The sequence below is a fragment of the Acidobacteriota bacterium genome, assembly GCA_016713675.1.
Taxonomy (GTDB): Bacteria; Acidobacteriota; Blastocatellia; order Pyrinomonadales; family Pyrinomonadaceae; genus OLB17.
Genome location: JADJOS010000001.1, coordinates 1,498,110 through 1,613,452, shown reverse-complemented (window position 1 = coordinate 1,613,452; position 115,343 = coordinate 1,498,110). Strand labels below are relative to the sequence as shown.

Annotated in this window: 107 protein-coding genes, 1 tRNA gene and 2 pseudogenes (2 of these 110 cut by a window edge); 36 read left to right on the top strand and 74 right to left on the bottom strand. The window is 52.7% G+C overall.

Annotated features, from left to right (window positions below; genetic code table 11):
- Together IPK01_07370 and IPK01_07365 are read left to right on the top strand one after the other, a co-directional pair.
- Positions 1-238 carry the 3' portion of a carboxypeptidase regulatory-like domain-containing protein gene (locus tag IPK01_07370; protein ID MBK7933312.1) on the top strand. The gene continues 230 nt to the left of window position 1, outside the view, so 238 of the gene's 468 nt are visible here — the last part of the coding sequence; the start codon falls outside the window, past its left edge; it ends in the stop codon at positions 236-238.
- 151 nt (positions 239-389) lie between these two features.
- On the top strand, positions 390-1,052 hold the full coding sequence (locus tag IPK01_07365) for a DUF305 domain-containing protein (protein ID MBK7933311.1): 663 nt from the start codon (positions 390-392) through the stop codon (positions 1,050-1,052).
- Positions 1,053-1,112: 60 nt separating this feature from the next.
- On the opposite strand, the gene IPK01_07360 is transcribed toward IPK01_07365, so the two are convergent.
- From IPK01_07360 to IPK01_07345, 4 genes are all read right to left on the bottom strand, one after another.
- Positions 1,113-1,185, bottom strand: a tRNA-Ile gene (locus IPK01_07360).
- 54 nt (positions 1,186-1,239) lie between these two features.
- Positions 1,240-2,496, bottom strand: coding sequence for a hypothetical protein (locus IPK01_07355; protein MBK7933310.1), 1,257 nt, complete (start codon positions 2,494-2,496; stop codon positions 1,240-1,242).
- Positions 2,483-3,211, bottom strand: coding sequence for a DUF4328 domain-containing protein (locus IPK01_07350; protein ID MBK7933309.1), 729 nt, complete (start codon positions 3,209-3,211; stop codon positions 2,483-2,485). Before IPK01_07350 ends, IPK01_07355 begins: the two co-directional genes overlap by 14 nt.
- Positions 3,212-3,227: 16 nt before the next feature.
- Positions 3,228-3,668, bottom strand: a complete 441-nt coding sequence (locus IPK01_07345; GenBank protein ID MBK7933308.1) for a hypothetical protein — start codon at positions 3,666-3,668, stop codon at positions 3,228-3,230.
- Between the two features lie 1,127 nt (positions 3,669-4,795).
- Here IPK01_07345 and IPK01_07340 point away from each other — a divergent pair.
- Positions 4,796-5,482 (top strand): hypothetical protein, encoded by a 687-nt coding sequence (locus IPK01_07340; GenBank protein ID MBK7933307.1) that lies wholly within the window; start codon positions 4,796-4,798, stop codon positions 5,480-5,482.
- Positions 5,483-5,538: 56 nt separating this feature from the next.
- Here IPK01_07340 and IPK01_07335 read toward each other — a convergent pair whose 3' ends face one another.
- A complete protein-coding gene (locus IPK01_07335; protein ID MBK7933306.1) occupies positions 5,539-5,865 on the bottom strand; it encodes a four helix bundle protein in 327 nt (108 codons plus the stop codon).
- Positions 5,866-5,967: 102 nt separating this feature from the next.
- Positions 5,968-6,186: a hypothetical protein gene (locus tag IPK01_07330; GenBank protein ID MBK7933305.1), complete on the bottom strand. Its 219-nt coding sequence runs from the start codon at positions 6,184-6,186 to the stop codon at positions 5,968-5,970.
- An 83-nt stretch (positions 6,187-6,269) separates the two neighbouring features.
- Between IPK01_07330 and IPK01_07325 the strand changes: the two genes are divergently transcribed.
- Entirely contained in the window at positions 6,270-7,673 is a 1,404-nt protein-coding gene (locus tag IPK01_07325) for an insulinase family protein (protein ID MBK7933304.1), read from the top strand.
- A gap of 1 nt (position 7,674) precedes the next feature.
- Complete coding sequence (locus tag IPK01_07320; protein ID MBK7933303.1) at positions 7,675-9,030, top strand: insulinase family protein; 1,356 nt, start codon at positions 7,675-7,677, stop codon at positions 9,028-9,030.
- A gap of 41 nt (positions 9,031-9,071) precedes the next feature.
- Here the strand turns inward: IPK01_07320 and IPK01_07315 are convergent, their stop codons facing one another.
- Positions 9,072-11,018 carry a FecR domain-containing protein gene (locus IPK01_07315; GenBank protein ID MBK7933302.1) on the bottom strand — a complete coding sequence of 649 codons (1,947 nt, stop codon included), beginning with the start codon at positions 11,016-11,018 and terminating at the stop codon, positions 9,072-9,074.
- A gap of 277 nt (positions 11,019-11,295) precedes the next feature.
- Here IPK01_07315 and IPK01_07310 point away from each other — a divergent pair, with 277 nt between their 5' ends.
- A complete protein-coding gene (locus tag IPK01_07310; GenBank protein ID MBK7933301.1) occupies positions 11,296-11,799 on the top strand; it encodes a nuclear transport factor 2 family protein in 504 nt (167 codons plus the stop codon).
- 93 nt (positions 11,800-11,892) lie between these two features.
- Here IPK01_07310 and IPK01_07305 read toward each other — a convergent pair whose 3' ends face one another.
- The 7 genes from IPK01_07305 to IPK01_07275 all read right to left on the bottom strand — a co-directional run bounded on the left by IPK01_07305 (position 11,893) and on the right by IPK01_07275 (position 18,900).
- Complete coding sequence (locus tag IPK01_07305) at positions 11,893-12,495, bottom strand: hypothetical protein (protein MBK7933300.1); 603 nt, start codon at positions 12,493-12,495, stop codon at positions 11,893-11,895.
- Positions 12,496-12,739: 244 nt separating this feature from the next.
- The gene (locus IPK01_07300; protein ID MBK7933299.1) at positions 12,740-13,159 is read right to left on the bottom strand and encodes a hypothetical protein; all 420 of its coding nucleotides are present in this window, start codon (positions 13,157-13,159) and stop codon (positions 12,740-12,742) included.
- A 175-nt stretch (positions 13,160-13,334) separates the two neighbouring features.
- Positions 13,335-15,113, bottom strand: coding sequence for a hypothetical protein (locus tag IPK01_07295; protein ID MBK7933298.1), 1,779 nt, complete (start codon positions 15,111-15,113; stop codon positions 13,335-13,337).
- A 207-nt stretch (positions 15,114-15,320) separates the two neighbouring features.
- Entirely contained in the window at positions 15,321-15,890 is a 570-nt protein-coding gene (locus tag IPK01_07290) for a NifU family protein (GenBank protein ID MBK7933297.1), read from the bottom strand.
- Between the two features lie 232 nt (positions 15,891-16,122).
- On the bottom strand, positions 16,123-16,320 hold the full coding sequence (locus IPK01_07285) for a hypothetical protein (GenBank protein ID MBK7933296.1): 198 nt from the start codon (positions 16,318-16,320) through the stop codon (positions 16,123-16,125).
- A gap of 196 nt (positions 16,321-16,516) precedes the next feature.
- Positions 16,517-17,362 carry a peptide chain release factor N(5)-glutamine methyltransferase gene (gene prmC / locus IPK01_07280; GenBank protein MBK7933295.1) on the bottom strand — a complete coding sequence of 282 codons (846 nt, stop codon included), beginning with the start codon at positions 17,360-17,362 and terminating at the stop codon, positions 16,517-16,519.
- Positions 17,359-18,900: a sugar transferase gene (locus IPK01_07275; GenBank protein MBK7933294.1), complete on the bottom strand. Its 1,542-nt coding sequence runs from the start codon at positions 18,898-18,900 to the stop codon at positions 17,359-17,361. The genes prmC and IPK01_07275 overlap by 4 nt, the downstream gene beginning before the upstream one ends.
- Positions 18,901-19,002: 102 nt before the next feature.
- Here IPK01_07275 and IPK01_07270 point away from each other — a divergent pair, with 102 nt between their 5' ends.
- The 4 genes from IPK01_07270 (at position 19,003) to IPK01_07255 (ending at position 22,257) form a co-directional block, all read left to right on the top strand.
- The gene (locus tag IPK01_07270) at positions 19,003-20,076 is read left to right on the top strand and encodes a glycosyltransferase family 4 protein (protein MBK7933293.1); all 1,074 of its coding nucleotides are present in this window, start codon (positions 19,003-19,005) and stop codon (positions 20,074-20,076) included.
- Entirely contained in the window at positions 20,076-20,864 is a 789-nt protein-coding gene (locus IPK01_07265) for a WecB/TagA/CpsF family glycosyltransferase (protein ID MBK7933292.1), read from the top strand. Before IPK01_07270 ends, IPK01_07265 begins: the two co-directional genes overlap by 1 nt.
- A 68-nt stretch (positions 20,865-20,932) precedes the next feature.
- Positions 20,933-21,460 carry a DUF4149 domain-containing protein gene (locus IPK01_07260; GenBank protein MBK7933291.1) on the top strand — a complete coding sequence of 176 codons (528 nt, stop codon included), beginning with the start codon at positions 20,933-20,935 and terminating at the stop codon, positions 21,458-21,460.
- Between the two features lie 5 nt (positions 21,461-21,465).
- Entirely contained in the window at positions 21,466-22,257 is a 792-nt protein-coding gene (locus IPK01_07255) for a hypothetical protein (GenBank protein MBK7933290.1), read from the top strand.
- Positions 22,258-22,338: 81 nt separating this feature from the next.
- Here IPK01_07255 and IPK01_07250 read toward each other — a convergent pair whose 3' ends face one another.
- Positions 22,339-22,941, bottom strand: a complete 603-nt coding sequence (locus IPK01_07250) for a DUF2585 family protein (protein MBK7933289.1) — start codon at positions 22,939-22,941, stop codon at positions 22,339-22,341.
- A 61-nt stretch (positions 22,942-23,002) separates the two neighbouring features.
- Here IPK01_07250 and IPK01_07245 point away from each other — a divergent pair, with 61 nt between their 5' ends.
- Entirely contained in the window at positions 23,003-24,502 is a 1,500-nt protein-coding gene (locus tag IPK01_07245) for a glycerol-3-phosphate dehydrogenase/oxidase (GenBank protein MBK7933288.1), read from the top strand.
- Here IPK01_07245 and IPK01_07240 read toward each other — a convergent pair.
- The 19 genes and pseudogenes from IPK01_07240 to bshB1 all read right to left on the bottom strand — a co-directional run bounded on the left by IPK01_07240 (position 24,483) and on the right by bshB1 (position 39,464).
- Positions 24,483-25,334 carry a hypothetical protein gene (locus IPK01_07240; GenBank protein MBK7933287.1) on the bottom strand — a complete coding sequence of 284 codons (852 nt, stop codon included), beginning with the start codon at positions 25,332-25,334 and terminating at the stop codon, positions 24,483-24,485. The two genes, IPK01_07245 and IPK01_07240, sit on opposite strands and share 20 nt — an antisense overlap.
- A gap of 2 nt (positions 25,335-25,336) precedes the next feature.
- On the bottom strand, positions 25,337-25,786 hold the full coding sequence (locus IPK01_07235; protein MBK7933286.1) for an SUF system NifU family Fe-S cluster assembly protein: 450 nt from the start codon (positions 25,784-25,786) through the stop codon (positions 25,337-25,339).
- Positions 25,787-25,822: 36 nt separating this feature from the next.
- Positions 25,823-27,524: pseudogene (locus IPK01_07230) on the bottom strand (formate--tetrahydrofolate ligase).
- 59 nt (positions 27,525-27,583) lie between these two features.
- Positions 27,584-28,039: a DinB family protein gene (locus tag IPK01_07225; protein ID MBK7933285.1), complete on the bottom strand. Its 456-nt coding sequence runs from the start codon at positions 28,037-28,039 to the stop codon at positions 27,584-27,586.
- Positions 28,040-28,095: 56 nt separating this feature from the next.
- Positions 28,096-29,313 carry a cysteine desulfurase gene (locus IPK01_07220; GenBank protein ID MBK7933284.1) on the bottom strand — a complete coding sequence of 406 codons (1,218 nt, stop codon included), beginning with the start codon at positions 29,311-29,313 and terminating at the stop codon, positions 28,096-28,098.
- A gap of 23 nt (positions 29,314-29,336) precedes the next feature.
- Positions 29,337-29,522, bottom strand: coding sequence for a type II toxin-antitoxin system VapB family antitoxin (locus tag IPK01_07215; protein MBK7933283.1), 186 nt, complete (start codon positions 29,520-29,522; stop codon positions 29,337-29,339).
- A gap of 4 nt (positions 29,523-29,526) precedes the next feature.
- A complete protein-coding gene (gene sufD / locus IPK01_07210; GenBank protein ID MBK7933282.1) occupies positions 29,527-30,684 on the bottom strand; it encodes a Fe-S cluster assembly protein SufD in 1,158 nt (385 codons plus the stop codon).
- A gap of 5 nt (positions 30,685-30,689) precedes the next feature.
- Positions 30,690-32,819, bottom strand: coding sequence for a glycosyltransferase family 39 protein (locus IPK01_07205; GenBank protein MBK7933281.1), 2,130 nt, complete (start codon positions 32,817-32,819; stop codon positions 30,690-30,692).
- A 12-nt stretch (positions 32,820-32,831) separates the two neighbouring features.
- Positions 32,832-33,608, bottom strand: coding sequence for a Fe-S cluster assembly ATPase SufC (gene sufC, locus IPK01_07200; protein ID MBK7933280.1), 777 nt, complete (start codon positions 33,606-33,608; stop codon positions 32,832-32,834).
- Complete coding sequence (locus IPK01_07195; GenBank protein MBK7933279.1) at positions 33,592-33,798, bottom strand: hypothetical protein; 207 nt, start codon at positions 33,796-33,798, stop codon at positions 33,592-33,594. Before IPK01_07195 ends, sufC begins: the two co-directional genes overlap by 17 nt.
- Before the next feature lie 3 nt (positions 33,799-33,801).
- Positions 33,802-34,293, bottom strand: a complete 492-nt coding sequence (locus IPK01_07190) for a GNAT family N-acetyltransferase (GenBank protein MBK7933278.1) — start codon at positions 34,291-34,293, stop codon at positions 33,802-33,804.
- Entirely contained in the window at positions 34,262-35,080 is an 819-nt protein-coding gene (locus IPK01_07185; protein ID MBK7933277.1) for a PhzF family phenazine biosynthesis protein, read from the bottom strand. The genes IPK01_07190 and IPK01_07185 overlap by 32 nt, the downstream gene beginning before the upstream one ends.
- Positions 35,077-35,316, bottom strand: coding sequence for a nicotinamide mononucleotide transporter (locus tag IPK01_07180; GenBank protein MBK7933276.1), 240 nt, complete (start codon positions 35,314-35,316; stop codon positions 35,077-35,079). Before IPK01_07180 ends, IPK01_07185 begins: the two co-directional genes overlap by 4 nt.
- Positions 35,317-35,390: 74 nt before the next feature.
- Complete coding sequence (locus IPK01_07175) at positions 35,391-35,858, bottom strand: RidA family protein (GenBank protein ID MBK7933275.1); 468 nt, start codon at positions 35,856-35,858, stop codon at positions 35,391-35,393.
- 64 nt (positions 35,859-35,922) lie between these two features.
- Positions 35,923-36,306 (bottom strand): RidA family protein, encoded by a 384-nt coding sequence (locus IPK01_07170; GenBank protein MBK7933274.1) that lies wholly within the window; start codon positions 36,304-36,306, stop codon positions 35,923-35,925.
- A gap of 92 nt (positions 36,307-36,398) precedes the next feature.
- Positions 36,399-37,838, bottom strand: a complete 1,440-nt coding sequence (sufB, locus tag IPK01_07165) for a Fe-S cluster assembly protein SufB (GenBank protein MBK7933273.1) — start codon at positions 37,836-37,838, stop codon at positions 36,399-36,401.
- Between the two features lie 2 nt (positions 37,839-37,840).
- Positions 37,841-38,083 carry a hypothetical protein gene (locus IPK01_07160; protein ID MBK7933272.1) on the bottom strand — a complete coding sequence of 81 codons (243 nt, stop codon included), beginning with the start codon at positions 38,081-38,083 and terminating at the stop codon, positions 37,841-37,843.
- Between the two features lie 2 nt (positions 38,084-38,085).
- A complete protein-coding gene (locus IPK01_07155) occupies positions 38,086-38,565 on the bottom strand; it encodes an Rrf2 family transcriptional regulator (GenBank protein MBK7933271.1) in 480 nt (159 codons plus the stop codon).
- 164 nt (positions 38,566-38,729) lie between these two features.
- Positions 38,730-39,464: a bacillithiol biosynthesis deacetylase BshB1 gene (gene bshB1, locus IPK01_07150; GenBank protein MBK7933270.1), complete on the bottom strand. Its 735-nt coding sequence runs from the start codon at positions 39,462-39,464 to the stop codon at positions 38,730-38,732.
- Between the two features lie 112 nt (positions 39,465-39,576).
- Between bshB1 and IPK01_07145 the strand changes: the two genes are divergently transcribed.
- Positions 39,577-40,341 carry a ribonuclease Z gene (locus tag IPK01_07145; GenBank protein ID MBK7933269.1) on the top strand — a complete coding sequence of 255 codons (765 nt, stop codon included), beginning with the start codon at positions 39,577-39,579 and terminating at the stop codon, positions 40,339-40,341.
- Between the two features lie 98 nt (positions 40,342-40,439).
- Here the strand turns inward: IPK01_07145 and IPK01_07140 are convergent, their stop codons facing one another.
- Positions 40,440-40,868 (bottom strand): hypothetical protein, encoded by a 429-nt coding sequence (locus tag IPK01_07140; GenBank protein ID MBK7933268.1) that lies wholly within the window; start codon positions 40,866-40,868, stop codon positions 40,440-40,442.
- Between the two features lie 114 nt (positions 40,869-40,982).
- On the opposite strand from IPK01_07140, the gene IPK01_07135 reads away from it, so the two are divergent.
- Positions 40,983-41,651, top strand: coding sequence for a TlpA family protein disulfide reductase (locus IPK01_07135; GenBank protein MBK7933267.1), 669 nt, complete (start codon positions 40,983-40,985; stop codon positions 41,649-41,651).
- A gap of 37 nt (positions 41,652-41,688) precedes the next feature.
- Here IPK01_07135 and IPK01_07130 read toward each other — a convergent pair whose 3' ends face one another.
- Positions 41,689-42,219, bottom strand: a complete 531-nt coding sequence (locus IPK01_07130; GenBank protein MBK7933266.1) for a hypothetical protein — start codon at positions 42,217-42,219, stop codon at positions 41,689-41,691.
- A 48-nt stretch (positions 42,220-42,267) separates the two neighbouring features.
- Between IPK01_07130 and lipB the strand changes: the two genes are divergently transcribed.
- Together lipB and IPK01_07120 are read left to right on the top strand one after the other, a co-directional pair.
- A complete protein-coding gene (gene lipB, locus IPK01_07125) occupies positions 42,268-42,957 on the top strand; it encodes a lipoyl(octanoyl) transferase LipB (protein MBK7933265.1) in 690 nt (229 codons plus the stop codon).
- Positions 42,958-43,068: 111 nt separating this feature from the next.
- Positions 43,069-43,806 (top strand): annotated as a pseudogene (locus tag IPK01_07120) (esterase family protein).
- A gap of 99 nt (positions 43,807-43,905) precedes the next feature.
- Here IPK01_07120 and IPK01_07115 read toward each other — a convergent pair.
- The 14 genes from IPK01_07115 to IPK01_07050 all read right to left on the bottom strand — a co-directional run bounded on the left by IPK01_07115 (position 43,906) and on the right by IPK01_07050 (position 61,419).
- Entirely contained in the window at positions 43,906-46,467 is a 2,562-nt protein-coding gene (locus IPK01_07115; GenBank protein MBK7933264.1) for a PBP1A family penicillin-binding protein, read from the bottom strand.
- A 13-nt stretch (positions 46,468-46,480) separates the two neighbouring features.
- Entirely contained in the window at positions 46,481-47,599 is a 1,119-nt protein-coding gene (locus IPK01_07110) for a rod shape-determining protein RodA (protein MBK7933263.1), read from the bottom strand.
- Positions 47,599-49,491 (bottom strand): penicillin-binding protein 2, encoded by a 1,893-nt coding sequence (gene mrdA, locus IPK01_07105; GenBank protein MBK7933262.1) that lies wholly within the window; start codon positions 49,489-49,491, stop codon positions 47,599-47,601. Before mrdA ends, IPK01_07110 begins: the two co-directional genes overlap by 1 nt.
- 18 nt (positions 49,492-49,509) lie before the next feature.
- Positions 49,510-50,055, bottom strand: coding sequence for a rod shape-determining protein MreD (gene mreD, locus IPK01_07100; protein MBK7933261.1), 546 nt, complete (start codon positions 50,053-50,055; stop codon positions 49,510-49,512).
- Positions 50,056-50,913 (bottom strand): rod shape-determining protein MreC, encoded by an 858-nt coding sequence (gene mreC / locus IPK01_07095; GenBank protein ID MBK7933260.1) that lies wholly within the window; start codon positions 50,911-50,913, stop codon positions 50,056-50,058.
- Positions 50,914-51,057: 144 nt separating this feature from the next.
- Entirely contained in the window at positions 51,058-52,104 is a 1,047-nt protein-coding gene (locus IPK01_07090; GenBank protein MBK7933259.1) for a rod shape-determining protein, read from the bottom strand.
- A 264-nt stretch (positions 52,105-52,368) separates the two neighbouring features.
- On the bottom strand, positions 52,369-54,750 hold the full coding sequence (gene lon / locus IPK01_07085; GenBank protein ID MBK7933258.1) for an endopeptidase La: 2,382 nt from the start codon (positions 54,748-54,750) through the stop codon (positions 52,369-52,371).
- A gap of 60 nt (positions 54,751-54,810) precedes the next feature.
- Positions 54,811-55,155 (bottom strand): Hsp20/alpha crystallin family protein, encoded by a 345-nt coding sequence (locus IPK01_07080; protein ID MBK7933257.1) that lies wholly within the window; start codon positions 55,153-55,155, stop codon positions 54,811-54,813.
- A gap of 86 nt (positions 55,156-55,241) precedes the next feature.
- Entirely contained in the window at positions 55,242-55,709 is a 468-nt protein-coding gene (locus tag IPK01_07075; GenBank protein ID MBK7933256.1) for a CBS domain-containing protein, read from the bottom strand.
- 137 nt (positions 55,710-55,846) lie between these two features.
- Entirely contained in the window at positions 55,847-56,560 is a 714-nt protein-coding gene (locus tag IPK01_07070) for a polysaccharide deacetylase family protein (GenBank protein ID MBK7933255.1), read from the bottom strand.
- A gap of 17 nt (positions 56,561-56,577) precedes the next feature.
- Positions 56,578-57,645: a GNAT family N-acetyltransferase gene (locus IPK01_07065; protein ID MBK7933254.1), complete on the bottom strand. Its 1,068-nt coding sequence runs from the start codon at positions 57,643-57,645 to the stop codon at positions 56,578-56,580.
- A 9-nt stretch (positions 57,646-57,654) separates the two neighbouring features.
- The gene (nadA, locus tag IPK01_07060; GenBank protein MBK7933253.1) at positions 57,655-58,773 is read right to left on the bottom strand and encodes a quinolinate synthase NadA; all 1,119 of its coding nucleotides are present in this window, start codon (positions 58,771-58,773) and stop codon (positions 57,655-57,657) included.
- Between the two features lie 71 nt (positions 58,774-58,844).
- Positions 58,845-60,686, bottom strand: a complete 1,842-nt coding sequence (locus tag IPK01_07055; GenBank protein ID MBK7933252.1) for a PepSY domain-containing protein — start codon at positions 60,684-60,686, stop codon at positions 58,845-58,847.
- 565 nt (positions 60,687-61,251) lie between these two features.
- Entirely contained in the window at positions 61,252-61,419 is a 168-nt protein-coding gene (locus IPK01_07050; protein ID MBK7933251.1) for a hypothetical protein, read from the bottom strand.
- Between the two features lie 238 nt (positions 61,420-61,657).
- Here IPK01_07050 and IPK01_07045 point away from each other — a divergent pair, with 238 nt between their 5' ends.
- From IPK01_07045 to IPK01_07020, 6 genes are read left to right on the top strand one after another with little or no spacing between them, the layout of a single operon-like run.
- A complete protein-coding gene (locus IPK01_07045; GenBank protein MBK7933250.1) occupies positions 61,658-63,145 on the top strand; it encodes an efflux RND transporter periplasmic adaptor subunit in 1,488 nt (495 codons plus the stop codon).
- Between the two features lie 6 nt (positions 63,146-63,151).
- Positions 63,152-64,414 carry an ABC transporter permease gene (locus IPK01_07040; GenBank protein MBK7933249.1) on the top strand — a complete coding sequence of 421 codons (1,263 nt, stop codon included), beginning with the start codon at positions 63,152-63,154 and terminating at the stop codon, positions 64,412-64,414.
- Positions 64,415-64,468: 54 nt separating this feature from the next.
- Positions 64,469-65,218 (top strand): ABC transporter ATP-binding protein, encoded by a 750-nt coding sequence (locus IPK01_07035; GenBank protein MBK7933248.1) that lies wholly within the window; start codon positions 64,469-64,471, stop codon positions 65,216-65,218.
- Between the two features lie 8 nt (positions 65,219-65,226).
- A complete protein-coding gene (locus IPK01_07030; protein ID MBK7933247.1) occupies positions 65,227-65,661 on the top strand; it encodes an OsmC family protein in 435 nt (144 codons plus the stop codon).
- Positions 65,662-65,670: 9 nt separating this feature from the next.
- Positions 65,671-65,904 (top strand): TM0996/MTH895 family glutaredoxin-like protein, encoded by a 234-nt coding sequence (locus IPK01_07025; GenBank protein ID MBK7933246.1) that lies wholly within the window; start codon positions 65,671-65,673, stop codon positions 65,902-65,904.
- 3 nt (positions 65,905-65,907) lie between these two features.
- Positions 65,908-66,885 carry a permease gene (locus IPK01_07020; protein MBK7933245.1) on the top strand — a complete coding sequence of 326 codons (978 nt, stop codon included), beginning with the start codon at positions 65,908-65,910 and terminating at the stop codon, positions 66,883-66,885.
- A 4-nt stretch (positions 66,886-66,889) separates the two neighbouring features.
- Here IPK01_07020 and IPK01_07015 read toward each other — a convergent pair whose 3' ends face one another.
- From IPK01_07015 to phoU, 3 genes are all read right to left on the bottom strand, one after another.
- A complete protein-coding gene (locus IPK01_07015; GenBank protein MBK7933244.1) occupies positions 66,890-67,966 on the bottom strand; it encodes an inorganic phosphate transporter in 1,077 nt (358 codons plus the stop codon).
- Positions 67,967-67,975: 9 nt separating this feature from the next.
- The gene (locus IPK01_07010) at positions 67,976-68,593 is read right to left on the bottom strand and encodes a DUF47 domain-containing protein (GenBank protein ID MBK7933243.1); all 618 of its coding nucleotides are present in this window, start codon (positions 68,591-68,593) and stop codon (positions 67,976-67,978) included.
- Between the two features lie 72 nt (positions 68,594-68,665).
- Positions 68,666-69,406, bottom strand: coding sequence for a phosphate signaling complex protein PhoU (gene phoU, locus IPK01_07005; protein MBK7933242.1), 741 nt, complete (start codon positions 69,404-69,406; stop codon positions 68,666-68,668).
- Between the two features lie 243 nt (positions 69,407-69,649).
- On the opposite strand from phoU, the gene IPK01_07000 reads away from it, so the two are divergent.
- The gene (locus IPK01_07000) at positions 69,650-71,059 is read left to right on the top strand and encodes a M48 family metalloprotease (protein MBK7933241.1); all 1,410 of its coding nucleotides are present in this window, start codon (positions 69,650-69,652) and stop codon (positions 71,057-71,059) included.
- A 641-nt stretch (positions 71,060-71,700) separates the two neighbouring features.
- On the opposite strand, the gene IPK01_06995 is transcribed toward IPK01_07000, so the two are convergent.
- From IPK01_06995 to IPK01_06985, 3 genes are read right to left on the bottom strand one after another with little or no spacing between them, the layout of a single operon-like run.
- A complete protein-coding gene (locus IPK01_06995; protein ID MBK7933240.1) occupies positions 71,701-72,891 on the bottom strand; it encodes an MFS transporter in 1,191 nt (396 codons plus the stop codon).
- 60 nt (positions 72,892-72,951) lie between these two features.
- The gene (locus tag IPK01_06990) at positions 72,952-73,218 is read right to left on the bottom strand and encodes a hypothetical protein (GenBank protein ID MBK7933239.1); all 267 of its coding nucleotides are present in this window, start codon (positions 73,216-73,218) and stop codon (positions 72,952-72,954) included.
- Positions 73,215-73,421, bottom strand: a complete 207-nt coding sequence (locus tag IPK01_06985) for a DNA gyrase inhibitor YacG (protein MBK7933238.1) — start codon at positions 73,419-73,421, stop codon at positions 73,215-73,217. Before IPK01_06985 ends, IPK01_06990 begins: the two co-directional genes overlap by 4 nt.
- A gap of 147 nt (positions 73,422-73,568) precedes the next feature.
- Between IPK01_06985 and IPK01_06980 the strand changes: the two genes are divergently transcribed.
- Entirely contained in the window at positions 73,569-74,549 is a 981-nt protein-coding gene (locus tag IPK01_06980) for a hypothetical protein (protein MBK7933237.1), read from the top strand.
- A gap of 118 nt (positions 74,550-74,667) precedes the next feature.
- Here IPK01_06980 and IPK01_06975 read toward each other — a convergent pair whose 3' ends face one another.
- Positions 74,668-75,696, bottom strand: coding sequence for a site-2 protease family protein (locus IPK01_06975; protein MBK7933236.1), 1,029 nt, complete (start codon positions 75,694-75,696; stop codon positions 74,668-74,670).
- A 95-nt stretch (positions 75,697-75,791) separates the two neighbouring features.
- Positions 75,792-76,067 (bottom strand): integration host factor subunit beta, encoded by a 276-nt coding sequence (locus IPK01_06970; protein MBK7933235.1) that lies wholly within the window; start codon positions 76,065-76,067, stop codon positions 75,792-75,794.
- 311 nt (positions 76,068-76,378) lie between these two features.
- Between IPK01_06970 and IPK01_06965 the strand changes: the two genes are divergently transcribed.
- Complete coding sequence (locus IPK01_06965; GenBank protein MBK7933234.1) at positions 76,379-77,200, top strand: neutral zinc metallopeptidase; 822 nt, start codon at positions 76,379-76,381, stop codon at positions 77,198-77,200.
- On the opposite strand, the gene IPK01_06960 is transcribed toward IPK01_06965, so the two are convergent.
- A complete protein-coding gene (locus IPK01_06960; protein MBK7933233.1) occupies positions 77,193-77,732 on the bottom strand; it encodes a hypothetical protein in 540 nt (179 codons plus the stop codon). The genes IPK01_06965 and IPK01_06960 overlap by 8 nt on opposite strands.
- A gap of 82 nt (positions 77,733-77,814) precedes the next feature.
- On the opposite strand from IPK01_06960, the gene IPK01_06955 reads away from it, so the two are divergent.
- Together IPK01_06955 and IPK01_06950 are read left to right on the top strand one after the other, a co-directional pair.
- Positions 77,815-78,789: a transporter gene (locus IPK01_06955; protein ID MBK7933232.1), complete on the top strand. Its 975-nt coding sequence runs from the start codon at positions 77,815-77,817 to the stop codon at positions 78,787-78,789.
- A 3-nt stretch (positions 78,790-78,792) separates the two neighbouring features.
- Entirely contained in the window at positions 78,793-79,392 is a 600-nt protein-coding gene (locus IPK01_06950; protein ID MBK7933231.1) for a riboflavin synthase, read from the top strand.
- Between the two features lie 274 nt (positions 79,393-79,666).
- Here the strand turns inward: IPK01_06950 and IPK01_06945 are convergent, their stop codons facing one another.
- From IPK01_06945 to IPK01_06930, 4 genes are all read right to left on the bottom strand, one after another.
- The gene (locus IPK01_06945; protein MBK7933230.1) at positions 79,667-80,317 is read right to left on the bottom strand and encodes a bifunctional 2-keto-4-hydroxyglutarate aldolase/2-keto-3-deoxy-6-phosphogluconate aldolase; all 651 of its coding nucleotides are present in this window, start codon (positions 80,315-80,317) and stop codon (positions 79,667-79,669) included.
- Between the two features lie 4 nt (positions 80,318-80,321).
- Complete coding sequence (locus IPK01_06940) at positions 80,322-81,416, bottom strand: sugar kinase (protein ID MBK7933229.1); 1,095 nt, start codon at positions 81,414-81,416, stop codon at positions 80,322-80,324.
- A gap of 85 nt (positions 81,417-81,501) precedes the next feature.
- On the bottom strand, positions 81,502-82,263 hold the full coding sequence (gene kduD / locus IPK01_06935) for a 2-dehydro-3-deoxy-D-gluconate 5-dehydrogenase KduD (protein ID MBK7933228.1): 762 nt from the start codon (positions 82,261-82,263) through the stop codon (positions 81,502-81,504).
- Between the two features lie 195 nt (positions 82,264-82,458).
- Positions 82,459-84,849, bottom strand: a complete 2,391-nt coding sequence (locus IPK01_06930; GenBank protein MBK7933227.1) for a DUF1906 domain-containing protein — start codon at positions 84,847-84,849, stop codon at positions 82,459-82,461.
- Between the two features lie 156 nt (positions 84,850-85,005).
- Here IPK01_06930 and IPK01_06925 point away from each other — a divergent pair, with 156 nt between their 5' ends.
- The 8 genes from IPK01_06925 to IPK01_06890 all read left to right on the top strand — a co-directional run bounded on the left by IPK01_06925 (position 85,006) and on the right by IPK01_06890 (position 96,695).
- Complete coding sequence (locus tag IPK01_06925; protein ID MBK7933226.1) at positions 85,006-86,970, top strand: hypothetical protein; 1,965 nt, start codon at positions 85,006-85,008, stop codon at positions 86,968-86,970.
- Positions 86,971-87,033: 63 nt separating this feature from the next.
- On the top strand, positions 87,034-89,055 hold the full coding sequence (locus IPK01_06920) for a glycosyltransferase family 39 protein (GenBank protein MBK7933225.1): 2,022 nt from the start codon (positions 87,034-87,036) through the stop codon (positions 89,053-89,055).
- A 72-nt stretch (positions 89,056-89,127) separates the two neighbouring features.
- The gene (locus IPK01_06915; protein MBK7933224.1) at positions 89,128-90,834 is read left to right on the top strand and encodes a tetratricopeptide repeat protein; all 1,707 of its coding nucleotides are present in this window, start codon (positions 89,128-89,130) and stop codon (positions 90,832-90,834) included.
- A gap of 8 nt (positions 90,835-90,842) precedes the next feature.
- The gene (locus IPK01_06910) at positions 90,843-92,258 is read left to right on the top strand and encodes an amidohydrolase family protein (GenBank protein ID MBK7933223.1); all 1,416 of its coding nucleotides are present in this window, start codon (positions 90,843-90,845) and stop codon (positions 92,256-92,258) included.
- Between the two features lie 49 nt (positions 92,259-92,307).
- A complete protein-coding gene (locus IPK01_06905) occupies positions 92,308-93,258 on the top strand; it encodes a nuclear transport factor 2 family protein (protein MBK7933222.1) in 951 nt (316 codons plus the stop codon).
- Between the two features lie 47 nt (positions 93,259-93,305).
- Positions 93,306-94,070: a hypothetical protein gene (locus tag IPK01_06900; protein MBK7933221.1), complete on the top strand. Its 765-nt coding sequence runs from the start codon at positions 93,306-93,308 to the stop codon at positions 94,068-94,070.
- Between the two features lie 11 nt (positions 94,071-94,081).
- Positions 94,082-95,242 (top strand): beta-lactamase family protein, encoded by a 1,161-nt coding sequence (locus tag IPK01_06895; protein ID MBK7933220.1) that lies wholly within the window; start codon positions 94,082-94,084, stop codon positions 95,240-95,242.
- 163 nt (positions 95,243-95,405) lie between these two features.
- On the top strand, positions 95,406-96,695 hold the full coding sequence (locus IPK01_06890; protein ID MBK7933219.1) for an amidohydrolase: 1,290 nt from the start codon (positions 95,406-95,408) through the stop codon (positions 96,693-96,695).
- Between the two features lie 78 nt (positions 96,696-96,773).
- Here the strand turns inward: IPK01_06890 and IPK01_06885 are convergent, their stop codons facing one another.
- From IPK01_06885 to IPK01_06860, 6 genes are all read right to left on the bottom strand, one after another.
- On the bottom strand, positions 96,774-97,472 hold the full coding sequence (locus tag IPK01_06885) for a type II secretion system protein (protein ID MBK7933218.1): 699 nt from the start codon (positions 97,470-97,472) through the stop codon (positions 96,774-96,776).
- A complete protein-coding gene (locus IPK01_06880; GenBank protein ID MBK7933217.1) occupies positions 97,462-98,553 on the bottom strand; it encodes a hypothetical protein in 1,092 nt (363 codons plus the stop codon). The genes IPK01_06885 and IPK01_06880 overlap by 11 nt, the downstream gene beginning before the upstream one ends.
- An 11-nt stretch (positions 98,554-98,564) precedes the next feature.
- A complete protein-coding gene (locus IPK01_06875; GenBank protein MBK7933216.1) occupies positions 98,565-99,452 on the bottom strand; it encodes a hypothetical protein in 888 nt (295 codons plus the stop codon).
- Complete coding sequence (locus tag IPK01_06870; protein MBK7933215.1) at positions 99,452-100,081, bottom strand: hypothetical protein; 630 nt, start codon at positions 100,079-100,081, stop codon at positions 99,452-99,454. Before IPK01_06870 ends, IPK01_06875 begins: the two co-directional genes overlap by 1 nt.
- A gap of 131 nt (positions 100,082-100,212) precedes the next feature.
- Positions 100,213-101,145 (bottom strand): GGDEF domain-containing protein, encoded by a 933-nt coding sequence (locus tag IPK01_06865; GenBank protein ID MBK7933214.1) that lies wholly within the window; start codon positions 101,143-101,145, stop codon positions 100,213-100,215.
- Positions 101,146-101,240: 95 nt separating this feature from the next.
- The gene (locus IPK01_06860) at positions 101,241-103,016 is read right to left on the bottom strand and encodes a hypothetical protein (protein ID MBK7933213.1); all 1,776 of its coding nucleotides are present in this window, start codon (positions 103,014-103,016) and stop codon (positions 101,241-101,243) included.
- A 477-nt stretch (positions 103,017-103,493) separates the two neighbouring features.
- Here IPK01_06860 and IPK01_06855 point away from each other — a divergent pair, with 477 nt between their 5' ends.
- Complete coding sequence (locus IPK01_06855; protein ID MBK7933212.1) at positions 103,494-106,118, top strand: Rne/Rng family ribonuclease; 2,625 nt, start codon at positions 103,494-103,496, stop codon at positions 106,116-106,118.
- Between the two features lie 262 nt (positions 106,119-106,380).
- Here the strand turns inward: IPK01_06855 and IPK01_06850 are convergent, their stop codons facing one another.
- Positions 106,381-106,713, bottom strand: a complete 333-nt coding sequence (locus IPK01_06850; protein MBK7933211.1) for a hypothetical protein — start codon at positions 106,711-106,713, stop codon at positions 106,381-106,383.
- Between the two features lie 81 nt (positions 106,714-106,794).
- On the opposite strand from IPK01_06850, the gene IPK01_06845 reads away from it, so the two are divergent.
- Positions 106,795-108,951: a VCBS repeat-containing protein gene (locus IPK01_06845; GenBank protein ID MBK7933210.1), complete on the top strand. Its 2,157-nt coding sequence runs from the start codon at positions 106,795-106,797 to the stop codon at positions 108,949-108,951.
- A gap of 92 nt (positions 108,952-109,043) precedes the next feature.
- Here the strand turns inward: IPK01_06845 and IPK01_06840 are convergent, their stop codons facing one another.
- From IPK01_06840 to clpB, 4 genes are all read right to left on the bottom strand, one after another.
- Positions 109,044-109,856 carry a hypothetical protein gene (locus IPK01_06840; protein ID MBK7933209.1) on the bottom strand — a complete coding sequence of 271 codons (813 nt, stop codon included), beginning with the start codon at positions 109,854-109,856 and terminating at the stop codon, positions 109,044-109,046.
- 62 nt (positions 109,857-109,918) lie between these two features.
- Positions 109,919-112,198: an ATP-dependent Clp protease ATP-binding subunit gene (locus IPK01_06835; GenBank protein MBK7933208.1), complete on the bottom strand. Its 2,280-nt coding sequence runs from the start codon at positions 112,196-112,198 to the stop codon at positions 109,919-109,921.
- A 114-nt stretch (positions 112,199-112,312) separates the two neighbouring features.
- Positions 112,313-112,963 (bottom strand): nucleotide exchange factor GrpE, encoded by a 651-nt coding sequence (locus tag IPK01_06830; GenBank protein MBK7933207.1) that lies wholly within the window; start codon positions 112,961-112,963, stop codon positions 112,313-112,315.
- Positions 112,964-113,068: 105 nt separating this feature from the next.
- Positions 113,069-115,343 carry the 3' portion of an ATP-dependent chaperone ClpB gene (clpB, locus tag IPK01_06825; GenBank protein ID MBK7933206.1) on the bottom strand. The gene runs 335 nt beyond the window's last position, so 2,275 of the gene's 2,610 nt are visible here — the last part of the coding sequence; its start codon lies off the right edge, out of view; the stop codon is at positions 113,069-113,071.

Below are 115,343 nucleotides of genomic sequence, written 5' to 3'. Positions count from 1 at the left end.
AGATTCAAACGGATTTGCCTCGGTCTCAGTACCGAAAGGCTTTTATACCGTGATTATCTGGAAAGCAGGTTATGTGCCTCAAACTTACAGCGGTGTAGAAGCAAAATCTTATAAATACATAGGAAGCATCAGTAAGGATACGTCGATGCAGGGATTACATACATCTCTGGCCTTCGAGAAACGAAGGTCGATCGTGGACATGCCCGATAGAGTGCCAACGAGTAATAAGAAACCTTAGCGGTAGCGGAAGTCGGTTAACTTTGGTTGCAAAATTGTCCTATTGGAATACCTTGTGGCTTTCCGAAATATCGGAACCGCAATCTGGACCAGAGCGAAAGTACGCTCGATCGCGGATCAGTTGAGGCGACATTAAGGAAGATGAAGATACTATGAAAACTCAATACTTCACGATCATTCTGCTGGTGATCTCGGCCCTTAGCCTTTCGTGCTCGCGACAGATGCCGTCTGCCAATACCGATCCGCACGCAGGGATGAACCACAACGCTAATCAAAACCCGACCGTTCCGCCCGGTGCGGATCACGGCGGGATGGACCACACGATGCAGAGTTCGCCAAATGCAGCGACGGCCGCGTACGACCTTCAGTTTTTGGACACGATGATCGAACACCACAAAGGCGCCGTTATGATGGCCGGTCCGGCGACGGCCAGGGCCCTGCACCCTGAGATCAAAACGCTCGCGACCGATATTATATCGAGTCAGCAGAACGAGATCGGTCAGATGAAAGTGTGGCGTGATAAATGGTTTCCGGGTGCCGCAGCCGCGTTGAATATGGAGATGCCGGGAATGGCCGATTCAATGAAAGGCATGGACATGAAAATTCTCACTATTGTCAGCGGGAACGATTTTGATCTTGCATTCATCAAGCAAATGGTCCCGCATCACGCGGGCGCGGTGATGATGGCAAATGATGCCCTGCAAAGATCTTCAAAACCTGAGATCAAAACGCTTGCCGCCGCCATAATAAAGGCACAGGAATCTGAGATCAAACAAATGAAGGAATGGCAGACCGCGTGGAGTAAGACAAAATAACGGCTGAAAGTGGAGCAGCTGTCGCCTTCGCTTATGAAAGACAATAAGGAAAAATGAGTATGCCCTCGGTAGGATTCGAACCTACAACCAACGGATTATGAGTCCGCTGCTCTAACCGTTGAGCTACAAGGGCATAACTCAATTAGTCTAAATTATTCTGTTTTTTGCCGCAAACAACCGCCGCAAATCACGACAATAACGGCTGGAAAATGACGGAGTCGCGAATTCGCTGTTCCTTTTCGGCCAACGCATGAGCAGCAGTTGGTTCGCCATGTTCGGCTCGAAACGCGGTCGTGATCTCGTCGCCGGAGCGACCGTTAAGGATCTGCTCGAAGACATAGAGATCGATATCGTCAAAACCCGGAATTCCCAGAGCGTTCGTCTTTTCATCGCCCGCGATACGAGTATTGGCAAGGTCGTACGTCCAATCGAGTACTTTCTCGATCGGATCGGCATCAGAGAAACGCTGCTTGATGAGGGAGAATATCTGATCGCGCCCATCGACGTTGAGCATTAATGCCAGGAAGAACCTATGGGCCGCATCGGTGACCACCTGGCGGCGGCGGACGATCGCGTCTATCTTATTCTGATGCTCAAATACCGGACGAAAGACGTCCGAGCCATGTCGATTCTCAGCAATTAAGAGGAATTCGTTGAATCTCGCCTGCCGCGCGGTCAGCCCGAACATTTCGTCCACGACCGTCGAACGCAACATTTGCCTAAGGTTTGTTAATATCTGGTATGTCGTCTTAAAATCGAAAGTTTCGATCCAACGGCTGATCATATTATCCGCCTCTTCGTGATCGGCCCGGATCAGTGCGGCAGCGATCTGCAGTTTCTTCGTAACAGTTTCCAGTTCAAAAAAAGGATCGATCGCGAGATTCGGTTTGTGATAGCTGTATTGCGGCAGATGCAGTGGGCTGCGGTCGGTACGAACAACTATCGTCGCCGATGGCCGGTCCAGGTGGAAAAGCGAGTGGATGTAATCGCGCCCTCCGGCAATTTCTTGGATATCACCGGCGCCCAGCAGTTCACACTTTTTGAGCGACATGCTTCCAACCTCGGCGAACTTGTTTATCGAGCGTGCTTTTTCAAAGTCATACCAGCTGTGAATGCTCGAACCGTTCATTACCTGAAACGCCCCACAAAATCCATGCTGATGAATGGCAGTTGTCGCTTCGAACCAAAAATAGACGTCAATGTGAAACCGCAGACCTGAAAATACTGTCACCGGCGGATCGGCAAAATTGGCATGAACGTCACGCTGACGCGGCAGCTCATATTCGCCAAGAGCCCATTCAGCGACTTCCCAGATCGTCACCTTCGACGGCACGTCTGCCCGGCTCAATGCATCGGCCGCGATTGACGGCAGCTCGGCCTCGTTGTAATTTACCAGCCGCCAGCGATCTTCGATCTCGCGGCCGAGTTGCTTAAAAACTTCCATATTGCTGATCGATTGGTGCTGAGAATTTGGGCGGCGGCGGCGGCGTATCGATGGTGACAGCTCCGAATCGGGCAAACCGCGCTTCCTGGCGTTCGGTTATTGATAAAACGACTCTGATTGCCAGGATCGTTGCGACGACCCAGACCAACGATTCGACGATACCTGTATAGCCGAGTATCGCCTCTTCGCCCGGCTTTGCTGCTAACTCGAGCCTGCCTGTCAGATTGGAAATGATGTTACCTATGATCCAAAACGCCCACCAGACCCCCATAAATGTTGGTGCGGACGACTGAATACCGGTTAAAAACCCGCCGTCGACGTCGGCATCCGGATCGCTTTCGGCCCAGGCCGTGCGAACGGCTTGAAACGGCTTTACCAAATTTGCAAAGGGAACGAACCACCAACCGACCGCCCATCCGGGCGTGAAATCAGTTTGATCCGAACGGAGTGCGTGTAAATTGGTAAACACCCGATGAAGCCACATTAGAAACGTCACTACCGAAAAGATGAACGCCGGCAGCAGCACAAGAGAGACGAGCCCGCTGAACAATAACCAGATCGAAAGCTGATCGCTATCGCCTAGATCGACCGAACGACTCGGATCTATTACAAGTCCAAACCCTGCGACCAAAAACAAAATTCGACAAACGCCGACTATACCCAGACCTGCGATCGCAAGCCGCGACAGAAGCACCGGGGAGCGAAAAGGATTCATTGAGAGACCTCCTGTATTAGGGTTCCTGAGATTCGAATGTCGGTTTCTTGCCGCTTACTTTACGGTAAGTGCCGGTCGCAAAAACATTATGCCCAAACCCGCAATTGCCGTCCGAGCCGTCCTGCGTCACCTTAATTGTTCCCGGCCGGACAAACTTGATCGTGATCTTACAAGCACCAAATTCGTCCGAATCGTAGATCGCCGTGTCGCCTGCGATCGAGGCTTCGCTATCGAGGCTGCCCATGTTTACCGATTTTTCCCCGTTCCGGAGCGTGTATGGATAGACGAGGTCCATAGCGACCCTGATCTTGCCGCCGCCAAGTGCTAGGATCTTGATCTCGTTCGAGAATTCCTTGAATTTTCCGGTGAAATCCATCTTGAATGTGCCATTGACCTCGGCAGCCGAAACGCTCTTGCGAGATGTTTGTGCAACCGCAGCCGCCGATGCCGTCATCATAACGGCCAAAGCAAATATCAAGCAGAAAACCTGTTTACGCATATGTCCTCTTTTCGTTAAATAGTTTATCTGCTATATTTTGCCTAACTCTTCTCTAAATTCAAACAACTAAAGGAAAGAAATCGATGAGCGCAAACGCAGAAACGATCGGAAACAGTGGTATTGCCGCCGAATCAGGCAAGCACCCGAAGGGCCTTTATGTACTTTTCGCAACAGAGATGTGGGAGCGATTCAGCTTCTACTCGATGCTTGCCCTATTCACGCTTTATCTTCGCGATCCGGTCGAAGGGTTTGGCTGGACGGCCGCTGAGGCGACGGCTCTTTACTCGAATTACCTGATGTTTGTATACGCCAGTCCTCTGATCGGCGGATTTATCGCCGACAAGGTCACCGGCTATCGTAAGGCTGTGATGATCGGCGGCTTCTTCTTTATGGCCGGCCACGGTCTGCTTTCGATCTCGGCATTATGGGCGGTTTACCTTGCTTTGACGTGCCTCGTTATCGGAAACGGCTTCTTCAAGCCGAACGTTTCGACGATGGTCGGCAACCTCTATCCCGAAGGAAGCCACCTCAAGGATCGGGCCTACAACATCTTCTACATGGGCATCAACGTCGGCGCATTTATCGCTCCAATAATCATGGAGATCGTCCGTTCCAAATTTGGATTTCACCCTGCATTCGCGGTTGCGGCATTCGGAATGGTCCTGTCGGTCGGCGTTCTCTGGATGTTCAAACAGCATGTGATGCAGGCTGACAATGCCCACGCTAACGGAGATCAGACAGCCGATGAGGCAGCGACCGCAGTCGATGCTCCGCCGCACGGCGTCAGCGATCAGCAGGGGCGCAATGCATCGCAGATGGCTTCGGACCTGATGAACACCGTATCCGACAACAAACGCATCTTTGCCCTGGTCGTGATCTTTATCATCGTGATCGTTTTCTGGATGGTGTTTCACCAAAATGGATCGACGCTTACATACTGGGCCGATGACAATACCGATTGGAACGTTACCGGCACGATCGCCAACTCGATCAATGCGTTTTGGGTATTGACGCTGACATTCCCGCTTGTCTGGTTCTGGGGCTTCCTCGACCGACGCGGCAAGGAGCCTTCGACCCCGACGAAAATGGCGATCGGTATGACACTGACCGGCCTTTCATTCCTCGTGCTCTATTTCGGAGCAACGATCGGCGAAGGCATGACAAAGTCTGCCGAACAATTGGCTGCCGGCGAGTTTCGCATCAATGAACGCGTGCTGAAGAATCTGGGCAATTCCGGGATAGCTCCGGACGTTCTGGCCAAGATCCAGAATGCCAAGATACCCGATGGCGAGACCACGATCGTGCAGGAGTGCCCTCCGAATAAGACGTGTAAGAACTCCGTCTTTGGTGTAAAGTTCGCAGCTAAGGATGGCGTTTCGGGTGAGCAGCAGCTCGTTGCCGCTATCAACGCCGTCGCTCCTGGCGAAGGGGACAAGAATAAGGCTGCGTTTGTGCAGAGCTCTTACCTCTTCCGGGTCTCTCCGATCTGGCTTATCCTCGCATATGCGATCGTGACTTTGGGCGAACTGATGCTATCTCCGATGGGGCTTTCACTCGTTTCGAAGGTCGCACCGATCAGTAAACGCGGTCTGCTCATGGGCGGCTGGTTTGTTGCGACAGCGATCGGCAACAAGCTGACAATGATCGGCATATACTGGGATATCTGGCTCCAGTCCAGCTTCTTCCTGCTTCTCGCTTGTATGGCTTTGGTGATGGCGGTCGTTCTATTTGCTATCCTCAAGCCGCTCAAGAAGGCAATGCCGGGTGTGTAGGAAGACAAGGAGACCGGGAGAAAAGGAGATGGGGAGATGGCTTTGTAGCCGTCTCCCTATTTCTTTGTTCCGACTGTCCAGGACTCAGGCTTGTTCCTCATTGAAACCAAGATCGCAATGACCTCTTCATATTCGAGAAACAACTGTTTTGCGGCTTCACGCTCAACGTATCCGCAACGTACAGAGTATTCGATCCATGTTTCCGTTTCGGCCGCATCGCCTTCTGCATCGTTGAGTTTTGCGATGAATGCGGCCGTGTATCGCCGTTTTCGCCATGCTTCGGCAATATTAGCAGCGACAGAACGAGAGGCACGCCGAATTTGATCGGTAAGCAAATAGGCTTCCTCCTTTGGAAAACTCTTAGTTAGATCAAAGATCCTCATGGAGACCTCGAACGCCTTTCTATAAACCGTCAAGTCTTGATGTTTTAGAATTTTGTCCGCCGCGTTCTGTCTCCTTTTCTCCTTGTCACCTTGTCTCCACGTCTAAGGCTTGGCGTCCCGCCACGCCTGCATCGCTTCTGCGGCACCGGCGTGCATGATCTCAGGTTTATGGTATTTCCAGTACTTTTCAAACTCTTCGTCGCTCATCTGCGTATTCTCGAGGCGTGCTTTTTCTTTCAAATAATTTTCGGCCCAGGCCCGAATTTCCATATCCGTATTCAACGCCGTGCGGGCGCCGTGCATCAAATTGTCGCGTTCCATAGTTTTTTGTTCCTTATGATAGATTATTAAATAGCCCCTTCGTTAACAACTGGCCGCTCAACCGGCCGATCTGGAGTTTTCAAGTGAAAAAGTTATTTCTAAGTTTACTACTCGCCGCTCTACTTGTACCAAATGCGGCATTCGCTCAAACAACGGCCGCTAAACCGGCAACAGCGGCAAGGTCCGAATACAAGGTTCCGTTCATCAATAAAACGCTCGCCAACGGCCTCGAGGTGATCGTATATCCCGACAAAGGTGCCCCGATAGTAACGATCGAACTCGCGGTACGCAACGGTTCCTTCACAGAACCTCCCGAACTGAATGGCCTTTCGCACCTTTATGAACACATGTTCTTTAAGACGAACAAAGCGATGGTTGACGGCGAAGCATACCTCCGGGATATCGGCCAGCTCGGCATAACCTACAACGGCTCGACCCGCGAAGAGGTGGTTAATTATTATTTCACTACTACAAGCCAGTACATCGGCACGGCCATCCGATTTATGCGTGACGCGGCATTGTATCCGGTGTTTGATGAAGATGAGTTTGCCCGCGAGAAAGAGATCGTCATTGGCGAGATCGACCGAAACGAATCAAATCCTTTTTACTACCTAAACCGGACGCTAATGGATAAGCTGTTTTACAAATATCCGACGCGAAAATTGCCGCTCGGAACTCGTGAATCGATCCAGACGTCGACTACGGCAAAGATGAAGCTGATCCAAGGGCGCTATTATGTGCCGAATAATTCGGCTGTAGTAGTAACCGGCGATGTCGATCCGAACGAGGTCTTTAAGCTTGTCGAGCAATATTTCGGCATTTGGCAAAAACGCAGCGTAGATCCATTCAAGGAGTTTCCGCTGGTCGAGCATCCGCCGCTGGCAAAGAGCGAAGGGTACGTCGTTATACAACCCGTGCAGAACGTGTTGGTGCAGGTCGGATGGCATGGCCCTTCGATCGGCAAGGATAATGCCGCGACCTACGCCGCAGATGTTTTCTCTTACATCATCACGCAGCCTGATTCGCGTTTTCAGCGCAATCTGGTCGACACCGGACTCGTCAGCGGCGTCGATTTTGGATATTACACTCAGCGAAATGTCGGGCCGATCGTTGTTACTTTCGTCACTTCGCCGGATCGTGCCAAGGCCGCTCTCAAAGCCGTCTACGCTGAGATCGCTCAATTCGATAAACCAAACTACTTCACCGACGCCGAGCTAGAGAATGCGAAAACGATACTCGAATCACGAGATCTCTTTGATCGTGAAAAGCTCACCGAGTATTCGCATACGCTCGGCTTCTGGTGGTCGTCGACGGGTATCGAATATTTTCGCGGCTATCACAAGGAACTGCGTTCGGTTACACGTGCGGACACGAACCGCTATATCAAGACCTACGTTCAAGGCAAGCCGCACATCGGCGTTGCATTGATCTCAAACGAATCTCAAGCGCAGGCACGCATCACGGCGGATGACCTGATCGGAAACTAATATGCAATCAGTAATTATTCGTTTTACACGCGTTGATCGGCTCACGATCGTATTTCTGCTGCTGGTCCTTTTCCAATCCGCAGCATTTGGGCAGACTGCCGGGACGAGCCTGTCGGCTCAGGCTGGCCTCGTCACAGAACTCGATGTCAACGGCCTTAAGGTGATCGTTAAACGCCGTCCGGGCAGTGCGACAGTGGCCGCGGGTCTTTTCATTCGCGGCGGGGCAATGAACTCAACCACCCAGAACGCGGGGCTCGAGAGCTTTATGCTCAGCACGGCGACCGAGGGCAGCGTTAAGTACCCTCGAGAGACTCTGCGACGGGAGATCGCCCGAACCGGCGGAAACCTAAGTTCAGGATCGAATTACGATTTCAGCGTTCTCGCATTGGCATCGACTCTTGAGGATTTTGACCATTCGTGGGAGATATTTACTGACGTGGCAATGAATCCCGCATTCGCCGCAAATGATGTTGAATTGACGCGTGAGAAAATATTGACGGCACTGCGAAGTTCAGAGGACGACCCTGACGGTTTCCTTCAGGTGCTGGTAAACAGGTCGTTGAACGCCAAGACCTCGTACGAGAATGAACCGAATGGAACGATCGAGAACATCGCTCGATTTAAGACAACAGACCTTCGCGACTATCATAAGAAAACGATGGAGACATCGAGGCTGATGTTGGTGATCGTTGGTGATCTTGATGCTGCGGTATTGAAGAATAAGATAACTGCGACGCTTGGCAAGCTTCCGCGGGGAGCTTACAAGGAACCGGTCGTTAAAGGCTTTGATTTTTCAAAACCGACTCTCGATATCACAGCACGCGATCTGCCAACGAATTATATTCAAGGTGTCTTTGACGCTCCTTCGATCAAGAGCTCTGATTATTACGCGATGCGTGTTGCGACGACTCTGCTGCGTGAACGTGTCTTTGAGGAAGTACGAACTAAGCGAAACCTCTCGTACGCACCGAGTGCTGACATGGGAACGCTAAGCATCAACTCGGGCAATATTTATGTAACTGCCGTTGATGCAAATCAATCAGTCAGCATAATGCTCAACGAGATCAAAGAGCTCCAGAATATTCCTGTGTCCGAGCGAGATATTTCGGGCGTTGCCGGCCAGTTTCTGACATCATATTTTATTGGCCAGGAAACGAACGCTGCACAGGCTGCAGAGATTGCCCGTTATGAGCTTGTCGGCGGCGGGTGGCGAAACGCATTTGAGTTCATCAATCGCGTTAAACAGGTCACGCCGGCCGATGTTCAGCGTGTTTCGCAAAAGTATATGAAGAACCTTCGATTTGTCGTACTCGGCAAGCCCGCATCTATCGACCGAAATATATTCCTGCAGAACTAGTAAAAAAGGCAGGACGCTTTCCAAACGTCCTGCCAATTGAATTATCGTCCATCTTTCTTCCGATCGACACTTCCGCTTTTCGCAGGCGGCGGATCAGCCTTTGGCTGCGGTTTGGGCGTTTCCTTAGGCGGTTGGCGAACCGGTTCGGGATCACGCTGACGAGGCGGCGGGTCGTTGCGGACCGGTGGCTGCCGTACCGGTTCAGGGTCACGCTGACGCGGCGGCGGATTGTAAACCGGAGCCTGTCTTATGGGCTCACGGACAGTCTCGCTCCGGGTTGTCGGCGGCGTGTACGACGGCGGGTTATACGTCGGCGCCTGCTTTACCGGCTGTGACGTACGTTCCGTCGAACGATCGACACCACCGGTTTGACGTATTGTTGATGGTTGGAGACCGCTGTCTGTTCGAACAGGATCGACAGTTTTCACTGGCGGGCGGCCTCCCAGATTTCGTGTAGTTCGCAATTCATTGTCGAGTGGAGTATCGGTTTTGCGAACAGCCGCACCGGTCTTGATCCCGTCGACTTTGACCGCCAGTTGCGGCCGGGCCGTCTTAATGTCAACACCCAGATTGTTCTTGACCTGGCCGTATTCAGGCAAGATCGGAGCGTTCTGCTTGATGTCAGGTATTCGGGTCAGAAGCGATTTTGCGAGAGTGGCATCTAATACGGTCGCACCGCTATTCTTGATCCCGAACTTGTCGGTCTTGACGGTGATGACACCGGTCACCGGTACTATTTCGATCGGCGTCTGTCGGACCTTGATTCCGCGCGGGTCAGGAGTCGGCGACGGGGTTGGATTGCCGTTATTGTGGCCGTTTCCGTGGTGTCCGCCATGATGGCTATTGAAATAGTAATAATTGTAGTTGTAATACGCATAACTGTACGGCAGGGGATACCAGCAATAATTACCGCCCCAACTCGTGAATATTACGAGTGCCGGTTGCCACCAGCTACGGCTGTAACGGTAATAGCCGTACGGCGACCAGTTCCAATAGCCGTCGTCGTAGAACCAACGTCCGTAGTGATACGTCGCCCAACCCCAAGGCTCATCGTTGACCCATGTCCAGCCAAATGGCGGCACCCAACGCCAGTGGCCGTAGCGATAGGGCGACCACGCGGTATAACGGCTCGTGGCAGATCGGTAAGGACGCCAAACGTATCCGTATTTATTAGTATTGATCCACTCTCCATTCGCGGTAAGCTCTTCGGCACCATAAATATCTTGGTCGTAATATTTATCGTAATATGCCGTTTTTAGCTGTTCAGTAATTACTACATCTCGCTGCAATGCCCACGTGTCAAAATCATCAGCATACCGCGATGCATCGCCCGTTTCCCATTCGCCGGCGTTGTTGCCGGAAATAAATATGCGAGAACTGCGGCCGGATTTGATCGTAAAACCTGACATGTCCGAATAAACACGTGCCTCGCCCTTGTCGAGCACAGTGACACGGATCTCATCGTCGCCCTGTTTTCCGGCATCGAGTCGGTACATGCCTGAACGCTGAGCGGCGATCGTCGTATTCGGTGCGTCGATCTCAAAATAGGAGCGCTCCTTGTCAAAATCGACGAGCCGCACACTCAAACTCCCTTCGGGCAAGCTAATGGCGATTCCTTCGTCCTTGAGTTTGAGGATACGCAGATAGGAGTTGGCGGTCAGCCGCAAATGCGTTTTGCTATTGAATTGGATCTCGACACGCGAGCCGAGCGAAGTCGTGATCTCGTCACCCTCGACGATCGGAAGATTGAGGGTTATTTTTTCCCAATCCTGACTGTCGAGACGCCGGATCTGGGCATCACCGTCGATGTAACTAACGCGGGCGACACGAGCCGTCACATCCGGCATATCGGCTTCGTCGTCAGCAACAGTATACATCTCGGATTCAGGTAAATTGAGAGTTTGGGACGGTGTCGCAAAAACAAACGGAATGACCGTCAATACAGCTAACAACGCCGTCGGCAGCAATTTTATAAATTTGGAATGCATATGCTTTCCCTCCTAATTTTTAGGTTTCTGTATCTGAAGTTGGGTCGATGCCATCAATACGTCAACCTTTACATGGCTTGACTGCAATAACTGTACCTAAAGCTCGTATTTACTGATCGTTGCGAAAAACAAAGCTAATGCGACTTTCTATATGTTAGGTACCAAACCAAATAGTGCGCCGACGTCATTAAACCGATACCAAATAGTGCATCAAATATCACTTGCCAGGCACGCCGGGCGGGTTATAAACTCAGAGGTAACAAAGCAGGGAGAATTTATGAAAAAAGCAATATTTATCGCGTTTACGATCGCGTTACTTACATTCTCGGCATTCGGCCAAAAGGCTGTGAAGGCCGATCCCAAAAAGGCTGTGAATGCTGCATTTGACCGGCTTGTGGAAGGTATAAAACAGGTCGATCTGGACAAAGTAATGGCCGCTTACGAAAAGAGCGACCGCCTGCTGATCTTCAACAACAACGGCTCGGCAACGATCGGTTGGGAAAACGTGCGGTCGGTAAACGAAAAGATCTACGCACGGCTATCTAATGTGTCTCTCGAGATCACCGGCCTGCGTGTCGAGATGCTTAGTGCAAACACGGCGTACGTCAGCTGTAAATGGAAGCAAACACAGGAGAACGACGGCAAGCTCGAAAGTGCCTCGGGCCGAATGACCCTCGTTTATAAGCTGATCGGTAAGGAATGGAAGGTCGTCCACCGCCACACCTCCCCCGACAACCCCGACGCGACTCGTCCGGTGTTCCCGTCCGAGCGGACGAATTAGCATCTGGACCAACAGGATCAACGCCGAGGTGCAACTGCATTCCGGCGTTTTTGTGCGATGACGGCGACAAGAAGTTCGAAATTGAATCAACGTCTATGGTGTCGTTTTTTTCGGCCCAATTGGCTTGGGTGGCGTGGCCGTCGAAACGTCTGCGACCGGGGCGAAGCGAGGCGGGGGTTGTTCGAGGCCGAGGGCGGCGTATGGAAGGGCGTTTTCGAATTCGATCGCGTCGGCGAGGTTTCCGGCTGATAAATGAATCAGACTGTTGCCGTTAGTAAGCTCTATAGTGGTCCGGCCATTTTCTTTGTCGACAATGACCGTACGCGAATCTGTCTTTTCCTTGACTATCGGGACGCCGCCGACAAAATACCGGCCATCCATTCGTTTCTTTGGCCCCTCCTGTGATTTGAATACATAGAGTGCATATGAGATCGAACGCTGACCACGCTTGAAGTAAGTTTTGAAGCCGTAATACTCCGAGTCCCGCGGTTTTTCGTAGAGCGGTTCCGTTGCTCGTTCAAAACCAGCGATGGCAACCGGAAAAGCTCCGGCGGGAGCCTTTGGAGTGAAGGGATTGAGACGGTTATATGTAGCCTCCGGCATCATCATAACAACAACGAACAGGACACCGACGCCGGCCAGGAAGAGAAAACCCGTGGCGACGGAGGCCAGGGCGATCTTCGTGTTCCTGCTCATGGGCTGGGGCGGTGGTAAAGGCTGGGGTGGGTCAGAAGAAGCTTGTTGAGTGATCTCAGCGGCCTCAATATTGGCTCCTAATGAAAAGATCTCGTGTGAAGCCACCTTTCGGCCGAGTTTGTCCTCAAGGCTCTTCCTTGCCACCAAGTCCCGAATACTGCCTATTATCCACCTAATTACTACTCCCAACATTTTGCGCCTCCATTCATCCTATTGGTATTCACGTGTGTCTCCCGGATGCAGGTTAATCGATATCTACCAAAATGTAATCAGATCCGGTTTTCTTGAATGCCCATAGTTCTTTGCCGACCTTACCGCTTCCTGATTTTACTTCTACGTCATAGACATGAAAGCCTTGTTCCATTCGTTCGGGGCTAACGGTGTAGGTCGTCTCGGACATGAATTTGAACCGCTTACAACTCATCTCGACTTGACGCCGTTCATCGGCATCGCCGGTATCATAGTTTGCCGAGGTATCTTTTTTGGATTTATCGGTGCCGGTGTACCGCATGTGCTTGGCAGCTTCGTTGAGCTTGTTATCCTTGCACAATGTAACAAGTTGGTCGACCGGATTTTTGGCGGCCGATCCCCACAAGCTGCATCCGATTGAAACCCCGATCAACGACAGAAGCGTAAAAATGACAGAAATGCCGTGTTTGTTCATTTGATTCTCCTCGAGTGCGGTGCTGCACAGCGCCGGTTTTTCTTTTGTCCCTAAATAATGCGACAAAAATGGATAAATAGGCTCATAATTTTTGGGTTCATTTCGGCGGCTTACCAAAATGCAAAAAAGGCAGCCTTTGCAGGCTGCCTTTTCATTTCTTGAATTGATGACCGGTCTAAATGGTTGCTCCCGGATAGTTCTTGCCCAGGCGAGTTTCATCTCCTTCACCGAGGGCGTTAACAACCTCGAAATGAAAATAGTCAAACTTGGCGGCAACGGGCGGCTGGACACGTTTGTCGTACATCTCGCGTGAGCGGTCGATAGCCTCGCGGAGCCGGTCGTATATATCGCTCGCCTCACGACCCTCTTGCACCTTCTTCTCATTATAGAGTTTGATCTCAGATACGAGCAGGCGGGCAAAGCGGCGGGCGTCGTTGTGCAGCCGTCGTTCGTCCTCAGCGACATCGATCGGCAGATCGACGTTGCGGTCGGACAAACGTGATCGCGGCGGAGCGGCCACTGCCGATACGGTTTCGACCTCAACGGCCGGTGCCGGCTCAAATGCCTGCCCATTATCAACAGGAGCAAAGGTTTCGACCTGATGATCGAATGGAGATGAGTCGAATTTGGCTTCTTCGAAAGGTGCGGCCTCGAATGGATTTTCGTCTTCTTCGCGAGGCGCATCAAAGACCATTGCCGATTCGGTGACCGGCGGAGCAGGTATTTCGAACGGCGTCGAAAAGACAGGTGGTGCAGACTCAGTTTCGGGTTCGTCGGTAACGCGTTCGACATCGAATGCATGGGTCGACGCAAACTCATCGACATCATCGTTCTTAAATGACGAGAAGGCAGGCCCATCGTCGGCAACGGCCGGCTGGAAATCAAATCCGCCGACTTCGTCGGCTGCAGGCTCTGCGGTTTGGACCTGAGGTTCGAACGCAGCAACCGTCGGTTCATTGAACGGCGTCGTTTCCGCAAAAGCGGATGGCGTTTCGAATGACGTCTCAACTACAGGTTCCTCGAACGCGGGCAATTCGTGCTGGTCAAATGAAGCAACAGCACTTTGAAATTCCTCGCGGCTATAATCGACTGTTGGATTGAGGTCATGCGAATCGGCATGATCCTCTATGGAAGCGGCATCAGGAGCCGTACGAATGGTTTTTGCCGACGCCAACAACTCTACCGTCATACCGGCGACCCTTACGAGCGATTCGAGAGCATCGGTATTCAGGTTGACGCCCTCATGACCGTAATCGGCATACAGCACCGCAACACCGCGTCCGCGAGCGGTCAGCGGGATCGCATACATGCGGTCGGGAGCACCAAATTCGAGAGCATCGAGGAACGCCGAATCGTCAGGGAAGGTTCCCGAAGAGCCTTCGACGGTGGTCAGCGAGGTGACGGCCTTTCCGAGGATCGAATCGGCTGGGATCGGGAAATGTATCTCACGGATCGAATCTTCGCCGGTGGTGCCTTCTTTTCCAAAGACCTTCCATCCGACAAAATGCTCATTTTTGATAATGAAAAATGCACCGCGAGGCGTGTAATTTGCAGCATGATGGATGAGCGATTTCAAGATCGACGATTGCGAATCTTTGCTGCTGATGTCGTTGATCGCCTCTTTGATATCGGCAAAATTGACCTCAGGTGTCGCCGCCCGTTCCATTTCCTCGGCTTCGGTAAATGCCTTTGCGGAGATCTGGGCTCCCTCATCGCGAGCGAGGCGCATGTGTTCGATGACTGCCTCAGTGAAGGCCTCGTCGAACTTATGTTCAGCGTCAAAACGTGCGGAAAAAGCTCCAAAAGCTTCGTCGATCCGTGCTTTCTGGCTTTCAAACTCGGCCTCGATCTTTTTCTGGAATTCGGCGGTCTCCTCGCGCATTGCGGCAAAGACACCTTTGAGATAACTCTCGAATTCAGCCCTCAGACTCTGTTCGAGTTCTTCACTATTCACTACGTTTCTCCTCCAACTAATTGAAAGCGCAAATGTTTGTTTGGAAATGTATGCGTTCGGCGGATATCGGTGCAGAAAGTTGTTGCACTTGTGTGAGAGGCGGTTCGCGCTAAATCGCCTTCATTCGAATTATGACGAATTTAGGCGAAATATGTCAAGAAATTCTTTTGTATTAACAAATTAACGACAATCGCGTTGTACCGGGTTTTACGTAGCGACTACCGTAATATTGGGGTCGACCTCTTCTTTGATCATGTTCTCGATCGCCATAAGCGTACCGGTAAGCGAACTCGGGCAGCTGCCGCAGGCTCCTTCGTATCGGATCTTAAGGGTGTTATCTGCGAGTTCGATGATCTCGAGCCAGCCGCCGTCGCTGGCGAGGTAAGGACGAATGCGTTCATCGAGGAGTTCGTTGATCTGCGCAAGCTTCGGGTCGTCGCTTGCGGCGATAGCGATCGCACCACCGACTGCTACGGCCGCTCCTTTCCCGTTACCATTGGAAATAGCAACCGGTTCGGCGGCCCGGATCGGCACAGCCAGGTCAGGCAATATTTCGTCCCATTCGGCCTCGTCGGTCTTTTCTACAGTGACCATCTTATCCATGTAAAACACGGAGACAACATTCCCGGTCTCGAAGATCGACTTCGCGAGCTGGTTTTCACGGGCATCCTCGAACGATTTGAACGAGTGCGACGTGCCGTGCGATACGGGGTCTTTAAGAATGAACTTTACCGCATTGGGATTGGGCGTTTCTTGTATGTCTGCAATCTTTGGCATTGTTGAATTACCTTAACTTTCTGCTCTTAAATGCGATGGCCTTTAATCATTACATTTAAGTCAACATTATAACCTAAGTTCGGCTGTATTTCACAATCGCTTCGTCAAAACTAAGAACGGCGGCAGAAATTGAATCAATTCCAACCACCGCTTCGAAACGAAAATAACCGTTCGCGTTGAGCCCAAACCGCACCAAACGCCAAGATCTCAGTCCGCAAAAGACACCCGTCACCTATTCGGTAATATGGATATCTTCTGTCTTATTGACTCGTCCGGACAAAAACATTGCTCCGAAAATAACCATCAGCAGCCCAAAAATACCGGCACCGACAGCATACATCGTGGTTCCGGAGTGCTGAAACATATAGAAGCAAACTCCGGCCAAAACGAGACAAACAAATGCAATTAGACCACCAAGTACACCTTTCACTGAAATCACCTCCGAACGTCAAAAGGACACAACTTTAGTCGACCTTCCAGCTCCTTCGCCGTTCCAATACCCAATGGAAATGACCGGCGGCATTCGATCCAAAAAAACTTTCAATATTGCGCTAGCTGGAATCCAACACCATATTAACTCCACTTATCCGCGAAACGCAAGCTCTTATTAACAGGCCTGATCGGGGCTATTTTACCTCGGATTTTACTATTCGTGCGATTCCCTGCATATCGTCAATAAACACCGGTTCGACCCACAACTTTAGATCGAACATTTCCGCAACAGCTGCGGCTTGGCCGAAACCGATCTCGACGAGTAGATGGCCGCTTCGGCTAAGATATCGCGGTGCGTCGGCGACGATCTTCCTGATGATCGACAAGCCGTCAGCACCGTCTGTTAGTGCAATGATCGGATCGAAATCGCGAACCTCGGCTTGAAGCGTTGCAAACTCTTCAGCAGGAATATACGGCGGATTTGAGACAATGATCTCGAATTCTTGCGGATCGAGTGCCTGATAGAGATCCGATCGCAAAAATCTTATCCGCCCGGCAACACCAATGGTATCGGCATTTTTCTTAGCGATGGCCAGAGCGCTTTCTGAAATATCAATTGCTGTCGCAGTAACGGTCGGCAAGTTGTGCAGTATCGAAACGGCGATGCAGCCTGAGCCTGTACCGATATCAAGAATGCGAGCGTTTTCTTTCCCGTTCAATATTTCGATCGCGGCCTCGACAAGTAACTCGGTCTCATGCCGCGGGATCAACACGTCAGGTGATACCACAAAATCGAGACGATAAAACTCTTGATTTCGGACGATGTGTTGAAATGGTTCACGAGTTTGGCGGCGGGCTATGAGACTTGAATATGTTCGCGATTCGGCCTCGGTCAACTCGTATTCATTGTGTGCGATAAGAAACGTACGGTCACGTTTTATAGCGAACATCAAAAGCGATGCGGCCTCGCGTTCCGGTTGAGCAACACCCGCATCGCGTAGGATCGCAGCGGCAAGTTTGAGGCTTTTGGCGATGGTCATCGGGCCCCGTCTCCGTTGATCATGGCTGGCAGCGTAAGGAAGATGATCTTGAGATCGAGCAGCAGCGACCAGTTTTCGATGTAATAGATATCAACACGGACCATCTCGTCAAAGGTCAGTCGATTTCGGCCCGAAACCTGCCAAAGGCCGGTGATGCCGGGCTTCATGTCCAGTCGTTTGCGGTGCCACGGAAGGTATTCCTCTACCTCATACGGTATCGGCGGACGCGGGCCGACAACACTCATCTCGCCGCGAAATACATTCAGGAATTGCGGCAACTCATCGAGGCTCGTTTGGCGAAGAACGCGTCCGACGCGGGTGATCCGCGGGTCATCTTTCACTTTTCCAAATACCGGCGAATCGTCGTCGCCCGAATTAGCGTCGTGTCGACCCTCGATATTCTTGACGTATGCTTCGCGATGGATATTTTCATCTGCATCGACGGTCATTGTGCGAAATTTGTAGCAGAGAAAGCGGCGGCCGTCCATGCCGATGCGTTCCTGCCTGAAGAGTATAGGCCCGCTTGAATCCAGCTTGATCGCGATCGCGGAAATGAGCCAGAACGGCAGCGTGATAATCGAAGCGGCCAGCGATATTGCGAGGTCGGACGTGCGTTTGAGAAATCGTTGCGTATCGGACAGCGGCTCTCGAAAGAGTCGTACCATCGGAAGTACACCGATCTGTTCGACGCTCGTTTTTTGGGGCAGCAGATTGAAAACGCTCGGAGCAAACCGAAATTCGACCCGCTGCTTTCGTCCAACCTGCATCATTGTTTCGAAGAGCAGTTCGGGAGCTATGCGGTCATCCGTGATGATTACTTCCTGTATCTCAAGATCGCGGATCGCGTCGGTCAGATCGTCGATTCCGCCGACCAGCGGAGTGTCAGCAAAATGCGTTTCCGTGCCGGCGGCCGCGTCACCTGATACTGCTCCGATCACTCGATAGCCGAGATTTGGGCGTTCGCGAAGCAGCGTTATTGTTTGAGCCGCCTCGGCATTTGTGCCGACAATAAGTGTCGGTATCAGATTGATATCACGGTTCCGAACCCAAGTCTGCACGAACCTGATCAATAGATGAAACGAGGAATATAGCACCAACGCGATGCCAAAATCGAGAAAGAAGACAAATCGGGAATACGAAAATTCGCGAAATGTATAGCCGCCGCGAAACAAGAACGCCCACGCCACGATCAGCAAAGAGCCGACGAAAACAGCTCGAAATACCTTAGCCGCCTCACGTGTATAAGAAAAAGCACCGTGAAAACGATACACACGCTGCTGCATAAAAAGCAGAAGCCTCACAACGACTGCAAAATAGAGTATCCCGACATACGGTGAAAATTCCGGCGACCACGCCCACGTGTCTATCGCCAGAACAGATTCGCCTTCGCGTAATTTGAATGCAAGCACGATACTTATTGCGGCGATGCAAACGTCGACCGCCCCGACGGTATATTTTACCGACGGCAGTATCCACGCAGGGACGCGATTCTCAGCTTTTGTTAATTTGCGGCCGCCGGCCGCTCGTTCTGCCTGCATAACTCACTACATTTGTAAGGCAATACGGCGACTTGTGCAAACGCTCCCCGCGAACTTCGGCTGACATGACCGGTGCCGTTGGGGTATTCTTGGTTTTGCCGTATGAAAGTTCTGATCACAGCACCAAGCCTAGATGAAACCCGCAATGTCAGCGGCATCTCGACGGTCGCGCGGCAGATCATTCAATACAGCTCGGGTGAATTTGACCATTTCGAGGCCGGAAGGAAAGACGGCAGCGAGAATAAGCTGTTGTGGCTGGCGAGACAACTCGTATTGCCACTTCGGTTTTTGCAGCGGATTCGCAGCAGTTCGCCGGATGTTGTTCATATCAATACGGCGATGACCGTGCTGGCGGTCTGCCGCGATGCCGTGCTTGTCCGCTGCGCTCGATTTACGGGAACGCCGGTGATCTTGTCGGTGCATGGCGGCGAAAATTTGAGGGAACGCTTTAACAGCAGTCACATCGAGAAAATGGCAGGGCGGATGCTTGGTCGGGCTGAACGTGTTTTGGTTCTCAGCGACGACGCACGGACATCATTGCGGGAGCGCTGGCTGGCGATCGATCTTGCCGTGCTGCCAAACGCGATTTCGCTCGGAGCGGTCGAGGCCCGCACAGAAAGAAACGGGCCGCCGGTTGTCGTTTTCCTTGGCCGGATGCACCAATCAAAAGGCCTTGACGAGGTCATCGATGCCTGCCGGATCCTAAAAAGCGGCAGCAGTGAATTTTTATTTCGTGCCTATGGTGACGGGCCCATGCGGAAGTCCTTTGTTGGTGAATTGCAACGAGTACTTGGCAGTTCGTTCGAATACGGCGGTGTTGTTTCCGGAACGGAGAAATGGAAGGCACTTGCCGGCTCCGACATATTCGTTTTACCGTCCGCGTTCGAAGGCCTTTCGATGGCGCTGCTCGAAGCAATGGCGGCCGGCTGCATCGTTGTCGCATCAGACATTCCGGCGATCCGAGCGATAATTCGCGATGGTCAAAACGGATACCTCGTCGAGCCGAAAAACAGTGATCTGCTTGCGGCTGTTCTCGGGCGGTTATTGAACCAGATAGGCGGCTGTAAGCCCTTGCGAGAGAATGCGGCGGCGACGATCCGTGACCATTTTGAAATCGGCGCATATGTCGAAAAACTGGAGAGAATATACGATGAGGTGTCGCCGAGGGACAAATAATGGCCGAACGACTCACAATTAGCGACCGCGTTCGCGTGGTCAGCCTATGGCCGAACGTGTTGGATCACGACAGGGCGATCGCTTCGATCGACGCGCTTGTTCGAGCAGGTAGAGGCGGTTATGTTTGTTTTTCGACGGTTCATATGGTGATGGAATCGCATGACGACGCGGAATTCGGCAAGAAAGTGAATGCCGCCGACCTGATCGTCACCGACGGAATGCCGCTGGTATGGATGCAGAGACGGCAAGGCCGACACGATGCACAGCGAATTCGTGCGAACGATCTGATGATCGCGTTGTGCGAATATGCCGCGAAAAACGGCCTCACCGTCGGCTTTTACGGCGGAAAGCAAGAAGTGATCGATGCGATCAAGGCTCGCGTCGGACGCGAACTTCCCGATCTAGATATCGTGTACGCATATTCACCTCCGTTCCGTCCGCTGACTGACGAAGAAGATGCCGCGATCGTAGACGCAATAAACGCGGCTTCGCCTGACCTGTTATTTATGGGCCTCGGGTGTCCCAAGCAGGAAAATTGGATGTCTGCACATCGGGACAGGCTAAGAGCCGTGATGCTCGGCGTTGGGGCGTCGTTCGATTTTTACGCAGGCAACGTCCGCGAATGCCCGGATTGGATAGGCAAATTGGGACTCGAATGGCTCTATCGCCTGACGCAGGAACCTAGACGGTTATGGCGGCGGTATCTTATTCTGAATCCGCGATTTATGTTTCTTGCAGCGATGCAGTTGATGAAAGGCAGAAACGTGACTGTTAAGGAGCGTGCCTAGTTCAAGCACCGCGTTGGTGCTCTCGTTCACACTCGCGTTTCCGCAGCGTTCACGTCATAATCTTAGGTATGAAGTTTTTTTCCGACATCCGACTTCTCCTACTAGCAGTTTGGCTTGGTGCCGCGGTGTTCTTTATCGGTGTTGCCCAGAGTGCGTTCGCGGTTTTGCCTGAGCGTGAACTTGCTGGTTTGGTAGTAAACCGAACTTTGTCGATACTGAATTATGGAGGTATGGCTATCGCCGTCTTGCTGATCGTCACGTCGCTCGTCGCATCTGCCAAGGTCAATCAGCTGTGGTTGTGGATCGAACGGTTTTTGTTGCTCGCGATTGCTGCGGCGTGTGCGGTCGGGCAATTTGTGATCGGATTTTGGCTCTCGTCCGTGCGTGGTCAGATGGGCAGACCGATCGACGAGGTCGCTGTAGACGACCCATTGCGGATACAATTTAACTCGCTTCATCAATGGTCCGAATGGATGCTGATGGCGGCGATGATCGCGGCTCTGCTCGCATTCTTCATCATCGCGAACCGCAAATTCAATACGGCGAAAATCGACGAAGCCGATGTTTACGATTTTCAAAAAGAGTTTAAGATATAGACGTTATGGAATTGATCGAACAACTGGACACTTTTTCGCGGCGGTTTGCGGTATGGAACGCAAATGTGGATCTTGGCGGCTATCCGTTCGTGGAGAACGTTCACGCACCGTTCACGCCGGTTCGCCGGGCCTTGCCTATGCTAAATCTTGCGCTGGTTACTTCGGCCGGCGCTTATATTGATGGCACGGATGCATTCGATATTGAGTCGAAAGACGGCGACGTGACGTACCGAGAGATCCCCGTCGAGGTCGAAGCCGACGATCTGCGTTATGCAGCGAAGGGCTATGACCCGAAGGACGTGATGGCAGACCGTAATTCGCAGATCCCGGTCGATCGTCTGCTCGAATATGCCGAAAACGGCGTGATCGGCGGCCTCAACAATGTCTGGTGGAGCGTCAGCAGCCACATCCCGAATGCCGAACGCGTCGCCAAGGAACTCGCTCCCGCGATCGCCGACCGCCTCGCTCGATACGAAATACACGCGGCACTGTTCGTTCCTGCGTCGCCGCTATGCCACCAAACGCTCGGCATCATCGCCCGCTGCGTCGAAATGGCCGGAATTCCGACAATGCTGCTCTCGGTCGATCCAAAGTTGACCGACAAGGTCCGTCCGCCGCGAACGGCCTACTACAACGGTGACTTCGGCTCCGTCGCCGGAAAACCAAATTGGCGCGAATACCAACTCCGCGTTTTAGATGAAGCCCTCCGATGGACCGAGACGTTTGATCAGCCCGGCTCACGCAAGCTTGCCGTAGACCTCGAAACCTCAGTTGAGGCGGCGAGAGGCGAAAGATAAAGACCAACCGCTAAACATACGAAAGGACGCGAAACAGGAAATACTATTTCGCGCCGTTTTGTACGTTTCACAGTCTAGAACTCACCCGCCGATCTGCCACGCCTTTATGGCCTCGATCGGGTAGATAAGCATTAGGATATTAATGAGCAGGCTGTCGCGGATGGTGAAGATCAAGACGGCCTCGGTTGCGGCAAAGACTGCGAGTGATCGCCAGAATCTCAGCTTATACGCTATGACAAAACCGGTAGCACAGGCAGTGATATCGGCCAGAGAATTTATCACGGAATCTCCAAAATAGTCGAGCGAGATGGTCGCTTCGCGGTAACGCTGGATGACATACGTCGAATTTTCCGCGATCTCCCAGCCGCCTTCAAAGATTACCGCTACCAATAATCGCCAAGGGATTGGCATCTTCCGAAAAATAAAACCAATGATCCAAAAAGCAAGTACGCCGTGGAAAACATGCGTGAACGAATACGGATCGATCAGGTGCTGTGACGTGTGTGCCGACCAAATATCCCCTGCCCACGGTCCGTAATCGCCCACCTGACACCACCAAACTCGTCCCTGCCACCGCAAAATGGCCATCGCAAGCAACGTCGAGCAAAACATTAATGTGAACGGAATATAATCCTTTGACGTTTCTATCGAGAATAGCGGCTTTTCGTCTGGATCTACGTACATTGCTTTGAAATTGTCGTTGTATTGGATTCAATTTGCAAGTAATCTGCTAAATTCGTTTTTGATGGATCGAAACCAAATACTCGAACGCGTCCGCTCACGCACGACATCTTGGGACATCGTTGTCGTCGGCGGAGGCTCGACGGGCGTCGGCTGTGCGGTCGACGCCGCTTCACGCGGGTTTGATGTTCTGCTCGTCGAACAGTCAGATTTTGGCAAAGGCACGTCGAGCCGTTCGACAAAACTTGTCCACGGCGGCGTGCGCTATCTTGCCCAAGGCAACATCTCGCTCGTCCGCGAAGCTCTCAAAGAACGCGGCGTCCTGCTGCGAAATGCTCCGCATGTTGTGCATCGTCAGGAGTTCATAGTTCCGTGCTACAGCCGATGGCAGAAATTCTATTACGGCGTCGGGCTCAGGATCTACGATCTGTTGTCGGGCAAATACAGCTTAGGCAAGTCACGAATTCTGTCGCGATCCGAAACGATCGAACGACTGCCAACAGTCATACAAGCTGGCCTCGCGGGCGGCGTTTTGTATAGCGACGGGCAATTTGACGATACGCGGCTGTTGATCGATATGGCTCGAACGGCCCATGAACAAGGTGCGGCCGTGCTGAATTATGCTCGCGTTTCGTCGCTCTTGAAAAGCCCTGAAGGAAAGGTCAGTGGAATTGAATTCGAAGACGTATTGGCTGGCGAAAATTTCGCGATCAACGCCAAGGCCGTGATCAATGCGACCGGAGCATTTTGCGACGCGGTAAGGACGATGTCCGACGAGTCTTCGAAACCGATCGTCACACTCAGTCAAGGCATCCATCTCGTTTTCGACCGTAGCTTTCTGCCCGGTGACAGTGCGATCATGATTCCGAAAACCGGCGACGGCCGCGTCCTCTTTTGCATCCCGTGGCACGGCCGGACGCTTGTCGGCACCACCGATACACCGATTCCTGAGGCCGAACTTGAGCCAAACGCTTTCGACTTTGAAATTGATTTCGTTCTCGAAACGGTGGGCCAGTATCTGACGACAAAGCCGGCACGCCGCGATATTTTGAGCCTCTTCACCGGCATTCGCCCACTCGTCGCATCAAGTTCGACACGCAATACGGCCTCACTCTCACGCGGTCACACGATCGAGATCAATGATTCGGATCTGCTCACAATAACTGGCGGTAAATGGACGACCTATCGGCACATGGCCGAGGACGCGGTCGATCAGGCGTCGCGAATCGCGAATTTGAGCTCTCGGCCGTCTGTAACCGAAAAACTGAAGATCAACGGCCCGCAGCCGTTTGTTGATACCGAGCCTCTCCATTCTGAACTTCCTTATACACGTGGCGATGTCATTCGTGCCGTCCGCGAAGAAATGGCTCAGACCGTCGAGGATGTCCTTGCCCGCAGAACGCGCGCGTTGTTTCTGAACACGGCCAACGCGATCGAGATCGCTCCGCTCGTTGCGAAGATAATGGCTTCCGAGTTAGGAAAGGACAAGACGTGGCTCGATGCGGAGGTCGGACGATTTAGCGAAACAGCAAAAAGATATATGCCTAAAAAACAAGCTTCATGATAAATGCTTCCCATCGTTTTTGGAAAGCCGTCTTGTCGCGTTCGCCCAACGTTCTTTGGAGCGTTTTATAACCGGTCGGGTCGGTCTTTTGGTTAGCGACAAAATCTTTGTAGAATTTTCTTAGCAGGCCTTTTTCTTGGAGGTAGTAGCAAAGATAGCGGGCCTGGGCGTAGTTGGTGCCTGTGTCTTCGCGGTAGAATTCGGCGTCGGACATCGATGTCAGGGTTTTGAATGTCGGGACGATCTTCTTTCGCAGGCCGTTTTGCAGTCCATTCAGACGCCAATTTGTGTAGCCGTATATGTGCCCGTCAACGGTTCCGGACTGTTCGTAGAGCGAACCGAGGCCTTCGTTTAGCCAGGCGGGAGCATCGGGGAAATTAGCCTCGACAAACGGATGAACGATCTCGTGAACAAGCGTTCCGCCGCCGGTCGCGATGTTCATCACCAGCACTTTGCTCGACGGCAAATAGTATCCGTAAGGGGTATCTGGCTCGTCGTTAAAGAATTCTTTGGCGTGTTTGCGGTAGGAGATTTCGTCTTTGAACAGCCAGATCTCGAGGATCTTTGCCGGGTCTTTTGCAAAATAATCCTGCTTTAGACGCGTAACGGTTCCCCGAATTATGTCGTTGGCCCACAGTGTTACGCTATCCGCCGATTCGTCGCCGATGACGATGAACGGACGTTCGACGATCACGGTAAAGCTGCGGCCTTTGAGTTTTGTTCTTAGTTCGGTCGCCTGTTTTTCAAATGCCGACGGACTGATGTCGGGCAAGGCGAATGCGGCGGTTGTTAGTAAAAGTAAGAAAAGAAATGTACTTACGCTTTTACGCATATCTACTCGGTCGAAACGACATCTTCGCCTCGCAGGGCCGCATTGAGCGTGTGCCAGCTAAGCGATGCACATTTGACGCGCGCAGGGAACTCTAAGACGCCTGCAAAAATTTTTAATTTTCCGAGGTCATTGTCGGCGGTCTCGATATCGAGATCGCCGGTGACCATTTTATGAAACTCGTCGAAGATATGTTCGGCCTCAGCCCTGGTCTTTCCCTTGACGGCCTGCGTCATCATCGACGCCGAAGCCTTGGATATCGCGCAGCCCGAGCCTTTGAATGCGACATCCGTCACGGTATCGCCGTCGAGACTGACATAAACGCGCAAAGCGTCGCCGCACAGCGGATTCTTGCCGTCGGCATACTGGTCGGCATCCGCGATCTCGCGAAAATTCCGCGGATTCTTGTTATGCTCTAAAATTACTTCCTGATACAGGTCACTTAGTTCGGACATAAACCTATTTTATTATGTCCGAACCGATTAACCTAGCTAGAAAAGCCCGACGATATTGCCTTCGGAGTCGATATCGACCCTTTCGGCGGCCGGATGCTCGGGCAGTGCGGGCATTGTCCGCATATCGCCGCAAACCGGATAGATAAAGCCTGCCCCGACACTTGCACGAACTTCGCGAACCGGGAAAGTGAAACCCGTAGGTGCGCCCTTGAGCGTCGGGTCGTGGCTTAAGGATAGGTGAGTTTTTGCCATGCAGATCGGCAGATTGCCGAAACCGTTCGCCTCGTAATCGGCGATCTGGCTCGACGCCTGCGACGTGTACGAGACGTCGGCAGCCCCGTAGATCTTGGTGGCGATGGTCTCGATCTTTGCCTTTGATCGGCTGATCGAGATCGTAGAGGAATTTGAATTCGTTCGGATGATTTGCCGCCTCGATGACCATTTCTGCGAGCTCGATGTCTCCTTTGCCGCCCTCGGCGAAGTGACGCGAAACGGCTGCACCGAGTGCTCCGGCTTCGATCGAGATTCGCTTGACGGCCTCGATCTCTTCGGGGTGATCGGTGTCGAAAACGTTTATCGCGACGACTGGCGTCACTCCGTGCAGTTTTACGTTCTCGATCTGCTTTCGCAAATTAGCGGCACCGGCTTCGACATCGGCGACATTATTCTCGAGCATCTCGGGCGGCAGAGGTTTGCCGGCGACGATCTTGTATTTTCCGCTGTGCGATTTGAGCGCGCGGATGGTGGCAACGATGACGCAGGCGTCAGGTTTGAGTCCGCTGTAACGGCACTTGATGTTAAAGAATTTCTCGGCACCGATATCCGCACCAAAACCCGACTCGGTAAAGAGATAATCACTGCATTTCGCACCGATCAGATCGGCAAGGATACTGCTGTTGCCGTGTGCGACGTTGGCAAACGGTCCGGCGTGAACAAGAGCAGGCGTATTTTCGAGCGTCTGCATGATCGTAGGGCGAATGGCGTCGCGCATCAGTACGGTCATCGCCCCGGCGGCCCCGATCTCTTCGGCAGTGACAGGCTTTTTGTCGTGCGTCATACCGACGACGATCCGGCCGAAACGAGCGCGCATATCCTGCAGCGAATTTGTGAGAGCGAGTATCGCCATCACCTCGGATGCGACCGTGATGTCAAAACCGGTCTCACGCGGAATGCCTCCTTCCATTCGTCCGCCGAGGCCGACAATGATCTTGCGCAAGGCCCGATCGTTGGTATCGACGACGCGTTTCCAGGTGATGCTGTGCGGATTGATGTTGAGCGGATTGCCGCGGAGCAGTTTGTTGTCGATCATCGCGGCGAGCAGATTATTAGCCGCAGTGACAGCGTGAATGTCCCCGGTCAGATTTAGATTGAACGTCTCCATCGGCACGACCTGTGCATAACCGCCGCCGGCCGCGCCGCCTTTGATCCCAAATGTGGGCCCCTGCGACGGCTGCCGCAAGCTAACGACGGCCTTTTTGCCAAGATGCTTCATCGCTTCGCCCAAGCCGATGAGGGTAGTCGATTTGCCTTCGCCGAGCGGCGTCGGTGTGATCGCGGAAACGTCGATGTACTTGGCGCTTGGACGGTCCTTGAGCTTGTCGAGGACGCTCAGCCGAAGCTTGGCGATATAAGGGCTGCCGTAGAGGTCCATGTCATCAGGCGTCAGGCCGAGCTGCTCGGCGATCTCCTGAACGGGCCTCATGTTCGAATGTTGTGCGATGTAGAGATCTGAATACATAGTTTAAATATCTTCTAAGTCTCACTCGAATAATGTGACATTTCTCACAATTCGCATCTTTACGCGTCGAATAACCGCCGATGGTAATTGATCTGACCGAGATGGTAAGAGAGATGTGTGGAGAGATGAACGAGGAACCAGCCGGTTGTCATAGGTTCAGTACGATCGGCGAAAACGACGATCGGATAAACTTCCTCGAGCTTTTCGGGCATAGTTTTATCGAGCGTTGCGGCGACAACATCCGCCGTTTCATCGATCATTTGAAGAAGTTCGGCTCGCGTTGTGTTCTTCGTTGAAAACTCAACATCGCGCTGGCGCACGTAACCCGAATCGCCCAATACGGTACCGATAAAATGCTTTAAATTGCCGACGAGGTGCATTGCGAGATTGCCGCCGGAATTCGGTATTTCACCGCTTACTTTCCACATCGCGTCCTCGTCTTGATAACTTTCGATCTCGGTTCTGAGCTTTTTGAGATCCCGGTCGTACAGGTCTTTTAGGGTTTCGATGATCATATCTTTTATGCGCCTTATAGATCGAAGAACACACTCCCCTCCAGTCGTGTTTCCTCCTAGGCAAATACCTCAATGACCTTTTGAACGGCGTCCGCCAGTTTATCGACTTCTTCTCGCGTGTTGTAGAAAGCAAAGCTCGCTCTCGCGGTCGCGGGGACGTCGAAGAATTCCATCACCGGCTGGGCGCAGTGGTGGCCGGCACGGACGGCGATGCCCTGTTGATCGAGGATGGTGCCGATGTCGTGCGGGTGGATGCCTTCGATGGTGAACGATAGGACCGATGCTTTTTCGGCGGCGGTGCCGATGATCTTGACCTCGGGGATGCCGCCAAGACGCTCGGTCGCGTATTCGAGCAGTTCGTGTTCGTAGGCGGCCGCGGCTTCGAAATCGATGGCGTTTATGTAATCGATCGCGGCCCCGAGGCCGATGCCCGCAGCGATGGCGGGCGTTCCGGCCTCGAACTTGTCAGGGATCGGTGCGAACGTCGTTTTCTCGAACGTGACCGTGCGTATCATCCCGCCGCCGGTCTGATACGGCGGCATCTGGTCGAGCCATTCGCGTTTGCCGTACAACACGCCGCTGCCCGTCGGGCCAAACATTTTGTGGCCTGAAAACACAAAGAAATCCGCATCGAGGTCCTGAACGTCGACCGGAAAATGCGGCACGCTCTGCGCGGCATCAACGCAAACCGGAACGCCGAATTTATGCGCCGTCGCAATCATTTCCTTGACGGGATTAAAAGTACCGAGGCTGTTCGAAACGTGGGCGATCGCGACCATTTTCGTTCGCTCATTCAAAAGATTTTCGTATTCGTCGATGATCAGCTCGCCGCGTTCGTTCATCGGGATCATTACGACCTTTGCTCCCATTTCTTCGGCGATCATCTGCCACGGGATGATGTTCGAGTGGTGCTCCATCTGCGAGACGAGGATCTCGTCGCCTTCGCCGATGAACTTTCGCCCATAAGAATGCGCGACCAAATTGACACCTTCTGTCGTGCCGCGGACAAAGATGCACTCTTTCGGTTCGCGGGCATTGATAAAGCGTTTTACTTTTTCACGTGCCGCTTCGTACGCCGTCGTGGCGTGCTGCGACAGATAATGTACGCCGCGATGGATGTTCGAGTGCTCTTCGCTGAGATATTTCGAAGTGCGGTCGATCACACTCTGCGGCACCTGCGACGAAGCTCCGTTGTCGAGATAGACCAGCGGCTTGCCGTTAATTGTCTGCGACAAAACAGGAAAATCTTTGCGAATTTTTTCTACGTCCCACATGATCGTCGGTTTTACTTCCGTCATTATTTGCCCTTCTTAGCAGCCCCAGCCGCGTCCGTCGTGACCGGTTTTTGTTTTTTCTCTTCGCGGGCAATGTATTCGCGAAGCGCGGTGTCGATTATGATCGCACGCCGGTGTTTTTCTCCGGCGATCTCATCTATTTTTGCAAGCACCGCATCGTCGATGATCAACTGTGTTCTGATTCTCATATTTTTACACTTCCAATTTTACGCTTAGTCGGTTCAGCACGGCTGCGTCGAGTTCTGACTTGATCGATTCGATACCGATCTTGCGAATGATCGCCTCCGCAAACCCATAGGTTAACAGATTCTTGGCCAGAGTTTCGGGCAAACCGCGAGTCAGCAGGTAAAACAATTCTTCTTCTTCGAGCTGGCCGACGGTCGCTCCGTGCGAACATTTCACATCATCATTGAAAATTTCGAGCTGCGGTTTTGTGTCGACGCGGGCCGTATCCGACAGCAAAAGGTTTTTGTTCGATTGCTCCGCGTCGGTGCCGTGAGCGTTTTCACGCACCATAACCTTGCCGTTGAAAACGCCTCGCGAAGTGTCATTCAGCACGCCCTTATAAGTCTGATGCGAGATGCAATTCGGCACAGTGTGGTCGATGATCGAATGCGTGTCGTGGTGCTGCATTCCGTTCAGCATATACAACCCGTCAACGAATGCTTCGCCTCCTTCGGCCGTGAATTTTAGGTCGATATCGTGCCGCGAAAGAGCACCTCCAAGATTGATATTTGTCGAATCGTACCGGCTGCCGCGGCCGAGCGAGACCTCGGTCGTGCCGACATTAAAGGCATCTGGAGCGTCTTTCTGCACTCGGTAATGCGTGATATTTGCGTTATCTTCGACGAAGATCTGAATAGCAGAGTTCGTAAAACTTTTCGCTATCGACGCGTACGATTCAACGATCGTTGCCTTACTTCCGGCTTCCGCAATTACAAGAATATGCGGAAAGATCGCCGTGTTCCCGTCCGCCGCAAAATGAAACTCGATCGGCTCGGCAACACTCGTTTCTTTTGGAATTCGGATGACTTTGGGATCACCAAAAGCTGCGTTCAATGCCGTGAAGCCATTTCGGCGAAAGTTGAAAGCTGCCAGATGTTCTCGCGACCCTTCGCCTTTAGGCGAGAGGTCAGGCGAAAAGGGTGCGAGCGTCCATTTTTCTTTTACGATCGGGGCTACACCTGTATATTTCCAGTCTTCGTCCTTTAGCGTCGGAAAGCCGGAAAGCGAGAAAGCGGCAAACGCCTCTTTACGCAGTTTCACCAATAGCGGATCTGTCTCCGCCTTGATGATCTCTCTAAATTGTTCCGCAAATTGCGTTTCCATTACTGCTGTCGTTGATACCATTTCTATTAAAACACCTTTACCAAACTAAACTTGCTGTCCGAACGAACGGTGTTCACCGGATCTAAAATAAATTCTTTCGCGGCTTTTAGTTTCGCCTCGTTCTCGGCTCGCGGCTTTTTGTCGTCGACCAGCGGCGAGACCTTGTAATCCAACAAAAAATCGTGCCGGATGAGTAGATATTTGATGCCCATTGCGGCGGTTTTGGCCCGAAGTTCGCGAGCATCCTTTGCTTCGCTGACCATCTTCTGCAGGGTCAGGTCCTCGATCATATAGTCGGAAAAATAGGGACGCTCGAGATAATACGTGTCGCGTCGCATGTTGACGAGCCAAACTTTGTCTTCCTCGGCAGTCTCTGAGTTGAGCCATAGATAATAAGGAAGATAATCGAGGTTGCGTGCGGCGAAAGCCTCGCGCGTTTCCCCGCCGAATGCCACGCGAAGCGGAGCCTTTTGCAGAAACCATGCGGTCGTTACCAGAGCTCCGGCAAATGCGGCTGCAGCAAAACCCGCGATTGTAATCGTTCTCAAACCTCTGACTTTTGACGAGATCGCATCTATCGACGCCATTATCGCGATTGAAAGCAGCGGCAAAATCGGCAGCAAATACCGCTGTTGTTGGCTCGATGTTAGCCAAAACAGGAACATGATCATCGCGACGCCCGCACAGATCTTCGCCTCAGTTTTGAGGTCAAATTTCCAGATCCCCCAAACTATGAGCGGCAGGCCGAGTAGGAATGCAAAACCGATCACGCCGTCAAAATTTGCATGTATCTCAGGTTGGGCGTTGACCGAGATGTTCCACGGTGTCAGCAGATAGTCGAGCAGTGTCTTTCTGTCTCCGCCATATTGAGCGCTCAGAGCCTGCAGCATACTTGCCCGTTCAGCGTCCCACCCAGGAGCCTTGCCGGGCCATAAGTTCAAATAGAACGGAAACAACGGGCTGCCCGTCTCGATCCATGTCCTAATGTACGACGCACTGCCGAAAATACCGGCGACGATGAGTGATCCAATGCCCCCGGCCAGCACTTTCGAAACCGAGGTTCCTTCTTCGTTCTGAGCGTTCCGCGCTCGAAAGACAATGACCAACACAAACGCAGCGATCGCAAAGACCGTCAGCAACTTGGCCGCCAGAGCCGCAGCCAAGAATAACGCGGTAAATACAAGCCATCCGGACTCCGGCGAACGCCACCATCGGCACAGCGAGTAGACCGCGAGAAATATAGACAGTGCCCAAGCAACGTCGATGTACGAGCTCGATGAGACGTGATAGATGGTCGGCACTGTCGCCACGATCGCGACCGCGATCAGCGACAAACGCCGGTCGAGGCCGAGTTCCCGCGACCAGCCGAATATCGCCATCAGCAGCACCGGAAAGAACATCCATATCGCCGCACCGCCGGCCGCTTCGCCTGCCTGCACACCGGCCAAATTGCCGACGAGTATCGCCCAGACGATATGCATCTCGGTGCCGAGAGCCATATAGCTGTTCATGTTGCCGTCGACAAAGCTCATATGATGCTGAGCGATAAAGACCTTTGGCAGCGAAAAATGGTAGAGCAGCGTATCCTTGGCAACCGGCGGAGCGAGCGATGAAATAAACGCCAGCACCAATGGGATAGCGATCAATGCAACGATCAAGAGGTCAGATCGCGACGGCTTTTCGGGGACGCGGCTCTCGATTTTTGCCTCGCGAACGCGGCGAAAACTGAAAACGGCAAGGCCTAACCCAACAACGATGGCGACGATCGCTGCGGAACTAGTGTACAAACCGGCAATTCCTAGAAAGAAAAAGATCAACGACCATATCGCCGCCCCGAGTGCTGCTTTCATCGCGAGTTTGAGTACATGTGAATGCTCTTCACCTTTCGAGACACTAATAAAGGAAGCAACAAAATTACCGAGCCCAAACCACGAGACCGCTATCAGACCGGCGATCAGAGCCCCATCAACGCTCGCCGAAAGCCCGTCAAAACCAAACAACGGCCCACCGCCAAAATTACCGATCAGCGTGCCGAGCCTGCCGACATCAGCACCGCGATACGAAAAGAACGCGACCAGCAAAACGACGGCAAAGGCCGCGAAAACCATCGCGGCCGCACCGACCGAATTGTTATTTACGTTGGTCTTTTCAGCCATCAGCCCCGTCTGCTAATTGCCTGCGGCTCCTTTGACCCAGTCGTAACCCTTTTCCTCGAGTTCGAGAGCCAGTTCCTTGCCGCCTTCTTTGACGATCTTGCCCGAGGCGAGAACGTGGACAAAATCGGGCTGTATATAGTTGAGCAAACGCTGGTAATGTGTAACGAGAATTATCGCGTTCTCGCTGCTGCGCAACGTATTCACGCCCTCGGCGACGATACGCAGAGCGTCAATATCTAGGCCCGAATCGGTCTCGTCGAGGATCGCGAGTTTTGGTTCGAGCACCGCCATTTGCAGTATCTCGTTACGCTTTTTCTCGCCGCCCGAGAAGCCTTCGTTGACCGAACGCTTGAAAAACTGCGGATCCATATCGACGACTTTCGCTTTTTCCTTCAGGTAATCGTTGAATTCGAGCGGATCGAGTTCTTCGAGGCCGTGGTGGATCGCTTTTTGGTTGTAGGCAAGTCGCAAAAACTGCGAATTCGAAACGCCCGGAACCTCGACCGGATACTGAAACGCCATGAATACGCCTTCGCGTGCGCGCTCGTCCGGATCGAGTTCGAGCAGGTTTTTGCCTTCGAAAAGAACCTCGCCCGAGGTCACTTCATAGCTCGGATGCCCGGCCAGGACCTTTGACAACGTCGATTTACCCGAGCCGTTCGGCCCCATTATGGCGTGAACCTCGCCCTTTTTGACCTGGAGGTTCAGCCCTTTTAATATTTCTTTGCCGTCGATGCCGGCGTGCAGATCTTTAACTTCTAATAACATTTTTTTATTTCGCAACCTTATCAAATCTATTCTTTACGCGGTCGAGGTCTGGTCCCGGGAATGCGGAGAATTCGTAATAACCACATGCAACACAGATATAGGTGACCGCCGACTGAACGTGTAATGCACTCGTCTGAATGCCTATCGGCGACCTTGAATCCCCTTTGTAGACCTCATCTGATTCACATTTTGGACAGATGCCAGATTTCATTCTCTAAAGTATTTTCTCCATTTCCAGGCCCGGAACACCGTACCACTCTTCCGGCGGCGTGTCGCGGACCCAATTGTAGCCGTGCTTTTCGTAAAGCTCTTTTGCACCGACCGAAAAGTATGTCGTGTACAAAAATATTCGGTCATGCGTCGTCGTCCGCGCGTATTCGTCAATCGCATTCATAAGCAAATGCGCGATTCCGCGGCCTTGAACGCTCGGATCTACGGCCATCGTTTTCACGTACAGATCGCCTTCCTCGACCGTGACCGAAACCGTGCCTACGATGTCGCCATCGAGTTCGACGACCCATTGCGGCCCGACATCAAGACGCCGTGTGAACTCGTCCGCCTCGGGCGTGACAACAACCATTGCCGCTGACGTGTAGTTCTCGCGATACGTACCGAAAGCCCGCCGCACGACATCGGCAATCTTCTCAGAATCGCGTTCGGTAGCGAGCCGAACCTCAGGCAGTGATGCTTTTTTCGTCTTCGGCACCGACATATATCTCACCTTTCAGATAAAGAACAGCTTCGCCGCCGATCTTAACTCGGTCGCCCTGCAGCTCACAAAATAATTCACCTCCGCGTTCCGAGACCTGACGGGCGAACATCTCATTCTTGCCTAATTGATCCGCCCAATACGGAATCAACGAACAATGGATCGCACCCGTAACCGGATCCTCGTTAATGCCGATACGCGGGGCGAACATACGCGAAACAAAATCGCAGTCGTCGCCCGGTGCCGTTACGATAAACTCGTCATAATCAATGCCTAGCAAAGCGTTAAAATCCGGTGAAAGCTCGCGGATCTGCGATTCGCTTTCGAGACGCATCATAACCATGTTGCCTTGCGTCTCGTAGACCTTGGACGGGATCGCGCCGATAGCACCGGCGAGTTCGTCAGATTGCTCGATCTCGGACACCGGATATGCCGGAAAATCGAGAACCATTTTGCCGCCCTCTTTCGTCACGCCCAGCGAATCGCTGCGATGAGAGTGAAAATCGATCGACTCGCTCTCGCGTTTCAAACATTCAAATATCACATACGCGGACGCCAGCGTTGCGTGGCCGCACAGGTCGACCTCAACCTTCGGCGTAAACCAGCGAATCTCATACCGATCGCCGTTTTGGACAAAGAACGCCGTTTCAGCGAGATTGTTCTCCGCCGCGATAGCGAGCATCACCTCGTCCGAAAGCCATGCGTCAAGCGGCACGACCGCCGCCGGATTACCGCCAAAAGCCTTGTCTGTAAACGCATCAACCTGAAAGATATCCAATTTCATAGCATCATGCTCTCACGCGCTTCTCTTCTCCATTTGACCCAGCCGCGAACGTGCAGCGAAAAGAACACTGCACTGCCAAGGATCAACGCCAGACTCCCGATCATAAAACCCACAGTCATCCAACTAAGACTCGCGATCATCATGATCAGAAAACCGTATTTGTTCTTGCTCCCGATCAGATAAACACCGGTCAACCCGGCAACCGTCGCGAGCCAATCTATGCCGTAATATTGCATCTTTCTTAGCTCCCCTTCTTACGAAGGAGGGGTGGCAGCCGCTTTGGGCTGACGCGCATGGTTCTTTCACGCCGCTATTTCGACCGATCGCTACCGCTCTCGGTTCTGACAAGAGCCACCACTTCGACCTCGACCTTCGCATCTCGCGGCAGCCTCGCGACTTGAACCGTTGAACGTGCCGGGAACGGCTTGGCAAATCGTTTAGCGTAAACCTCGTTCATCTTCGCAAAATCGTTCATGTCCGCAAGGAAAACAGTCGTCTTAACAACCTGATCGAAACCGCTGCCTGACGCTTTCAAAACAGCCTCAAGATTCTTCAAAACCTGCTCGGTCTGCTCGGCTATTCCGCCTTCTACGAGCGTTCCCGTCTTCGGGTCCGTTCCGATCTGCCCTGCAGTGAATACGAATCCATTCGCCACAACGGCTTGCGAATACGGCCCGATAGCTTTGGGTGCATCGATCGACTCAACGGCTCGTTTTACCTGACCGTTAGCTGTAAGAACAAACGACAAAACCACCAAAGCAAGCAGAAACCCCTTCATAAATTCACCCAAAACACGTACCCACTGGACAGTTCCTAATTAGTGCAATTTCTGTAATTCGTGGCTAGATCTCCTTCTTCGCCACGATCGCCTGTATCTCGATCTGCGTTCCAAAATGTAGTTCCCTGACCGGCACGATCGCTCTCGCCGGACGATGGTCGCCCATCACACGGGCATAGGCCGTATTCACCGCTCCCCACAATTCCATATCCGAAACATAGATCGTCATCTGCAAAACATGATCGAGATCGCTCCCCGCCGCATGCAAGACCGCCTCGACATTCCGCAAAGCCAACTCCGTCTGCTCTTCGATCGCACCGGTAAAAGGCTCACGCGTATCCAACGACATCGGCAGCTGTCCCGAAACATAGATCAAGCCGTTGTGCTCAATGCCCGGAATGTAGTGGCCTTTGGGTTGTGGTTGATTTTCTGGTTGTAGCGTTTTCATGAAAATTTATTAACGCAGAGACCACAATGTACGCAGAGCCTCTAGTCGCTTATTAAACTCTGCGTTCTCAGCGATCTCTGTGTTAATCTCTCCTATCCGACCGATCCCTCAAGCTTCAATCCCAACAACTTCGTCGCCTCGACCGCGTATTCCATCGGCAGCTCGCGGAAAACTTCCTTGCAAAATCCGTTAATGATGAGCGAGACGGCGTCTTCCTGCGGGATGCCGCGTTGTTGGAGATAGAAGAGTTGGTCCTCGCTGATCTTGGAAGTTGTGGCCTCGTGCTCGACGCGGGCAGTGGCGTTCATTACCTCGATGTATGGGAAAGTGTTCGCCTCGGATTTGCCGCCGATGAGCATTGAGTCGCATTGAGTGTAGTTACGCGCTCCTTCAGCCTTCGGCATTATTTTGACGAGGCCGCGGTACGAGTTGTTCGATTTTCCTGCCGAGATGCCTTTTGAGATGATCGTCGATTTTGTATTTTTGCCGAGGTGGATCATCTTGGTGCCGGTGTCGGCGATCTGGGCGTTGTTGGTGAGGGCGACCGAGTAAAATTCGCCGATCGAATTGTCGCCTTGCAATATCACGCTCGGATATTTCCAGGTGATCGCACTGCCAGTCTCGACCTGCGTCCATGAGATCTTCGATCTCACGCCGCGACAAGCACCACGCTTGGTCACAAAGTTATAAATGCCGCCCTTTCCGTTCTCGTCGCCGGCGTACCAGTTCTGAACGGTCGAATATTTGATCTCTGCGTCGTCCAAAGCCACAAGCTCAACGACGGCCGCGTGAAGCTGATTTGTATCAAACTGCGGAGCCGTACAGCCTTCGTTATAGGCGACATAGCCGCCTTCTTCCGCTACAATTAGCGTACGTTCGAACTGCCCGGCTTCCTGCGTGTTGATGCGAAAATAGGTAGAAAGCTCCATCGGGCAGCGAACTCCTTTTGGGATGAAGACGAACGAGCCGTCCGAGAAAACTGCCGAATTCAACGCCGCGTAGTAGTTATCACCAACCGGAACGACCGAGCCCAAATATTTCTGGATCTTGTCCGGATAAAGCTCGACCGCCTCAGTGAACGAGCAAAAGATCACGCCCGCCTCAAGCAGCTTTTTCTTGTAAGTCGTCGCAACCGAAACTGAGTCAAACACCGCATCGACCGCCACATTCGCCAGCATTTTCTGCTCGGTGATCGGGATGCCGAGTTTTTCGAATGTCTTCAGCAATTCCGGATCGACCTCGTCCAAACTCGCTTTCGAGGGCTTTTGCTTTGGGGCCGAATAGTACGAAATGTTCTGAAAATCGATGTTCGGGTAATCAAAATTTGCCCAGTTGTCCGGTGCGGTCATTTTTAGCCATTGGCGGTAGGCTTTCAGACGAAATTCAAGCATCCACTCAGGCTCATTCTTTTTCGAAGAGATCAGCCGCACCGTGTCCTCAGTCAACCCGCGTGCGATCGTCTCGGTCTCGATATCCGTGACAAAGCCGTATTTGTATTCCCGATTTGTTAGTAGTTCTGCTGCTGTTGACATATCTATTTCGCCTCAGCGATCTCAAAGAAGCCTTGCTGCACTTCCAGATGCAACGCCCCGTCTTTCACCTTAAATCCAGTGCACGGGAGTATCTTACCCTCAACGGTGATCAGCGTCTGGTACGCAAGTTCACGCGTTTTCGAATCCAATGCGTTCACACTTAATGCATCGCGTTTACACCCTTGCGGCAAAGTGACCGTGACCTTGGTCATTTCCAGATCGCTGTTCTCTATTGCCGTCTTCATTTTCAGATCCTCTGAGCTTCGATCGTTCGATGGATTCCCTGGATGCTGTGAAACATGGCATCGACCGTGCGCTCGGTGCCGACCATCTGGGCGAGCGTGATGCGGGACAACGCATTTTCGACGATCTCATGGAGGCCAACGATCACCGGACGGATGCCGCAATCGCCTTTGTGCACGCAGCTGTCGAGCACGCCCGTATAGCTGTCGCAGTGCTTGGTCATCACGTCTTCGTCGAGCACCTTGATGATCTCGTTGAGCTTGATCTCCTCAGCGGGACGAGCCAGCGAATAGCCGCCCTTAGTGCCGCGTGTCGAATGCACAAAATCAGCCTTGTTGAGCAGCCACATCAGCTTGCCGGCATTTGCCGTCGAGATGCCCTCAAGCTCTGCGATCTGCGGCAGCGTCAGGCTCTCACCGTCGGGTAAACTCGCGAGCTGCACCAGACACCTTAGCCCATATTCCTCTTGCGCCGAAATTTTCATAAACCACTCTCAGATAACGATGTTAGTAATTCCCGTAACAATAAGAATCGCAAATCGTTACTTTTTTGTCAAGATTGCATGGCACAAGCCAGCACGTTAGTAAGGGCGTTACACTCAACGTCGAGTTTCGCCGTTACTAACGTACAGGCTTGTGCAAAGTCTATCTACGAATAGAGATTCATCGTCCGCGATAACAAATCGACCGGATCATGCACATTCAGAGCTTCGTGAACAAAGAACGGCTCGCCGGCATGAACGCCGATCAATGACCCAAAGTACCGGGCCCGCGAATAAATATCGTCGAGATAGCTTTCGCCGGTCAGCATCGTCTCAGGTTCGGTCGAATTCGGGTCGAAGAACTGTGACCGATGTGCCTTGATCGCCTCCATTCGCCGATCGAGAAATTCTGAAATATCTACGATAAACGACGGCACAACACGCCTCGAGAACACAGCGTGAGCAATTATCGGCGGCGGACATTTTTGATCGCCGGTCTCGAGATCGTAATTCCGCATGGCGACGAGCCGGGACGATTCCCTAACAAGCGTCGAAATATGGTCATGATCAGGATGCGTGTCGCCAGATTGATGTGTCAGTATCAACCTGGGTCTAAGACGCCTTAACGCTCTTACGAGCTTCACTCTTTCGTCATCGCCAACGAACACATGACCGTCCGGCAATCCTAGATTTTCCCGACAATCGAGACCCAAGATATTTGCCGCCTCGACGGCTTCGGCCGCACGACCGTCGACAGTGCCGCGCGTGCCCATTTCGCCTTGTGTTATGTCCAAAGCTCCGGTGCGATAGCCAAGGTGTTTCATCTTCAGCATCGTTCCGCCGACGTACAATTCCAGGTCGTCCGGGTGTGCAAATACAGCGAGAATATCTACTTGGCTCATTCTGACAATTTAGCACAGTGCGACCTAACAGGGATAAAGGCGATGCAATGGGATCAAGAAATATCACAAAAGATATCCCTTTTATTCTCTTCATCCCTGTTAATATGGCTTTATGAAATTGGTCGTACTCGGTTCTGGCACATCCGTTCCGCATCCGAAGCGCAGCAGCTCGGCGTTTTGGGTCGAGACTTCCGGCGGGAGCATTCTGCTCGATTGCTCGCCTTCCGCACCGTTCCGGCTTGCTCAGGAGAACCTGGATTGGGCGGATCTCGACGCGATCTGGATCTCGCATTTCCACATCGACCACTGCGGCGGTCTCGGGGCGTTTCTTTTCGGGACGAAGTATGCTCCGCAGACGCAAACAAGACGAAAACCGCTGCGGATATTCGGGCCCGTCGGTCTGAAAGGTCTGTTCGAGAGAATGGACGGGGTCAATAATTATGGTCTGCTTGAACAGCCGTTTCCGGTCGAGATCGTCGAGGTCGAGCCGCTGGAGAAATTTGAGATACTCAGTGGAATTGACGCCGCGGCGTTAAAATCGCCGCATACGGACGAAAGCCTCGCACTTTACCTCCGCGACGGTGAAACGACGCTCGTCTTTTCTGCCGACACCGGGCCGTCGCTGCCGCTGGCCGCATTCGCGAATCAGGTCGACCTTTTCATCCTCGAGTGCTCGTTCGTCAAAAGCAAGCCCGTAGAAAAGCACCTCGAACTCGCTGAGGCGATCTATCTCATCCGCAAGGCAAAACCAAAACGCGCGATGCTCACGCATTTTTATCCCGAATGGGACGATGTAGATTTCAACGAAGAGTTAAAGAGATTTGAACCGCTATGCGAGGTGATCGAGGCTGTGGACGGATCAATAGTTGAACTATAGGACAAATAGAACTGTTAACGCTTAACCAAGGACCACTAACTGAATTCAAAAGATCACTTTTAATTCATTTAATAGTTGGTAGTTAAGAGTTATTAGTATTAAGAAGTTACGTTGCGTTTCGCCATCGCCATTAGTTCCTCGGGCATCCATTTGGCGGTAACTTTTTCTTCGGCACCGGCGATGCCTTTGTTGCGGTTTCGCCATTCTTTAGCGGGGTCGTCTTCGCGGCCGGACTGTTTAGGGTAATTTTCGACCTGTTCTAGGCTGATGATGATACCGAGGGCAACGTCATTCCAGTCCTCGTTCTGTATCCCCCGAAGCACGATCGGCAACCCGGCGGTCCAGTCCTCTTCAGGTGCAATATTGTCGTACTCGGGTATTGTCAAATACGCCGTGTCAGGAAACGCCATGCCGCTAAACTCGCTCACGATCTGAGCCTTGACGTCTTTATATGCCGCATTCGGATCGCTCGCACGCATCTCCAAAGCCCGGTGGAAAATGTCTGAAACTGTTGCTTGATTGCTCATTGTACTAGCCACAGATTAACACAATTTGGCACCGATGAGAAAAATCTAGTTTCCAACTATTTCCTTGTCAGAACGCATCTGAAAAGTTAGTCTTTGTAGCGAGAGGGTATATTGATGAAAAGTTTTTTGGCATTTGTGATCTTATTGTTCGGACTATCCGCTGCGATTGGTCAGAATGAACAGGCTCCGATCGTTGAGAAGGAGATCACCTACAAAAACTGGACCTACAAGAGTATTCGGACCGGCGAAGAAGTGGATCTGCGTGATGCCGCCGCCGGGAAAAAGCTTGTTATCGTGGTCTATTACGCTCCGTGGTGCGGCAATTGGCGATTCGATGCCCCGATGCTCAAGCGGCTTTATGAAAAGTACAAAGGCGACGGACTCGAGATCATCGCGGTTGGCGAGTACGATCCGCTTGCCTCGATGAAAACAAATCTGGAAACGCTTAAGATCCCGTTTCCTGCGGTCTACGAATCAGAAAACAGAACAGAAAAACAAAAGACGCTTCATTATAGATACCGGACTATGACCGGCGATTTTCGCGGTTGGGGCTCACCTTGGTACATATTCCTGGAGCCCGCTAAGTTCGAGAAAAAGGGCGATACGCTCGTCAATAGAACGCACGTTATAAACGGTGAAATGATCGAGGCCGAAGGCGAGAAATTCATCCGGGAAAAGCTCGCCCTGCCCGCGGTCGAAACAAAAGGTGCTGTCGCTGACAACGGAAAGGTCGAGGTCTGCGATCCCGACAAACCAACAGCAATAACGCTGAAGAAACCTTAGCAAGAGTTTTTAGCAGCAGATAAATTTCTTCTTCACATTACAACGGCATCGCTGCGAGGGTGTCGGTCAATTTTTTTGCGACATCTCTCAACGGTTCTTTGGCGGCAATGAATCTTCCGGCGATCGCCGAGTCTTCAGAAGCGGCGGCGAGGTCGGTGATGCCCTGTATCGACGGCAAGTATTTACTGAGCGACGCTTTGGTGCGAAACTCGGATTCGAGTATCGCGAGGCCGGCTCTCATATTGCGTATCGCTTCGACCACTTTCTTTTTATTCGCTTCGTTGGTCGCCAGAGTACTTGGCGGGAGTCGCTTTGTTCGGCTCTCGGCATCGATGTCCTCGATCGATTGAACGATAGGGCCTAAAACGTCTACAAAACGGTTCACGTTTCCGAGTTGCGTATCGACCTTTTCGCGTGCGACTCGAACCTCAAGCGGCGGAACTACCGTTTTCGTCACCGGCGGTTTCTTGGGAACCGGCTTTTTTGTGGTCTTCTTTTGTGCCGTAGCGGCTCCCGCAAATAGTGTCAAACCGATCACGAAAGCTGCCCCGAAATGTATATGCCTCATAGATACCTTCTCTGTTAAATTGATCCGAAACATCATATTATAGCAATAATGCATCAGCGATGTTTAGAGGTTCGTAGGCTTGGCCGCGTTGGCTACGCAAATTCACTTGAGCTGCAAAAGGAGCTTGAGACCGACGTCATCGCGCGCCGCGATCAGGATTATCTGCTGCTGTTGGAACATCCGCATACGTTTACGTTGGGGCGTCGTTCTAAGAATGACGGCGTGCTCGCCACCGCCGACATGTTGCGAAAGCTCGGCGTCGAGGTCCATGAGATCAATCGCGGCGGCCGCGTCACGTATCACGGCATTGGTCAGATCGTCGGTTATCCGATAATTTCGCTCTCGCCTGATCGCGAAGACGTACACAAATACGTCCGCGATCTCGAGGAGGTGTTGATCCGCACGATGGCGGATTTCGGTATAGACGCTTTCCGCATCGAAGGCCTGACGGGTGTCCACACCATCGACGGCAAGGTCGCCGCTATTGGCGTTCACATAAAACGCTGGGTCACGACGCACGGCTTTGCGCTGAACGTCAACACCGACCTCAGCTACTACAACTGGATCATCGCCTGCGAAGGCGAGCCGGTAACGTCGATGGACAAGCTGCTCGGGCGTGAGGTAGATATGAGCGAGGTCGAAGATAAACTCGTCGAAAATTTCGCGGCGGTTTTTGGATATGGTGAGAATGTCGAGGCGAAAACCCAAGCAGTAGCAAGGGTGTCAGTTTCGGGCTGATTCAACTACGGCGATGTTGGTCAACACACTCCCTACCGGTCGTGTTTCTGCCGTGTTGCGCTTGCGGCGAAACGGGATTTTTCATAACCTTGCTATTTCAACAAAACGAATATGAGACGAGATATTACCTCGTGGTACAGCCACAACTTGAATATGGATATGCCGCTGGTGGCATACGGACATGCGGGATATCCGCTGCTGATGTTTCCGACCGCGGCAGCTGACTATTTGGAATATGAGCGGTTTCATCTTGTCGATGCGATCAAGCCGTTTATTGAGAAGGGACTGATCCGTGCGTATTCGATCAACTCGGTCAATAAGTATAGCCTCTTGAACCGCGAGTAACATCCCGGCTGGAAGGTCGAGATGCTGTCGCGTTATGACAACTATATTCTGGACGAGGTGCTGCCGCTGATCCGAAATGAATGCGGAGACGATGCGAAGCCGCTCACTACCGGTGCAAGCCTCGGAGCGTTGCTTGCCGCAAATACCTATTTCAAGCACAGCGACAATTTTCGCGGCACGATCGCGATGAGCGGCAGCTATGACATATACAATTATCTGGACAAGGGCTATTTCGATGACAACGTCTATTTCAACAATCCGGATATGTATATCCGCAATTTGAACGACGATTTTCATTTACCTCGACTGCAAAAGGCCGATTCGATCGTGATCGTCACCGGACAGGGCAATTACGAAGCCCCCGATCACAGCCGCCAATTCTCCGGCCTCCTGCACTCAAAGGGCATTCCGCACCGCCTCGACCTCTGGGGCCACGACGTCGCCCACGACTGGGTCTGGTGGCGCAAGATGCTGCCATATTATTTAGGGGAATTTTTGAAGTAGAAGTTCGACGTACCGAACTTTTTGAACAAGCGAAAGGGGAGAACGTTGAAATTACTCAACTATCTCCCCTTCCCTTTTTCTACTCTACTCTCGGTCTTCTTAACCGTCGCCTTTCTTACCCTTTCGCTTTTCTCCGGCTGGTTTCTCTGCAGGCGGATCAGGTTTTGTGACCGGAGGTTTGACGTCCGGACGCCTGATCGTCGGACCTGTGTCCGCCGGCGTGTTTGGTTTTGTATCAGGCGTTCCCGGCGTTGTATCACCGCCAACCTTATCCGGCGGTAATAGTACAGGGTCGGTGTTCACTTTCGGATTCGGCATCGCGACGCCCGATTGGCGAGCCTTGAGGTCAGCTTCGCTCAGTTTCTCCAGTTCCTCGCGTTTGTTGCGTTCGGCGAGATTCTTGATATCACTGGGCATCGGCGGCGGTTCGGGGAAACTGTCGCGCGGTTTACCCTTCATGAACACATTCATGAATGCGTTGAAGTACGGGACGGCACCGTGCCCGCCGGTCATTCCAGCACCGAGCGATGATTTTCGCAGCGGGTTGCCCATCCATATTCCGGTCACATACGTCGGCGTATATCCGATGAACCAAACGTCCGTTTCATTATTAACGGTTCCGGTCTTCCCGGCCAACGGAAACCCGGCCGCACTTGCGCCTGTGGCAGTTCCGCCGCCTTGAACGACACCGCGCATCATCTTGACCATCGTCAGGGCAACGTACTCGCTTGTCACCTTCGAACTTCCCCCGTCGTACTCTTCCAGAAGCGTACCATCGCGGTTATAGACCTTGCGGATAAGGTGCGGCGTCATTCGTATACCCTTATTAGGGAATACGGAATATGCCGATGTCATCTCGAGCAGCGAAGCCTCGCTCGCTCCGAGCGCAGAAGGCAAGCTTGGGGCCATCGGATTGGTAATGCCAAACCGGCGCACCATTTGACCGCCGGCCTGAATTCCGACTTGATCGAGCAAATGCACCGCAGCAATATTGTACGATTTTGCCAGCGCGATCTTCATCGGCACATTCGGGTGGCTCGGAGCACCGCCGTAGTTCGTCGGCGTCCAGCCGCCGCGTTTGATCGGTGCACCGCTGACGATCGAATCAGGCGTCATACCGTCTTCGACAGCCGCTGTGTAGATAAACGGCTTATACGCCGAACCGGTCTGCCGCAATCCTTGCGTCGCATTATTGAATTTGCTTGTGTGAAAATCGTAGCCGCCGACCATCGCGACGACCTCACCGTTATGTGAATTGATACAAACAAGCGAAGCTTGAACCTCAGGCACTTGCTGGAGCTCGACCTCGAGCGTTTGATTATCAGCGTTGACTTTCTTAACCAGGAATTCGGCCAAGAATCCGGGCTTTAACTCTGCCACCGGCCGTTTGCCGCTTCGGCCCATATTACCGGCCCGCACGATCGCCTTGTAACGCCCAAAACGCACGCCGACCTCGTCCGAAGCGGGATTTGCCTTCATCACAAGTCCTTTAATGTACTCGCCCTCTTTATACTCGTCGCCGTACCAATCAGCATGTTTGAACGTTTCCAAGGTCTTTTGGATCTCCTTTTCGTCGGTCAACGGCTGCTCGTCTTCGTCGAGCAAAATATTTTTGTAGTCCGAACGCCATGCCCGACCGCGGTCGTAGGCTCGAAGCCGTTCGCGGATCGAGGCCGTAGCGATCTTCTGGGCATTGACATTGATCGTCGTATATACCTTTAGCCCGCCCTGAGCGACACGGGTAGTGTATTTTTCTTCCAGATATTTTCGGATGTCTTCGACGGGATAATCCCAGGCGGTCGATTTTGGCTGCGACTGGTAATAGGCCGTATCGGCAAGCTTGATGTCCTTAGCCTTTGCTGCCGCGACTTCGTCGGCCGGATATTTCTCGGGAAAATACTTTGTCATCTGATCGAGAACAATATTTCTTCGTTCCAGAGCTTTCGCACGATTGCGGGTCGGTGAATACTCAGGCGATTTCGGGATCGCAGCCAGCAGTGCCGCTTCGTCAAGCGTAAGATCCTTTAACGATTTACCGAAATATGTGCGCGAACCAGCCTCAAAACCATATGAACCCGCTCCGAGAAATACATAATTCATATACATCTCGAGGATCTGATCTTTCGTGTAAAGCCGCTCGATCTGTAGGGCGACGGCCCATTCGTTCACCTTGCGGGTATAGGTCTTATCTTTGTAGAGGAACAGGTTCTTAGCCAACTGTTGTGTGATGGTCGATGCACCTTCGGTCTTGTCTGAAGTGAAATTTTTTACCACGGCCCCGACGATACGATACGGATCGATGCCAATGTGGTCGCGAAATCGATAGTCCTCGATCGCAAGCAAAGCATCGGTCACCTTGTCCGGCACATCCTGTATCTTTATCGGAATGCGTTTCTCAAGCGCAAATTCGGCAAGAACGGTCTCGCCGTCGTCCGCGTAAATTGTGGTTACCTGCGGCGGACGATATGTAGCGAGTGCCGAAACCTCGACCGAATATCGCGAGTTATTGAGATAATATGATGCTAGAACACCCGTCATTGCACCGGCCGACAAAGCCAAAAGCAACGCCGTCAACATCAAGGTTATGGTAGAAAGACCGCTCCGTTTCGCCGGTTCTGACACGACCTCGGTACTTCTCAATTTCTTTACATCTCTGGCCATCTTAAAAACACTCCTAATTCACAAAACGACGTAATTTTACGCTGACTACGAACCCGATAGCAACGAAAGTCGACAAAAGCGCCGACAGGCCGGCGCTCATCAGCGGCAGCGGGACCCCGATAACAGGTAATACGCCAAGAGCCATTCCGACGTTCATAAATATCTGAGACGCCATACCGCATACGATCGACATTATAACAAGCATTCCCGCCCTGTCGGACGATCGGCGAGCTCCGGCGATCATTCTCGAGAGCAGTATCGCGTAGGCGAGCAGCAGTGAAACGCAGCCGATGAAGCCGGTATTCTCAGCCGTCACGGCAAAAATGAAATCGGTCTGCGGCTCAGGCAGGAATTTCAACACACTCTGAGAGGTCTCGGTTTCGCCTTGGATCCCGGCAAGGCCGCCCTTGCCAACCGTTATTGTCGACTGGATGGTGTGATAGCCGTAACCACGCGGATCGACCTGATCCGGATTGGTAATAGCGAGTATTCTTTCCTGCTGGTAGCGTTTGATCTTCCCGGTTTCTACACCGACATACCATGCCGCAGGAACCATAACCGCCGCCGCAACCACCGCAAGCACAACGTATCGGATCTTGATGCCCGAAAGAAAGAACATTGTCGCCAGAATCGGAAAATATGTGATCGCCTGGCCGGCATCGGGCTCAAGCATTATCAAACCGACCGGCCCGGCAAAGATCGCACTGCCGATGAGCATCTCTTTGATACTCAAAGAATTCCCTTTTCTTGCCCCAAAGTACTTAGCAAGCATTAGCACGGTCGGTATTTTGACAAATTCCGATGGCTGAAATTGTCCGATCAGCGGCAATTTTAGCCAAGCTTTTTGTCCATTGACCTGCACGCCCAGAGGCGTCAGCACAAGAAAAAGTAAAAGTAGTCCGCCGACATAAAAAACAGGAGCCAGGTCGATCAACCTACGGTAGTCAGTGAAACTAACGACCACAAAGGCAACGAGCGCTATACCGATCCCGATGATCTGCTTTGACCAGTAGCTTTCGGTCGGCAGAGCGTTGTGTATCTGCCAGACACCAAAGAAAGCGATGACGATCGCCAGCACGGCGGTTTGCCAGTCCAGGTCTCTGAACTCATGTTTTTCGAGGATCGCTGCCATTAATTCTTTGCCACAATGTCCGGTGTTTTTGTTGTGTGTCCCTTTGTTTCTCTAAAAGTCTCGTAAACGCCCTTTACGGCCGGAGCGGCATGGCTGCCGCCAAATCCGACATTCTCGATCAAAGCGATCACGGAGAGTTCGGGCTTAAATGCCGGAGCAAAACTAACGAACCACGCGTGGTCCTTTTTATCTCCGACGTCCTTTCCGAGCTCGGCAACCTGAGCAGTTCCGGTCTTGCCGGCGATCTCATAATCAGGGATGCGGATGCCCGCACCCGTTCCGCCGCCGTTCACCACACCCCACATACCCTTGATCACAAGGTCCCACTGATCGTCAGTGGCCTCGATCAATTTCGGCTCGGGGTGTTGGAATCCAAATCCGGGACGTGCCGGGAAATAATTCGACTCGCCTTCGACGCCGACGGCTCCGATCGATCTGAATTCTTTGAGAAAGTGCGGCACGTACATCTTTCCGCGCATACCAATACTCGCGACCGCCCGAAGCATCGATATCGGCGTAACAACAACCGTGTCCTGGCCGATCCCCGAGTAAACGGTCCGAATGTCGCTCCATTTACCCTCGTTCTTGATGATGTAAGGCATCCATGACTTAGGCGTTTGCGGCACTTTTTCATTCGGCAGGTCGATTCCCGATCGCTTGTCGTAACCGTACGTCTCGATCATCTGAATGATGCCCTCGATCTTCATCTTGAGCGCCAGGCGATAATAATAACCGTCGCAGGATTTTGTGATCGCGTAACTCAGCGGCGGCGAACCGTGGCTGCCCATACAGCGAGTGAATTTATTGCCGATGGTGATGCCGCCGCCGCAGACGAGATTTGACTGGGCAACGGTGATCGCTCCCTGCTGTAGGCCGGCGATCGATTCGGGTATTTTCCACGTGGAGCCCGGTGGATATCGCCCTTGGATCGCACGGTTGTAGAGAGGACGTTTTTCATCCTGCCAATAGGCCGCGATTTGCTTTCGTCCCTCAGGCGTCGAACTGCCGCGAACGAAAATATTAGGGTCGAACGAGGGGGCCGATGCCATTGCGATCATCTCGCCGTTGTTCGGGTCCATCGCTATGATCGTGCCGCGTTTTGTTGCGGAACTTGCCAATTGGGCTTCCGCTTTCATTTGGACATCATAATCGATCGTCGTCACAAGATCCTGTCCGGATTGCGGATCGACCTTGTCGACTTCAGCCTGGACACGGCCGCGGCTATCAACTATCACCTTTCGATAGCCCGGGCGGCCGCGAAGGAATTCATCGTAAAACTGCTCAAGCCCGCCCTTGCCGATGATATCGCCGGGCCGGAATCCGCGCTCTTTGTATTCCGGATCTTCGAGCTGTTTCGGGCTGATCTCGCCGACGTAGCCAAGCACGTGGGCAAGAGATTCGCCGAGCGGGTAAAAACGCTGCGGCTGCAGTTCGACGCGGAGTTCGGGAAACTCAAGCGAGTGCGATTCGACCCACGTGATGTCCTTCATTCCGACGTTCTCTTTCAGAACCAATGCTTCAAATTCGTTTTGCTTCTTGATCAGATTCAACCGTTCGACGACAAATTGGCGGTCAAGTTCAAGTCCTCGGGAATAATCATCGACACGCTCGTTGATATCCACTGACTTGAACCCTTCATTTGATAGAACGACGTTATAGGTCGGCCGCGAATCGACCAGCAATTTGCCATTTCGGTCGAAGATCGCACCACGCGGAGCCGGGATCGGGATAAAGCGAATACGCTGGCTCTCGGCGCGTTCGCTGTAATACTCACCCCTCACGATCTGCAGATGATATAGGCGCACGCCCAAAAGCGTCAGCAATACAAACGCAAGTATCTGGATCGTTCCGACGCGTGCACCTAGATTTTGAACGTGGTCGTTGAGTTTCATACAGCTCCGAACGTAAAACTATTTGTTGAGCCTAATGGGATTGCGCCGGCGTGTCTGACGGCGGGGTTTGAACATGTCGCCCTTTTTACGCCTCACCTTGTCGCCCGACATACTGTCAAGAAGCAGGTAGGTGAGCGTTCCTGCGATCGTCGTGCCGATAAGCGAGTAGGCCCCAACGACCAGAAGTTCGCCGCTTGGCGGTTGCCCGAGCAGCCGGTGCAAACCAAAATAAATAAGACCGTTCAACACACTTGCACCAGCTATGACGGGGATGCGAAGCAATAAGTTGTCCAGATAGACGCGTCTGGCGATCTCCGAAATACCGAACGCGATCAGCGTTTTCGTAAATCCGTTCGCTCCGAGTAATCCGCCGCTAAGAGCATCGACTGCGAGCCCGGCGATCGTTCCGAAAAGGATCGCCCTGATCGAGTTTCGCTGCAATGCCGCATAAACAACGATAAGCAGCGGAAAGTCGATGTACGATAACGGCTCCGCCACATTCCGCAGTGTCCACTGCAAAATGATCGCGATTATCAGAGCAATTGTGAGCTTTACGCCATCCATCTATTTCTTTTTCGTCGTACTCGGCACTGCGTTTGGTAATTTCTGTTCAAATTCCGCTCGAGGCGGCGGTTCGTAAAGCAGGATACCGACTTCCTGCATCGAGTTTAATTTCGCCGCAGGCCTGATCTGTATGACATGCGGCGTTGTCGCCGAGCCTGTGACAATATCGACGATCTCGCCTACTTTCAGTCCCGGCGGGAAGATGCCGTCTTGTCCGGTCGTGAAAACCGTCTGGCCGACCTGGACCTCGATACTGCCGGGCACATATTTCATCTCGAGCAGATCCTTTTTGCTCGTTCCGACAACGACGCCAAGGGCACTTGATTCGCCAATTTGGCCGATAATGCCGCCGAGGCCCGATTTGCTGTACGTGACCAGATCGACCTGTGCTGTCAGCGGGCTGACTGCGGTAACGCGTCCAACGAGTCCGCCGTCCGTTACGACCGGCATATTCAATAGAACACCGTCTAGGCTGCCGCGGTTGATGATCGACGAATCGAACCAGACCGACGGGTCACGGCCGATTATTCGCGCCGTCAAAACTTTATATTTGCTGGTTTCCTTTAACTGCAGAAGCGAGCTGAGCCTTTGATTCTCGCTTGTAAGGTCTTCTTTCTGCTTTACCTCGACCTCCAGTTCCTGAATACGCTGCTTTAGAATATCGTTCTCAGATTGTGCTGAACGGAGGGTCGAGATGGATGTGAAATAATTGGAGACCGATGCCGTGATGGTTGTCACCGGCGATTGAACAAAGTCCGCAGCGGTTTGCGTCCACGCCCTGATCACCCTTTGCCCAGATGTGATCTCACGCGCGTCAAACGCCATAAGCACAAAATTGAGCAGCAAAAGTGCGATCATCAGCCATGGTGCTAATCGCCAAACTTCTTTTTGACTACGCTCTACCATCGGTTGAGTCTTGGAAGTCCCGAAAGTCTGGAAAGTCTTGGCACTCTGGAAAGGTTCTTACTTCCTAGACTTCCGAGACTTCCTAGACTTCCCCGACTAACTTCCTGTCATTAATGAATTATCCCATTTAACGCGCTTGAGGAGCTCAAAATCTGAGAGCATTTTTCCGGTACCGAGTACGACCGACGAAAGCGGATCATCGGCGATGACGACCGGCAGACCGGTTTCGATCATCAGTCGTTTGTCGAGATTCTTGAGTAGTGCTCCGCCGCCGGTGAGAACGATGCCGCGTTCGACGATGTCGGCGGACAATTCAGGCGGCGTGCGTTCGAGAGCGACGCGGACAGCGTTGATGATCGTCGAGATCGAATCCGACAGTGCTTCGCGGATCTCTTCGTCGGTCATCGTGATGGTCTTGGGGATGCCTTCGATAAGGTTGCGTCCGCGGACGTCCATCGAGAGCGGTTCTTCGAGCGGGAATGCTGAGCCAAGCGCTATCTTGATCGCCTCGGACGTGCGTTCACCGATGAGCAGATTGTATTTGCGTTTGATGTACTGTGTGATCGCCTCATCCATCTCGTTGCCGGCGACACGAACAGCCCGCGAGTAAACGATGCCTGATAGCGATATGACCGCAATATCGGTCGTTCCGCCGCCGATATCGACGACCATGTTGCCGTGCGGTTCGGTGATCGGCAACCCGGCACCGATAGCTGCGGCCATCGCTTCTTCCACGAGATAAACTTCCGAAGCCTTGGCACGATAGGCACTGTCTTCCACGGCTCGCCGTTCGACCTGCGTGATCTCTGACGGGATGCCGATGACGACACGCGGCCGGACCCACGATTTACCGTTGTGAGCCTTGCGGATGAAATGCTGGAGCATCTTTTCCGTCACCTCAAAATTGGCGATAACGCCGTCCTTCATCGGACGGATCGCGACGATATTGCCCGGCGTACGCCCAAGCATCTCTTTGGCGTCGCGGCCGACAGCCTCGACCTGATTCGTGACCTTGTTGATCGCGACTATCGACGGCTCGGACACGACGATGCCGCGGCCCTTTGCATAGACGAGTGTATTTGCCGTTCCGAGATCGATCGCAAGATCGCTGGAAAATAAACTGAATAAAGACTTAAATGCCATTTTGAATTAAAATATCTTACCTAATTTTATATCTTAGAGATCGTGTCGAACGGTGTGTAGATCGAACCGGAAAATGCCCGGAACAGGTAACATAACAGAACGCCGTCAGTCAAAACGTCTAACCTCTAAGCATACACCCTTTTAAACCCAAGTTTCTACTGTAAAAATGGATATTTAGCGGTTTTTGGCGAATTTATTTATGCGGAAATGGCCGTTTATCGGCCATTTCCGTTAAATCGGCGAACCGGAAGGTTCAATGACTTTTTACAGGTGAATACTCGCCGGAGGCGGTCCTTCCGGGCCGTATTCCTGCAAAACGGCCGGCGGAGAAGTCACGTTCGGCTCCAATGTTGCTTTGAGTACATCGCTGATCCATGCGCAAGGGATAAAGGTCAGTTCTTTGCGAACATCCTCGGGAATGTCCTCGAGATCAGCCTCGTTTCGATCGGGTATAACGATGCGTCGTATTCCGGCCCGATGTGCCGCGAGAACTTTCTCCTTGACGCCGCCGACCGGGAACACAAGTCCTGAAAGAGTGATCTCGCCCGTCATCGACGTATCGCTGCGAACGCGGCGGCCTGTATAAACGGACGCAAGGGCCGATGACATTGTCACACCGGCACTTGGGCCGTCTTTCGGGATCGAACCGGCTGGAACGTGGATATGAACGCCATTCTGCTTGATCACGTTAGGATCGATGCCGAATTCGGCAGCGTGCGACCACAAATAGCTGCGGGCCGCCTGAGCCGATTCCTTCATCACGTCGCCGAGCTGTCCGGTCAGCGTCAATCCGCTGCCGCCGGGCAGGAGCATCGCCTCGATAAAAAGGACCTCGCCGCCCATTTCGGTCCACGCCATTCCGGTCGCCACGCCCGGCGGCAGCTCTTTTCTCGCTTCCTCGGGATAAACACGCGGCGGCCCTAGATAGCCTTTGACCTCTTCCACAGTGATCGCGACCTTGTCGGTCAGGCCTTGAGCGACCTTTAGCGCTACCTTTCGTGCCAAATTGCCGACAGTTCGTTCAAGTTGCCGGACGCCCGCCTCGCGAGTGTAACGCGATGTGATCAGGTTGATCGCATCGTCCGATATGGTCAATTGTTCCTCGGTCAGGCCATTTTCGGTTATCTGCCTCGGGATGAGATATTGCTTGGCGATGTTTAGTTTCTCTCGGTCGCTGTACCCGGCGAGCTGGATTATCTCCATGCGGTCACGCAGCGGCATCGGTATCGGAGCGAGTTGATTCGCGGTGGCGATGAAGAAAACCTTAGAAAGATCAAAAGGCAGATCGATGTAATTATCGCGGAAAGTGTTATTCTGCGCCGGATCGAGAATTTCGAGCAACGCCGAAGCCGGATCGCCGCGAAAATCATTGCCCAGCTTGTCGATCTCGTCGAGCATCATCACCGGGTTGTTTACCGCGACGCGACGCAGCGACTGGATGATTCGTCCGGGCATCGCACCGACATAAGTCCGCCGATGGCCGCGAAGCTCAGCCTCGTCGCGCATTCCGCCCAGGCTTATCCGGTCGAATTCCCTGCCCAGAGCACGAGCGATCGAACGTCCGAGCGAAGTTTTACCTACTCCCGGCGGGCCTACGAACAGGATGATCGGGCTTTTCGAATCCGGCCGCAGTTTGACGACAGCGAGCGACTCCAAGATGCGTTCCTTGATATCGTCGAGGCCGTAGTGGTCTTCGTCGAGCACCTTGCGGGCTTCGTTGAGATCGAGTTTTTCTTCGCTCGCGGTTCGCCACGGCAGTTCAAGGATGTACTCGAGATATGTGCGGATGACGTGATAATCGGGGGCGGCTTGCGGCAACGCTTCCATGCGTTTTAGCTCACGCTCCGCTTCTTTTCGCACGTCATCGGGAAGATCGGCCTTTTCGAGGCGTTCACGGATCTGTGCGGCCTCGGCCTTTTCACCGTCCTCGTCGTCACCGAGCTCCTTTTGAATCGCCTTCATCTGCTGGCGAAGCACATAATCACGCTGCGATTTGTCCATCTCGCCCTGAGCCTCGGTCGCGATCTTCGAGCGGATCTGCATGATCTCGACCTCACGTGCGAGCGCCGCGTGCGTCAGTGTAAGGAGGCCGTCAACGGTCGAGGATTCGAGCATTTTCTGCTCGGTCTCGACACCGAGATCGAGAACAGAGGCAAGAAAGTAGGCGAGCTGCACCGGATCTTCCTGAGACAGAACGGCCATGCGGATCTCGGGCGGCACGTTTGGCAAGAGCGCCAACGCCTCCTGTATCATGCCTTGAATATTGCGTTTTAACGCCTCGATCTCTTCTTCGTCGATCCGTTGCAGCGGTGGCAGAATGGCGATCTTAGCCTTGAGAAACGGCTGTTCGCCCGTCCACTCAGTTATCTCGAAACGGTCCAATCCCTGCACGATGAGCTGCATGATGCCCTCGTTTCGCATCATCCGTTTGATATTGACGATCGTCCCGACCTGGTAAAGGTCGGTCGGAGTGGCATCGTCGCCGGTGACGTTTTCGGTCTTGGTGGTGACGCACGCGATCAGCTTTTCCTCGGTCGCGAGAGCCGCCTCGACCGCACGCGTCGAGCGCTCACGCCCGACCGCCAGCGGCACGACCGTCTCAGGAAACAGCGTCGTATTCTGCAAAGGCAAGACCGCGATCTCCATCGTCTGCGGCAGCGGTGCTTTTTCTGTAGTTGTTTCGTCAGCCATAAGTTCCTTGTGCTGTTACTTCTTGCGCAGATTGATGATGAGCAGGCCGTTCTCAAATTCGTGTTCGATGGTCGCTCCTTCGATCGAACCGGGGAAGTTTAGCGTTTTTTCGAAGCTGCTGTACGTGATCTCCATTTGCTGATACGACACGCCGGCGGCACATGACCGGTCTTTTCGGCAGCCGGCTATATACAGCACATTGCCCTGAATATCGATCTCGATGTCCTCGGGCGAAACGCCGGCAAGCTCGACCTTGACCAGCCAGCCATCGGGCGTCTGGTAAACGTCCGCCGCCGGATACCAAAGCCGCCCCGACTGCACCGTCTTGGACGAGCCGAGAAACTGAAAATGCCGATTCATTGATTTGGCCATTGGGTCAATTGAGAATGGATAACGGAAAGTAGAAAATGAAGTATCAGAAATTTTCCACTTTCCGTTTTCCGATTTTAGTTCTTACTCCAAAATGCCGCGCCGCTTGAGATCTCTTCCAAGGTTTCGGCTATTTCGCGTTCGTCTTCCATCTCTAAGGCGACGTCGGCCATCGAAATGATGCCGGCAAGTCCGCCATCAGCGCCCACGACCGGGATGCGGCGGACCTGTTTATCGCCCATGAGGCGGATCGCTTCGAAGGCGAAATCGTCAGGACCAACGGTGAAAAGCTCGGTGGTCATTGCCTCAGAAACGGGCGCCGAGGCGTCCTTGCCCTCTGCAACGCAGCGAACGACGATGTCGCGATCCGTAACTATACCGATAAGTTTGCCTTCGTCAACGACCGGAACGGCTCCCATGTCGCCGTCGCGCATCATTACAGCCACCTCGCGCAATGGCATTGTACTCGCGGCGGTTTTGACGGATTTCGTCATTATTTCGCTGCACCGCATACGTGAAATTGCCGCTTTGTCAGCCTCGCTCATTGTGTAAACTCCTGTACCGTTATTTTGTTCGACGTGCGGAAATAAAGCAAGGGAAAAGAGAATTGGCCCCGAAAAGGCACAGAAGACGCAAAAAAGAATTTTTTTCTTTTGTGTCTTTTATGCCTTTTCGCGGCAATTTATCTTCCAGTGATATCCTTGATCTTTCGTCCAAAGCGAAATGGGAATTTATCGCGACGGAGGATCTCGGTGCGGTTCAGTTCGAATAGATCGACGCTATCTTCGCGGCCGTAAACGGTCGAGAAAGCAGCCAGATATCCCGCGTCTTTGATCGAAGCCTTAGCGTGGTCGTTGAAAAAGCCCGCGGGATAGGCGAATGTGCGGCATTCATGCTGGATCAGATTTTCGATGTATGCCTTTGATTCGAAGACCTCGTTGTCTATCTCATCCGGCGTTATGCGGTCAAACAACTTGTGGTTCATGCTGTGCGAACCAAACTCAATGCCGTGGGCTGACATCTCACGTATATCGGCCGCCGCGAGATGTTCGCGCGAGCCTTCGCCTGCGGCCGTGACTTGATCGGTCGTGCGGCCAATACATGACGGCACAAGAAAGATCGTGGCCGGCACGCCGTATTTTTTTAGTATCGGAAAGGCGTTAATGTAGTTGTCTTTCCAGCCGTCGTCGAATGTCAGACAGATCGCGTTTGCAGGAATTTGGCCGTTCTCGAGAAAGAGTGAAACGAGCCCGGTGGCCGAGTAGAATTCGAATCCGTGCCGCTTAAGATATGCCACCTGTTTTTCAAATCGCCTCGGTGCGGTATAAGCACCGCGGATCTTAACATCGGCGGTCGGCAGGTCGATCTTGTGATACGCGAGTACAGGTATTTTCACACGTTTAACATTACGCGTCAGACATTTGGATGTTCAAAAATGCTGATATCCGAGTCGCCGCGGGTCAAAAACCACTTGCTGCCATCATACAACAGATCCTGATCTTCGGGCGCGTTCGCTAGGAGCTGCAGCCCACTTTTCACTTGCCAAAAACCAAAGCTCTTGAGCCGCTCCTGCAATAATTGATCTAGCGTATCCGTCACCAGGCCGCCCGCCCGACGCTCCATCGCAAGTACGAGAGAGGCTCCGATCAATTCATCCACGACCCTTTCCGGTTCATGCGGCCCGTAACAGATATCGCTGATCGCGGCCTTTTCGACGGCACCGTATTTATTGGGTTTTCGGAAAAATAGAACGGCGTAACCGAGCAATTTACCGTTTTCGTAATGTCCTAATATCTCGTAATTCTTATTCGGCTGCTGCCTGAATTGCCATTCGAGCATCGCCGCCGAACGAGAGACTGAACAAGGCCACTGGCCCTTTGCCTGGCTCCAAAGCTCGTCAAACGCGCTGTCGAGATCATCTACGCGAATCACCGGCGACGCTCCGTCCGGGCGTCTGCGAAACGGTGCGAACAAAGTATTTATCAACGGCCGCAGCGGCCCGAGTTTTGTGATCTCGCGAAATGCCTCGCCGGGAAACAACAGTTTATGAAAGCGCGGAATAGCCGTCACCATCTTAAACCCTTGCTTTACCAGAAGGCCCGTTGAGTGCTGCTCGACAGTATTTATGCCGAGAACGAACGGGCAAAATTCGAGCGCCGCTTGAGCGAGTCTTTGAGCTATGCCTCTTCGACGGAATTCAGGATCGATAATGAGGTCAAGTATCCAGATCGCCGGTCGTGTTTCGCCCCGAACATTGAGTTCGACGGGAATTGCCGCCAGTTGGCCGGCGATTCGTTCACCGCTTTTGGCTAGCCAGACCGGTAAATTCTCAGGTGATGAAAGAGGTAGTTTTTGAAAATGCCAATCCCAAAAATCAGGTTCACTGTGACGCGGATTGTCAGAATATGCGGTGTGCAAAAACGACAGAACCTTGTCACGTTCGGACAAGGTCATCTGTTCGATTCGCACTTCGTTTTCCATCAAAAGCGGTTATCCGGGCTTTTTCTCAGTGAGATCGATCATTCGCTGTAGGGCGATATTTGCGAAATGTTTGGTCTCGTCATCGACGATGATCTCATTAACGACGTTGCCGTCAATGAGGTTTTCCATCGACCACGCAAGGTTTTGCGGTGCGATGCGGTACATCGTCGCACACATGCAGAGGTCGGGGGCAAGCAGGCGAATTTCTTTGTCGGGAAATCTGTCCTGCAGACGTTTGACCAGATTGACCTCAGTGCCGATCGCCCATTTCGAGCCTGCGGGCGAGTTTTCGACCGTTTTGATAATGAACGAAGTCGAGCCGTCGAGATCGGCGAGATCGACGACCTCTTTCGGGCATTCGGGATGGACAATGACCTGCATTCCCGGATGGTCTTCGCGGATCTTGTCCACATGCCAGGCCTTGAAACGGCCGTGGACGGAGCAGTGTCCTCGCCAGAGTATAAGTTTCGCCGCGTGCAACTGCTCTGCGGTATTGCCGCCGAGTTCCTCGTGCGGATTCCAGAGGATCATCTGTTCGAGCGGAATGCCGAACTTCGAGCCCGTGTTGCGCCCCAGATGCTGGTCGGGGAAAAAGAACATCTTGTCGAACTGCTTGAGATAGATATCGAAGAGCGGTATCGCGTTTGACGATGTGCAGACGACGCCTTCGTTGCGGCCGCAGAACGCTTTGATCGCGGCCGTCGAATTCATGTACGTGATGGGCGCGACCTTATTCTCGAGCACGCCGATCTCGCGGAGCTGCTCCCATGCGTCCTCGACCTGATCGATGTTCGCCATGTCTGCCATCGAGCAGCCAGCACCGAGGTCGGGCAGGATGACGTGCTGATGATCTTTACCCAAAATGTCGGCCGATTCGGCCATGAAATGCACGCCGCAAAACACGATAAATTCAGCCTCTGTCTTCGAAGCCATCACCGAAAGCTGATACGAGTCGCCCGTCAGATCGGCATGGCGGATCACGTCGTCCCGCTGATAATGATGGCCGAGAATGACGACACGCTTGCCCAATTCCTCACGCGCCGCCTGGATCCGTTCGTGGATCTCCGCATCGGGCATTACAAGGTAATCTTCAAATGTCTGTGCTTTTTCGAGTACTGCTGGCATCATTTTCTCCAAAGAAAAATGATGTCACTTCAATCCGAGTATGGCAAGCGGGGCACCGAACGCCCCGCGCTAGTTTACTGTGCTATGAGGTCAACTTCGAAAAGATCTCCCGTGACATTTACAACCCGCGGCACAAACGTAAATCGCTTTGATGCGACCGAGATAACGTACGTCTGACCCGAATCGATCTCGTCAAACCGGAAATATCCGAGTGAGCTTGATCTCGCATAAGTAACATTTCCGGCAGCGTTGGTGATCGTAACCACCGCGTTCTGCAGTCCGCGGCCGTCGTTCGTCAATATGCGTCCGCTGATGCTAACGCCCGCGGCAGTCGGCGGTGCCGGCATCGTATAACCCGCAGCGGCGTAGCGGTTTTGCATCGCAATACGCTGCGGTGCCGTATAACCAAGCGTAGCCGACGCCGTATAGACGGCATTGGCGGCATCGTTTTGATTCGTAGTCGAGTTCGTCAGGTCGAGGCCGCTCCAAAATGCTTTGTCCGCTTTCAATGCACCGATGTCGTCCCAGATCTTCATATTCGCTGTGGCCCAGATCTGGCCGTCGGTGTGAATTGCCCCGGTTAGCCCGCCGGGATATGTCGAACCGTAATTGAGAATTCGCCCGCCCCAAAACGGGTTATGCCCATCCCAATTGAACGTCCAGTGATAAGCAGGATCGCCCGTGGACCAGTAACCCAATGAACGGCTATATGAACCGGCCCAATAGTCGCCGGTGCCTTCGCTCAGGCCGTTGACCTGCGAAAGTCCGCCCGCGGTGACCCAATCGTGGATACCGTGTCCGAGTTCGTGGATGATCACATCGGCATCCTCGGCATCGTCAACGCCGCCCTCGCCAAACGCTAACTGGCCCGAACCCGATAAGTAATGCGAATTGTCGGCTCCACTCAACCCCGAGGGATCCACCCGAACGCCGCCCGCATACTGATACGGCATGATGCTCAGACCTAGCGTCGTATTGAGGTAACGCATCGACGCGTCGATGTGGTAATAACAATTTACCGCCTCAAAAGCGTCGGCATTGCGGTCAAAATTGAATGTCGAGCTTGCCTGGGTGAATAGGCCTTTGGATGGCGCTTCAAAATCTCTGATCTCGGCATACGGGCCGGTCAGCGAATATATACCGGCACTAAGTGTGATGTCGTTAAGCGTCCGGTTTTTGAGCTGTGCGGTCAGTACTGCCGCATTGGCGTCGCTGCCATCGACATACGCTCCTCCGTATGCAGCCACTGCGGTAGTCAGTGGATCGGGATCAAATACATTTCCGGTGCCGGTCGCCATCACGGAAAACGGTCTTGGTGCAATCTTTCGCAGACTTTTTTCGTGCTTGCTGCGATTGTAATAAGCGATGTCTTCGACCTTGATCAATGAGCCGGTATTCGCATCAACGAACGCTTCCCAATCACCAACCGGAGAGTCCGAAGCAAAATTAACCCGATAAACGAGGTAGTCCTGTCCGCCATTCCTGAGCACCATCAATTCGGTTTCAGTGCTTTCTGCGTCAATTCGCGCACCGAGGTGATCCGCCAATTTCGCTCGTGCAATTTCAGCTGAGATCGATGGATCTGTATTCTCAAGCTCGATCCCATATCGGTAACCATTCATAACGAGATCAACGACATTGGCCTTGTTAATGTGTATGGTGATCTCGGCATTTTTATTTACCGGCAGCCCTTTCCACATCTGCCGAAGCCGCACAACCGTTCCCGCGTCGCTGGATCGAACGAAGTGCAGACGAAGGCCGGCGATCTCCTCGGGCGACAATCCATAGAGCGATTGATTCGCTGAAAGATACTGCCTCGCCTGCATCTCCGGATTACCTGATTTCGAAAGAAATGTCTCCTGGAATATCGCGACCGGTCGCCCGGAATTGGCCGACCACCTGGCGTTCCCGCGCATTATTGAGACGTCCTGATCATCCGCTAATTTGATTTCGCGATTTTCAGATGGTTTCGGTTTGTGGTCTAGAAGAGCCGTGGGCCGCTTTTGAGCAGCGGCTCGATCAACAAAATATCCAAACCCGAAAATGCAAGATGCTATGAGAGCCAATGTTGATATTGCGCAAATGCGATCGAGCACTGATCGTCTGATTATTTTCATGTCTATTTGTAACAGAACGTTCGAAGAATTTGGCCAATAGGATTGTTATACGACAAATCACTGAGTTCTTCAATATACTGTTGGTTCCAAAATTGAGAAAAGAAAAACGACACACCCTCGCATTTTGCAGCTATGTCGTATCGTGAACAAATCTCTTGCAGATCCAGAACAAAGCAACCGACAGATCTACGCGTAGCCGAATGCCTTTTCGAACAGCAGCGCAATACCATACGACAACGCCGCGATAAGTGCGGCGGCCGGAATGGTAAGTACCCATGCTCAGACGATGAGTCCGGCAATGCCCCATTTGGCGGCGGAAAAACGATTTGCAGAGCCAACGCCGACATCTGATACGAATCGCCCGTCAGATCGGCATGGCGATCACGTCGTGCCGCTGGTAATGATGGCCGAGAATGACGATACGTTTGCCCAATTCCCCTCGAGCTGACTCGATCCTTTCATGGATCTCCGCATCGGGCATTACAAGGTAATCTTCAAATGTCTGTGCTTTTTCGAGTACTGCTGGCATCATTTTCTCCAAAGAAAAATGATGTCACTTTGGATGTTTTAAGGCAAGCGGGATCTCATTATGAAGAGCCCCGGTCGATAGAGAGTCGCAATTGTGATGAGGCTCACTGACGTTCGGTGCCGCCTGATGTAATGTAAGATATGAGGATTTATCGGCCGGATGAGACTTGATCGAAACAATTTTTCTAGTTCTGGTCGGAAAATATGAGATCTAATTGCGTGTTGATACCACATGGAGTTGAATGACTGCAATTCACACAACCGGGGACGATATTCGCAAAGAATCAACCGAAGATTCCTTGCTCAAGATTCAGGAACCCAAGGTGGAGCCGCACGATCAACACGAAAACCCCCAAAATCGTCAAAAATGGATAATCAGGTTCGGAGTCCTTGGTGCTCTCGTTTTGATCGTCGTCGCAGTCGTTTGGTTTATGCGGCGGCCGAAAACAGTTGACTTGGTGGAACCAAAACAGGCGACCATCACCGAGACGATCACGGCCAGCGGAATAGTCGGCGGCGAGACCGAATCGAATGTCGGAGCCCAACTCCAGGGAATTGTAAATAAACTATATGTGAAAGAGGGTGACAGCGTTGTCCGCGGCCAGCAATTGGCCTTAATAAAGAATGACGTCGCCGAAGCACAGATCTCGCAGGCCCGATCCGCTGTTAGCACAGCTCGTGCGCAATTGGCTCAGATATCGCGGGATGCCCTAGGTTCCGATATCAATGCTGCCGTTGAGCAGGTCAATCAAGCGATCGCTCAGGTCGAACAGCAGCGGTCCGTCATCACCCAGACCGAAAAGAGTGTTAACCAGGGCGGTTCGGTACTTGAACAATTATTATCTGAAAAGGAATTGGCGGCGAAGGAACTCGAGCGAAGCAGTTCACTGGTGAAAAGCGGTGACATTTCTCGTTCTCAATATGATCGTGATGCAAATATTCTAAAGGTTGCCGAAAAGCGAGTTGAAGCCCAGAAACAAGCGATCGAGGTATCGCGGGCCAACGTTCGCTCTGCTCAATCTAGTCTTAGATCGCTGGAAGCCAATGTGCGAGTACTACAGTCCCGGCTGCGCACGATCCAAAGCGGAGCAAGAGACGAAGACATCAAAGTGGCTCAAAGTCGTGTTGCTGAAACGGAGCGGGCACTCAGTGTTGCCGAAGAGCAGGCCGGAAATGCCTCGGTCACGGCTCCATTCGCCGGGACCGTTACAAAGGTCAACGCAGAGGCCGGTCAGTCCGTTGGCAATCTCGGAGTGCTTACGCTGGTCAGCGTAGAGCCTGAAATTCGCATCGATGTCGATGAAAGCAACCTTTCCGCTTTGAAAGTCGGACAAGAAGCGGTTATCTCGTCCGACCCGTTTTCAGAGAATAGCTTCCGCGGCGTAGTTTCCGAACTCGGAGCAGCGGTCGATCAGGTTCGCGGCACGATAACGATAAAGGTGATACCCGATAACCCGCCAGATTGGCTTCGGCCGGGCCAGACGATCAACGTAAATATTATTACGGCAAAAGGCGTCAGCCGTCTATTGATTCCCGAGACCGCTCCTATTAGGATCGGCGACGAAACGGTGGTCTTCATCATCGTTGACGGTAAAGCGGCCCAGAAGCCGGTCGTTACACGTCTGCCAACAAAGGACGGTGTGCCTGTGATCTCGGGACTCGAAGCTAATGATCGAATTATCGCCGTCCCCACGAATATAAAGGTGGGAGATCGCGTGCAGGCGAGGTGACTTGTCATGAGTGCATTCGGCGACATCGTTATTTCGGCCTTGATCCCAAAGGCGTACCGCTTCGAGTTTCGTCTCGCGGTGCGGCATCTGTTTTCAGGTGGCCTGCAGACACTGTTGACGATAAGCGCCGTTGCAACAGGTGTAATAATCGTCATATTTATCACTTCCCTTATCTTCGGGCTGCAGAACATGATGTCTGTTCTGTTAACGGAGTCGATCCCTCACGTCACGGTCCAGGTCGAAGATCCAAAACCGAAGCCTCTTGAGATCCCCGAAAGTCCTACATCGAGCCGAATCGAAGTATCCGCGTCACAACTCAAGTTCATTGACAACTGGGACGAGGTGGTGACCATGCTCAGAGGACTGCCTAATGTTAGTGGAGTCGCCGCAGTCGTAAACGGCCAGGGGTTTGCCTCGAAGGGCGCAAATCCCGTCGGGGTTTCGGTAGTCGGGGCCGATCCCGAGCTTTTGGATGTCATTACGCCGATCACAAGGGATCTGGTCAGCGGCAGATACAAGAGCTTGAGCAGCGACGAGATCGTCATTGATACGGAGCTTGCAAAGGATCTGAATGTCACGGTCGGCGAACGAATAAGGCTTACATCAAGCTCGAATCAAGCCGATTCATTCACGATTGCGGGCATCTACAATCGAGGTCAGGGCCGCGGGAGTGCGTATGTAACACTCCGTAATGCACAGAGTCTTTTTGGTCTCGGTACCTCGGTAAACATCATATACATAAAGGTAAATGAAATTTACGAGGTCGAAGAACTATCGAACACGATCATGGCATTAACAAAATATGAAGCCCGGCCGTGGACGCGTGACTATTCCCGAAATCTGACCAATATGCAGATGATGGGTATATCGGCGTATTTGATCTCCGCATTTAGCCTGATCGCATCAGCGTTTGCGATCGCCTCGGTTCTTATTGTTTCGGTACTTCAGAAATCCTCTGAGATCGGGATCCTGAAAAGCATGGGAGCCCGGCGATCTCAAATATCGACAGTATTCGTGTTTCAGGGGTTGGGCGTTGCGATCATCGGCAGTTCGGTCGGAGCGGTTGTGGGCACGACGATTGCTTACCTGATCAGTTTGCCGACCAGGCCGGCTGTGGCCGGACAGGAACCGCTCGCTCTCTTTCCGGTCAAGATCATTCCGATGTACATCGGACTTGCTATGCTTGCAGCGATCATCACGACCGTGATCGCCGCAGTTCTGCCTGCACGGCGGGCCGCCAAACTCAATCCGGTCGACGTGATGCGATAGGACACACGCAAAATGAGCAGTTCAACCGGCACACAGGCGACAGACGAGCGATCAATGACGGAAGCTCCGATCGTTATAGAAACGCGTGGGCTGAAAAAAACGTACTTCGGCAAGATCGATGTGCCGGTGCTTTTCGGTTTGGACATCGAGATCCGGGCACGCGAATTTGTGGCGATCGTCGGCCAGTCAGGCAGCGGCAAATCCACGCTGCTCAATATTCTGGGCGCTCTTGATGTTCCGACCGGCGGAACGGTGTTGATCAACGGTGTCGATATTTCAACTCTGGACGATGACGGCCTGGCCCGGCTTAGAAGCGATGAGGTTGGCTTCATTTTTCAGGCACACTACCTGCTTGACGAATTTACATGCCTCGAAAATGCCTTGATGCCGATAACGATCCGTAAAGGCGAGGCTTCGGACGAAGAACGCGATATGGTTTTGGGGTTGCTCAAGCGGGTCGGGTTAGGCGACCAAACCAATAAACATCCTGATGAAATGAGCGGCGGACAGAATCAGCGGTGTGCGATCGTCAGGGCATTGGCGAATTCGCCAAAGATAGTGCTCGCGGACGAGCCGACGGGAAATCTCGACAGCCATTCCGGTGCCGAGGTTTTCGAGATGATGAGGGAGATGAACCGGGAAAGCGGTGTCGCATTCGTCATGATCACGCACGACGATCGTCTGGCTCAGGCTGCTGATCGAATATTATTGATCCAGGATGGAAATATTGCCGAAATAAGCAAAGATGAGCATCTCCGAAGGATGAGTATCGTGAGTGCAAATACAAATTTGCAGAATTCGTAAGAAGCTATATGAACAATAGCAAAATGCAGTTTTATGTTGAATCTGCTCGTGTTGACGAACACGGCAGTCTTGCGCGTTGTAAATCTGCCGAGATACGCCTCGACACCGACATGGCCGGGAATCCCGACGCATTCAACCCCGCTGAGCTGCTGCTCGCGGCCATCACGGCGTGCATGATCAAGGGTATCGAACGAGTGACGCCGATACTCAAGTTTTCGCTCCGTGGTGTGACGGTTCGTATCAAGGGCGTTAGACAGGACGTTCCGCCAAAATTGGAGTCCATTACTTACGAGATACTTGTCGACACCGACGAGCCGGACCACCGGTTAGAGCTGCTTCATGACAATGTGAAGAAATTCGGCACGGTATTCAATACGGTCGCTCCGGGTACGAGCCTCACCGGTGTGATGCGGCGCACTTCGGGAATCGCGACGCAGGTGTAGTGTTAAGATATGAAAACGATAAAAATACTCGGCACGGGATGTGCCAAATGCAAACAGACCGAAGCGGTCATTCGCGAGACGCTCAGCGATATGGGAATTGAGGCCAATATCGAAAAGGTCGAAGACATTCAGAAGATAATGGAGTATGACATTATGTCGACTCCGGCTGTCGTGCTCGACGGTGCGGTAAAGATGACGGGCAAAGTGCCGTCAAAGGATGAGGTCCGGGCGATGCTCGCATAAGCGATGTTCGACTGGGTGCAATCATTCGCGGATTGGCTGATATACAGCCTGATCGGCGTTGATAAGGGTTCGCACCTCGGCGACGCTCTCAATTTCTTTGTCTATGACACGATAAAGATCATAATCCTTCTCTTTCTGATCACGCTCGTAATGGGCATCGTCAACGCCTACTTCCCGATCGAACGCATCCGCTCATTCCTTTCCCGAAACAAACTTTACGGCGGCGAATACCTGCTGGCGTCTTCGTTCGGAGCTGCGACGCCGTTCTGCTCGTGCTCGTCTGTGCCGCTGTTTATCGGATTTGTCCGCGGCGGTATTCCGCTCGGTGTGACGTTCGCGTTTCTCGTGACCTCGCCGCTTGTCAATGAGGTCGCGGTCGCGGTGCTGCTCGGTTCATTTGGGCTTAAAACGACAGTTATCTATGTCGTGACAGGAATAACGCTGGGCGTTGTCAGCGGCATCGTAATGGACAGGCTAAAGCTCGAACATCTCCTGACCGATTGGGTACATAAACTATGGGAAGAGGCCGAAGCCGACCGCGAAGCATTTGTTGCCGAACATAAGACCTTTGTCGAACGCCTGCCGTCGATCGCTCGCGAGGCCCTCGGCATCGTCAAAAGTGTTACGCCCTACATTATCATCGGTATCGCTATCGGTGCGGCGATGCACGGCTATATTCCCGAAGGTTTCTTTGAGGCATACATCGGCAAGGACACATGGTATGCCGTTCCGCTTGCAGTTGTTATCGGTGTCCCGATGTACGCAAATGCGACCGGCATTGTCCCGGTAATTCAGGTGTTCGTCAGCAAGGGCATACCGATCGGAACTTCGCTCGCCTTTATGATGGCTGTTGTTGGACTTTCTATTCCGGAAGCGATGCTCCTCAAAAAAGTGATGACGATCAAATTGATCGCCATCTTTTTCGGTATAGTCACCGCCTGTATCATCTTCTCGGGTTATTTGTTCAATTGGATATTGTGAGCCTTTATTTCATGCCGAGCAGTTTTTCGATGACCAAAATGATCCCGTAAGAAAGAGCCGCGATCAGGGCCGCCATCGGGATGGTCAGCACCCAAGCCCAGACGATGCGTCCGGCGACGCCCCATTTGACTGCCGAAAATCGTTTCGCAGAACCGACGCCGACGATCGAACCGGTGATCGTATGTGTCGTCGAGACCGGGATACCGGCCGCCGTCGCACCAAATAATGTCAGAGCTCCGGCCGTTTCGGCACAGAATCCGCCGACAGGCTGCAGTTTGACGATCTTAGTGCCCATCGTCTTAACGATCCGCCAACCACCGGACAATGTGCCCAGGCCGATCGCCGCGTGAGCAGCCAAAACGACCCACAGCGGTATCTCGGGAAGTTTGCCGGCAGCGGTCATCTGCAAATAGCCGCCTGACACCAATACGATAGTGATAATGCCCATTGTCTTTTGAGCGTCGTTGCCGCCGTGCCCGAGTGAGTATGCCGCAGCTGAGAAAAGCTGGCCGACACGAAACCCTCGGTCTACCTTGTGCAGCGAAAATCGATGGAATATCCAATATACGCTCACCATCAAAATGAAGCCGAGCGTCATTCCGATCAGCGGCGAGAGGACGATAAAGCTCAGTGTCTTGATCCAACCTTCGGCTTTTAATACCGTCTCAACGCTGTTGAAACCAAAATAGTATATGTACGACGAGATCGCTCCGCCTGCGTAGGCACCGACAAGTGCATGCGAACTGGAGGTCGGAAGCCCCAAATACCACGTAATGAGGTTCCAGATCGTCGCGCCTAACACCGCCGCGAGCAGCACAAATAACTGGTCGCCCTGCGGAATAACGGCGATATTGACCATGTCGCCGCCGATCGTTTTTGCGACCGCGGTACCAAATACAAGAAAGGCGATGAAGTTAAAAAATGCAGCCCAAGCGACCGCAACGCCCGGCGAAAGCACGCGCGTCGCGACCACGGTCGCGATCGAATTTGCCGCATCATGAAACCCGTTCACGTAGTCGAATATCAAAGCGACAGCAATGATAAGGACAACCAATCCAAAGGAAACTGTGTTTGCGTCCATAGTTGCGCCTTAGTTGTGCTTCAGTACGATGCTTTCGATGATGTTGCCAACGCTCTCGCAGCGGTCAGTGCCGTTCTCAAGGATCTCGTAGAGTTCTTTCCACTTGATGATCTTTACGGCATCCGAATTCTTAAAGAGTGCCGCCATCGCCCGGAAATAGACCTCGTCCGCATCATTCTCGAGCCGCTGGATCTCAAGCAGATTTTGCTCCATTCCCTTGGCTGTTTTGAGATGCGAGACCGCACCGTGGATCTCCGCCGCTTGTTTTTCAAGGACCACGGCAAGCTCCACTGCAAATGGGTCGGACTCGTGAATGTCATACATCACCACCGCCCGAGCCGCCGCATCGATGTAATCACATACGTCATCGAGAGCGACTGACAGCGTGTATATATCTTCGCGGTCGAACGGTGTGATGAACGATTTGTTGAGTTTGGTAGTGACGCTGTGGTTGATCTCGTCGCACTCGTGTTCGACGCTTTTGATCTTTTTCGACAATGCGTCAAAATTCTCATCCGAGCCCTGCAGCAGTTCGACCAAAAGGCGGGCTGCCTCTTGGATCTTTACGGTCATTTGCGAAAATAACGCAAAATAGTGGTCTTCTTTCGGCAAAAAGCTAAAAGCCATTTTATTTTTTCTCCGGTAACCTAAATTGTAAAACGAGAACATAAATATATTTGAACATAACACTTATGTCCACTAGCTGTTGGCGCCGTGTTTGATAAAAACTGCTTCGCGAAGATAGACGTTCAATTCGCAAATGTCTTTTACATAATCCCCGATCCGTTCAATGTGTTTGGCAACGAAAAGAAGGCGGGCCGCGCCGTTTGCGGCGGCCGGATTTTCGATCATCAGAGCCAATAGCTCGTCGAACACACGCCCGTAACATTTATCCAGCTGCTGGTCGCGGGCGATGATCTCACGCGACGCCATCGCGTCTTCGGATGTGAACGCATCAAGAGCCTCATGCAGCATCGTTGCTGCAATATCGGCCATCAACGAAAAATCGATGTAGTTCCCGATCTGCGGTTCGTTATTGAGAATGACGGCCGCATCAGCGATGCTCGACGCATGATCGGCGATACGTTCGAGTATCGGCGTGATCTTGGCCACGGAGACCACCAATCTCAGATCGTGCTCGGTCGGCCGCTGCAAACCCAATATCTCAATGCTGAGCTGATCGATCTCGAGCTCCATCTGATCGATCAATTCGTCCTCTTCGCTGACCAACTTAGCCAGCTCACTGTTTCGTTCGGTCAGTGACCGCATCGCCCGGTGAACAGCGTCCTCGGTCTTGCCGCCAAGCAATAAAATTTTGTCGCGCAGCAGATCCAGCTGCGACTCGATCTTCATATCTTCCATTTCACGCGAACCGTAACTGCTCGAAAAAGGCGGCCATTGGCCCGTCGATGTGGCGTGAGGCGACGCGTGTTCGCTCATAATGTGCTCAACCGATTATAGTTCAAAGCAGTCATCGGGTCGGATTACATTATACTTAACTTTCCGAGTTGCCTGGTTTTGGAGATCTGGTTTGTAACATCTTGTTAACATTTCGTTAATCTTTGTCACCTGTTTTTGTGGCGAACGCTTGGGGGTGTGCGTCTCATCTTAGTCGCGTCCGGCTGGATCTGTTGATAGAATAACGCTAAGAATATTTACATCTCAGCTATCGTGGAGTGGATTATGAATAAACTGCTTATCGGAAAAAGATTATCGGCTTCGGTCCTGTTGTTGACTGTCTGGATGCTGCCGCTCACGGCCCTTTCGCAGACTCGGATCGAGACGCCGAAGAACAAGTACAAGGTAGCTGACGACGTGAAGCTTGGAGCTCAGACCTCGGCCGAGGTCGAGAAAAAGTTTCCGATCCTGAACGACGCCGAGGCCACGCGTTATGTCGAACGTGTAGGTGCAAGGCTCGTTAACGCAATACCGGTCGAGTATCGGCAAACGAGTTTCAACTACCGATTTAAGATCGTCAACGCGAGCGATATCAACGCCTTTGCATTGCCCGGCGGGCCGATGTACGTCAACCGCGGCATGATCGAGGCCGCCAGGAACGAAGGCGAGATGGCCGGCGTCATGGCCCACGAGATCAGCCACGTCGCCCTTCGTCACGCCACCGCTCAAGCAACAAAACAAGGCAGTGTCACAAATCAGCTAGGAATGTTGGGGATGATCCTCGGCGGTGCCGTACTTGGCGGCGAGGCCGGTGCACAGCTCGGGATGCTCGGTGCCGCGGCATGGATGACCAAATACAGCCGCAATTACGAAACACAGGCCGACGTCCTCGGTTCGCACATCATGGCTGACGCGGGCTACGACCCAAGGGATCTCGCGAATATGTTCCGTACGATCGCAGGTGAACGGAACGGCGGCGGCGCGCCGGAATGGATCAGCAGCCATCCCGATCCGGGCAACCGCTACGAAAACATCAACCGCGAGGCGACGTTGCTGCCGGTTTCGCAGGATCCGATCAAGATCACTCGCGACTTTGAACGCATCCAGGCAAAGCTCCGTGCTATGCCGAAGGCACGGACAATGGCCGAGATCGAAAAGAGCGGAGGCGGAGGCGGAGACACCACCACCAGTCCAACGGCAAATGGCCGTTACACGGCAAATGTCGCATATCCGTCAACTCGCGTCCGAACCTACACGGGCGGAAACTGGGTCCAATTGAATGTGCCGAATAACTGGCGTGAATTCTCATCGCAGGATGATGTCCAATTTGCTCCCGAAGGTGCATACGGCGATCAAGGCATCACCCGCGGTGCGATGATCGGTCTGTACCGCGGCCAGAACCGCGAACTCTCGCGGGATACAGAGGCCTACATCAACGGCATTCTCCAGGGCAATTCGTATCTGAGCAAGCGGACCGGCTACCAGAACACATATCTCGGCGGCCGTCGCGGCGCATCGATCGCTCTGTCGGGGCGTTCGCCCGTAACGAACCGCGTCGAGATCGTCACCATCTATACGACGATGCTCAACAGCGGCGAGCTATTTTACGTCGCCACCGTCGCCCCTGAAGCCGAATCAAGTGCCTACTCGAACGCATTTCGGAATATGATCAATTCGATCAGATTCAACGAATGATCCGCTAACGAATATAGCCACAGATCACAAGTATAAAAACGGATCAGACATTCTTTTCTGATCCGTTTTTATGCGTGAGATCTGTGGCGAATTTTCCTCCGACGCACCTCGAAAATGCACTCGACACCGGACGGCTTTTAGGCGGCAATTTGGGCGGTGATGGCTTTGTCGTGGTGATCAGCGGTAGTCGGAATGACCGGTTCGGTCGATCTCGTCGGTTCGCGGGAGTTTGGAGTGTAGACATTTTCCCGTTTTCCAAGGACAAACTGAGATCTATGAGCCGATGATCATCATTATCATCGGCACGGTCAATCTCATCATTTTGGTCGTAATGGTCGGAGAGAGGCAGAACGCGCTTATGGCACCAATTCTTTCAGCGGAGTGGCCAGCGACAGTTTTGATTCGTCCAAAATGGATTGTCGCCGGGGGTCTTTTTTTTTGTCGCTGACCCTGTTTTTTACTGTCGCAAGCCCCCTAAAACACTGTCGCTGACCCCCTTAAAAACTGTGGCAGAACGCGTTTTTTCAACATTTTCATCAATTTTGTTGATAAAATTGTGGTACGTACCACAATTTGAACGTGAGGTGAAAAATACACGTTTGGTCTTCCCCAAAAACGCGCAAATTCCGCAAGAAACCATCTCAATGTCCCGTCTGTTCCGCATTCTCGGAACGGATCGTCATTAGCATAAAAATAGCGATGATCGACACGCCCGCACTGGTCAAAAACGCTGCCGCCACACCGAACTCACTCCATAGGAGCCCAAACAACAACGATGCCGGAAACACTGTGATGCCGAACGCCAGATTGTACAGGCCGTAGGCAGTTCCGCGCTTGTCCGCCGGGACCATGTCCGCGACAAAGGCTTTTTCGACGCCCTCGGTCATTCCAAAGTACGCACCATACACAATGAAAAGCGCCCAACACTGCCATGGCGCACTTACGAAAGAAAAGCCCGCATAGACAGCTGCATACACCAGCCAGCCCGCAATAATGAGCTGCTTTCGCCCAAAACGATCCGAAAGACCGCCGCCGACAAGCGAAAAGACTACCTTACTGAAATGCAGCGTCATCCAAAGCAGCGGCAGCACTGCAGGCGATATTCCGGCCTCCGTCGCCCGAAGAAGCAGGAACGCATCAGTCGAATTAGACAATGTAAATACGGCTACGACGACGAGATATCGTTTGAAGTTGCCGTCAAAACCGGCGAGAGAGAGTTTGAGAGGTGCCTTCGGAGTGTCGGCCGTCTTTGCCGTTTCATTAACAAAAAAACCGATCACGAACAATCCGATCACGACCGGGACCGAAGCGAAAAGAAAGACCTGCTGATATTCCCTAAGTGTCGGATTCTGAGTATCGACAGCAAAGATCATCAGCAATACGAAGGCCGCTATTGGTCCAAAGACCGCTCCCAAATGATCGGCAGCTCGATTGAACCCAAAGGCAAATCCGCGTTCGCTAGGGTGCACACTGTCGGCGATCAGTGCGTCACGCGGAGCTCCTCGGATCCCCTTGCCGATGCGGTCGGTCATTCGAACCACCAGCACCTGCGGCCAACTCGTAACGAACGCGAGGAATGGCCGCATGATCGCAGCGAGCGAATATCCAAAGAACACAGGCAGTTTTCGTGTGCCGAAACGGTCACTTAAATAGCCGGAAAATAGTTTGAGAAGGCTTGCAACGGATTCGGCAAAACCCTCGATGAGGCCGATCGCAAACGGTGAAGCTCCGAGCGCAAGAGCCAAAAAAGCGGGCAGCAGCGGATAGATTATCTCGCTCGACGTATCGTTGAGCAGGCTGACGACGCTAAGCGCCACCACATTTCGCGGCATGCTTACGTATCGCCGCCAGCCGGTCGCTTTGATAGAAGGGTCTGGGTTCTCCATCGGCTGCTATCGTGTTTGGTTCGTGCGAGGAGGTGCCGGACGCGGCGATTTGCTCGTGCCCAGCCACCAAAATGAAACACTGCCGGCGATCGCGATCAAGATAATGATCCCGACTATGATCAAACGAAACGCCATTTTTACCGACTTTTTGAGCAATCGAAAAGCAATGTATGCGGCTGCGAGACAGATCAGCAGAAACACTACACCGGCTATCGCACCGATCCCGCCGCCCAGCGGCGAGGCAACATCCAATAGAACGCCAGAGTTGATCATACCTGTTCACTTTCCTCAAACGCTTTTTCGATCGCGTCTATGTCTTCGTCCGAAAGATCGGCGGTTTCCGCCGGGAGACTGTAATCACCGTCAGCCCATGCTCCAAAATCCAGGAGCTTGCAACGTTCAGAGCAAAACGGCCTAAATTCGTTACCGCTGAATTCTACTTCCTTACCGCAATTGGGGCATTTAACTTGTGGCATATGAGAAGTAAGAATACCAAATTTATCGCAAAAATCTATTGAATCGGCCGCTCATCGGTGTAATGATAGCCTTGATGATTATGAGCGAACTATCACAACTGGCAGAACGTATTTGATAAGTGAGTTTGCAGTAAAAAGGAAACCGTTATGAGCGACTACAAAGAGAAATTTGACCGCTGGCAAAAGAAAGCGACCGAAAAGCTTGAGGAGATCGATTCTCAGCTTGGCCTGAAGGAAAAGATCGAGGGCGGAGCCCGTGTTGTCTATGATACGGCCCAAAAGGGCGCTGAATACGTTAAGACCGAGGCAGAGAAAACTGAGGTCGGAAAGCAGGCCGTCAAGGTCGCCGGTGACGTTATCAATACCGCTACCGATACTGCCAGATCAGCGTGGAGCGTAAGTGAGCCGGTCCGGGATGTCGCCGTTGACGCCGGTCACAAGGCCGGAACGGCCGTCGTAGAGGTAGTCGACAAAGCCGGTGATATTTTCGACGACGCGTATGACGCTGCAAGCACGAATACAAAACGTGTCGCCAAGGTGGTCGGTTTTGGCTCGTCGGTCACATCGACCCTGGACGCAGGTGTAAGATCGGCCAAAAAAGCAGTTGATTGGGCGGCAGAAGACCCGGTGAGGGCCGCGACGACAGGCGTTTCGATGGCGATCGGAGCCGGGCTCGGTGTGGTATTCACAGGTATCAGTTCGCATTGGCTGCTCAATTCGGCAATACCGACATGGTCGGTCAAGAAGCTTGCTGAACAGTTCGACGGCTATCTTAAACGCCGCGAGGACATGATCGCCAAAGGCCAGCTTTCCGACGCCGACGCCGAACGCATCGCCTTCGAACGCGACATCGCCAAACGCATTGGAGCACCGCTGCTTGGTGCATTTTCATTTGCGTCAGGCGCCGTAATGATGACAAATGTACTCAATCCTGCCGCAGTTACGGGTTTCCCGATCGGCTCGATCATCGGCGGCAACCCGCTGCTTGAGGGCGTCTGGTTCTTTGGCAACGGCATGGTCTGTTTCAAAACAAGCTACGATTTCTTCATGATCGCCCTCGACGGCCAGGAAGATGTCGAGAAAATGGTCAAGGAAATAAAGGGCTTGCTGCCTGCATCCGTAACATAGGAAAAATTTGCCGCGAGAGGACACAGATCGCGCAAGGTAGGAATCGAAAAGAGGAAACCGACTCAATTGACGGCTTCCTCTTTATTGCGTTTTTGTGCTTTTTCGCGGCAAATAATTCTTAACTGATCCTGATCGGAAACGGCACGAAGCACAGTGCAAAAATCACTAGCGTCGCAAACGCGATGACCTTGCGTTTTGCGTCGAGCGGTGATTGATCCAGCGGTTCGGGGTGGCCGACACGCATCATTACCGCAAGAATGATCGCTATCAGGAAGCCGCTTGGGCTATTAAAAAAATACATCCCGAAGATAGAAAGTATCGCCATGACTGGAAACGCGATCCGGCCTGTCCACTTATGCACGGACTTGCCAAATACCGCATAGATCGCATGCCCGCCGTCGAGTTGCCCCGACGGAATTAGATTAAGTGCAGTGACCAGCAGACCAACCCACGCGGCGAAATAAAAGGCATTCCCGATCCCAAAATTGAGGTCTACACCGAACAAATACGCGACCATTCGCATAAAGATCGGATCCGAAAAGATCAACCCGCCCTGAGAACTTGCGACCTGCGCCGGAGTAGCGATCTCCATGGTAGCGACTCCCGTCAATGCTATCGGAATTAGCGCGATAAATCCTGCGATCGGCCCGGCGACGCCAATGTCAAAGACCGCTCGTCGCGACGGCATCGGAGACATTATTTTGATAAACGCCCCAAAGGTCCCGGCGGGCCCAATGAGCGGCGGCGTCGGGATAAAGAACGGCAACGTCGCGTCGACCCTATAAAGTCGGCAAGCGATGTAATGCCCCATCTCATGGCAAAAGAGTATGAAGATCAAAGATAGCGAAAATTTAAGCCCGTAACTTAGAACTGCCGGATTTGTGACTATCTCGTTGACCGTCGAACCGATCAATCCTGCATACTTAACGGGCAGGTTAATGATGAACTCCAGGACCTGGGCCGCAGTTTGCGGGTCGTCGTCCGGCAAGGTGTTGATCGGGCCGAAAGGAAACATTACGCCTGCCACCATTGACGTAAAAAACGTAATGACAAGAAGTGCAAAATGCCGAACGTAGGTCCGGGCCGTCGGTTTCATCGCCGGCCGGTCGTAGTAGTATTGTTGATCTATCTGCTCAGGATCGGTCATCAGGTAGGTTAGAAAGAGAAAGATCGCAAACCGCGAGCGAAACGTCGCTAATTACGCGATCAACGATCTAATCATCGGATAGAACTTAACGAAAATCAACCAACGGCTTTTGCCGACAGCTCTTTGCCCGGTTTGAATCGAATTGTCTTGCCCGCCGGGATCGGCACTTCTTTGCCTGTTCGCGGGTTGCGGCCGACGCCGCGTTTGCGGGCCTTAACGACAAAAACGCCAAATCCTCGCAACTCGATCCTCTTGCCATGCGCAAGAGCATCCTTCATCGCTTCAAAAAGCGAATCGACGACCTGCTCGGCCTTCTGTTTCGGCACGCCGGTCCGTTCTGCGACCAGGTTGACGATGTCTAGTTTGATCATTAGTGCCTCCTATATTTTGGAAACGCGGAGAGAAAACCGAAACTAAAACTCAGTTGCATCATAATCCTCTAAATCTTATTCTGTCAAGATTTTGCGGACGTTCGGACGTTAATTTTTTTGCCCGGCCTTTCGGCTTTTATTTCATAACTGATGCACTCGGCCACCAAGCAATCTATGACCGAACTCAAATCCGCAACAGCTGTTCCGAAAGTGCGATAAAAATGTTCCAAATTCCTTCGCTGACGTGTTCGGAAATGCTAGAATCACAGCAATCGATCGATAATTCTGACGGACGAGAGAGGACAATCTTTATGCGTTGGCAAGATCAGCGGCAGAGCGACAATATAGAGGATCGACGCGGCAGCGGACGAGGAATAGCGATCGGCGGCGGCAGTATCGGTGTGCTCGTGCTCGCACTTGCGATTTATTTATGCGGCGGCGACCCGAGCCAATTGCTGCAGTCTTCCGGTCCGCAGGAAGTCCCCGCCCCGGGAACGACGGTGAACAAAGCTGTCACCCAAGACCAAAACCGCCAATTCGTCGGCGCTATCATGGGAAATCTCGAGGATGCATGGAAACAGATCCTGCCTCAGCAGTCGCGCGTCCCGTTTCGTGCCCCGAAGCTGGTCCTTTTCACAGGTCAGGTCCAATCAGCCTGCGGATATGCCGAGGCCGCGACCGGCCCATTCTATTGCCCCGGCGATGAAAAACTCTATCTCGATTTTGCTTTCTTTAATGAACTGCAGCGTGAGTTCAAAGCGCCGGGCGACTTTGCCCAAGCTTATGTGATCGCACACGAATATGGACATCACATCCAAAACCTGACGGGCGTTATGGACAAGGTTCAGCGTGCCGGCAGCAACAATCGTCTTTCCGTAGCTCTCGAACTTCAGGCTGACTGCTACGCAGGCATCTGGGCAAATTTCGCCGCGAAACAGGGACGCCTCGAAACAGGTGACGCCGAGGAGGCCATTCGAGCAGCCGCCGCCGTTGGTGACGATATGATCCAAAAACGTACGCAGGGTTACATCATACCCGATTCATTCACGCACGGCAGCGCTCAGCAGAGAATGCAGTATTTCGCGAAAGGAATTCAGTCTGGCAGCATGCAGCAATGTCAGACGTTCAAATAGTCGCGGGAGCGAACGGCCGGCCGTAGAGTTCTTGATAGACGTAGCCAAGAAATCTAGCCTCCGCAGTATAAAGAACTTCGAACCAGCAATTCGACAGATACAGGCGTTTTTCGTTGGTTGTTGTAAGCTTCTCGGCCTTCTTAAGAGCGAATGCCTCGGGGTCGGCATCGTCGAGACGATACGCATTGGACATTTCGGTCTTCATTTCACGTGCCGCACCGAGAGCTTCGAGAACTTCGGTGATCCATATCTGCAGCTGCGGCTCAGAGCTATTTTCTTTCAAAGCCTGTATCGCACCAACAGCAAATCTTGCCTCGGCGTTCTCAAAAGGATACGTCCCGATGCCATTCGCCTCGTCATTAGACTGTTTCCACTGAAAGAGTTCTTCGGTATATGCGAGCCGCATTCGTGCGGTGCGTTCGTCAAAATTGAGAAACCACTCGAGCAGATCGGCGAGTGACGATACGTCGGGTTCGCCGTTCACGATCTTGAGTTTCGGCGGTTCGAGTTCCTGGTTTTTTGCTTCAGCCATATAAATATTTCAGCATCAAAGAGAGCGAAAAACCAATCAACTTTTACAATTCTCCGGCCCGCTCGCTATAATCGCATCATAAGTGAACGAACGATCGCTGGAAAACGCATTAACGGCAGACGACTTTCTTAGAGAGGAAGATCGTGATCTCGGTTTTGGCGCGGTCGTATCTGGGCAGAGCCGTCAACGGCTTCTGAATCCGGACGGTTCATTCAACGTCCAACGGACCGGACTGCCGCTTTTCACATCGCTCAATCTTTATCACACTCTGCTGACGATGAAATGGAGAACGTTCCTGCTGCTCGTTCTGCTCTTGTATTTTGTCAGTAATATTCTGTTCGGTCTGGCATATACGGTGACCGGCGATGGTTCGTTAGTTGATACGTCGTCGACGCCGATGGCGAACGTATTTCTAACGGGATTTTTCTTTAGCGTCCAGACATTCGCTACCATCGGTTACGGTACGATACATCCTGTCGGCATAATTCCAAATCTGTTGGTCACTATCGAATCGTATTACAGTTTGCTCGCAAATGCCTTGATCACCGGCGTCGTTTTCGCCCGGTTTGCCCGGCCAACGGCAAAGGTCATATTCAGCAACGTATGCGTGATCGCACCGTATCGCGGGATCGACGGGCTGATGTTTCGTATGATCAACGGCCGTAATAATCAGCTGATCGAGGTCGAGGTCAAGGTACTGTTCGCCAGATTTGTGAACGAGGACGGCAAACAGGTTCGGCGATTCGATTTTCTAGAACTCGAACGCGATAAAGTAACGTTCTTCCCGCTCGGCTGGACCGTCGTCCATCCGATCGATGAAAGGTCGCCGCTCCACGGCCTGACGCAGCTCGATTACAAGCGAACCGACGCTGAGTTCCTGATCCTATTGACCGCGACCGACGAGACATTTGCTCAGACCGTACATTCGCGATCCTCATACAAACCGGAGGAGATACGCTGCGGTTTTAAATTCGTCAATTATTACAACGAGGTCGAAGACGGAGAACCGATCTCGATCGACGCCCGCAAACTCTCAGAGATCGAACCGGCGTCATAATTTATGTTTACAGGACTTATAGAAGAACTCGGGAGGGTCAGAAGTCGCGAGCCATTCGCCGGCGGCGAGAGGATCAAAATCGCGGCAACGCTCATTACCTCCGACATTTCAAACGGTGATTCAATTGCGGTCAACGGCGTATGCCTGACTGCTCTTGATGTGACAAAGGAGTCATTCGCCGCCGATGTCTCCCCGGAAACACTCGATAAGACCACGCTGGGAAATCTCGGTGAGGGCTCGCCGGTCAATCTCGAGCGAGCCGTCACACCTGCTACTCGTCTCGGAGGCCACATCGTCCAGGGACATGTTGACGGCCGCGGCACCTTCCTTTCAGCGACTCGCGAAGGTGGCTTTTGGACCGTACGTGTCGGCTTCGCACTCGAATTCGCGCGCTATCTTGTTTACAAGGGTTCGGTCACCGTCGAAGGCATCAGCCTCACGGTCGCATCGCTTGCAAATGATCATTTCGAGATCGCCGTAATTCCAAAGACCTGGGAAATGACAAATATCTCAAGCCTGAAACCGGGTGATCCGGTCAATCTAGAGGCCGATGTCATCGCTAAATACGTCGAAAGAATGCTCGATCTGCAGGAAACCCCTTGACTGATCCATATTTTTTTGCGTCATAAAGCCCAGTAAACATAGGCACTTCAGATCAGTTTCGAAAAAAAATCGCAAAAACCTTGAAAGGTTTTTGCGATTTTTCTCATTACTACATAGAAACTCCCACTAATCAGACTCCCACTGGTTACCTTCGGGAATTGAAAATTGAGCCTTAAGTGGCTTTTGGTCTCCCTGTCTCCCACCGTTCGTGGAAACCTCCGTCGCAGTATTTGACCCACATGCGACGGAGGCTTTTTAGTTTGAGATTGCGAATTTAGGAGATCCGAGCATCGCGGACGATCTCTATGAACTGTCGGGCTCGTTCGGTGATGATATGGGCGTTCCCTTCGCGGATGGCGTTGACATCGACCAGATCGGTTCCGACGCCAAGGGCCGAGGCTCCGGCTTTGATAAAGTCGGCGGCGGTCTTGAGCGAGACTCCTCCGGTCGGGATTATCTTTACTTGTGGAAACGGGCCCTTCAGGTTTTTGACATAGCTCGCACCGCCAACCGATCCGCAGGGAAAGACCTTTACAAAATCAACGCCCGCACTCCATGCTGTTATCACCTCGGTCGGTGTAAGAACGCCCGGAGCTATCGGTGCACCGTATCTGTGACAAAGAGCGATCGTGTCAAGATTCAGAGCAGGGCTGACGATGAACTGGGCTCCGGCCAGTAGACAGGCACGAGCGGTTTCAGGATCAAGTACTGTTCCGGCTCCGACGAGCACTTCGCTGCCGTATTTATCAGCGACCTTCTCGATCACGTGCACGGCTCCGGGGACTGTCATAGTGATCTCGAGAACGTTCACGCCGCCTGCCTTGATTGCTTCGATCACCTGCATCGCCTCGTCGGCTGACGAAGCCCGCACCACCGGCACAAGGCCGACATCTTCGATCTGTTTTACAATTTCCGCTTTAGTCATAAGTTTACCTTGCTACACGGGCACCGCCGCCTTTCATTACTCTGAGAACGTCAGCGAGCCCGACCGTTGTCGTGTCGCCAGGGGTTGTCATAGCGAGTGCACCGTGAGCTGCTCCGCAATTGACGGCCCATTCGGGAGATTCGCCGGTCAGGAACCCGTAAATCAGACCCGATGCAAACGAATCGCCGCCGCCGACGCGGTCGAAGATGTCGAGGTCAGGCCGCATTATCGACTGATGAAGTTCGCCTTCGGTAAAGCAAACTGCTCCCCAATCGTTGATGGACGCTGTTTTTGCATTGCGAAGCGTGGTTGCGGCGACCGCAAAATTTGGGAATTCCGCAACTGCCCGGCGAATCATTTTTTCGAAATTAACGATGTCGAGCTTCGAGTGATTCTCGTCCTGCCCTTCGACCTCGTAGCCAAGACATGCCGTAAAATCCTCTTCGTTACCGATCATCACATCGACGTATTTAGCAAGGTCGCGGTTAACTTCCTGAGCCTTGGCCTGGCCGCCGATCGCCTTCCAGAGCGAGTTGCGGTAGTTGAGATCGTACGAGATGATGGTGCCATGTTTTTTGGCGATCTCCATCGCTTCTTTCGCGACCTCGGGTGTGGATTCCGACAAGGCGCAAAAGATGCCGCCGGTGTGGAGCCATCTTGCTCCTTCGTCACCGAAGATCTTTTCCCAATCGATATCGCCTTTGTTGAGCTGCGAAACAGCGGTGTTACCACGATCCGAGCAACCTAGAGCCGCACGGACACCGAAACCACGTTCGGTAAAGTTCATTCCGTTGCGGACCGTGCGGCCGACGCCGTCGTATTTTGCCCATTTGACGTGCGACTGATCGACGCCGCCCTGATAGATCAGATCTTGAACAAGTCGCCCGACCGGATTGTCGGCAAGCGCCGTAACAACTGCGGCATCGAGGCCAAAACAACGCTTCAAACCGCGGGCGACATTGTACTCTCCGCCACCCTCCCAGACCTCAAATGAGCGGGTCGTGTGGATCCGCTTGTCGCCGGGATCCAGCCTTAGCATGACTTCGCCAAGGGACACTATGTCCCATTTACACTGATCTTTTGATTTGATATTTAGCATGTTACTCAGGTTTACTCAGTCACTATCGCTCCTGGTTCTGACAAGATCTCTTACTGCTTCTGCCTTCGGCTACTCTGCCAACCAGTTATCGTGCCATCCATCCGCCGTCAACGATCAAAATGTGACCTTGCAGATAATCGCTCGCCGCCGAAGATAGAAAAACGGCAGCTCCCGCTAGGTCATCTGCGTTTCCCCAGCGTCCGGCAGGAATGCGTTCGAGTATTTGTCTGTTGCGTGTTTCGTCCGCCTGCAGCGGAGCCGTGTTGTCGGTCGCAATATATCCCGGTGCGATCGCATTGACGTTAACATTGTGTTTTGCCCATTCATTTGCGAGGGCCTTGGTGAGTCCGGCGACGCCTGATTTCGACGCGGTATACGCCGGAACCGTGATCCCGCCCTGAAACGAAAGTAGCGATGCGATACTAACGATCTTGCCACTACCTTGCGCGATCATATGCCTGCCTGCGGCCTGAGACAGACGAAAAACGCTCGACAGATTAACGTTGATCACTGTCGACCAATCTTCCTCACTGAAATCTACGGCAAGCGAACGACGGATCATGCCGGCGTTATTGATTAAGATATCGATCCGGCCGAACGCTTCCATCGCAGCGTCAACTATTCGCGTTGGAGCATGCTTGTCAGACATGTCGCCCAAGACTTCCACGGCTCGCCGCCCCTTGCTCTCGATCGCGCCAACGGTTTCGCGTGCCGTGCCTGGAGTTCGGGCATGGCATGCAACATCGGCTCCTGCCTCAGCCAATGAAACCGCGATCGCCCGCCCGATGCCCTTTCCCGAGCCTGTGACGACCGCGATCTTTCCTATAAGCGAGAACTTATCCAATATGCTCATCTAATTAAATGGTAAGACCAATTGCGTAAAAGATAGCACAAGTGAATTCGATAACGAAAGTCAAGTTTTACGTTTATTGAGCGAATCAGATCCGGCGAATCTGCGAGTTCTCCAACTCCATCACACAGACCTTAAGTGGTAAGACCAATCACTGCGGCAAGCTTATCTACAGGATGCCGCATATTTGTATTATTGAGGTAAATAAAAACTCTGGATCGGCCGATCGTCCGACAGTCCGAACTGCACAGCCAAAAACCCCGCCTGGCTTCGAAGCATATACCAAACCGCATTCGATGGGCGGAAAACGGCGGCATCGGCAAGACCGTCGCCGTCGAAATCGCCTGACGCAGGCAGATCGCCATTTGTACCGAACGGGAATGCGTAGTAACTGAGATCTTCGCTTCGAAGTACAAACCACTCTCCCGTCGCCGGCCGCCAAAAAGTGACGTCAGCTTTGCCGTCTCCCGTGAAATCGACTGGAACGGCCTTGTCGGTCAACGTTCCAAATTGCGTCGCGAACAGCCCGCCGCTACTTTTTGAGACCCACCATTCCGTGCCGGTCGTCCCTGCAGGGCGAAATATTGCAATGTCGGCCTTTCCGTCACCGTCATAATCGGCGGGTGCCGGTTTGTCGCCCGCCTGGCCAAACTGAACATATGTAAATGTGCCTCGGCTGTCGCTGTTGGCGATATACCAGGTGCTGTTTGATGGACGGAAGACGGCCTGATCGGTCTTACCGTCGCCGTTAAAATCAGCCGCCGCGGGAATGTCGCCGTTTGTTCCAAACTGCATCGACCGGTAAACGCCGGCCTTGGTCAGCATGTGCCACGAGCCGTCAGCCGGACGGAAGATCGCTGCGTCGGTCTTTCCATCACCGTCATAGTCACCGGGGACAGGGATGTCACCCGCCGCACCAAAGAGGATTCCGCTAGCCGAACCACTAGCACTGAACAGAAAATACCAAGCACCGCTATCGGGCCGGTAAATGCTCAGGTCTGATTTTCCGTCTCCGTCAAAATCAGCATTTTTGTTGCGTGCGACAACATTTCCGGCGACCGGTCCGTCGGAGATATTGCCGTCAATATTAAATGTGACGCCGCCCCAGGTTTCGTTATGCGGTGCCTGCCATTGTTTGATCCGTTGGTGATTTGCCCATTCGCCGGTCGGGAAATTTGGAAATGTCAGGTATGTCCAGACCGACATTATATTGTCCCAGCGTGCCATCCAGATCGCATCCATCTTGCTCGCGGGCGGAAGGCCGACCCAGTCTTCCTGAGCATTTTTCGGCGATCCGTAAACGCCCGATTTGTAGCCTAGCTCTTTGATTCGATCGGTCCAGCCCTTGAGAAAAGCAACGGTCGCGGGCCGGCATCCAAGCGTGTCAGGTGTCGGCGGATCGTAACGCTCCATGTCGTAATAAAGTATCGAGCCCGCCGTGATTCCCAGGTTATTGGCGTCAGCGACGGCGATGTCAGCTTCGCCGCGGCCCTGCGTTTCGGCGGTCGCGACATCGTAGCTGAGTTTGACGCTGGTGGCCGAGGCGGTGCACGGCGATTGATACCCGACAACTGTCGGTATTAGCCCCCAACCCATCGCCGAGACCTGATTGACCCAGGCGGCAGACAGGTTCGGCTGAGCCGAACAGGCTCGATTACGGCCGCTAATATAGATGTTCATGTCGTAGTGTGGAGAATTATTCCACCACGTCATCATCTGCGCCGCTGTCGGAGCGTTACACATATCAAACCCACGATTTAGGCTTGTTCGCGTCGAACCTGCCCGCGGAAGAGCGAACATCGGCCGTCTTTCCGCTTCTGCTTTGGCTCGGGCTCGGTTGATGGTTGCGAGCAACTTTATCTGAGGCGGTGTGACGTCGATCTCATTTATTAATAGCCTGCTCTCCTGAAAACAACCTGTCTTGAATCCAAAACAAATTCCATCCGTTCTCACTTTCCAATTGCCGGAAATGATCTCGGCTGCGGCCGGCATGTCCGGCGACATATCAACTGTTTTCGACCGAAGATCCCACGACATTCCTCCATCAACCGATACGAAGATCAAGCTGCCGGCAAAATTCGAACTCGTCTCGAGCGGTATCGTCAGCCGCAGTTCGTCGCTCATGCCCAAGACCGCGTCTTCGATATTTGCGCCTAACAACAAATCTCGTCGTATCGCGACAGGGAAAGTGGTCCACGAAACACCGCCATCAGACGTCAGGCTCAAATCAACCGTGTTTTCCTGTCGGCTGACCATAACGGCTCCGCCTTTTTTCCGGTCAACAAACACGGCATGAGCGATCACCATGTTGCCCTTCGGCTCCAAGTTCAACTCGCTCCAGTTTATTCCGCCGTCATTGGTCGAATACAACGCTCTCCGCGTTAACGCGACCCCGCTTGCTCCGCCGATCGACTGTATGCCGACTATCTCTGCCTCATCTGATCTAACGGGCAAACCAGGCTCTTGATTCCCGAATTTCAACATGCGACCCATTCCCGTGTCGTAGGTCAACGAAACCTGAGAAAACACAGCTGTTGCGATCGAAAGGGTCAGAAAGAGAATAGCTATCGACGAATTTCTCATTTTGTTTGAAGTGCCGAAACCACGGCTAATGGATTTGTGAAAAAGTATAAACGATTCTGATGCCGCGAACCAATAAATTCGTAATATGTCCGCCGGATTTTGCCGCTTGTCGCAATTGAAGTAACTTATTTAGAAGTTCGTTGCTTTACCGGTCTTATGCTGATCTCTGCACTCATAATTATTGCGTTGGCGTTCGGCGGCATGGCTTTAACGTATTTGTTCGCCAAGGACGAGTCGTTCATGTGGCGGCTAGCGGTCGGGAATGTGATCGGCTCGGCGGTGCTCGGGATCACGGGATTTGTGTTGGCTCTCTTGTTCGGCTTTGGCATTGCGACAGTGTTGGTAGCGTTCGTGTTCACAATGCTTCCGATCGTGGTCCTGCAAAAACATGAGCGGCGATCCAAATTTCTTCACGATTGGGCAAAGGCTAAAGGTAAAGTTCAGGGCGGAAACCTAAAACGCTTTGCCGGTTTCGGCTATTACGCCTTTTTTGTGATCTTGTTTTGGCTGTTTTTCGGCCAGACGATGTACGAAACGGCTTCCGGAATCTTTACAGGCGGATCGAACAATCTGGGCGACCTGCCGTTTCATCTCGGCGCGATATTAGGGTTTACCGACGGCAGTAACTTTCCGCCGCAAAACCCTTCTTTTTCGGGTGCAAGATTCTCGTATCCGTTTATCGCGGATTTCCTGACGGCATGTTTTATGCGGCTCGGGGCCGATCTGCAGAGCGCGATGTTCCTGCAGAATGTTTCATGGGCGTTTTCCCTTCTTGTAATTCTTGATCGTTTTTCAGCAAAACTGACTGGCAGCAAACTCGCCGGAAGAATTGCTCCGTTACTGTTATTTTTCAGCGGCGGCCTCGGGTTTGTATGGTTTATTAAAGATTATTGGGAACAGGGCAAAAGCCTTTGGGAATTTCTGTGGAATCTGCCGCGTGATTACACGATCACCGACCAATTTCGCTGGGGCAATTCTCTGGTCGTGCTGTTTATCACCCAACGCAGCCTTCTTCTCGGAATGCCGATAACCATTGTCGTTCTCGGTTATTTGTGGCAAATTTTCACGTCGGACAACACGTCGAAAAGCAAGAACGGCAATGAGAACCGGACAATTTCTCCACTTCTGGTAGGCATCCTCGCGGGAATGCTGCCGTTGATTCATCTTCACAGCCTCGTGACCCTCTTTGTCGTTACCGGATTTCTGTTTATTTTCAAACCGGTAAAATGGCGTGAATGGATCGCGTTCGGCGTTGGAGTTTGTCTTATAGCCGTTCCTGAGTTGCTCTGGTCGCTGTCGGGAAGTGCCTCGGAAACAAGCAAGTTTTTTGACTGGCACTTCGGATGGGATAAGCGTGACGTTAACGTGGTCTGGTTCTGGATCAAGAATACGGGCATCGTGATCCCGGTATTGATCGCAGGCGGTTGGATATTTTTTACGCAAGGCCGTGAAGCCGCTAAGGCGCGAAAAACCGAAGACCAAAATCCAAATGCCAAAAACCTTCTTCTCTTTTGTGTTCCTTTTATTTTCCTCTTCGTTGTCTCAAACGTCGCTAAGCTCGCACCGTGGGAATGGGATAACATCAAGGTACTGATCTATTGGTATGTCGGTTCAGTGCCGTTGATCGCGTATGCGATCGCTTGGGCATGGAAAGAATCAAAGCTTTTACAAGCAGTCGCGGCAGTTGGACTTTTGGCATTGACGTTTTCGGGTGGACTCGACGTCTGGCGAACTGCGACGGGTCAAAATAAGATAAAGGTATTCGATCCTGACGCCGTGAAGATCGCACAGCTTATCAAGGAAAAGACCGCTCCGAACTCTCTTTTCCTTAACGCACCGACTTACAATTCTGCCGTAGTGCTGTCCGGCAGGCTCTCATATATGCGCTACATCGGTCACCTTTCGTCGCACGGCATTGACTATGGCTCACGCGAGGACGAAGTAAAACGGATCTATGAAGGCGGAGGTGTATCCGATATTTTTCTAAAAAAAGCTGAGATTGATTACGTCCTGATCTCACCGGAAGAGCGAAATTCGATGAAAGCGAATGAAGCTTTTTTTAGCAAGTATCCTGTCGTGGCGGAATCTGGGCAATATCGCGTTTATAGAATAAGAAATTGAACAGGTTAAGTGGCATCGACAAGATACGGTCTTATTCGGCCCATCCTGTTTGAATTACTTTTGATGACAAACGAAGAAGAATTACAATCGAACGAAACTGAACCGAAGTTTGATCTCCTGTGGCTCGCGAGCTGTGCAGCGATTACCGCGGCCGCGACTTTCTTGCGCTTTTTCATGCTCGGGCTCAAACCGTTTCACCACGACGAAGGCGTCAATAGCTTTTTTCTGACCAACCTGTTTCGCGACGGTGTTTATAGATATGATCCGGCGAATTACCATGGGCCGACGCTGTATTACATAACGCTGGCGTTCACCAAGGTTTTCGGGCTCGAGACCATACCTGTTCGTGCGAGTGTCGCGATCTTCGGCGTATTGATCGTCGTTCTTGCGTTCTTTTTACGGAGTTACATCGGCAAGATCGGCGCTCTGTCGGCAGCCGTTTTCCTGACACTTTCGCCTGGGATGGTGTTTATCTCACGGTATTTTATCCACGAGATATTTTTTGTTTTCCTGAGCCTTGCGGTTGTATTGTCGGTCGTACTATTCATCGAGAAAAGAAAGGCAGGCGTCTTCGCGATCGCTTGGATGGTTCTCCTTCTATTCGTCTGCTTTCTGCCTTCTGCATTGTCGCTTGCGAGTTCGCTTGGCGGCACGAGCACAACGGCGGTGTGGGCATTTCGCGTTGCATTTTTTATCGTCGAAGCGGTCTTGGTCTATTTCGTGATCCGCATGATCCGCGATTGGAACAATGGCCGGCCCGTATATCTATTACTCGCATCTGCTTCGGTCGCTCTGATGTTTGCGACCAAAGAGACCGGATTCATCACGATCGGAACGATGATGATCGCGTGTGTGTGCGTTTGGATCTGGCGTGGACTTATAGAGAACGAAGCCGTTCAGCGGAACAAGCTGACCATCATCGCCGCCGTTCACGCGGTGCTCGGAGCGGCGGCTCTCGTCTATTATCAAAGTCTGATCGAAGGGATGAAGTGGCTCTTTGACAACTTTCTGGGCGAATTCAAGATACCTGAGCCATTCGCATTCTACACTATAATTTTGCTCGGATTTACGACGCTGCTTACTTGGGCCGTCTTTTTGTATTACTACAAACAGGAAAATACGACCGAACTCGCCGAACCGGCTAACTTGACATGGCACGATTTTCGAAGTGGGATCGGCACCGGTAACGATCTTCTGCTGACGACCGCCGCGGTCGCGACCATCTTTATCTACCTTAGCGTCCTGTTCTTCTCGTCGTTTTTCACTTACGCAGAAGGCGTCGGAAAAGCCTTTGAAGCGTACATGGTCTGGACAAGGACCGGCACGAAAGATCACACTCAAAATGGCATTCTCGGCTACGTTAAATGGGGACTTAAGGTCGAGGCTCCTCTGCTTTTTCTCTCGACTCTTGGCAGCTTGATCGCACTCGTGAAAGCAAAGCACCGGTTCGCAATGTTCGCGGCATTTTGGGCGTTTGGTTTGTTTGCGGCATACACGATAATTCCATACAAAACGCCTTGGCTCGCCCTGAGTTTCTATTTGCCGATGTGTATCATCGCGGGTTACGGCGTAAATGAGTTGCTTACCGCAAAGACGGCAGCTCTCAAGGCTGTTGGTGCCGTTTCGCTGGTTCTCGGCTCGACAGTGCTCGCATACCAAACCTACGATCTTAATTTTGTCCGCTACGACGACGAAGAAATGGGTTACGTTTATGCTCATACCAAGCGACCGCTGCTCGATATGGTCGCCAAGATCGAGTATTACGCCGAAAAGAGCGGCAAAGGCAATGGAGCCTCCGTCGAGATCGTTTCTCCCGATTATTGGCCGCTGACGTGGTACCTGAACGAATACAAGAAAGCTGTCTTCCACGGCAACCTGACCGATGTAAATGCCTCGGAAATGATCGTCGCCAAGAAGAATGATCAGGATGTCGATGTGCTTAAGCGATATTCGGCACACTACAAATTTGTCGATGTATATCCTCTCAGGCCTGGCGTGGATCTCACACTCCTTGTCCGAAAGGATCTGGCTGACAAGGACGCAAAGGATCTGTATAAGTTATTGGAATACGAATCCCCAAGATAGGACGCTGTGGCCGCGAGTAAAAATCACTCACTGACCGAAACCTAAAAACGGTCACCGACGTATAAGCGAGATATGGACCATCATTCTCGCTATTTTTATTGCAGTTGGGCTGCATTGCTCTTGACGGCAACAGCAGCTTGCAGTTCGGCGGTATTTGGTCAACATAACCACGGCCCTTCCGATTACGGCACCGCACCGACATTCACGAACCTCCCTGCCCCGCCGCTGATGAAGGGTATCGGCACCGCCTCGATCAAGATCACTACAAAGTCGCCAGCGGCACAGAAGTATTTCGACCAGGGACTCAATCTGCTTCACGCATTTTGGGATATGGAATCTTACCGTGCGTTCCGTGAGGCCGCGAGAGTCGATCCGGATTGTGCGATGGTTTGGTGGGGAGTTTACAACGCCCTTGGGCAGAATTCGCAAGAGATGTCCGAGGAGCGTGCCGCGGCGTTGAAAAAAACCGTCGAACTTGCACCGAAGGCATCCGATCGCGAACAGTACTACCTGCGCGCGATCTCGCTGCTTGCCGAGCAGGGCAAAGGCCGTTCGGCGTGGGTCGGCGAAATGGAGGCGTTGATCAGCAAATATCCGGAAGATGTCGAGGCTCAACTGCTGCTGGCAAATTCCCTCTCGTCACCGGCATCAAGTTATCGGCCAAACGGCCGTCCACGCGAAGGCAAGATGTACGGACGTTCGATACTGCAGAATCTTTTGCGAACTCATCCAGAACACGCGGCAGTTCATCACTATTGGATCCACGCCGCCGAGAACGGTCCACGTCCTGAAGAAGCCCTCGACAGCGCCGAAAAGCTGGTCAAGCTCGCGCCGAATTCCGGCCACATGCTCCACATGCCGGGCCATATCTACTATCGTCTCGGGATGTATGAAAAGGCCCGGGAGGCGCTTCTCGCATCATTAGATTTTGATCTTAAATACATGCGCGAGAACAAAGTCCATCCGATAAATAATTGGAATTATACTCACAACCTCGACTATCTGGTCGCCAACTGCGCCGAAGAAGGCCGCTACAAAGAAGCAGCCAAATACGCTAGGATGCTGGTTGATATCCCGTCGGACAACACCCGACTTAGATCAACAGGCCTCGGCTATATGCTCTACGGAGGTAATACGGCTATTGTGCGGCTGCAGATGAGATTTGGACTGTGGGACGCGGCGATCGCGGAACTCGAACAGATAACGATCGCTGATCGATCGTCGTTGTCAGTGAAATATCAAACGGGAATTCTCAGCTATATCCGCGGAATGAGAGCAATCGAGATCGGCAGCCTCGCGGAAGCCGACTTGCAATTGAAAGCTCTTCAACAAACGAGCACCCAGATGTCTGCTCTCAAGTCAAAGGATGCGTCGGACTGGTATTTCGGCCACGCGACACGCGTGATCGGTGTTCATTTGCTCGATCTGAGCGGTTCAGTGGCAAGCCTTCGCGGTGACCACATCGAAGCCGTGAAACTCTTGAGCGATGCCGTCGAAAGCGAAAAGGATCTGGGCTACTGGGAACCTCCTCACTACACACGACCTGTCCTGGAGAGCCTTGCCCGTGCATATATTCGTGCAGGAAGATCAGCGGACGCTCTCACATCATATGAAAAATTGCTTATTACGAGGCCAAACAGCGGTTTCGCTCTATATGGAAAAGCCGAAACCTACTCAAAATTCGGCGACTTGAAAAACGCAGCGATTGCGCGGAAACAACTGTCGGCCGTCTGGAAAAATGCGGATCAAGATCTTCCACAGCTAAAAACTAGCAGGTGATTATATCTATGAAAATCGTATTGTCGTTTCATCTCATTCTCGCGTCTGCCGTCGTTATAGTCGCCCAGACAACTGCGTTTGTCGGCGTCAATGTCATCCCCATGGACAGTGAGCGAGTACTCGCGAACCAAACTGTGATCGTCCGAAATAGTACGATCGTCCGTATCGGTGATTCGGCTAGGGTCAAAGTTCCAAGAGATGCGGTCACGGTTGACGGGAAAGGTAAGTACCTGATTCCCGGCCTCGTCGATATGCATACTCATTTGTTATCAGACAGCGACGAATATCCTGATTCGATCGCACCGGACGAATTGCGTGTGATGGTCGCCAATGGCGTAACGACCGTGCGGTTTATGATCGGCACGCCGGAGTTGCTGAACTTACGAAGCCGCTCGGCAGCCGGCGAGATCGCCGCCCCGACGATCTATGTAGCGAGTCCGCATCTGACCGGCCGTAAACAGGGCAACGATTTTGTTGTTACCAATCCCGACGAGGCTCGCGATGCCGTCAGAAAGTCAAAGGCCGCCGGTTATGATTTCATCAAGCTTACGACCTACGTCCCGTCGCTCATTTACGAAGCCGCCGTCGAAGAAGCCGAAAAGCAGAATATCCGCGTTGTTGGCCATGCTGACAGCCGTTTCGTTGGTGTCGAGCGTGCATGGAAAGCCCGTCAGCAGATCGAACATCTCGACGGTTATATGGAACTGCTGCTTAAGGCTGATTCACCGATCAGAGGTTCGGTCTCCGATGTCTATATCTACAATCCGGCGAACTGGGCAAGCTTTGACCATATGGACGAAAGCAAGATCACCGAGATCGCTCGCAAAACCGTCGCATCAAACCCGTACGTAGATCCGACACACCACTTCATGAAGAACACCTTTGGCCGTCTGCGGACCGAAGATGAGATACGTGCTCAGCCGGACTTTAAATTTTATCCGCCAAAAGTTCAGCAGCAATGGTTCGATTTTTACAAACGGAATCGATTCATCAATTCGGTTTCGCTTGACAAGCGTGCCCGTTGGGTCGAGCTTCGCGAGAAACTTATCAGAGCGATTCACGGGGCAGGCGGCAAACTAATGACCGGCTCCGACACGCCGGAATTCCTATGGCTTTACGGGTTTGGCATCCACCATGAACTGAAAGCACTCAAAGATTCGGGGATTTCGAACTATGCGGCACTTACCGCCGGCACACGAAACGCACATGAGTTTTTTGGCACCCTCGACAAAGTCGGAACTATCCAAAAAGGTAAACGCGCTGATCTCATCCTGCTCAATTCAAACCCCCTCGATGATATATCGGCAACAAAGAACCGCGCGGGAGTGATGCTCAAAGGCAAGTGGTACACGCAAACCGAGCTCGACCAATGGCTGAACAAGATCGCGCCAAAGATCGCAGGCTCATACACTGAACACAAATAAGCAGAAACACGACCTTTGGGGAGCGTGTCAAACGTAACTTTGAACCACTATGAATAAACTCAAGACCATCGCCATTACCGGGCTTTTTTTGGCGGCCCATGCGGTCGCTCAAAACGCCGATGACAAAACCGCAGCGATCGCCGTCGTCAACCAACTCTTCGACGGAATGAAGGCGAAAAGCGTCGAGCAGATGAAGACCGCATTTAGTGCGGACGGCCAACTCGTGGCGATCGACAAACCTCGCGACGGCAAGGGCATTTCGAAAACAAGGATCCTATCGGGCGACGCGTTCGCGAAGATGATCTCTGAGGCAAAGGGTGGCGATTTCGTGGAGAAAATGCCGTCGCCCGAGGCACGGATCGCCGGCGATATGGCGATCGTCACGGGACGCTATACGTTCTATGTCGGCGAGAAATTTTCGCATTGCGGCACGAATACATTCAACCTCGTCCGCACCGAAGCAGGCTGGAAGATCGCAAACGGTGCCTCAACGCTCGAATTCCAATGCGACCGAGATCTGAAGGCGGTTGAGATCGCCAAGGTCGATGCGAATCCTTCGGACGTCTCAAGCATTGATGGCATTATTAGGGCATTTTACGAAACGATCCGCGGCCCAAAAGGTCAGCCACGGCAATGGTCACGCGACCGCACGCTTTATATTCCGGATATCCGCTTTGTCGCGATGAGCGAGCAAGGCGGCAAGATCCGTGTCGGCATTATGAGCCACAGCCAATATGTGAACGCCACGAATGACAACTTTGTCTCAAACGGCTTTGACGAACGCGAGATCAATCGCGTCACACGCCGATTCGGCAATATCGCCCACGTTTTCTCAACCTACGAATTCACAAACGATGACAAGACGGACAAGGGCCGCGGCTTAAATAGCATCCAGCTCTATTGGGATGGTAACCGCTGGTGGATCTCATCCGCGAGTTGGGACGACGAACGTCCGAGCACTCCTATCCCGAAGGAGTTTCTTCCAAGGTCTCGCAAATAGTATCTATTCCAAATAAACCTTTTTGTCGATCTCACCGTTTATTAATTATGAAAAGATTAAAACTCGTATTTTTGCTCGCTCTGTTCGTTGTTCCGACTTTTGCCTCAGATATCAAGACCGGTGAAGAGTTGATCGCGGCCATGCACAAAAAGTATGACGGCAAGTGGTACAGGACACTGACCTTTGTACAAAAAACGATCACTCACAAACCCGACGGCACGTCGACCTCAGAGATCTGGTACGAAGCCATGGCGGTTCCTGGAAAATTGCGGATCGACATCGACCCGCTCGACAAGGGCAACGGAATTTTGTTTTCTGACGGTAAGATATATTCGATCAAGGACGGTAAGGCAAATGACGGACGGTCATTGGTCCATCCGCTTATGGTCCTTGGGTTTGATGTTTATAACCAGCCGGTGGCCACGACGGTCGCACAGGTAAAAGGCATCGGTATCGACCTTTCTGTCCTCCGCGAAGACACTTGGAAGGGTCGCAGCGTCTATGTCGTCGGTGCAAAACAAGGCGATATGAACGCCGCCCAGGTATGGATCGATAAGAAGAATCTGTACTCTGTGCGTCTAATCCAACTTGGCGGCCGCGACAAAAAGATAGTTCAGGAAACACAGTTCAACAAGTATATAAAAGTGAAAGGCGGCGGTTGGGTCGCTGTAGAAGTGCAGTTTTTTGTGGACGGCAGGAATACCATGACGGAGAATTATACGGACGTTCAGGCAAATCCAAAACTCGATCCTGATCTCTGGAACCCTGCGAAATGGATGAGCGTCGATCGGACATATTATAAAAAGAAATAAGCGAGGCTGAAATGCGAATTCTTCGAACCATCGTTTTTGCCCTGTCATTTTTGACCGTTTTCATATCGGCCGATGCCCAGGTCACTCCCGTGCCGGCAAGCTCTGATCTCAGGAACGAACTTCAGCGAAATCTCGAAGAATGGTACAAGGCCGGCAAATTTCCCGGCGCGACGCTCGGCGTCGTACTTGCGGACGGCGAAACAATGAGTTTGGCCGTTGGCTACTCCGACCGAACGGCAAAAAGCCCGATGAAGCCGACTGATCGAATGCTCGCCGGCAGCACCGGCAAGACATTTGCCGCTGCCACCGCTCTTCAGCTCGTATACGAAGGCAAGATCGGACTCGACGAAAGGGTCGAAAAGTATCTTGGGAGCTTGTCGTGGTTTTCGCGTCTGCCGAATGCCAGGGACATTACGGTACGCCAACTATTGAATCACACTAGCGGACTCGTGCGCTACGAATTCAAAGACCAATTTACAAAAGACCTTACGGCAAATCCCGAAAAGATCTGGAAGCCGCAGGAATTGCTCGCCTACTTGCTCGATGAAAAGCCGCCGTTCGACGCCGGCAAGGGCTGGGATTATTCGGACACGAATTACATCGTACTCGGCATGATCATCGAAAGAGTAACGGGCCGCAAATTCTACGACGAGGCCGGCCGCCGCCTTCTCAAACCGCTCAAGCTAACAAATACGATCCCACAGGACCGTATCAAACTGAAAGGCGTCATCCAGGGCTACGCCGGAGCCAACAACCCGTTTGGCGGCAAGGACGAGATGATCTCGAATGGAAAATTTGCGATCAATCCTCAGTTCGAATGGACCGGCGGCGGTTATGCGTCGACATCCGGGGACCTGGCCCGCTGGGCAAAGCTAATTTACGAGGGCAAGGCCTTCGACGCGTCGCTGTTGCCGCAGGTGTTCGATGGCGTCGCCGCTCCGATGCTCGGCCGCGAGACAAGATACGGCCTCTGCGTGATCATCAGGAAAACGCCGGCCGGGACATCGTACGGCCACAGCGGTTTCTTTCCCGGCTATATGACCGACATGATGTATTTTCCGGAACAGAGAATCGCCATTGCAGTTCAGGTAAATACGAGCGTTCCGCAAGATCTGGGCAAGCCTCTCGGCCGGGTTTTGGCTGACCTGGCTCAGATCGTCAAGAAACGCTGAAATAGACCTGACCGGGACCGAAGACTGAATTTCTGAGTATTGCTTACGATTCCTTCGCCTGATCAGGGCCGACGGAGATGTTCGCTGTAGCTTTTTGCTGTTCAGTTCTATCTGCGGTAGCATTTTCGTGTTCAACAATTAGATGAAATTTCTTCGGAGGCCTATGAAAAAGTTCTTTTCGATCTCACTTGTTCTACTTATGTCGGTCGGAAATATACTCGCCGCGAATACCGCTGACGATATCGCCGCCGCAACGGCAAAAATAATGCCGCAGGTTATCGCTTGGCGTCGACATATTCATCAACATCCCGAACTTGGCAATCGCGAAGTGAATACAGCCAAAATGATCGCTGACGAACTCCGCAGACTCGGGATCGATACGCGAACAGGCATCGCCAAAACGGGCGTCGTCGGCATCCTGAAAGGTGCATTACCCGGTCCCGTCATTGGCCTTCGGGCGGACATGGACGGCCTGCCCGTAACGGAACGCGTCGATGTTCCGTTCAAATCGGTCGCGAAAGCCGAATACAACGGTCAGACCGTCGGCGTAATGCATGCATGCGGTCACGACACCCACGTCGCCATGCTGCTCGGCACGGCAACGGTACTTGCTGGAATGAAGGACAAGCTCAAGGGGAGCGTCGTCTTCATCTTTCAGCCCGCCGAAGAGGGCCCGCCAGCAGGCGAGACCGGCGGTGCCCCCGACATGGTGAAAGAAGGCGTCATGGACAACCCCAAGATCGACGCCATCTTTGGCATCCACATAAATTCTTCAACGGAAGTCGGAACGATCAGATACAGATCAGGCTCGGTTATGGCCGCCAGCGACTGGTTCTCGATCAAAGTCAAAGGCAAACAGACACATGGAGCATATCCCTGGGCAGGCATCGACCCAATCGCCGTCGCATCGCAGATCTATACAGGATTGCAGATGATCGTTGCTCGCCAATCCGAATTGTCCAAGGCTCCGGTCGTAATCACCGTCGGCCGTATAAATGGAGGCGTCCGCGAAAATATCATCCCTGAGGAGCTCACGATGGCCGGCACGATCCGCACGCTCGACAGCGAAATGCAAAAAGACATCCACGAGCGGATCCGCCGGACTGCAACTAAGATCGCCGAGAGCATGGGCGCTACCGCCGAGATTTCGATCGAAAACAAAACGCCCGTCACGTACAACACACCCGAACTCGTTAAAAAGATGCTGCCTTCGCTCGAAAAGGCAGCCGGCAAGAGCAACGTCCTCGACTCCAATTGGGTAACCGGCGCCGAAGATTTTGCCTTTTTTCGAGAAAAGGCTCCGGCATTTTATTTCTTTGTCGGCGGGATGCCTAAAGGCAAGGATCCAATGACGGCCGCAGCACATCACACGCCGGACTTCTTTATCGACGACAGCCGCCTCGACGTCGGGATCAAAGCGTTTTGTAATATTGTCATTGATTACACAAAGTGACGAAACACAGAAAAATGAAAAAGCGAAGGCGGCGTTCCCGAGACAAGGCATTTCACTTTTCTGCGTTTTGACATTTTATTATCGATCCGTAATTATGCTGCCGCCGGTGTCTCTGACATTTGGGGCACGCGTGGTGTTTATGCGTGTCGTGCCGGTTCCGCGAAAAAGCGGCGTAAAGATCCATTTTGAGTGATTTTGAATGCCGTAATAGGCAATTACGGATTTGCTGCGGCTCTGGCTGGCAACGCCAATGAACGGGGTGTTCTCGGTCAAAATTTCGATCTCACCCTCATCGGGTTCCGTGCTGTCGGTCTCACTGCCCGTATTAAGAGAATTAACGATGACCAGTGCAAAACGGTCGAAGGTTTGACTCGGGTTCGACGGAAGCAGTCCGTTGTTATAATCCTGAACACGTTTCGCAAATGGCCCAAGCGTCGTCACATCAGCCTTGATCAAACGCCATTTTCCGTCTTCGCTCATTGGATCCACCGCAGCCGATGCCCGCAGAATCTGCCGTTTTTTGGTTCCCTGCGGTAAGCCCTCAAGCAGCTCGTCCATCGAATTGGGCAGCTTTGCACCACCGTAATATTCGACATATTGGCGAATTGCTTCGGCGATCTCTTCGCCGCGGCGGATCGTCTCGAGTTCCTTTTCACGTTGGACCTCCATCTGCACCGACGGCGCTACCGCGAGCAAGGCAATCGCAAATATCGCCATCACGGCCAAGACCGCGAAAAGCGTCATTCCACGCTCACCGTTTCTTGCATTAGCCGTCATCGCCGTCGTCATCCACGTCCTTTTTATCGGTCGGTTGCCGATTCGGATTCGGCGTCGGAGGGACATATCGCGGGATATTATTCGGAATTCCCGGGATATCCTGCGGTATGGTAGTTGGATTGGTCGGCTGAAACCCGGGATCGATCCCTGGGAAACCCATATTACCGCGAGAGCCGGGCTGTGTCGGAGCCGTACCGGTACTGCTCGCCGCCGTTTTTTCGATCGTTAACGAATGCTTGAATCCGAGACTTGTGTCCTCAAAAGTAACCTGCTGCGGCGTAATGCTTATCAATCGAAAACGCCCGCCAAGCACATCATTGAGCCTTGCCCCGAACGGTGTCGGCTTACCGGTTTCAAGAAAATAAGCCGTGTCGTTGTTATAGCGTTTGCGGCCGATCATTCCGACATATTTGAAACTGGGACGCGGCGGAGCCTGCACGACCAGCATTATCTGGTTTGAATACATTTTACCGTCCGGCGACTGAATGATGACCTGACGCGATCCTTCGCTCGAGACCAGATTGGCCGGTATATCCGTTACCATTTTCTGTTCGTTAATAAAGGTCGTCGGAAACTCCACCTGATTAAAGTAAATATGCATGTCAGGCGAAAATCGCTCGCCGTTCACCTCGAGCCTGAACCCTTGGGAACCTGCATAGACGCTTTGCGGAGTTATAAAAGTCGCGATCACCGGCGGCGTGAGTGCGGGCGTCGGCGGCGGCCCCGGGGTCTGCGTCGGCAATGGAGTAGGGCTGTACGGCGTCGGTGCTGGCGGTTCGTAAAATGCAAAAATATTGCGTCCGGCGTCTGGAGCATAACTGTTGCCGGGCACGTAATTCACGACCGTAACATTGTTGAGAGCCTGTTCATCAGCCGATGGCAGCTTAAATTTGTTCGGATCGTTAGTAGTTGGTTTGACGGTCGGTTTCGGCGTCGGCGTTGACTTTGCGGTAGTCGCACTGCTGCTGAAAAGGCTGCGTCCAAATGCAAAATACAATGCAAAAATAGCCAGAATTCCAAGCAAGATCGCGGCGATCAGCTTGTTTCTTTCGGTCGTAGTTCTAAGTGCAGATACTGCCATTGCTATCTAACTTATTCCGTTGCCACAGGCACAAAATCGGGTCTCCGAAAATATGCTGCCATCTCCAATCTTAGTGCCACGATCTCGCCGTGTGTCTTGCCCTGCGGTTTTCGCGTCAATTCGCCAGCCGCCGGCTGAGTGACGATTCCCGGGTTTCCCGCAGCCCCAAACCTTGGATCTCCGGCCGGCTGGAATTCGGCTGACGGAGGCGGCTTCGTCGGATCGACTTTCTTTTCTTCGGTGTCCGACGGAGCAAGTTCTACCGAACTGACCACCACAAACTCGTTCCCTGTTTCGATCTCGCGAATGAACCGCCGCAGATTCTGATATGAACCCTCGACGGTCATCGTTACATAGACACCCGGAAAGAGGCTGCGAAAACGCTCACGTCCGCGTTCGCCCTCGCCCTTGTTATTGCCGTCATCCTGACCTGCAGGCTCGAGTGGCTGATAGTCCGGGCCGGTCGTGTTGGTTAGCCCGTATGCCGAGATCAGGCCATTGATCCGCTGGTAGAGCGAAGTTCGGCCATTGGTCGCAGCCGGCAAAAACCTCGTCTCAAAATCGCTTACGCTGGTCAGCAATTTCGCGACCTGGGTCTTGGTATCAGTAATCTCGCCGTACTTTGTTTGGGCAGAGATCAGTTCGGCTGCGAGGCGGTCGGCCTCGCTCCTGTTCTTGGCGACCTCTCTGGTCGACGGCACGACAACAAAGACATAGACCAGGATCGCGAGCAGCAGGATCATCGCACTTGCCGAAATGGCCGCGATCTCAGGCACGCCCCACATTCCGGAATAGACCTTTCGAGGCCTCCGAGTAGCGAGATTTGAATCGTAATTATCAAGTACGACCTCTTCCGCTCCTTCAACGACCAGCACCTTTCCCACTTCGAGGTCAGCCATTATTGCTCACCTCCATTTGTAATTTGTGCAACGTCGCCGGACGTTGTTGTCGAATAACCGTAGCCAGGCGAATAGACCAGTCGAAGCGTGTATTCGGTATATGTCATTCGGTCGGTCTTTTGCAGATCCTGTCCGCGAAGTTCCGCATGAAACAGTCCCGAATTCTGCATATTCTCGATCATCGTCATCACGCTAGGATAATCTTTGCTTAGGACACTGAGTTCGAGCTCAGCTTTGATACGGTCGGCGTCAGAGTAGATATTTTGAACAACGATACGCGATGCACTTACGTTGCCCGGCAAAACAGACTCTAGATCGGCAAACAGCCGTGACCATCCAAACTTTTTACTTGCGACCAGCTTATGCGACGCTCCTAGTAAAGCTGTCTGTTCGGGCGACAGTTCTTGCTGGACCTTCTGACCTTCGCCTTTGAGCTGTTTGATCTGCTCATCGCGCTCCTTGATCTTCGCGGTCAGGTCTTTGTTTGCGTCTGAATTTTGCTTAAGGATCGCGAGACAAAAAACCACGCACGTGCCCGCGATAACGAGCATCAACGCGGACAGCAAATAGGGCAAAACCCTATTACGAAAGGGCTTGGTCGATAAATTGAGATCAGTGATAAACGACAAACAGTTTCCCCAATAGCGAAAAATAGACACAGTAAGCACATGCCCACGACTCACGGCCAAACAAAAATAAAGTTTAGCACGAACGCCGTTTCATTGTCTTTCACGCGCGTTTAGCTCAAATTGTTGCAATTTTAACCGCGCCTCGGCGGCAGATGCCTGTCGAGTTCGGATCGCGTCATGTCACGGTAAGCGGCGACGCGGTTGCGTCCCTCGCGTTTGGCACGGTAAAGGGCAGAATCGGCCATTTCGACGAGTTCGATCGGGTCCGACGAATCTTCAGGAAAAGACGAGATGCCAATGCTAACAGTGATGTGATGCGTCTCCGTCGTACGGCCCGGTTGGAGTACGCTGAACTCTTGTGTCTCGATGCTCGCCCGCATCCGCTCGGCTGCGACAAGGGCCTGCGGCATCTCGGCATCGAGCAGAAACGCGGCAAATTCGTCGCCGCCAAACCTCGCCGCCGCATCGCCGGTCCTGAGATTCGTCATTATCGAAAATCCGATCTCCTCGATGGTCTTGCTGCCAGTCAGGTGGCCGTACGTGTCGTTGACGCTCTTAAAATTGTCGCCGTCCATCATCAGAACACAAAACGGCCGCCCATCGTTCGCCGCGCGCCCGGCCTCACGCCTCAATTCCGAGAAGAACGAGCGGCTCGACAACAAACCGGTCAGATCGTCGTGAGAAATCAAACGGTGAATCTGACGCTGATATTCCCGATCGATCTCGTCGAGCAGGTCAAACCTAAGAATGGTCTCGCCGATCGCGATCTTGTCGCCGTTGTTCAGCTTTTCCATCGTGATGCGCCGGCTATTGAGAAATGTACCGTTACGCGAATTCAGATCGATCAGCGTGTAATCCGCTTTCCCGGTGGCAAGATCTTTGGTTGTCGTTATCCGTGCGTGCTGACGCGAGACCTGGGTATCATTCACACGGACATCCGCTTCGAGTGCCCGCCCCAAAATGACATCTTCCCGCTCAAGCGGGATCGGCACAGCGATCAGCTCTCCGCTCAAAAATACGAGAGCCGGCCGCAGGTCGCGTCGATTTGTCTCCGAATCGTTCATATCTCGCAGAAAGCGTCTGGTGAGGAGGGAGCCAAAGTATAGGATAACCTATTCATTGCAACAATTAAAAGTGTTTTTTAAGGTACGCAGATGTCCTATTTCGACCACTCTTCCGACACATGAACGTCCACCTTGATCGGCACATGGCTAACGTATTGAGCACCGGCCCTTGTCATGGCTCCCTCGAGGATGCCGGCGATCTGGACTGATTCTGATACATCGCATTCGACGACGATCTCGTCATGGACAATGTTCACTAATTTTGCGGAGGTCGGGCGGATGTCTTCGTGCAGCAGCCGCAGAGCGCGTTTTAGGATGTCGGCCGAGGTGCCCTGGATCGGCATATTTTTGGCGTAACGCTGCGCCGCCGCCAGCGACGAACGGTCGTTCTCGTCAAATCTGAAACTCGCAATCCTGCCCGATTTGGTACGTGTCATTCGCGTTTCCTTGACTGTCGAAGCGGCTGTTCGCAGCCAATCGTCCATACGCGGATAGGTCGCAAAATATCTGCGCAGCGTGTCCTCGGCTTCTTTTTGCGTCAGCCCGGTCATCATCGCGAACCGCGACGCTCCTATGCCGTAAACCACGCCAAAATTGAGCCTTTTCGCAAACGAACGCTGGTCCGGCGTCACGTCCTCGGCATTGATGCCAAACACCTGTGCCGCCGTGGCCGAATGAAAATCCTGCCCCGATTCGAATGCCTCGATGAAATTCTTGTCCTCCGAAAAATCGGCGAGGATCCGCAGCTCGATCTGCGAATAGTCCGCGATCACGAGCTTCCGCCCTTCCGGAGCTTTGAAACACCGTCGATATTCTTCTTCGTGGGGTATCTGTTGAAGGTTCGGTTTTGAGCAAGAAAATCGTCCGGTCGGTGCTCCGATCTGTCGAAAATCCGCGTGAATGCGTCCGGTCTTGGGCTCTATGAATTCGAGTATATTCTCGCCGAACGACGATATCGCCTTTGCCGCGCCGCGATATTCGAGCAGCTTGGCTACGACCGGATATTTTTCGGCCAGCGGCTGCAGTTCCCAGGCCCGCGTCGTATTTGGCACGGGAATTCCGAGCCCGACAAGAGCGTCCGTCACCTGTGCCTGCGAATCGAGATTGATCTCCGAACGCCCGAAGAGCGACGCCTGAGCGACGCCGGCCGAAAGCATATCCTGCAATTGATCGGCGGCTTGACGCTGAATGACGGTCACCTTTTCTAGCTGCTTACGCCAACGGCCTTCATCCAAATAAAAACCATTCAGCTCCATCTCAGCGACCGGCATCACACACTCATTCTCGAGCCGCAGCACCTCGGTCAGATCGTCCGCGACGATGCGTTCCTCGAGTTTGTCGCGCACTTCGAGCATGATCGCCGCATCTTTTGCAGCGTATTCGACCTGTGATCGCGACAGCTCGGCCGCACCCCAATCGCTGACCTGCTCGGCCTTATCAAGCGTCCGGCCAAGAAAGAACTGGACCACATCCGCCAGCCCGTGCCGCCGCTCGCCCTCGCCCGCCGCGATCAGAATACTCGCAAGATAAGTGTCATATATCGCACCGACCTCGACGCCCAGATGACGCCGCACCCATTTCGTGTCGAATTTTGCATTGTGGGCGATCTTAGTCTGCTTGCTCGATGCCAGCAGTTCGCGAAGCGGAGCGAGCTCGGGCGAAGTCTTGATATCACCGCGATCGCGAAAGGGCTTAAGGTCCACTACCTTTGTATTCTGCCCGTTGCTTAGCTGTACTAGCCGCAGTTCACCTTTGTAGGGGTCGAGATCTGTTGTCTCGACGTCAAAGCCCAAAAAGCGGTCATTATCGAGTTCGTCGCACGCCTTTTTTAGCGACTCAGCATCACTCACAAGCTGAAAATATATTTCCATAGAGACGTTTAATTGTATCTGGGAAAAAAGGCAATTGACAGTTCGCTCAATGAGATTCGTACGAATTTAGTTTACTTCGCCTCGCTTATCTGCATATACTATCTGTAGTTTGCTCGAAGGTGCTCGAAAAAAACGAGCGGCGAAGCGGTGCAGGCCTCAGAAGATTTTACAGAAGATTTGATTTTGAACGAGATATTTAGCGGGTTTGAGCACTTTCCTCGATTTGGAAATAGGTGCTCCCCGAAAGCGGTAAGAACACGATGTTCGTGCCGTAAGAGAGATCCCTGGCGTTAAGAGAATTCAATACTTGTCCATTTGGAAACCACTTCCAAACTCAAGCTATAAAACCAAAACGCAAGTTCTGCTCGACCGTTCGATTTAAAGCTCTTCGTCTGTGATCCAACTGAAATGACCGCCTATCCTTCGCCTCCAATACCTTTTGGGCAGTAGAACTTTATTCAAAAGGAAGGATTTTTTATGTCCAAAGAGATGATTGTCAGTGTTAATGGTCGCGAGAAAAAAATTGCGATCCTCGATAACGGTAAGGTTACCGAGTTTTATATCGAACGCGGCGAAGAGAATTCCGGCGTCGTCGGCAATGTTTATAAGGGCCGCGTGATGCGTGTGCTGCCCGGAATGCAGTCGGCGTTTGTCGACATTGGCCTCGAACGCGATGCGTTTTTGTATGTCTCGGATTTCTTCGACGAAGAAGAGGAGATCGAGCGTATCGTTATGGAAAAGAGCAAGAAAGAATCGCCCGAACAGGCCCAACGCACCGCCCGCGAGATGATCGACCTTTCACGCGCCGCACGCGAAAAACAGATGGAAGCTGCTCAGGAGATCACCGAACCGATCGTTGAATCGACCGACGATGACGCTGAACTGGACCGCGAGGATTTTATCGAAAGTGTTGTGTCTGGAGAAGGTACACCCGAATCTGAGCCAGCCCCCGAGCCGGTTAAAGAGCAAAAACGCGGCCGTCGCGGCCGTCGCGGCAAAGAGCCAGTTATCGAGATCGAAGAGCCCACGCCCACATTCGAGGTCGAGTTCGATAACTCGGGATTCGAACGCATCAGCGATAGCGAGGATGAGGACACCGGTGAGATGTTCAAGGACGCCTATATGCAGGAAGCGATCGTCGATCGCGTACGTGCCGCTGAGTTTGAAATGGAGACCATCACCGAGGCTGAAGTCGGATCATTGCTTGCCGAAGTCGTGAGCGATGGCAGCGGGTTCGAACGAATCGCGGACGAAGACGACGAACCGGCGGCGCCTGCGAAGGGACGAGGCCGTTCGAAAGCAAATGCCGATGAAGCCGAAGAAAAACCGGCCGCAAAACGCAAGACCCCGGCAAAGCGAAGCACCGCAAAGGGCAAATTCGCAAAACCCAAGGCCAAAAAGTCGGTAAATAAAGGCGACGAGTTGGAAGATGCCGAAGCGAGCGTAAAGGAATCAAGTGAAACAGCCGAGATGGCTGTTCGTCGAGGAGGCCGGGGCCGTCGGCGTGGTGGTAAGGTCAAGATCGAAGATGCCCTTGAGGAGCTAAACGACGGCGAGGAACCGATCGAAGCTTTGGCAGAATTAGAGATCGAGCCCACAGAGATCGCCGAAGAACGATCAGAAAATACGGCACCGGAACCCGAGGTCGAAGCTAGTTCTGACGAATCAGTGATTCAAGAGCGGTCGGCGGAAGAACGTCCGCGGGGGCGCGACAGCCGTGAACGCGGCAAGCGCGGAGGACGCTCACGAAATGATCGGCCGACCAGCGACCGTCCGAGTGGCGACAGACCCGTTAGTGACCGCCCGAGCAGCGATCGCCCGTCAAATGAAGGCAGCAGGCGCGACCGTAATGAGAGGGGCGACCGTGGGGGCCGTTCGCCACAGCCAACTATTTCGGACCTTTTGAAAGAAGGCCAGGAGATATTGGTGCAGATCGCCAAGGAGCCGATCGCAAAGAAAGGTGCCCGCATTACGTCGCACATCGCTCTGCCGGGCCGTTACCTTGTATATATGCCGACGATCGAGCATCTCGGCGTATCACGCAAGATCGAATCAGCAAATGAGCGGGGCCGTCTGCGTACTCTGATCCAGCGGATCCGTCAGGACAACGAGATACCTTCCGGCGGGTTCATTGTTCGTACCGCCGGCATTGGTGTTTCTGAGGAAGACCTTAGAAACGATGCAAAGTATTTGGCTCGTATGTGGGCCGATTCGAAGAAGGGCTCGGAAAAGAAGAAATCTCCGGCATTGATACATCAGGATCTCGACCTTGTCCAGCGAATTCTGCGTGATCAACTGGCTGACGATTTCACGGCCATCCGCGTCGACAGTGAAGAGGAATACCTCCGAACGGTCGAGTTCATGAACCTCATCCAACCGCGTACGGTCAACCGCGTGAAGCTTTACACACGTGACGAGCCGATCCTCGAGTATTACGGTGTTCAGGAAGAGATCGATAAGGCACTCAAGCCGCGTGTTTGGCTCAAATCGGGAGGCTACCTCGTCATCAATCAGACCGAAGCTCTCGTCGCGATCGACGTTAACACCGGCAAATTTGTCGGCAAGGGTAATGCCCGGCTTGAGGATACGATCACCCGAACTAACATGGAGGCCGTCGATGAGATCGCTCGTCAGATCCGGCTTCGCGATCTCGGCGGCATCATCGTGCTCGACCTGATCGACATGGAAGACCGCCGCAACCGGCACAAGGTTTCGCAGGCACTGCAGGAAGCTCTCGCCTCCGACCGTTCGCCGAATAAGGTGCTCTCGTTCAACGATTTCGGGCTTATTATCATGACCCGCAAACGCGTCAAACAGTCGCTCGAACGCACGATGTGTGCCCCGTGCGACTATTGTGAAGGTGCGGGCTGGGTCAAATCGCCGATAACGGTCTGTTACGAAATATTGTCAGAAGCCCGCCGTCTGTCACGCAGTGTCGATGACGTCCGTCACACGACATTGCGGGTTCACCCGGACGTCGCCAAGGCGTTTCGCAGTACCGAACGCGAGGTTCTCGAAGAGATCGAGGCCTACCTCGGCCATATCGATGTCACGTCTGACAAGTCGATCCATCAGGCACAGTTCGATTTTGCGTTCATTTAGACCGCTTGCGCGGTTTCAGACAAAAAGGGCTGTGAATGAAAATTCGCAGCCCTTTTTGCGCCTGCAAAGCGCGTTTCGGGGGAAGACCAAACGTGTATTTTTCACCTCGGGTTTGAATTGTGGTACGTACCACAATTTGATCAGCAAATTTGTCGAAAATGCCGTTCAGCGACAGTTTTTAAGGGGTTAGCGACACTGTTTTCGGGGGCTGGCGACAGTCAAAAACGGGGTCAGCGACAATAAAAAGACGCCGTGCGACACATCATTTTCGAACAAACAAAACTGTCGCTGGCCGCTCCGCAGCGAGAATTGGTGCCATAAGTGCGTTTCGCCTCTTTCCGACCATTACCACCAAAATGATGAGGTCGCCTGTGCCGATGACAATGATGATGGTCGACTCATAGATCTCGGTTTGCCCCATAAGATACACCAAAACCCACGCTTCGAACCGCCAGCCACCGACGAGACCGACGGGTTCGAGCGGTTTTATTGAACGTGAGTGCCACGACTGTGAAAGTGAAGCGAATTTTCTGTGATCGCTTCGGCAAAACAATGATAGAATCTGCGTAAACTGCATCGGGTCTTTGAGAGGCATTATGGGTGAATCACGCGAAAGCACCCTGCCCCTGATGAAGTTTCAAAGGCATTAGATCAGCAGACGGTAGAGGAGAAAGTAATGGAATCTAGACGAACACGACACGCAATTTCGTTGTCAGTTGCTCTTGCACTCGCTATAACGCTCCTGTCTGTGGGTCTGTCCCCGGCGTATGCGGCGGGCGGAGCCTTTGACATCACGTTCGACGGCAACGGTCGGCTCGCGACGGATTTTTCGGGCGGACAGGATATAGCTTATGACGTTTTGATCCAGCCGGACGGCAAGATCGTCGCTGTTGGATCAACGGACCCTGAGTCAGATGCAGGACTCTGTGCGTTGACTCGTTACAATCCAAACGGCTCGCTCGACACGACTTTCGGCGGCGACGGCAGAGTAACGATACTTGTGAGCGGTCTACCAGATTGTGTCCTCGAGGCAGCAGCAATTCAATCTGACGGGAAGATCGTCGCGGCCGGACGTGTCTTCAATCCGGGAGGGTTCTTCAATCAGATGGCAGTTGTCCGCGTTTTGCCTAACGGCGATCCCGACACTACTTTCTCAGGCGACGGAGTGATTACCGGCCTCAGTTTCTTGGGGCCTGCGGAGATACATGCACTCGCCATTCAGCCGAACGGTTCGATCGTCGTTGTCGGCGATTTAGGGACGTCAGATATGGCAGTTGCCCGGCTAACATCGGCAGGTGTACTTGACACGACCTTTTCTGGGGACGGCGTCACAACGATCGATTTTGGGGGCACCACCGGTGAAGCCGCGCAGGGTGTCCATATTCTCGCAAACGGCCAGATCCTCATCGGAGGCACTGCCAATCCGGCGAACAATGCTACGCGTAATTTTGCCCTCGCCCGCATGAATATTAACGGTTCCCTCGACACTACGTTTGATCTGGACGGTAAAATCTTAACGGACCTTCCGAACGCCACTACCGAGACCGTGTTCGACATGAAGGTCCAGGGCGACGGCAAGATAATTCTGGCCGGAACCAATGGATTCGACAATGCTCTCGTCCGATACAACCCGAATGGAACCCTAGATAGTTCTTTCGATGGCGACGGCCTTGTGACGACCAGTGTTGACTCCTTAATGGACTCAGCGAATGAAATTGCTTTTCAGTCCGACGGCAAGATCGTAGTTGTTAGCATTAATACGGTGGGAAGTCCTGATTTTGTGCTCCTACGGTACCATGCAAACGGCACTCTCGACGCGAGCTTTGGCACCAATGGCATTTTAGTTTCGGATATGACCAACGGCAGCAGTGACACGTCAAACGCGGTAGCGATCCAGCCTGACGGCAGAATCGTCGTCGCTGGGCGAACCCGCAATACCTCGGCCGGCAGCACCGATAATTTCTGCGTTGCGCGGCACCTGCCGGGAAATGCAACTGCATTCGATCTTGACGGCGACGGCAAAACCGATGTCTCTATCTTTCGTCCTGCGCTTGGCCAATGGTGGCATAACCGGAGCAGCGATGGCGGAAATCGTGCCTTGGTGTTTGGTGTGAGTACGGATACGATCGTTCCGGCGGATTATACGGGTGATGGGAAATCGGACATTGCGTTCTTTCGGCCTTCGACCGGGTTTTGGTATGTTTTGAGATCGGAAGATCTATCGTTCTTTGCAACTCCATTTGGGGCGAGCGGCGACGTGCCTGTGCCGACGGATTTTGATGCGGATGGCAAGGCTGACATTGCTGTTTTTCGGCCCTCTAATTCGACTTGGTTCATAAATAATTCCGGTGGCTCACCAACGACGATCCAGCAATTTGGTATCGCAGGCGATGTTCCGGTCGCGGCTGATTATGATGGTGACGCAAAAAGCGACATCGCGATCTATCGTCCAAATGCAGTCGGCGGAGCTCAGTGGTGGATCCAGCGAAGTGCAACGAGCATCGTCGCGGCGTTGCAGTTTGGGACTTCGACCGACAAAACCGTCGTCGGGGATTTTACGGGTGACGGCAAGGCCGACATCGCATTTTGGCGGCCTTCGACAGGATTTTGGAATGTGCTGCGGAGCGAGGACCTCTCTTACTTTGCGTTCCCGTTCGGCACGACCGGTGACGTGCCTGTCGCGGGAGATTACGACGGCGACGGCAAGACGGACGCGGGCGTATTCCGGCCTTCGAACTCAACGTGGTTCATCCAACGCTCGACCGCCGGAACACTGATCCAGCAGTTCGGTGCCGCCGGCGATGTGCCGCTGCCAAGTGCGTTCGTGAGGTAAAGCGGAAGAAAATTGGCCGCGGATCACGCGGATAGGACGGATCAGAGATATTTTCTATCCATGATGTCTGGGTGATCTGCGGCTAAATTTTATTAGAATTTGATCTCTTTCTTTGCTTCCTTCGGGGTCGCGGGTTTTGTGAATATTGAGTCAGGGATGCTCTTGTTGAATTCGACAGTTTCGTAATTGATCCGCGATGTTGGTTTGCCGTTTGTGACGTGGTCGATTATGAACGGTGTTTTGATGCCGTCGATATCGACGAACTGGGCATAGCGGTCCTCTTCTTTGACCTCTTCGCCGTCGGGTGTCGTCTTTTTATAAAGCGATCTCTGGGGCAGACCGTTGTCGACCGAAAATTCGAACTCGATCACGAAACCGTCTTTGAATGAGAGCTTTATGGCGTCGTTTCGTTTGCCGAGAGCAGCGGGACGGCGGCCGATATATGAGAGCTCGGCATCGCCACGCCATGCGCCGCGAAGCAGATTGTCGAGGCTCGTCCGCATGCCCTGTTTGAAATTCGCGAGCTGCGTTTCGTTCTGAACCTTGACGACTTCCTGTTCGCCGTCATAGACCCAACCGGTTCCGCCGGAGTTGGTTTGTACCGTTAGAGTTCCCCGTTCCTTAAATTCTGTTCGCTCTTTGTCCGGGAAGACGATGACATCGACAAATGTCTGAAACGAGACCGTCGCACCTTCTTTGATGACGCTGAATTTGCCCCGTCCGATCTGTGATCTCACCTTGAGATAACGGTCACCGCCAAGCACCTGCACGGCCTTTGCGATCACAGCCTCGGCCTTTTCAGTCTGCGGCGGCTTTGGCGTATCGGTCTGTGCGGATGTAAATGTCGTTGATACAAAAATTACGCTAACAAGCGCAAAAAAGGTTCTGAGAATTGATCGGTTCATATAGAAAAAGGCTTTGATGATTTTATCACCAAAGCCTTTGATGCAAAAAGTTTTTGCTGCGTCTAGTTGAGGCTGAAAACCTCGCCCGGTTTTACCGTGATCTCGCCTTCGGCGGCATCGACGATGAATTTTGTCGACAGTTTCCATTCATTGGTGATCGGCAATTTTACCTTTTGATCGATGTGCCGTTTCAGGAATCTGGCACCGTATGCCGGTGAGAATCCTTTTTCGGTCAATAGGTCAAGAGCTGCCTCAGTTACCTCAACGACCTTGCCTTGCCGTTCCATATTTTTCTGGAGTTTGGCGAGGTAAAGTTTGGCGATCTCGCGAACTTCGTCAAGGACGAGAGGCGAGAACACAATGATCTCGTCGATACGGTTTCGAAACTCCGGCGTGAACCGCGACTCAGCCGCTTTCATCGCTTCGGCCTTTATCTGCGACACATCTCCGAGCGTCTTTTGGCCGAAACCGAGCGGTTTTTCGTACCGTTTGAAGTTTTCCGAGCCAAGATTTGACGTCATGATGACGATCGCGTCCGAAAGATATACCTTCTTGCCGCGGCCGTCGGTGATCCAGCCTTCGTCGAATGCCTGAAGAAAGATGTTCATCAGGTACGGCGAAGCCTTTTCGACCTCATCGAGCAGCAGTACTGTGTACGGATTGTCACGAAGCTGCTCGGTCAAAATACCGCCGCGTTCTGAGCCGACAATACCGCGAGGCATGCCGATTAGCTTTTCGATGCCGACCGTGCCGTCACCGTATTCGCTCATGTCGATGCGGATCATCTTGCCTTCGTCGCCAAACATGAATTCAGCGACTGCTTTGGCGAGTTCGGTCTTTCCAACGCCGGTCGGGCCGAGGAAAAGCAGTACGCCGTCGGGCGCGTAATGATTGTCTTTCAGAGGCCCTTTGTTCAAACGCAATCTCTCAGCGACCGCACGCACGGCATCTTTCTGACCGATCACGCGATTACCAAGATCGGCTTCCATGGCGGAAAAACGATCTGACGTGTCGCGATAGATCATATCTTTCGGAATACGCGATTCCTGAGAGATGACATCAATGATGTGCTCGGGCCGGACGATCATTTCGAGCGGCTCGTTGATCTCGACCTTGACCGAAGCCGTGTCGAGCCAGCCGATCGCTTTGTCGGGCAGGTGCAGATTGCGAATGTACTTCGGAGACATCTCGAGGGCCATATTGATGGCCTCGTCCGAGATCGTTACGGAGTAATTCTTCTCCAGCCGCGGCCTGACGCCGAGCAGGATCTCCTTTGTCTGGTCCATCGTCGGTTCGTCAACCGTTACGAGACGGAACCGGCGGGCAAGAGCTTCGTCGTCCGCGATGTACTCTTTGTATTCGGTGATCGTGGTTGCACCGATGATCCGCAGTTCGCCGCGGGCCAAGCTCGATTTGAACATGTTCGCCGCATCCGACGTCGTCCCCATTGCGGCACCGGCCCCGATGATGGTGTGAGCTTCGTCGATGAAGAGAATGATGTGGTCTTTCTCTTTTACCTCGTCGATTATGCCCTTGATCCGCTCCTCGAACATCCCGCGAAGCATTGTCCCGGCGACAAGTCCGCCCATCTGAAGCTGCACGATATGTGCATCGCGCAATCTTGCAGGGACCTTTTCAGGCTCAAGTTCGATCAATCTGGCTAAACCTTCGACGACCGCCGTCTTACCTACGCCCGGCTCGCCAACAAGCATCGGCGAATTAGAACGTTCGCGGTGCGAGAGGATCTCCATCATCTGCAGTATCTCGCGCTCGCGGCCGATGGTTGGCGGGATCTTGTCCTGACGTGCCAATTTGTTCATCGAAACGCCGAAATGACGAAGGAATGAGGGCAATTCGTATTTTTGACGGGTACGTTCCTCCTCTTTTTCACGCTTGCGGATGCGTGTACGGGCGCTCGTTGCAACCTCATCGGACGGCACTCCCAGATTTTGCAAAACGTCATTAAGCACACTGCGTTCGTCGTTTGAAAGAACGTAAAAAATATCGCTGCCATCGATCACACGCCGCCCTTGCGAACGAGCACGATCCATCGCGCGTTTGAAGAGCTCGGTGGTTTCAGGAGCAATTCGAAATCCGCTGCCGGTATGTTGGCGTCCGCTCTCCATCCGTTTTTCGATCAGCATTTTGACCGAACGCGGATCGACCGCAAGGTCACGCATTGTCGATGTAAAAAGATCGTCTTCCTCGAATGCGACTGCATGTAGAATGTGCTCGATCGACACGTAATTTTGATCACGCTTTTTGGATTCGCCCAAAGCGGTCTCCAAAACACGTCTGCCGCTTTCGCTGAATTTATCCTTGTATGCGTCTATATCTGCCATATAAATATTGGTAAAACTAAAATATTCGATGCGGCCAAACGGAAGGGATTTGCCTGTACTACATCATAACACTTCGACGCGTGCGCCGAAAAGGATTTTCCGGCGCGGTATTTACTAAGCCGCCGAATCGGCCATACCTTTCCCGACCTGAACTCGTGCAGGACGCAGCAGTTTGCCGCCGAACCTGTAACCGCGAGTATATTCAGCGGTGATCTTGCCATCGTTTTCCGCGTCGGTCGCGACCATATCGACGGCTTCGTGCTGCTCCGGATCAAAAGCAACGCCAACTGATGCGATCGGCTCGACGCCGACATCGATAAGGGCTCGCTCAAAACTTCTGGCGGTTCCGATCACACCGTCACGCAGATGTTCGACTGACGGGTCGGTCTCGCTCGCGGCGACTGCCAAATTTAGGTTGTCGAGCACCGGAAGCAATGTCGTCAGGAAGTTGAACTGAGCCTGTTTGCCACGATCCTCGAGTGTTTTCATTAGCCGCGTACGCATTTCGGCCGTTTCTTTCTCCAGATTCGCCTTTGCCTCATCAAATTTGACCTGTACGCTGCTGAGTTTTGCCTCGGCGGCCTCGCGTCGTTCGGTCTCGATCTTAAGTGCGGCCTCAAGAGCGATCTCGGCGGCCGACTTGACCGGTTCTGTAGGCTTCTCGTCACCGACGACACGTTCGCCATCAGGACTAAACCGGCGTTTGTCGTTTACAGGGATCTTCACTTCGTCTGATTCGTCAAACTCGATTTCTTGCTCGTTCATTTTCTTTTTCTTAAACATTTTAATGCAGGAGCCCACACGTTCGTATGGGCGTACCTATTAACATAGATCAATAATATCATTCTCCGGTCAGTTATACGTCGGGGCCTACGCACCAGCCTCGGCACTGTTCACCACCGGTGTGAATTTCATTTCGCCGTTCTCAGCTGATACTTTCACGATACTTCCGCTAACGATATCGCCCTTCAGAAGACTGACCGCAAGCGGATTTTGCACCAGCGTCTGTATCGCACGTTTCAGCGGCCTTGCGCCGTAAACAGGATCGTAGCCTTCCTTAATGATCAACTCACGAGCCGAATCCTCGAGCTCGATGGTAATGCCGCGATCGTCGAGATTCCTACGCAGTTTTTCGAGCTGGACATCAATGATCTTGGCGATCTCATCACGAGTTAACTGAGCAAATACGACGATGTCGTCGATTCGATTAAGAAACTCAGGCTTGAAATGGTTCCGCAATACTTCGAGTACATCTTTCTTGATCTCGCGATCAGCAAGCGGATTCTCGGTTGCAGCCTGTATCTCACGCGAGCCAAGATTTGAGGTCATGATCAAGACCGTATTCTTGAAATCAACAACCCGTCCTTTCGAATCGGTCAGACGACCGTCATCCAAAATTTGCAGCAGCACGTTGAATACGTCCGGATGGGCCTTTTCGATCTCATCGAAAAGCACGACCGAGTACGGACGCCGTCGTACGGCTTCGGTCAATTGGCCGCCTTCTTCGTAACCGACGTATCCCGGAGGAGCCCCGATCATGCGGGCTACCGCGTGCTTTTCCATATACTCGGACATGTCGAGCCGCACCATTGCCTTTTCGTCGTCAAAGAGAAATTCAGCTAGCGCTCTGGCAGTCTCGGTCTTTCCGACGCCGGTCGGGCCTAGGAAAATAAATGATCCCACCGGGCGATTTGGATCCTGAAGACCCGCACGGGCGCGCCGTACCGCATTTGAAACAGCTTCGAGAGCCTCGTCCTGTCCGATCACGCGTTTGCGAAGGCCGGACTCCATCTCGACAAGTTTCTGCATCTCGCCCTGCAGCATCTTGGTGACCGGAACGCCGGTCCATTTGGCAACGACCTCGGCGACGTCCTCTTCGTCGACCTCTTCTTTTAAGAAAACGCCGTCTTTCTGTAGTTCGCCGAGACGGGCCTGCTCGGATTCGAGCAGTTTTTCGAGTTCCGGAATGCTGCCGTATTGGATCTCCGCGGCCTTGGCCAGATCGCCGGCCTGACGTGCCTGCTCGAGTTCGAGTCGTGCCTGCTCGAGCTTGCCCTTAGCGTCACGCATCTTTTCGATCTCGTCTTTTTCGGACTGCCATTGGGCTTTCATCGCCGACGATTTTTCGTTGAGATCGCCGATGCGGCGTTCGATATCATCGAGACGCGTCTTTGATTTCTCATCCGTTTCCCGCGTCAATGCCTGGCGTTCGATCTCGAGCTGCAAAATTTCGCGCTCAAGAACGTCGATCTCCTGCGGAAGCGAATCGATCTCGATCCGAATACGCGAAGCCGCTTCGTCGATAAGATCGATGGCCTTGTCCGGCAAAAAGCGGTCAGTGATATATCGATTTGAGAGCGTTGCTGCGGCCACAATTGCAGCGTCCTTGATCCGCACGCCGTGGTGTACTTCGTAACGTTCTTTCAGCCCGCGGAGGATCGCGATCGTGTCCTCAACATTCGGTTCCCCGACATAAACTTGCTGGAAACGGCGTTCGAGAGCTTTGTCCTTTTCGATGTATTTCTGATATTCCGCGAGTGTCGTGGCACCGACCGAGCGCAAAGTGCCCCGTGCAAGTGCCGGTTTGAGCATGTTCGAGGCGTCAATTGCACCTTCGCTCGCTCCCGCTCCAACCAATGTGTGCAGTTCGTCAATGAACAAAATTATCTGTCCCTCGGCCTTTTCGATCTCTTTCAGGACAGCTTTCAAACGGTCTTCAAATTCGCCGCGATATTTCGCACCGGCGAGCATCGCTCCGAGATCGAGCGAAACGAGGCGCTTATTTTTCAGCGTTTCAGGCACGTCGCCTGACACGATCCGCTGAGCCAATCCTTCTACGATCGCCGTCTTACCGACGCCCGGCTCGCCGATCAATACGGGATTGTTTTTTGTTCGACGTGAGAGGATCTGTATCGCACGCCGTATCTCGTCGTCGCGGCCTATGACAGGATCGAGCTTGCCTTTGCGGGCAAGCTCCGTTAGATCTTGCGCATATTTGTCGAGTGCCTGAAAATTTTCTTCGGCATTCTGATCCGTGATCTTCGACCCGCCGCGCATGTCAGTTATCACCTTTTCGAGATCGTCGCGAGTAACTCCATTAGAGCGCAGGATCCGTCCCGCATCACCTTCTTTCTCAGCTGCGATC

What these genes read in the sequence shown, in the direction of transcription:
- IPK01_07365 (MBK7933311.1), top strand. Translation starts at nt 390, where the DNA reads ATGAAAACTCAATACTTCACGATCATTCTGCTGGTGATCTCGGCCCTT.
- IPK01_07355 (MBK7933310.1), bottom strand. Translation starts at nt 2,496, where the DNA reads ATGGAAGTTTTTAAGCAACTCGGCCGCGAGATCGAAGATCGCTGGCGG.
- IPK01_07350 (MBK7933309.1), bottom strand. Translation starts at nt 3,211, where the DNA reads ATGAATCCTTTTCGCTCCCCGGTGCTTCTGTCGCGGCTTGCGATCGCA.
- IPK01_07345 (MBK7933308.1), bottom strand. Translation starts at nt 3,668, where the DNA reads ATGATGACGGCATCGGCGGCTGCGGTTGCACAAACATCTCGCAAGAGC.
- IPK01_07340 (MBK7933307.1), top strand. Translation starts at nt 4,796, where the DNA reads ATGGCGATCGGTATGACACTGACCGGCCTTTCATTCCTCGTGCTCTAT.
- IPK01_07335 (MBK7933306.1), bottom strand. Translation starts at nt 5,865, where the DNA reads ATGAGGATCTTTGATCTAACTAAGAGTTTTCCAAAGGAGGAAGCCTAT.
- IPK01_07330 (MBK7933305.1), bottom strand. Translation starts at nt 6,186, where the DNA reads ATGGAACGCGACAATTTGATGCACGGCGCCCGCACGGCGTTGAATACG.
- IPK01_07320 (MBK7933303.1), top strand. Translation starts at nt 7,675, where the DNA reads ATGCAATCAGTAATTATTCGTTTTACACGCGTTGATCGGCTCACGATC.
- IPK01_07315 (MBK7933302.1), bottom strand. Translation starts at nt 11,018, where the DNA reads ATGCATTCCAAATTTATAAAATTGCTGCCGACGGCGTTGTTAGCTGTA.
- IPK01_07310 (MBK7933301.1), top strand. Translation starts at nt 11,296, where the DNA reads ATGAAAAAAGCAATATTTATCGCGTTTACGATCGCGTTACTTACATTC.
- IPK01_07305 (MBK7933300.1), bottom strand. Translation starts at nt 12,495, where the DNA reads ATGAGCAGGAACACGAAGATCGCCCTGGCCTCCGTCGCCACGGGTTTT.
- IPK01_07300 (MBK7933299.1), bottom strand. Translation starts at nt 13,159, where the DNA reads ATGAACAAACACGGCATTTCTGTCATTTTTACGCTTCTGTCGTTGATC.
- IPK01_07290 (MBK7933297.1), bottom strand. Translation starts at nt 15,890, where the DNA reads ATGCCAAAGATTGCAGACATACAAGAAACGCCCAATCCCAATGCGGTA.
- prmC (MBK7933295.1), bottom strand. Translation starts at nt 17,362, where the DNA reads ATGACCATCGCCAAAAGCCTCAAACTTGCCGCTGCGATCCTACGCGAT.
- IPK01_07275 (MBK7933294.1), bottom strand. Translation starts at nt 18,900, where the DNA reads ATGCAGGCAGAACGAGCGGCCGGCGGCCGCAAATTAACAAAAGCTGAG.
- IPK01_07270 (MBK7933293.1), top strand. Translation starts at nt 19,003, where the DNA reads ATGAAAGTTCTGATCACAGCACCAAGCCTAGATGAAACCCGCAATGTC.
- IPK01_07265 (MBK7933292.1), top strand. Translation starts at nt 20,076, where the DNA reads ATGGCCGAACGACTCACAATTAGCGACCGCGTTCGCGTGGTCAGCCTA.
- IPK01_07260 (MBK7933291.1), top strand. Translation starts at nt 20,933, where the DNA reads ATGAAGTTTTTTTCCGACATCCGACTTCTCCTACTAGCAGTTTGGCTT.
- IPK01_07255 (MBK7933290.1), top strand. Translation starts at nt 21,466, where the DNA reads ATGGAATTGATCGAACAACTGGACACTTTTTCGCGGCGGTTTGCGGTA.
- IPK01_07250 (MBK7933289.1), bottom strand. Translation starts at nt 22,941, where the DNA reads ATGTACGTAGATCCAGACGAAAAGCCGCTATTCTCGATAGAAACGTCA.
- IPK01_07245 (MBK7933288.1), top strand. Translation starts at nt 23,003, where the DNA reads ATGGATCGAAACCAAATACTCGAACGCGTCCGCTCACGCACGACATCT.
- IPK01_07240 (MBK7933287.1), bottom strand. Translation starts at nt 25,334, where the DNA reads ATGCGTAAAAGCGTAAGTACATTTCTTTTCTTACTTTTACTAACAACC.
- IPK01_07235 (MBK7933286.1), bottom strand. Translation starts at nt 25,786, where the DNA reads ATGTCCGAACTAAGTGACCTGTATCAGGAAGTAATTTTAGAGCATAAC.
- IPK01_07225 (MBK7933285.1), bottom strand. Translation starts at nt 28,039, where the DNA reads ATGATCATCGAAACCCTAAAAGACCTGTACGACCGGGATCTCAAAAAG.
- IPK01_07220 (MBK7933284.1), bottom strand. Translation starts at nt 29,313, where the DNA reads ATGTGGGACGTAGAAAAAATTCGCAAAGATTTTCCTGTTTTGTCGCAG.
- IPK01_07215 (MBK7933283.1), bottom strand. Translation starts at nt 29,522, where the DNA reads ATGAGAATCAGAACACAGTTGATCATCGACGATGCGGTGCTTGCAAAA.
- sufD (MBK7933282.1), bottom strand. Translation starts at nt 30,684, where the DNA reads ATGGTATCAACGACAGCAGTAATGGAAACGCAATTTGCGGAACAATTT.
- IPK01_07205 (MBK7933281.1), bottom strand. Translation starts at nt 32,819, where the DNA reads ATGGCTGAAAAGACCAACGTAAATAACAATTCGGTCGGTGCGGCCGCG.
- IPK01_07195 (MBK7933279.1), bottom strand. Translation starts at nt 33,798, where the DNA reads ATGAAATCTGGCATCTGTCCAAAATGTGAATCAGATGAGGTCTACAAA.
- IPK01_07185 (MBK7933277.1), bottom strand. Translation starts at nt 35,080, where the DNA reads ATGAAATTGGATATCTTTCAGGTTGATGCGTTTACAGACAAGGCTTTT.
- IPK01_07180 (MBK7933276.1), bottom strand. Translation starts at nt 35,316, where the DNA reads ATGCAATATTACGGCATAGATTGGCTCGCGACGGTTGCCGGGTTGACC.
- IPK01_07175 (MBK7933275.1), bottom strand. Translation starts at nt 35,858, where the DNA reads ATGAAGGGGTTTCTGCTTGCTTTGGTGGTTTTGTCGTTTGTTCTTACA.
- IPK01_07170 (MBK7933274.1), bottom strand. Translation starts at nt 36,306, where the DNA reads ATGAAAACGCTACAACCAGAAAATCAACCACAACCCAAAGGCCACTAC.
- sufB (MBK7933273.1), bottom strand. Translation starts at nt 37,838, where the DNA reads ATGTCAACAGCAGCAGAACTACTAACAAATCGGGAATACAAATACGGC.
- IPK01_07160 (MBK7933272.1), bottom strand. Translation starts at nt 38,083, where the DNA reads ATGAAGACGGCAATAGAGAACAGCGATCTGGAAATGACCAAGGTCACG.
- IPK01_07155 (MBK7933271.1), bottom strand. Translation starts at nt 38,565, where the DNA reads ATGAAAATTTCGGCGCAAGAGGAATATGGGCTAAGGTGTCTGGTGCAG.
- bshB1 (MBK7933270.1), bottom strand. Translation starts at nt 39,464, where the DNA reads ATGAGCCAAGTAGATATTCTCGCTGTATTTGCACACCCGGACGACCTG.
- IPK01_07145 (MBK7933269.1), top strand. Translation starts at nt 39,577, where the DNA reads ATGAAATTGGTCGTACTCGGTTCTGGCACATCCGTTCCGCATCCGAAG.
- IPK01_07140 (MBK7933268.1), bottom strand. Translation starts at nt 40,868, where the DNA reads ATGAGCAATCAAGCAACAGTTTCAGACATTTTCCACCGGGCTTTGGAG.
- IPK01_07135 (MBK7933267.1), top strand. Translation starts at nt 40,983, where the DNA reads ATGAAAAGTTTTTTGGCATTTGTGATCTTATTGTTCGGACTATCCGCT.
- IPK01_07130 (MBK7933266.1), bottom strand. Translation starts at nt 42,219, where the DNA reads ATGAGGCATATACATTTCGGGGCAGCTTTCGTGATCGGTTTGACACTA.
- lipB (MBK7933265.1), top strand. Translation starts at nt 42,268, where the DNA reads ATGCATCAGCGATGTTTAGAGGTTCGTAGGCTTGGCCGCGTTGGCTAC.
- IPK01_07115 (MBK7933264.1), bottom strand. Translation starts at nt 46,467, where the DNA reads ATGGCCAGAGATGTAAAGAAATTGAGAAGTACCGAGGTCGTGTCAGAA.
- IPK01_07110 (MBK7933263.1), bottom strand. Translation starts at nt 47,599, where the DNA reads ATGGCAGCGATCCTCGAAAAACATGAGTTCAGAGACCTGGACTGGCAA.
- mrdA (MBK7933262.1), bottom strand. Translation starts at nt 49,491, where the DNA reads ATGAAACTCAACGACCACGTTCAAAATCTAGGTGCACGCGTCGGAACG.
- mreD (MBK7933261.1), bottom strand. Translation starts at nt 50,055, where the DNA reads ATGGATGGCGTAAAGCTCACAATTGCTCTGATAATCGCGATCATTTTG.
- mreC (MBK7933260.1), bottom strand. Translation starts at nt 50,913, where the DNA reads ATGATCGCACTTTTGCTGCTCAATTTTGTGCTTATGGCGTTTGACGCG.
- IPK01_07090 (MBK7933259.1), bottom strand. Translation starts at nt 52,104, where the DNA reads ATGGCATTTAAGTCTTTATTCAGTTTATTTTCCAGCGATCTTGCGATC.
- lon (MBK7933258.1), bottom strand. Translation starts at nt 54,750, where the DNA reads ATGGAGATCGCGGTCTTGCCTTTGCAGAATACGACGCTGTTTCCTGAG.
- IPK01_07080 (MBK7933257.1), bottom strand. Translation starts at nt 55,155, where the DNA reads ATGAATCGGCATTTTCAGTTTCTCGGCTCGTCCAAGACGGTGCAGTCG.
- IPK01_07075 (MBK7933256.1), bottom strand. Translation starts at nt 55,709, where the DNA reads ATGAGCGAGGCTGACAAAGCGGCAATTTCACGTATGCGGTGCAGCGAA.
- IPK01_07065 (MBK7933254.1), bottom strand. Translation starts at nt 57,645, where the DNA reads ATGGAAAACGAAGTGCGAATCGAACAGATGACCTTGTCCGAACGTGAC.
- nadA (MBK7933253.1), bottom strand. Translation starts at nt 58,773, where the DNA reads ATGATGCCAGCAGTACTCGAAAAAGCACAGACATTTGAAGATTACCTT.
- IPK01_07055 (MBK7933252.1), bottom strand. Translation starts at nt 60,686, where the DNA reads ATGCGCGGGAACGCCAGGTGGTCGGCCAATTCCGGGCGACCGGTCGCG.
- IPK01_07050 (MBK7933251.1), bottom strand. Translation starts at nt 61,419, where the DNA reads ATGATGCCAGCAGTACTCGAAAAAGCACAGACATTTGAAGATTACCTT.
- IPK01_07045 (MBK7933250.1), top strand. Translation starts at nt 61,658, where the DNA reads ATGACTGCAATTCACACAACCGGGGACGATATTCGCAAAGAATCAACC.
- IPK01_07040 (MBK7933249.1), top strand. Translation starts at nt 63,152, where the DNA reads ATGAGTGCATTCGGCGACATCGTTATTTCGGCCTTGATCCCAAAGGCG.
- IPK01_07035 (MBK7933248.1), top strand. Translation starts at nt 64,469, where the DNA reads ATGACGGAAGCTCCGATCGTTATAGAAACGCGTGGGCTGAAAAAAACG.
- IPK01_07030 (MBK7933247.1), top strand. Translation starts at nt 65,227, where the DNA reads ATGAACAATAGCAAAATGCAGTTTTATGTTGAATCTGCTCGTGTTGAC.
- IPK01_07025 (MBK7933246.1), top strand. Translation starts at nt 65,671, where the DNA reads ATGAAAACGATAAAAATACTCGGCACGGGATGTGCCAAATGCAAACAG.
- IPK01_07020 (MBK7933245.1), top strand. Translation starts at nt 65,908, where the DNA reads ATGTTCGACTGGGTGCAATCATTCGCGGATTGGCTGATATACAGCCTG.
- IPK01_07015 (MBK7933244.1), bottom strand. Translation starts at nt 67,966, where the DNA reads ATGGACGCAAACACAGTTTCCTTTGGATTGGTTGTCCTTATCATTGCT.
- IPK01_07010 (MBK7933243.1), bottom strand. Translation starts at nt 68,593, where the DNA reads ATGGCTTTTAGCTTTTTGCCGAAAGAAGACCACTATTTTGCGTTATTT.
- phoU (MBK7933242.1), bottom strand. Translation starts at nt 69,406, where the DNA reads ATGAGCGAACACGCGTCGCCTCACGCCACATCGACGGGCCAATGGCCG.
- IPK01_07000 (MBK7933241.1), top strand. Translation starts at nt 69,650, where the DNA reads ATGAATAAACTGCTTATCGGAAAAAGATTATCGGCTTCGGTCCTGTTG.
- IPK01_06995 (MBK7933240.1), bottom strand. Translation starts at nt 72,891, where the DNA reads ATGCCGCGAAATGTGGTGGCGCTTAGCGTCGTCAGCCTGCTCAACGAT.
- IPK01_06990 (MBK7933239.1), bottom strand. Translation starts at nt 73,218, where the DNA reads ATGATCAACTCTGGCGTTCTATTGGATGTTGCCTCGCCGCTGGGCGGC.
- IPK01_06985 (MBK7933238.1), bottom strand. Translation starts at nt 73,421, where the DNA reads ATGCCACAAGTTAAATGCCCCAATTGCGGTAAGGAAGTAGAATTCAGC.
- IPK01_06980 (MBK7933237.1), top strand. Translation starts at nt 73,569, where the DNA reads ATGAGCGACTACAAAGAGAAATTTGACCGCTGGCAAAAGAAAGCGACC.
- IPK01_06975 (MBK7933236.1), bottom strand. Translation starts at nt 75,696, where the DNA reads ATGACCGATCCTGAGCAGATAGATCAACAATACTACTACGACCGGCCG.
- IPK01_06970 (MBK7933235.1), bottom strand. Translation starts at nt 76,067, where the DNA reads ATGATCAAACTAGACATCGTCAACCTGGTCGCAGAACGGACCGGCGTG.
- IPK01_06965 (MBK7933234.1), top strand. Translation starts at nt 76,379, where the DNA reads ATGCGTTGGCAAGATCAGCGGCAGAGCGACAATATAGAGGATCGACGC.
- IPK01_06960 (MBK7933233.1), bottom strand. Translation starts at nt 77,732, where the DNA reads ATGGCTGAAGCAAAAAACCAGGAACTCGAACCGCCGAAACTCAAGATC.
- IPK01_06950 (MBK7933231.1), top strand. Translation starts at nt 78,793, where the DNA reads ATGTTTACAGGACTTATAGAAGAACTCGGGAGGGTCAGAAGTCGCGAG.
- IPK01_06945 (MBK7933230.1), bottom strand. Translation starts at nt 80,317, where the DNA reads ATGACTAAAGCGGAAATTGTAAAACAGATCGAAGATGTCGGCCTTGTG.
- IPK01_06940 (MBK7933229.1), bottom strand. Translation starts at nt 81,416, where the DNA reads ATGCTAAATATCAAATCAAAAGATCAGTGTAAATGGGACATAGTGTCC.
- IPK01_06930 (MBK7933227.1), bottom strand. Translation starts at nt 84,849, where the DNA reads ATGAGAAATTCGTCGATAGCTATTCTCTTTCTGACCCTTTCGATCGCA.
- IPK01_06925 (MBK7933226.1), top strand. Translation starts at nt 85,006, where the DNA reads ATGCTGATCTCTGCACTCATAATTATTGCGTTGGCGTTCGGCGGCATG.
- IPK01_06920 (MBK7933225.1), top strand. Translation starts at nt 87,034, where the DNA reads ATGACAAACGAAGAAGAATTACAATCGAACGAAACTGAACCGAAGTTT.
- IPK01_06915 (MBK7933224.1), top strand. Translation starts at nt 89,128, where the DNA reads ATGGACCATCATTCTCGCTATTTTTATTGCAGTTGGGCTGCATTGCTC.
- IPK01_06910 (MBK7933223.1), top strand. Translation starts at nt 90,843, where the DNA reads ATGAAAATCGTATTGTCGTTTCATCTCATTCTCGCGTCTGCCGTCGTT.
- IPK01_06905 (MBK7933222.1), top strand. Translation starts at nt 92,308, where the DNA reads ATGAATAAACTCAAGACCATCGCCATTACCGGGCTTTTTTTGGCGGCC.
- IPK01_06900 (MBK7933221.1), top strand. Translation starts at nt 93,306, where the DNA reads ATGAAAAGATTAAAACTCGTATTTTTGCTCGCTCTGTTCGTTGTTCCG.
- IPK01_06895 (MBK7933220.1), top strand. Translation starts at nt 94,082, where the DNA reads ATGCGAATTCTTCGAACCATCGTTTTTGCCCTGTCATTTTTGACCGTT.
- IPK01_06890 (MBK7933219.1), top strand. Translation starts at nt 95,406, where the DNA reads ATGAAAAAGTTCTTTTCGATCTCACTTGTTCTACTTATGTCGGTCGGA.
- IPK01_06885 (MBK7933218.1), bottom strand. Translation starts at nt 97,472, where the DNA reads ATGACGGCTAATGCAAGAAACGGTGAGCGTGGAATGACGCTTTTCGCG.
- IPK01_06880 (MBK7933217.1), bottom strand. Translation starts at nt 98,553, where the DNA reads ATGGCAGTATCTGCACTTAGAACTACGACCGAAAGAAACAAGCTGATC.
- IPK01_06875 (MBK7933216.1), bottom strand. Translation starts at nt 99,452, where the DNA reads ATGGCTGACCTCGAAGTGGGAAAGGTGCTGGTCGTTGAAGGAGCGGAA.
- IPK01_06865 (MBK7933214.1), bottom strand. Translation starts at nt 101,145, where the DNA reads ATGAACGATTCGGAGACAAATCGACGCGACCTGCGGCCGGCTCTCGTA.
- IPK01_06860 (MBK7933213.1), bottom strand. Translation starts at nt 103,016, where the DNA reads ATGGAAATATATTTTCAGCTTGTGAGTGATGCTGAGTCGCTAAAAAAG.
- IPK01_06855 (MBK7933212.1), top strand. Translation starts at nt 103,494, where the DNA reads ATGTCCAAAGAGATGATTGTCAGTGTTAATGGTCGCGAGAAAAAAATT.
- IPK01_06850 (MBK7933211.1), bottom strand. Translation starts at nt 106,713, where the DNA reads ATGCCTCTCAAAGACCCGATGCAGTTTACGCAGATTCTATCATTGTTT.
- IPK01_06845 (MBK7933210.1), top strand. Translation starts at nt 106,795, where the DNA reads ATGGAATCTAGACGAACACGACACGCAATTTCGTTGTCAGTTGCTCTT.
- IPK01_06840 (MBK7933209.1), bottom strand. Translation starts at nt 109,856, where the DNA reads ATGAACCGATCAATTCTCAGAACCTTTTTTGCGCTTGTTAGCGTAATT.
- IPK01_06835 (MBK7933208.1), bottom strand. Translation starts at nt 112,198, where the DNA reads ATGGCAGATATAGACGCATACAAGGATAAATTCAGCGAAAGCGGCAGA.
- IPK01_06830 (MBK7933207.1), bottom strand. Translation starts at nt 112,963, where the DNA reads ATGAACGAGCAAGAAATCGAGTTTGACGAATCAGACGAAGTGAAGATC.